The sequence below is a fragment of the Bradyrhizobium sp. CB82 genome (assembly GCF_029714405.1).
Classification (GTDB): domain Bacteria; phylum Pseudomonadota; class Alphaproteobacteria; order Rhizobiales; family Xanthobacteraceae; genus Bradyrhizobium.
In genome coordinates this window covers 4,787,829-4,899,309 of the sequence record NZ_CP121650.1, presented here as the reverse complement: position 1 = coordinate 4,899,309, position 111,481 = coordinate 4,787,829, and the positions used below count along the sequence as shown (strand labels likewise).

Annotated in this window: 112 protein-coding genes, 1 tRNA gene and 1 pseudogene (2 of these 114 only partly in view); 43 read left to right on the top strand and 71 right to left on the bottom strand. The window is 63.5% G+C overall.

Going from position 1 to position 111,481, the window contains the following annotated elements:
* On the bottom strand, positions 1–886 hold the 5' portion of the coding sequence (locus tag QA640_RS23815; RefSeq protein WP_283035385.1) for a biotin-dependent carboxyltransferase family protein. 152 nt of this gene lie to the left of the window's left edge; only the first 886 of its 1,038 coding nucleotides appear in the window; its start codon is at positions 884–886; its stop codon lies off the left edge, out of view.
* On the bottom strand, positions 883–1,614 hold the full coding sequence (gene pxpB / locus QA640_RS23810) for a 5-oxoprolinase subunit PxpB (RefSeq protein ID WP_283035384.1): 732 nt from the start codon (positions 1,612–1,614) through the stop codon (positions 883–885). Before pxpB ends, QA640_RS23815 begins: the two co-directional genes overlap by 4 nt.
* 238 nt (positions 1,615–1,852) lie before the next feature.
* Between pxpB and QA640_RS23805 the strand changes: the two genes are divergently transcribed.
* Together QA640_RS23805 and QA640_RS23800 are read left to right on the top strand one after the other, a co-directional pair.
* Complete coding sequence (locus QA640_RS23805; protein ID WP_036012452.1) at positions 1,853–2,551, top strand: ribonuclease activity regulator RraA; 699 nt, start codon at positions 1,853–1,855, stop codon at positions 2,549–2,551.
* A 23-nt stretch (positions 2,552–2,574) separates the two neighbouring features.
* On the top strand, positions 2,575–2,979 hold the full coding sequence (locus QA640_RS23800) for a cupin domain-containing protein (protein ID WP_283035383.1): 405 nt from the start codon (positions 2,575–2,577) through the stop codon (positions 2,977–2,979).
* A 133-nt stretch (positions 2,980–3,112) separates the two neighbouring features.
* Here QA640_RS23800 and QA640_RS23795 read toward each other — a convergent pair whose 3' ends face one another.
* From QA640_RS23795 to QA640_RS23770, 6 genes are all read right to left on the bottom strand, one after another.
* A complete protein-coding gene (locus tag QA640_RS23795; RefSeq protein ID WP_283035382.1) occupies positions 3,113–3,298 on the bottom strand; it encodes a hypothetical protein in 186 nt (61 codons plus the stop codon).
* Positions 3,299–3,448: 150 nt separating this feature from the next.
* Positions 3,449–3,622: a hypothetical protein gene (locus QA640_RS23790; RefSeq protein ID WP_283035381.1), complete on the bottom strand. Its 174-nt coding sequence runs from the start codon at positions 3,620–3,622 to the stop codon at positions 3,449–3,451.
* Positions 3,619–4,182 carry a hypothetical protein gene (locus tag QA640_RS23785; protein WP_283035380.1) on the bottom strand — a complete coding sequence of 188 codons (564 nt, stop codon included), beginning with the start codon at positions 4,180–4,182 and terminating at the stop codon, positions 3,619–3,621. The genes QA640_RS23790 and QA640_RS23785 overlap by 4 nt, the downstream gene beginning before the upstream one ends.
* A gap of 21 nt (positions 4,183–4,203) precedes the next feature.
* Positions 4,204–5,376 (bottom strand): TAXI family TRAP transporter solute-binding subunit, encoded by a 1,173-nt coding sequence (locus QA640_RS23780; RefSeq protein WP_283035379.1) that lies wholly within the window; start codon positions 5,374–5,376, stop codon positions 4,204–4,206.
* A 340-nt stretch (positions 5,377–5,716) separates the two neighbouring features.
* The gene (locus QA640_RS23775) at positions 5,717–6,619 is read right to left on the bottom strand and encodes a DUF2147 domain-containing protein (protein WP_283035378.1); all 903 of its coding nucleotides are present in this window, start codon (positions 6,617–6,619) and stop codon (positions 5,717–5,719) included.
* Between the two features lie 178 nt (positions 6,620–6,797).
* Positions 6,798–7,583: a transporter substrate-binding domain-containing protein gene (locus QA640_RS23770; RefSeq protein ID WP_283035377.1), complete on the bottom strand. Its 786-nt coding sequence runs from the start codon at positions 7,581–7,583 to the stop codon at positions 6,798–6,800.
* Positions 7,584–7,708: 125 nt separating this feature from the next.
* Here QA640_RS23770 and QA640_RS23765 point away from each other — a divergent pair, with 125 nt between their 5' ends.
* Positions 7,709–8,185 (top strand): DUF1993 domain-containing protein, encoded by a 477-nt coding sequence (locus tag QA640_RS23765; RefSeq protein ID WP_283042869.1) that lies wholly within the window; start codon positions 7,709–7,711, stop codon positions 8,183–8,185.
* A gap of 3 nt (positions 8,186–8,188) precedes the next feature.
* Here QA640_RS23765 and QA640_RS23760 read toward each other — a convergent pair whose 3' ends face one another.
* From QA640_RS23760 to QA640_RS23735, 6 genes are all read right to left on the bottom strand, one after another.
* Positions 8,189–8,620: a hypothetical protein gene (locus tag QA640_RS23760; RefSeq protein ID WP_283035376.1), complete on the bottom strand. Its 432-nt coding sequence runs from the start codon at positions 8,618–8,620 to the stop codon at positions 8,189–8,191.
* Positions 8,621–8,790: 170 nt separating this feature from the next.
* A complete protein-coding gene (locus QA640_RS23755; RefSeq protein ID WP_283035375.1) occupies positions 8,791–9,780 on the bottom strand; it encodes a hydroxyacid dehydrogenase in 990 nt (329 codons plus the stop codon).
* Between the two features lie 36 nt (positions 9,781–9,816).
* Positions 9,817–10,917, bottom strand: a complete 1,101-nt coding sequence (ugpC, locus tag QA640_RS23750; RefSeq protein WP_283035374.1) for a sn-glycerol-3-phosphate ABC transporter ATP-binding protein UgpC — start codon at positions 10,915–10,917, stop codon at positions 9,817–9,819.
* A gap of 20 nt (positions 10,918–10,937) precedes the next feature.
* Positions 10,938–11,849 (bottom strand): carbohydrate ABC transporter permease, encoded by a 912-nt coding sequence (locus QA640_RS23745; RefSeq protein ID WP_283035373.1) that lies wholly within the window; start codon positions 11,847–11,849, stop codon positions 10,938–10,940.
* Positions 11,849–12,787, bottom strand: coding sequence for a sugar ABC transporter permease (locus QA640_RS23740; RefSeq protein WP_283035372.1), 939 nt, complete (start codon positions 12,785–12,787; stop codon positions 11,849–11,851). Before QA640_RS23740 ends, QA640_RS23745 begins: the two co-directional genes overlap by 1 nt.
* A gap of 107 nt (positions 12,788–12,894) precedes the next feature.
* On the bottom strand, positions 12,895–14,238 hold the full coding sequence (locus QA640_RS23735) for an extracellular solute-binding protein (protein ID WP_283035371.1): 1,344 nt from the start codon (positions 14,236–14,238) through the stop codon (positions 12,895–12,897).
* A gap of 447 nt (positions 14,239–14,685) precedes the next feature.
* On the opposite strand from QA640_RS23735, the gene QA640_RS23730 reads away from it, so the two are divergent.
* The 4 genes from QA640_RS23730 to QA640_RS23715 all read left to right on the top strand — a co-directional run bounded on the left by QA640_RS23730 (position 14,686) and on the right by QA640_RS23715 (position 17,321).
* Positions 14,686–15,471, top strand: coding sequence for a Spy/CpxP family protein refolding chaperone (locus QA640_RS23730; RefSeq protein WP_283035370.1), 786 nt, complete (start codon positions 14,686–14,688; stop codon positions 15,469–15,471).
* A 101-nt stretch (positions 15,472–15,572) separates the two neighbouring features.
* On the top strand, positions 15,573–15,962 hold the full coding sequence (locus QA640_RS23725; RefSeq protein WP_283042868.1) for a response regulator: 390 nt from the start codon (positions 15,573–15,575) through the stop codon (positions 15,960–15,962).
* Between the two features lie 282 nt (positions 15,963–16,244).
* Complete coding sequence (locus QA640_RS23720; protein WP_283035369.1) at positions 16,245–16,505, top strand: PilZ domain-containing protein; 261 nt, start codon at positions 16,245–16,247, stop codon at positions 16,503–16,505.
* A gap of 84 nt (positions 16,506–16,589) precedes the next feature.
* The gene (locus QA640_RS23715) at positions 16,590–17,321 is read left to right on the top strand and encodes an adenylate/guanylate cyclase domain-containing protein (protein ID WP_283035368.1); all 732 of its coding nucleotides are present in this window, start codon (positions 16,590–16,592) and stop codon (positions 17,319–17,321) included.
* Positions 17,322–17,429: 108 nt separating this feature from the next.
* Here the strand turns inward: QA640_RS23715 and QA640_RS23710 are convergent, their stop codons facing one another.
* From QA640_RS23710 to glk, 4 genes are all read right to left on the bottom strand, one after another.
* On the bottom strand, positions 17,430–17,585 hold the full coding sequence (locus QA640_RS23710; RefSeq protein ID WP_283035367.1) for a hypothetical protein: 156 nt from the start codon (positions 17,583–17,585) through the stop codon (positions 17,430–17,432).
* Between the two features lie 150 nt (positions 17,586–17,735).
* The gene (locus tag QA640_RS23705; RefSeq protein WP_283042867.1) at positions 17,736–17,939 is read right to left on the bottom strand and encodes a hypothetical protein; all 204 of its coding nucleotides are present in this window, start codon (positions 17,937–17,939) and stop codon (positions 17,736–17,738) included.
* Between the two features lie 316 nt (positions 17,940–18,255).
* Positions 18,256–18,495, bottom strand: coding sequence for a hypothetical protein (locus QA640_RS23700; RefSeq protein WP_283035366.1), 240 nt, complete (start codon positions 18,493–18,495; stop codon positions 18,256–18,258).
* A 123-nt stretch (positions 18,496–18,618) separates the two neighbouring features.
* Positions 18,619–19,596: a glucokinase gene (glk, locus tag QA640_RS23695; RefSeq protein WP_283035365.1), complete on the bottom strand. Its 978-nt coding sequence runs from the start codon at positions 19,594–19,596 to the stop codon at positions 18,619–18,621.
* A gap of 6 nt (positions 19,597–19,602) precedes the next feature.
* On the opposite strand from glk, the gene QA640_RS23690 reads away from it, so the two are divergent.
* The 6 genes from QA640_RS23690 (at position 19,603) to QA640_RS23665 (ending at position 24,977) form a co-directional block, all read left to right on the top strand.
* Positions 19,603–19,788: a hypothetical protein gene (locus QA640_RS23690; RefSeq protein WP_283035364.1), complete on the top strand. Its 186-nt coding sequence runs from the start codon at positions 19,603–19,605 to the stop codon at positions 19,786–19,788.
* 24 nt (positions 19,789–19,812) lie between these two features.
* Complete coding sequence (pncA, locus tag QA640_RS23685) at positions 19,813–20,439, top strand: bifunctional nicotinamidase/pyrazinamidase (RefSeq protein WP_283035363.1); 627 nt, start codon at positions 19,813–19,815, stop codon at positions 20,437–20,439.
* Position 20,440: 1 nt separating this feature from the next.
* Complete coding sequence (locus QA640_RS23680; RefSeq protein WP_283035362.1) at positions 20,441–21,565, top strand: alpha/beta fold hydrolase; 1,125 nt, start codon at positions 20,441–20,443, stop codon at positions 21,563–21,565.
* Between the two features lie 84 nt (positions 21,566–21,649).
* Positions 21,650–22,357 (top strand): hypothetical protein, encoded by a 708-nt coding sequence (locus tag QA640_RS23675; RefSeq protein WP_283035361.1) that lies wholly within the window; start codon positions 21,650–21,652, stop codon positions 22,355–22,357.
* Positions 22,358–22,526: 169 nt separating this feature from the next.
* Complete coding sequence (locus QA640_RS23670; RefSeq protein ID WP_283035360.1) at positions 22,527–24,560, top strand: NAD(+) synthase; 2,034 nt, start codon at positions 22,527–22,529, stop codon at positions 24,558–24,560.
* A 30-nt stretch (positions 24,561–24,590) separates the two neighbouring features.
* Entirely contained in the window at positions 24,591–24,977 is a 387-nt protein-coding gene (locus QA640_RS23665; RefSeq protein ID WP_283035359.1) for a GrlR family regulatory protein, read from the top strand.
* 346 nt (positions 24,978–25,323) lie between these two features.
* Here QA640_RS23665 and QA640_RS23660 read toward each other — a convergent pair whose 3' ends face one another.
* Entirely contained in the window at positions 25,324–26,700 is a 1,377-nt protein-coding gene (locus QA640_RS23660) for a SagB family peptide dehydrogenase (protein ID WP_283042866.1), read from the bottom strand.
* Positions 26,701–26,795: 95 nt separating this feature from the next.
* A complete protein-coding gene (locus QA640_RS23655; RefSeq protein WP_283035358.1) occupies positions 26,796–29,033 on the bottom strand; it encodes a TOMM precursor leader peptide-binding protein in 2,238 nt (745 codons plus the stop codon).
* A gap of 852 nt (positions 29,034–29,885) precedes the next feature.
* On the opposite strand from QA640_RS23655, the gene QA640_RS23650 reads away from it, so the two are divergent.
* The 5 genes from QA640_RS23650 (at position 29,886) to QA640_RS23630 (ending at position 34,060) form a co-directional block, all read left to right on the top strand.
* A complete protein-coding gene (locus tag QA640_RS23650) occupies positions 29,886–30,791 on the top strand; it encodes a VOC family protein (protein ID WP_283035357.1) in 906 nt (301 codons plus the stop codon).
* Between the two features lie 190 nt (positions 30,792–30,981).
* Positions 30,982–32,832 (top strand): dihydroxy-acid dehydratase, encoded by a 1,851-nt coding sequence (gene ilvD / locus QA640_RS23645; RefSeq protein ID WP_283035356.1) that lies wholly within the window; start codon positions 30,982–30,984, stop codon positions 32,830–32,832.
* Between the two features lie 95 nt (positions 32,833–32,927).
* Positions 32,928–33,110, top strand: a complete 183-nt coding sequence (locus tag QA640_RS23640; protein ID WP_283035355.1) for a hypothetical protein — start codon at positions 32,928–32,930, stop codon at positions 33,108–33,110.
* Between the two features lie 316 nt (positions 33,111–33,426).
* Positions 33,427–33,516: transfer RNA gene (locus tag QA640_RS23635), tRNA-Ser, on the top strand.
* Between the two features lie 223 nt (positions 33,517–33,739).
* Positions 33,740–34,060, top strand: coding sequence for a hypothetical protein (locus QA640_RS23630; RefSeq protein ID WP_283035354.1), 321 nt, complete (start codon positions 33,740–33,742; stop codon positions 34,058–34,060).
* A gap of 37 nt (positions 34,061–34,097) precedes the next feature.
* Here QA640_RS23630 and QA640_RS23625 read toward each other — a convergent pair whose 3' ends face one another.
* From QA640_RS23625 to QA640_RS23615, 3 genes are all read right to left on the bottom strand, one after another.
* On the bottom strand, positions 34,098–34,271 hold the full coding sequence (locus tag QA640_RS23625) for a hypothetical protein (RefSeq protein ID WP_283035353.1): 174 nt from the start codon (positions 34,269–34,271) through the stop codon (positions 34,098–34,100).
* Positions 34,272–34,729: 458 nt separating this feature from the next.
* Positions 34,730–34,948 (bottom strand): PRC-barrel domain containing protein, encoded by a 219-nt coding sequence (locus QA640_RS23620; protein WP_283035352.1) that lies wholly within the window; start codon positions 34,946–34,948, stop codon positions 34,730–34,732.
* 34 nt (positions 34,949–34,982) lie between these two features.
* Entirely contained in the window at positions 34,983–35,225 is a 243-nt protein-coding gene (locus QA640_RS23615; RefSeq protein WP_283035351.1) for a hypothetical protein, read from the bottom strand.
* A 271-nt stretch (positions 35,226–35,496) separates the two neighbouring features.
* Here QA640_RS23615 and QA640_RS23610 point away from each other — a divergent pair, with 271 nt between their 5' ends.
* Positions 35,497–35,640, top strand: coding sequence for a hypothetical protein (locus QA640_RS23610; protein WP_283035350.1), 144 nt, complete (start codon positions 35,497–35,499; stop codon positions 35,638–35,640).
* A gap of 321 nt (positions 35,641–35,961) precedes the next feature.
* Here the strand turns inward: QA640_RS23610 and QA640_RS23605 are convergent, their stop codons facing one another.
* From QA640_RS23605 to QA640_RS23560, 10 genes are all read right to left on the bottom strand, one after another.
* Entirely contained in the window at positions 35,962–36,237 is a 276-nt protein-coding gene (locus QA640_RS23605) for a hypothetical protein (RefSeq protein ID WP_283035349.1), read from the bottom strand.
* Between the two features lie 429 nt (positions 36,238–36,666).
* Positions 36,667–37,641, bottom strand: a complete 975-nt coding sequence (locus QA640_RS23600) for an oligopeptide/dipeptide ABC transporter ATP-binding protein (protein ID WP_283035348.1) — start codon at positions 37,639–37,641, stop codon at positions 36,667–36,669.
* Positions 37,638–38,507 carry an ABC transporter permease gene (locus QA640_RS23595; protein ID WP_283035347.1) on the bottom strand — a complete coding sequence of 290 codons (870 nt, stop codon included), beginning with the start codon at positions 38,505–38,507 and terminating at the stop codon, positions 37,638–37,640. Before QA640_RS23595 ends, QA640_RS23600 begins: the two co-directional genes overlap by 4 nt.
* Complete coding sequence (locus tag QA640_RS23590) at positions 38,504–39,442, bottom strand: ABC transporter permease (RefSeq protein WP_283035346.1); 939 nt, start codon at positions 39,440–39,442, stop codon at positions 38,504–38,506. Before QA640_RS23590 ends, QA640_RS23595 begins: the two co-directional genes overlap by 4 nt.
* A 31-nt stretch (positions 39,443–39,473) precedes the next feature.
* On the bottom strand, positions 39,474–41,024 hold the full coding sequence (locus QA640_RS23585) for an ABC transporter substrate-binding protein (protein WP_283035345.1): 1,551 nt from the start codon (positions 41,022–41,024) through the stop codon (positions 39,474–39,476).
* Positions 41,002–42,162, bottom strand: a complete 1,161-nt coding sequence (locus tag QA640_RS23580; protein ID WP_283035344.1) for an FAD-dependent oxidoreductase — start codon at positions 42,160–42,162, stop codon at positions 41,002–41,004. The genes QA640_RS23585 and QA640_RS23580 overlap by 23 nt, the downstream gene beginning before the upstream one ends.
* A complete protein-coding gene (locus tag QA640_RS23575) occupies positions 42,159–43,529 on the bottom strand; it encodes an NAD(P)/FAD-dependent oxidoreductase (protein WP_283035343.1) in 1,371 nt (456 codons plus the stop codon). Before QA640_RS23575 ends, QA640_RS23580 begins: the two co-directional genes overlap by 4 nt.
* Positions 43,526–43,810 (bottom strand): (2Fe-2S)-binding protein, encoded by a 285-nt coding sequence (locus tag QA640_RS23570; RefSeq protein WP_283035342.1) that lies wholly within the window; start codon positions 43,808–43,810, stop codon positions 43,526–43,528. The genes QA640_RS23575 and QA640_RS23570 overlap by 4 nt, the downstream gene beginning before the upstream one ends.
* Positions 43,807–44,502: an SDR family NAD(P)-dependent oxidoreductase gene (locus QA640_RS23565; protein WP_283035341.1), complete on the bottom strand. Its 696-nt coding sequence runs from the start codon at positions 44,500–44,502 to the stop codon at positions 43,807–43,809. The genes QA640_RS23570 and QA640_RS23565 overlap by 4 nt, the downstream gene beginning before the upstream one ends.
* Positions 44,495–45,490 carry an ABC transporter ATP-binding protein gene (locus tag QA640_RS23560; protein ID WP_283035340.1) on the bottom strand — a complete coding sequence of 332 codons (996 nt, stop codon included), beginning with the start codon at positions 45,488–45,490 and terminating at the stop codon, positions 44,495–44,497. The genes QA640_RS23565 and QA640_RS23560 overlap by 8 nt, the downstream gene beginning before the upstream one ends.
* A gap of 152 nt (positions 45,491–45,642) precedes the next feature.
* On the opposite strand from QA640_RS23560, the gene QA640_RS23555 reads away from it, so the two are divergent.
* Complete coding sequence (locus QA640_RS23555; protein ID WP_283035339.1) at positions 45,643–46,461, top strand: IclR family transcriptional regulator; 819 nt, start codon at positions 45,643–45,645, stop codon at positions 46,459–46,461.
* A gap of 121 nt (positions 46,462–46,582) precedes the next feature.
* On the opposite strand, the gene QA640_RS23550 is transcribed toward QA640_RS23555, so the two are convergent.
* The 3 genes from QA640_RS23550 to QA640_RS23540 form a co-directional block, all read right to left on the bottom strand.
* Positions 46,583–47,050, bottom strand: a complete 468-nt coding sequence (locus tag QA640_RS23550) for a cupin domain-containing protein (protein ID WP_283035338.1) — start codon at positions 47,048–47,050, stop codon at positions 46,583–46,585.
* A gap of 285 nt (positions 47,051–47,335) precedes the next feature.
* The gene (locus QA640_RS23545; RefSeq protein ID WP_283035337.1) at positions 47,336–47,620 is read right to left on the bottom strand and encodes a hypothetical protein; all 285 of its coding nucleotides are present in this window, start codon (positions 47,618–47,620) and stop codon (positions 47,336–47,338) included.
* 144 nt (positions 47,621–47,764) lie between these two features.
* The gene (locus QA640_RS23540; protein ID WP_283035336.1) at positions 47,765–47,968 is read right to left on the bottom strand and encodes a hypothetical protein; all 204 of its coding nucleotides are present in this window, start codon (positions 47,966–47,968) and stop codon (positions 47,765–47,767) included.
* 482 nt (positions 47,969–48,450) lie between these two features.
* On the opposite strand from QA640_RS23540, the gene QA640_RS23535 reads away from it, so the two are divergent.
* Together QA640_RS23535 and QA640_RS23530 are read left to right on the top strand one after the other, a co-directional pair.
* Positions 48,451–48,666 (top strand): hypothetical protein, encoded by a 216-nt coding sequence (locus QA640_RS23535; protein ID WP_283035335.1) that lies wholly within the window; start codon positions 48,451–48,453, stop codon positions 48,664–48,666.
* Positions 48,667–48,941: 275 nt separating this feature from the next.
* Positions 48,942–49,115: a hypothetical protein gene (locus QA640_RS23530; protein WP_283035334.1), complete on the top strand. Its 174-nt coding sequence runs from the start codon at positions 48,942–48,944 to the stop codon at positions 49,113–49,115.
* Between the two features lie 152 nt (positions 49,116–49,267).
* Here the strand turns inward: QA640_RS23530 and QA640_RS23525 are convergent, their stop codons facing one another.
* From QA640_RS23525 to QA640_RS23515, 3 genes are all read right to left on the bottom strand, one after another.
* Positions 49,268–49,813: a hypothetical protein gene (locus tag QA640_RS23525; protein ID WP_283035333.1), complete on the bottom strand. Its 546-nt coding sequence runs from the start codon at positions 49,811–49,813 to the stop codon at positions 49,268–49,270.
* 150 nt (positions 49,814–49,963) lie between these two features.
* Positions 49,964–50,485 carry a lytic transglycosylase domain-containing protein gene (locus tag QA640_RS23520; protein ID WP_283035332.1) on the bottom strand — a complete coding sequence of 174 codons (522 nt, stop codon included), beginning with the start codon at positions 50,483–50,485 and terminating at the stop codon, positions 49,964–49,966.
* 239 nt (positions 50,486–50,724) lie between these two features.
* On the bottom strand, positions 50,725–51,174 hold the full coding sequence (locus QA640_RS23515) for a hypothetical protein (RefSeq protein WP_283035331.1): 450 nt from the start codon (positions 51,172–51,174) through the stop codon (positions 50,725–50,727).
* 1,450 nt (positions 51,175–52,624) lie between these two features.
* Between QA640_RS23515 and QA640_RS23505 the strand changes: the two genes are divergently transcribed.
* The gene (locus QA640_RS23505; RefSeq protein WP_283035330.1) at positions 52,625–52,867 is read left to right on the top strand and encodes a hypothetical protein; all 243 of its coding nucleotides are present in this window, start codon (positions 52,625–52,627) and stop codon (positions 52,865–52,867) included.
* 18 nt (positions 52,868–52,885) lie between these two features.
* Here QA640_RS23505 and QA640_RS23500 read toward each other — a convergent pair whose 3' ends face one another.
* Positions 52,886–53,083, bottom strand: a complete 198-nt coding sequence (locus QA640_RS23500; protein WP_283035329.1) for a hypothetical protein — start codon at positions 53,081–53,083, stop codon at positions 52,886–52,888.
* Between the two features lie 748 nt (positions 53,084–53,831).
* Between QA640_RS23500 and QA640_RS23495 the strand changes: the two genes are divergently transcribed.
* Positions 53,832–54,695 (top strand): hypothetical protein, encoded by an 864-nt coding sequence (locus QA640_RS23495; RefSeq protein ID WP_283035328.1) that lies wholly within the window; start codon positions 53,832–53,834, stop codon positions 54,693–54,695.
* Between the two features lie 317 nt (positions 54,696–55,012).
* Here the strand turns inward: QA640_RS23495 and QA640_RS23490 are convergent, their stop codons facing one another.
* Positions 55,013–55,210: a hypothetical protein gene (locus QA640_RS23490; RefSeq protein WP_283035327.1), complete on the bottom strand. Its 198-nt coding sequence runs from the start codon at positions 55,208–55,210 to the stop codon at positions 55,013–55,015.
* Between the two features lie 1,565 nt (positions 55,211–56,775).
* The gene (locus tag QA640_RS23485; protein ID WP_283035326.1) at positions 56,776–57,054 is read right to left on the bottom strand and encodes a DUF3551 domain-containing protein; all 279 of its coding nucleotides are present in this window, start codon (positions 57,052–57,054) and stop codon (positions 56,776–56,778) included.
* Between the two features lie 520 nt (positions 57,055–57,574).
* Here QA640_RS23485 and QA640_RS23480 point away from each other — a divergent pair.
* Positions 57,575–57,892: a DUF1476 domain-containing protein gene (locus tag QA640_RS23480; RefSeq protein ID WP_283035325.1), complete on the top strand. Its 318-nt coding sequence runs from the start codon at positions 57,575–57,577 to the stop codon at positions 57,890–57,892.
* A gap of 271 nt (positions 57,893–58,163) precedes the next feature.
* On the top strand, positions 58,164–58,430 hold the full coding sequence (locus tag QA640_RS23475; protein WP_283035324.1) for a hypothetical protein: 267 nt from the start codon (positions 58,164–58,166) through the stop codon (positions 58,428–58,430).
* A gap of 27 nt (positions 58,431–58,457) precedes the next feature.
* On the opposite strand, the gene QA640_RS23470 is transcribed toward QA640_RS23475, so the two are convergent.
* Positions 58,458–58,589 (bottom strand): hypothetical protein, encoded by a 132-nt coding sequence (locus tag QA640_RS23470; protein WP_283035323.1) that lies wholly within the window; start codon positions 58,587–58,589, stop codon positions 58,458–58,460.
* Positions 58,590–59,439: 850 nt separating this feature from the next.
* Here QA640_RS23470 and QA640_RS23465 point away from each other — a divergent pair.
* Positions 59,440–60,351 (top strand): septal ring lytic transglycosylase RlpA family protein, encoded by a 912-nt coding sequence (locus QA640_RS23465; RefSeq protein WP_283042865.1) that lies wholly within the window; start codon positions 59,440–59,442, stop codon positions 60,349–60,351.
* On the opposite strand, the gene QA640_RS23460 is transcribed toward QA640_RS23465, so the two are convergent.
* A complete protein-coding gene (locus QA640_RS23460) occupies positions 60,345–61,301 on the bottom strand; it encodes an alpha/beta hydrolase (protein ID WP_283035322.1) in 957 nt (318 codons plus the stop codon). The two genes, QA640_RS23465 and QA640_RS23460, sit on opposite strands and share 7 nt — an antisense overlap.
* Positions 61,302–61,455: 154 nt before the next feature.
* On the opposite strand from QA640_RS23460, the gene QA640_RS23455 reads away from it, so the two are divergent.
* The 7 genes and pseudogenes from QA640_RS23455 (at position 61,456) to QA640_RS23425 (ending at position 69,097) form a co-directional block, all read left to right on the top strand.
* Positions 61,456–62,715 (top strand): D-alanyl-D-alanine carboxypeptidase family protein, encoded by a 1,260-nt coding sequence (locus QA640_RS23455; protein WP_283035321.1) that lies wholly within the window; start codon positions 61,456–61,458, stop codon positions 62,713–62,715.
* A 2-nt stretch (positions 62,716–62,717) separates the two neighbouring features.
* The gene (gene tmk, locus QA640_RS23450) at positions 62,718–63,404 is read left to right on the top strand and encodes a dTMP kinase (protein ID WP_283035320.1); all 687 of its coding nucleotides are present in this window, start codon (positions 62,718–62,720) and stop codon (positions 63,402–63,404) included.
* Entirely contained in the window at positions 63,401–64,447 is a 1,047-nt protein-coding gene (locus QA640_RS23445; protein ID WP_283035319.1) for a DNA polymerase III subunit delta', read from the top strand. The genes tmk and QA640_RS23445 overlap by 4 nt, the downstream gene beginning before the upstream one ends.
* Positions 64,448–64,494: 47 nt before the next feature.
* Complete coding sequence (metG, locus tag QA640_RS23440) at positions 64,495–66,456, top strand: methionine--tRNA ligase (RefSeq protein ID WP_283035318.1); 1,962 nt, start codon at positions 64,495–64,497, stop codon at positions 66,454–66,456.
* Between the two features lie 10 nt (positions 66,457–66,466).
* Positions 66,467–67,243 carry a TatD family hydrolase gene (locus QA640_RS23435; protein ID WP_283035317.1) on the top strand — a complete coding sequence of 259 codons (777 nt, stop codon included), beginning with the start codon at positions 66,467–66,469 and terminating at the stop codon, positions 67,241–67,243.
* 15 nt (positions 67,244–67,258) lie between these two features.
* Positions 67,259–68,056 (top strand): MBL fold metallo-hydrolase, encoded by a 798-nt coding sequence (locus tag QA640_RS23430; protein ID WP_283035316.1) that lies wholly within the window; start codon positions 67,259–67,261, stop codon positions 68,054–68,056.
* A 90-nt stretch (positions 68,057–68,146) separates the two neighbouring features.
* Positions 68,147–69,097, top strand: a pseudogene (locus tag QA640_RS23425) (IS630 family transposase).
* A 178-nt stretch (positions 69,098–69,275) separates the two neighbouring features.
* Here QA640_RS23425 and QA640_RS23420 read toward each other — a convergent pair.
* From QA640_RS23420 to QA640_RS23395, 6 genes are all read right to left on the bottom strand, one after another.
* On the bottom strand, positions 69,276–69,647 hold the full coding sequence (locus QA640_RS23420) for a hypothetical protein (RefSeq protein ID WP_283035315.1): 372 nt from the start codon (positions 69,645–69,647) through the stop codon (positions 69,276–69,278).
* Positions 69,648–69,660: 13 nt separating this feature from the next.
* Entirely contained in the window at positions 69,661–71,238 is a 1,578-nt protein-coding gene (locus QA640_RS23415) for an IS66 family transposase (RefSeq protein ID WP_283042864.1), read from the bottom strand.
* 73 nt (positions 71,239–71,311) lie between these two features.
* A complete protein-coding gene (tnpB, locus tag QA640_RS23410) occupies positions 71,312–71,659 on the bottom strand; it encodes an IS66 family insertion sequence element accessory protein TnpB (protein WP_283035314.1) in 348 nt (115 codons plus the stop codon).
* Positions 71,656–72,066, bottom strand: coding sequence for a transposase (locus QA640_RS23405; RefSeq protein WP_349253752.1), 411 nt, complete (start codon positions 72,064–72,066; stop codon positions 71,656–71,658). The genes tnpB and QA640_RS23405 overlap by 4 nt, the downstream gene beginning before the upstream one ends.
* A 43-nt stretch (positions 72,067–72,109) precedes the next feature.
* Positions 72,110–72,283: a hypothetical protein gene (locus tag QA640_RS23400; RefSeq protein WP_283035312.1), complete on the bottom strand. Its 174-nt coding sequence runs from the start codon at positions 72,281–72,283 to the stop codon at positions 72,110–72,112.
* 119 nt (positions 72,284–72,402) lie between these two features.
* Positions 72,403–73,320: an AraC family transcriptional regulator gene (locus QA640_RS23395; RefSeq protein ID WP_283035311.1), complete on the bottom strand. Its 918-nt coding sequence runs from the start codon at positions 73,318–73,320 to the stop codon at positions 72,403–72,405.
* 514 nt (positions 73,321–73,834) lie between these two features.
* Between QA640_RS23395 and QA640_RS23390 the strand changes: the two genes are divergently transcribed.
* Entirely contained in the window at positions 73,835–74,128 is a 294-nt protein-coding gene (locus QA640_RS23390) for a hypothetical protein (RefSeq protein ID WP_283035310.1), read from the top strand.
* 68 nt (positions 74,129–74,196) lie between these two features.
* On the opposite strand, the gene QA640_RS23385 is transcribed toward QA640_RS23390, so the two are convergent.
* Genes QA640_RS23385 through QA640_RS23375 form a run of 3 tightly spaced genes read right to left on the bottom strand, consistent with a single transcriptional unit; the run spans position 74,197 to position 78,794 of the window.
* Entirely contained in the window at positions 74,197–75,846 is a 1,650-nt protein-coding gene (locus tag QA640_RS23385) for an acyl-CoA synthetase (RefSeq protein ID WP_283035309.1), read from the bottom strand.
* A gap of 20 nt (positions 75,847–75,866) precedes the next feature.
* Positions 75,867–77,759 (bottom strand): TRAP transporter large permease subunit, encoded by a 1,893-nt coding sequence (locus tag QA640_RS23380; RefSeq protein WP_283035308.1) that lies wholly within the window; start codon positions 77,757–77,759, stop codon positions 75,867–75,869.
* A 15-nt stretch (positions 77,760–77,774) separates the two neighbouring features.
* A complete protein-coding gene (locus QA640_RS23375; protein ID WP_283035307.1) occupies positions 77,775–78,794 on the bottom strand; it encodes a TRAP transporter substrate-binding protein in 1,020 nt (339 codons plus the stop codon).
* Between the two features lie 463 nt (positions 78,795–79,257).
* On the opposite strand from QA640_RS23375, the gene QA640_RS23370 reads away from it, so the two are divergent.
* Positions 79,258–80,454 carry a Xaa-Pro peptidase family protein gene (locus tag QA640_RS23370; protein ID WP_283035306.1) on the top strand — a complete coding sequence of 399 codons (1,197 nt, stop codon included), beginning with the start codon at positions 79,258–79,260 and terminating at the stop codon, positions 80,452–80,454.
* Between the two features lie 707 nt (positions 80,455–81,161).
* On the opposite strand, the gene QA640_RS23365 is transcribed toward QA640_RS23370, so the two are convergent.
* The 5 genes from QA640_RS23365 to QA640_RS23345 form a co-directional block, all read right to left on the bottom strand.
* Positions 81,162–82,958 carry an NAD(P)/FAD-dependent oxidoreductase gene (locus tag QA640_RS23365; protein WP_283035305.1) on the bottom strand — a complete coding sequence of 599 codons (1,797 nt, stop codon included), beginning with the start codon at positions 82,956–82,958 and terminating at the stop codon, positions 81,162–81,164.
* A 599-nt stretch (positions 82,959–83,557) separates the two neighbouring features.
* Positions 83,558–84,232, bottom strand: coding sequence for an HAD family hydrolase (locus QA640_RS23360; RefSeq protein WP_283035304.1), 675 nt, complete (start codon positions 84,230–84,232; stop codon positions 83,558–83,560).
* A gap of 95 nt (positions 84,233–84,327) precedes the next feature.
* Positions 84,328–84,993, bottom strand: a complete 666-nt coding sequence (locus tag QA640_RS23355) for a methionine ABC transporter permease (RefSeq protein WP_283035303.1) — start codon at positions 84,991–84,993, stop codon at positions 84,328–84,330.
* The gene (locus tag QA640_RS23350; RefSeq protein ID WP_283035302.1) at positions 84,983–86,104 is read right to left on the bottom strand and encodes a methionine ABC transporter ATP-binding protein; all 1,122 of its coding nucleotides are present in this window, start codon (positions 86,102–86,104) and stop codon (positions 84,983–84,985) included. The genes QA640_RS23355 and QA640_RS23350 overlap by 11 nt, the downstream gene beginning before the upstream one ends.
* 471 nt (positions 86,105–86,575) lie before the next feature.
* A complete protein-coding gene (locus QA640_RS23345) occupies positions 86,576–88,054 on the bottom strand; it encodes a DASS family sodium-coupled anion symporter (RefSeq protein ID WP_283035301.1) in 1,479 nt (492 codons plus the stop codon).
* Between the two features lie 178 nt (positions 88,055–88,232).
* On the opposite strand from QA640_RS23345, the gene nthA reads away from it, so the two are divergent.
* Genes nthA through QA640_RS23330 form a run of 3 tightly spaced genes read left to right on the top strand, consistent with a single transcriptional unit; the run spans position 88,233 to position 89,892 of the window.
* On the top strand, positions 88,233–88,856 hold the full coding sequence (gene nthA, locus QA640_RS23340; protein WP_283035300.1) for a nitrile hydratase subunit alpha: 624 nt from the start codon (positions 88,233–88,235) through the stop codon (positions 88,854–88,856).
* Positions 88,853–89,512 (top strand): nitrile hydratase subunit beta, encoded by a 660-nt coding sequence (nthB, locus tag QA640_RS23335; protein ID WP_283035299.1) that lies wholly within the window; start codon positions 88,853–88,855, stop codon positions 89,510–89,512. Before nthA ends, nthB begins: the two co-directional genes overlap by 4 nt.
* Positions 89,512–89,892, top strand: coding sequence for a nitrile hydratase accessory protein (locus QA640_RS23330; protein ID WP_283035298.1), 381 nt, complete (start codon positions 89,512–89,514; stop codon positions 89,890–89,892). The genes nthB and QA640_RS23330 overlap by 1 nt, the downstream gene beginning before the upstream one ends.
* Before the next feature lie 12 nt (positions 89,893–89,904).
* Here QA640_RS23330 and queC read toward each other — a convergent pair whose 3' ends face one another.
* Positions 89,905–90,618: a 7-cyano-7-deazaguanine synthase QueC gene (gene queC, locus QA640_RS23325; protein WP_283035297.1), complete on the bottom strand. Its 714-nt coding sequence runs from the start codon at positions 90,616–90,618 to the stop codon at positions 89,905–89,907.
* A gap of 125 nt (positions 90,619–90,743) precedes the next feature.
* Here queC and mazG point away from each other — a divergent pair, with 125 nt between their 5' ends.
* Positions 90,744–91,595 carry a nucleoside triphosphate pyrophosphohydrolase gene (mazG, locus tag QA640_RS23320; protein WP_283035296.1) on the top strand — a complete coding sequence of 284 codons (852 nt, stop codon included), beginning with the start codon at positions 90,744–90,746 and terminating at the stop codon, positions 91,593–91,595.
* A gap of 107 nt (positions 91,596–91,702) precedes the next feature.
* Here mazG and hflX read toward each other — a convergent pair whose 3' ends face one another.
* The 7 genes from hflX to dusB all read right to left on the bottom strand — a co-directional run bounded on the left by hflX (position 91,703) and on the right by dusB (position 101,850).
* Complete coding sequence (hflX, locus tag QA640_RS23315; RefSeq protein WP_283035295.1) at positions 91,703–93,085, bottom strand: GTPase HflX; 1,383 nt, start codon at positions 93,083–93,085, stop codon at positions 91,703–91,705.
* An 11-nt stretch (positions 93,086–93,096) separates the two neighbouring features.
* Complete coding sequence (gene hfq, locus QA640_RS23310; protein ID WP_007591126.1) at positions 93,097–93,345, bottom strand: RNA chaperone Hfq; 249 nt, start codon at positions 93,343–93,345, stop codon at positions 93,097–93,099.
* Between the two features lie 256 nt (positions 93,346–93,601).
* Positions 93,602–94,972, bottom strand: coding sequence for a sigma-54 dependent transcriptional regulator (locus tag QA640_RS23305; protein WP_283035294.1), 1,371 nt, complete (start codon positions 94,970–94,972; stop codon positions 93,602–93,604).
* A 17-nt stretch (positions 94,973–94,989) separates the two neighbouring features.
* Positions 94,990–97,362, bottom strand: coding sequence for a PAS domain-containing sensor histidine kinase (locus tag QA640_RS23300; RefSeq protein WP_283035293.1), 2,373 nt, complete (start codon positions 97,360–97,362; stop codon positions 94,990–94,992).
* An 862-nt stretch (positions 97,363–98,224) separates the two neighbouring features.
* The gene (gene ntrC, locus QA640_RS23295; RefSeq protein WP_283035292.1) at positions 98,225–99,667 is read right to left on the bottom strand and encodes a nitrogen regulation protein NR(I); all 1,443 of its coding nucleotides are present in this window, start codon (positions 99,665–99,667) and stop codon (positions 98,225–98,227) included.
* Positions 99,668–99,676: 9 nt separating this feature from the next.
* On the bottom strand, positions 99,677–100,852 hold the full coding sequence (locus tag QA640_RS23290) for a nitrogen regulation protein NR(II) (protein WP_283035291.1): 1,176 nt from the start codon (positions 100,850–100,852) through the stop codon (positions 99,677–99,679).
* Positions 100,849–101,850, bottom strand: a complete 1,002-nt coding sequence (gene dusB / locus QA640_RS23285) for a tRNA dihydrouridine synthase DusB (RefSeq protein WP_283035290.1) — start codon at positions 101,848–101,850, stop codon at positions 100,849–100,851. The genes QA640_RS23290 and dusB overlap by 4 nt, the downstream gene beginning before the upstream one ends.
* Before the next feature lie 279 nt (positions 101,851–102,129).
* On the opposite strand from dusB, the gene QA640_RS23280 reads away from it, so the two are divergent.
* Positions 102,130–103,311 carry a bifunctional 2-C-methyl-D-erythritol 4-phosphate cytidylyltransferase/2-C-methyl-D-erythritol 2,4-cyclodiphosphate synthase gene (locus QA640_RS23280; RefSeq protein ID WP_283035289.1) on the top strand — a complete coding sequence of 394 codons (1,182 nt, stop codon included), beginning with the start codon at positions 102,130–102,132 and terminating at the stop codon, positions 103,309–103,311.
* Between the two features lie 3 nt (positions 103,312–103,314).
* Entirely contained in the window at positions 103,315–103,917 is a 603-nt protein-coding gene (locus tag QA640_RS23275) for a CinA family protein (RefSeq protein ID WP_283035288.1), read from the top strand.
* A gap of 170 nt (positions 103,918–104,087) precedes the next feature.
* Here the strand turns inward: QA640_RS23275 and QA640_RS23270 are convergent, their stop codons facing one another.
* Both QA640_RS23270 and lipA read right to left on the bottom strand, forming a co-directional pair.
* A complete protein-coding gene (locus QA640_RS23270) occupies positions 104,088–104,558 on the bottom strand; it encodes an SRPBCC family protein (RefSeq protein WP_283035287.1) in 471 nt (156 codons plus the stop codon).
* 6 nt (positions 104,559–104,564) lie between these two features.
* A complete protein-coding gene (lipA, locus tag QA640_RS23265; protein ID WP_283035286.1) occupies positions 104,565–105,521 on the bottom strand; it encodes a lipoyl synthase in 957 nt (318 codons plus the stop codon).
* 130 nt (positions 105,522–105,651) lie between these two features.
* Here lipA and QA640_RS23260 point away from each other — a divergent pair, with 130 nt between their 5' ends.
* The gene (locus QA640_RS23260; protein WP_283035285.1) at positions 105,652–106,272 is read left to right on the top strand and encodes a DNA-3-methyladenine glycosylase; all 621 of its coding nucleotides are present in this window, start codon (positions 105,652–105,654) and stop codon (positions 106,270–106,272) included.
* 5 nt (positions 106,273–106,277) lie between these two features.
* Here QA640_RS23260 and QA640_RS23255 read toward each other — a convergent pair whose 3' ends face one another.
* The 3 genes from QA640_RS23255 to QA640_RS23245 form a co-directional block, all read right to left on the bottom strand.
* Positions 106,278–109,151 (bottom strand): valine--tRNA ligase, encoded by a 2,874-nt coding sequence (locus QA640_RS23255; RefSeq protein WP_283035284.1) that lies wholly within the window; start codon positions 109,149–109,151, stop codon positions 106,278–106,280.
* 137 nt (positions 109,152–109,288) lie between these two features.
* On the bottom strand, positions 109,289–110,050 hold the full coding sequence (locus tag QA640_RS23250; protein WP_283035283.1) for a DUF2497 domain-containing protein: 762 nt from the start codon (positions 110,048–110,050) through the stop codon (positions 109,289–109,291).
* 459 nt (positions 110,051–110,509) lie between these two features.
* On the bottom strand, positions 110,510–111,481 hold the 3' portion of the coding sequence (locus QA640_RS23245) for a TolC family outer membrane protein (RefSeq protein ID WP_283042863.1). The gene runs 435 nt beyond the window's last position; the window shows 972 of its 1,407 coding nt (coding positions 436–1,407); its start codon lies beyond the right edge, outside the window — the gene reads right to left on this strand; it ends in the stop codon at positions 110,510–110,512.

Sequence of the window (111,481 nt, the reverse complement as noted above, 5' to 3'; positions counted from 1 at the left end):
TTTTCGCCTCGTCCTGCGCCTCGGCCATGCTGACCGCCTTGAAGCGGAATGCCGTGCCGGCCGAGGTCTGGGCAAGGCGGCCGAGATCGGCGGAGATCACGGTCGCGATCTTCGGATAGCCGCCGCTGGTGCCACGATCCATCATCAGGACGATCGGCGCGCCATTGCCGGGCACCTGGATGCTGCCGTTGACCGTGCCGTCGGAGACGATGTTGTGGCCGTGCAGATGCTTGATCACTGGGCCTTCGAGCCGGTAGCCCATGCGATCCGAGGTCGCCGAGATCTTCCAGTCGCTACTCAGGAACAGCGCCTTGTTGGCGTCGTCGAACTCGTCGTCCTGCGGCCCCAGCACCACGCGGATCGGACCGTTCGGTGGCTTGGGCAATTCGATCCGTTGTTCGGCCTTGCCGCTTGCGGCCGCGACGCTGAATTCATCGCCGGCCTGAAGCGGACGGGGGTAGGGGCTGCCGAGCCCGGCGCGCGCGTTGACCGCGAGGCTGCCGAACACCGGCTCGCCCTGGATAGCCCCTTCGATCGCGAGATAGCTGAACGCGCCGCCGCGGGCGAAGCCGAGCGTCAGCGTCTCGCCGTCCTTCAGCGTCGCCGAGGTCTCGCTCGCCACCGGCTTGCCGGCGATATCGGCATTGCGCGGCGCGCCCGCGAGTGCAACGCGCACCGCACCGTCGCGCGCGGTGAAGGAGGCGCCGAACGGGCCGATCTCGACGACGGCCGCGAACAGATCGTTGCCGACGAGGCAATTGGCGGCTGCCAGCGCCAACCGGTCCATCGCGCCGCTCGGCGTGAGGCCATAGCGCTGCGAGCCCGGCCGCCCGCCGTCCTGGACGGAACTGGCCGGCCCGATGCTGGTGATGATGAGGCGGCTCATGACTCCGTCAGCTCCGCAATGATCTCGCCGGCTTCGGCGGCGCGGTCCTGCTCCGCAAAGGTCTTGTGGTCGACGGCAAAAAACGTCACGCGATCACCGGGTTCGGTGAGGAAGGTGGGATTCCGGTGGAGCTGATAGGTCCGCACGGGGGTGCGCCCCAACAGGTGCCAGCCGCTGGGACCGGCGAGGCATTGGACACCGGTCTGCACGCCGCCGATCGAGATCGTGCCGGCGGGCGTCAGCAGCCGCGGATTCTGCCGCCGCGACATGTGCAGGGATTTTTCGAGGCCGCTGAGATAGGACCAGCCCGGGGTGAAGCCGACCATCGCGACGCGGTAGTCGCCGGCCACATGCCGGGCGACGATGTCCTCGGGGGTGGTGCTCAGCGCCTTGGCAACGTCCTCGAGGTCGATGCCGTGCTCGCCGCCATAGGCCACGGGAATGCGCCAACGGCGCGTTTTGGTGGTGGACGGCTGTGGCTGGCTTGCAAGTGCGAGCAGCTTTTCGCCGAGCGCATCGTAGCCGATCCGGCCCGGATCGTAGTGCACCAGCAGCGAGCGATAGGTCGGCACCGCCTCGGTGACGCCCTCGATGCCGGCTTCGGTGAGCGCGCGATCGAGCGCCAACACGCGCTGGTTGGCGGCGTCGTCAATGGTGCGGCTGAACTCGACCGTGACGGCACTGTCGCCACTGGGCAGAAGGCGGGGCGGGGGAAGCGTCGCGGCCATGAGCTGTCGAAATCGGCCTTCTGGAAGATCGCGGGAGACTCCCTTGCTTCCCGCTGCCCCCTTTGCTTCGCGTAAATATGCCCGCAAGTCCAATAAATTAATGCAAGGGTGTCCGATAAAGCCTTGTTATCGCATCGCATAACAGCCCTGCGCCGCTTTGCCTTGGCCCTTGACGGCAGGCCCGCGCCTCGCAAGATGCGCGCGTCGTTTCCCGCCTATCCGGAGCTCGTTGTCGTCCATGTCGCTATCCCCCGAAGCCCGCAAGACCCTCGCCGGCATCACCACCGCCACCATCACCACGGTCCTCCTGAAGAAGGGTCTGCGCAATGTCTGGATGCGCGGCGCGCGTCCGCTGCGTCCGGGGTTGCCGCGGCTGGTCGGCCCGGCCTTCACGCTGCGCTTCGTGCCGGCGCGCGAGGATCTGGCGACGCCGGAATCCTGGTCCTCGCCGATCTCGACCCGCACCGCGATCGAGGCGATGCCCGAGGGCTGCATCGCCGTGGTCGATGCGATGGGCATCACCGATGCCGGCATCTTCGGCGACATCCTCTGCGCGCGCATGGTCAAGCGCGGCGTTACCGCGCTCGTCACCGACGGTGTCGTGCGAGACGTCGAGGGCGTGCTCGGTACCAACCTTCCGGTGTGGTGCGACGGCTATGCCGCGCCGCCGTCGGTCGCGGGCCTGACTTTCGTCGGCTGGGGCGAGCCGATCGGCTGCGGCGGCGTTGCGGTGTTTCCGAACGACATCGTCGTCGCCGACCAGGACGGCTGCGTGCTGATTCCGCAGGCGATGCTCGACCACGTGCTCAACGAAGGTGTCGAGCAGGAGCGGATGGAAGCCTGGATCGTGAACGAGGTGAACAACGGCGCCGTGCTGCCGGGCCTCTATCCGATGAACGCCGAGACCAAGGCGCGCTACGCCGCGAGCAAGAAGTAACGAAAAACCAAGCGAGGTACCCCATGGAGATCCACGTCGCAGGCACGCGGCCGACCCGCCGCGCGCCCAAGGAGAACTTCACCGGCACGGTGTTGCAGGACCCCGTCATCATGGCGCCCGCGCCGGCACGGCTGAACTGCTCGCGCGTCTCGTTCGAGCCGGGTGCGCGCACCAACTGGCACACCCATCCCCTCGGGCAGACGCTCTACGTCATCTCCGGCGTCGGCCGCGTCCAGGCCAAGGGCGGCCCGATCAGGGAAATCCGCCCCGGCGACACGGTCTGGATTCCACCAAACGAATTGCACTGGCATGGCGCTTCGCCAACCAACGGCATGACTCATATTGCCATGCAGGAGGCGCTCGACGGCGTCTACTCGACCTGGATGGATCCTGTTACCGACGCGGAATATTCGGCGCCGGTCGGTTAGCTACGGTCTCGCTCCCGGATGCAGCGCAGCGCGCCAGCGGTGCGTTGCTGATCCGTGGCCCAGGGCTACATCTTCTCCGCCGCCACGTTCGCGGCAATGGCGCCTCATGAAGTGCCGGCATCGGAGGTGCCGCTCACAAAGCGTCGCGGCCCGCGGCCGTAATCCGGTATTCGACCTCGCCTGAAACCAGTGGTTCGGTCTCAACGAGTCCGAGTTCGACAAGGCGCGCGATGATTTCGTGGTCGAACAGCGGTGGGCTGATCCAGGCTTCGCAAGCCAGCCGTCTCAGGAAATCGCGCTCGGTTGCGGTAAGGTCCATCGGACTAAATCTCGCCACCCGAGAACCAAGGCCGCAGGCGTGTCATGGTTCCGGCCGGACGCTTCAGGTTGTCGTCTGCGCATGATCTCCGCGCAAACGCTTCGCGTTTGTCGCGAGGAAAAACCGCTTCACGCTTTTCCTGATCATGCTTTAGATATTCCCGAAAGCGCTGCAAAGCCCGATTGCAATGGGCAACAGGGCTGCGCACGCCCATAGCGCGGGTACGCCGGAGCTCAGACCGGCAACAAGGATCCAGACGCCGAAGCCGGCGATGAAACCCGAAATCGCATAGCCGAGTACCTTGTCCATCGCGACGCGCGTCATTTGGCGACGCGCGCTTCCTCCTGCTTGCTCACATGCCAGATCACGAAATGGTAGTGTGGCACGTCCACCCCGGGGTGCCCCGGGTTGAAGTAGATGGTGACGTGGTCAAGCTTTCCAGCAAATCCTGGGGCCTCCATCGATTTGTGGTCGTCGATGTCTTTTGTCGGAACCATGTAGACGGTCGCTGCCAGGCGATCCTTGCGATCGAAGCAGAGGAACGGCCCAAGTGGCAGGGTTTCGGGTTTGACAAAGAGAATGCCCAGCCCAGGAAAGAACTTTGGGAAGTTCACGAGGTCGCTGACGCGCTTGAATCCGTTCTTCTCGGCAATCTTCCGCTGATTTGGCGGCGGGCGAACGATCTGGCGCTTCCTGTGCGCTTTCTCTTCTCGGCGCGTCACTGATCTGGCTTTTTCATCTTTGCCGGCCGGCTGCACTCTGGTCGGTGCAAGCGTCTCCGGCGCCAGCGGCTGGGTCTGAAAAAATTGGGCGGCAGGACGCCTCACGCCGGCAGTTAACACAATCAACGCGACCAGGGCTGCAATCGCCAGTGAATTGCGCATGGAGACCTCCCAATGGTTTGGTCACCGGCCCTGTCTTTGTTCTCGCCAGCGCATGAAGTCCTGAAACAGTTGCTCGCGGTCCGGCGGACCGTCCCGCGGATTGCTAGTTGGTTTCTGCTCGAGGAAACGACCAAATGCCTTGCGAAGCGCGGCTTCTCCGCCGGATTGCTGCTGGAGCCAGCGCTCAGCAGGTTGAAATCGCTGCCAACCAGGAAGCAGCGCGGCCAGGTTCACCTCTCGCCACTTGGGGTGATGACCGTCGCCCAGAAATTCAGGAAACCGCGAGAATAGAGTCTGCACGAACAGTTCCAGAAGCGGAAACCGCTCGCTGCGGATCGGCCAGTTGTAGGCGAAAAGCGCGCATTTGATCGCGATGGTGTCGACGCTGTCAGAGACGCCAATGATCTCTGGATAGTCTTCGTGGCGGAGAGTCGATGGCAGGTAATCGCGCTGCAGCATCGCCTTCGAATAGGGGATGGACAGAAGATGAAGGCCGTCGCCTTGCGCATAGCGGGCCAGGAAGCTGACCGGCTTGCCCGACACCAGCAAGGCGGCGGAGATTTGCCCCTTTCGCATTCCCTCCAGGGCTGCGTCCAGGGGCAGATTGGATTCGCTGACCTTCACCTCGAGATGATTGAGCACCTCGCGGCCGAGGACAGCGCCGGCACTGCCCACTTCGCCGAGATTGACCCGCTTTCCCGCAAGATCCGACAGGCTCCGGATCTCGGGCCGCGCGAGGAGGTGGAACTCTTCGACGAACAACGGTGTGATGTAGACAAGCTTGTTGCCGACAACTCCGAGGGTTCCTGACTCTCGGAGGCGATCAGCCAGTAGGACTGGAGCGATCGCCATGTCGGCACCCGCCAGGCTGAGTATGTCGATGATGTTGCGAATGCCACCATTTCCCACCATTGGCAGCACCCGCAATGCGACCTCCCCGTGAGGTCCGGTCTCCTGGCCACTGGCAAGTGTCGTCGCAATGTCCTGAGCTATGGCGAACTCGGTGCTCTGCGCCTCACCGGTTACAAATCCCGTCGTGCGCGGATCAGATCTTGCGGCTTCCTTCCTGGGGGCATTTTCCTTCCGCGGAGACGTCTTCGCCGCGTCGCTGGTGGAATCGGATGGCCGGGTTTGCGCGAGGGATGTCTGGACCTGTCCGCCGAGCCAGGTCGCTGCAATGAATGCGGTGAACAAACCGGCCCGCACAGCTCCGCAGACCCTCATTGTTCAAACCTGTTCGCGGCGTCAGCGCCCGCTTGGCGCGGTCTAATCTAGCCGGCAACTCTCACTCGGCCCATCCGTCGCGCGACAGGCTGGACTGGGTTTGCCTGCGCTTCCCAACGCACCGATCGGAGCGACGTTCCCTTGGGATGCCTGCCCTTGTGAGCCGCGACTCGATTGCGAGCCGTCGGGCAAGTCGCTGCCATTCCTAGAGTCTTTCCGCCGCCCACGTGCTCCAAACAATCACATTCCGCGTTTGTCGCAAGGGAAACCGCTTCGCACTTTTCCGGATCATGCTTCAGACGCGCCTGAACTAGTTCACGCGCGTCCAGGTCTGGCCGCCGCAGAACATGCCGCCGAAGGCGCAGCCCTGCACGCGCAGGCGGTCGGTGCCGCGCATCGCGATCGTTGAGTCGTAGGTCGAGCCGGTGTTGGGATCGACGATCCGGCCGGTCCATTTCTGGCCCTGGGCCGGCTTCATGTTGATCAGGATCTGCTCGCCGTTCTGGTCCGACTTGGCATCGACCGAGTAGCCGCAGAGATTGTTGCCGCACTGCTCGATGCGGACCTTGCCTTCCTTCTCCTCGGTCAGCCAGACGCCGAGCGGCGAATTGAGATCGCGTGTCGGCGCAGGCGCCGCTGCCGGAGCAGCCGCTGCCTGAACGGGAGGCTGAGCGGGTGCTGGAGGCGGAGCCGGGACCGCCGGCGGAGCAATCGCGACGGCGGCTGGCGGCGCCGGCGTAACCGCTGGAGCCGCGTCCTGCTGAACCGGGACGGGGGGTGGAGGTGGAGCCGGAGGAGGCGCGACGGCGGTTGACGCCGCTGCGTTGTTAGCGGTCGTGGTCGGCGGCGGAGCGGGCGGGGCAGGGAGTGCCGGAGACGGCGCGGCTGCCGCCGGAGCTGCTGTGGGCGTCTGTTCGGCCGCTGGAAGCGGTGGCACGGGAGCCGGCGCGGGCGCCGGATTGGCTGTCGGCTGCGGATCGACCTTGGCCTGTTGGGGCGGCTGCGTGTCCATCTTGGGCTTGACGTCGTTCTTGACGTCGTTCTTGGCCTTCTTCGCCTTGCCCTGGCCGGTGTTGTCGTAGACACCGGGGATCTGCACGGTGCCGCGGTCCGGGTCGATGCGGATGGTGCGGCCGCCATACTCGAAGGTGTATTGCGCTTGCGCGGTCGTGCTCGCCATAAGAAATGCGGCCAACGCCAACAGCTTCTTCATTGCAATCTCCTGAGCAGGTCGTTCCCGCATCGACGCTTACGCCCCGGCGCCGTCGCGGAACGTGATCCACATCACTTTCAAGCTATGAGTCGTGCTCCCTTCGATCTCGGTTCAATGCGCGCCAACTCGGTCCAAGGTTTGACCGGCGGACAGCTAAAATATGGACTATTGCGACGCTCTAATCGAACCAGGCGCCATAGATTTTCTGGTAGCTGCCGTCCTCCATGGAGACGTGCAGCCACTGGTCGACGAAGGCCTTCAGCGCGATGTCGCGCTGGAGCCAGTAGGCCTTCTCCGAGAAATCGAACGGCTTGTCCGGATGCACCGCGCAGAGCACGCCCTGATGCTGCTTCTGCTGGTAGCGCGTCTCGGAGGCGTCCGTCATCATCAGGTCGGCGTTGCCCTTGGCGATCTCGTCGAAGATCGCGGTGTTGTCCGGGAAGACGCTGATGTCTGCGTCCTTGATGTGCGCCCGCGCAAAGCGCTCGTTGGTGCCGCCGGGGTTGACGATGACCCGCGTGCCCTTCTTGTCGATATCGGCGAGCGTCTGGTATTTCGCGACGTCAGCGCATCGCGCGATCGGCGTCTTGCCCTCGCGCATGATCGGCGTGGAGAACAGACCTTTCTTCTGACGTTCGAAGGTGATGGAGACGCCGCCCATCGCGATGTCGAACTGGTCGGCCTCAAAGTCCTTCATCAGCTTGGGCCAGGCGGTCGGGACGATCTCGACCTTGACGCCGAGTGCCTTGCCCAGCGCCTCGGCCATGTCGACGTCGAAGCCGCTGAATTTCTGCGTCGCCTTGTCGAGAGAGGTGAAGGGCCGGTAGTCGCCGGTCATGCCGACGCGCAGCGTGCCGCGCTTGATGATCTCGTCGAGGCGGGAAGGGGACGTGGTTTCCTGCGCATGGGCCGCAAAGCTCACCACCATTGCCGCGGCCAGAACAGCCAGTCGACGCATGATCATCTCTTTCCCACCCTCGCATGAGCCGTCATGTTTGCTCCTTGGTGTGCGGATTTAGACCAGATGCCCGAGACTTGCGAGAAGGAAATTTTGAAGTGACGCTCTCCCTCCATGAAGTTTCCGTGGGCATGTTCGTGCCGTTCCTGCGCAACCTGTCCGGGCTGCTCGATAGGGCCGCCGCTCACGCCGAGGCGCGCAAGCTCGATCCAGCGATCCTGCTGGGCATGCGGCTCTATCCGAACATGTATGATCTGGCGCAGCAGGTGGGCGAGGCGGTCCGCCATGCCGCGGTCGGCTCGGCGCTCCTTGCCGGGCGCGAGCCGATCGCGTTTGCCGACACGAAACCTGATCTTGTGGAGCTACAGCGGCGTATCGCGGCCGCGATCGAGTTCGTCGAGAGCCTGCCGCGCACCGAGATCGATGCTGCCGGCGACAAGGACGTCGCCTTCCGCCTGAAAAGCGGCGCTGAACTGCCCTTTACCGGGCGCTCGCTGCTTCTGACCTTCACGGTCCCGCAATTCTTCTTCCACGTCACGACCGCCTACGACATCCTGCGGCACGCCGGCGTCGATCTCGTGAAGAAGGATTTTTTGGGCAGAAGGTGAGGCTTACGCCTCACCTTTCCGTACGATGTCGGCGACCGAGCTGCGATTGGCGATTTCGTCGCGCAGGATCTCGAAGCGCTGACGCGCTTCCCTCTCACGCTCGTCGACGAACTGCACCGCAGCTTCGCCCGACATCGGTCCGCTGACGACGGGCGTGGAATACTCGCCGATGGTCTCGTGGACGTAGTAGAGATCGTCGTCGCCGCGCTGCACGGTCCACTTGAACCGCAGGGCCTCCATCGGCCCGGGGCCGAGCTTGCTGTAGCCATCGGCGTCGACCGGGTGCTCCGGCACCAGCGACTGCTCATCGATCGCTTCGATTGCCTCGATCGCTTCGATGGCTGCGGGCTGCTCGGCCTCGCGCGGTGATTCCGGGTGCTCGAGAATGCTGGCGATCGTCGCCAGCGCGTGATCGGTCGGGTCGATGTCAGACAAGGGTCCATCCTCCAAGAGGACGCGCCGGCAATTCTGTCCCACGACCGGTCGCGACCTGTCACCTTAGGTTGCCTTTGATTAAGGCCAGGTTTGGGCCCGATTGTGCCGAAATGGGACGCCCGGTTGACCTTGGCGAGGCGGACCAATGTCCGCCCCTCCAACCGCGGCGGTCAGGCGAGGACATCCTGATTGATCACGTTCTGGCGGATCGGATCGCCGTCGAGCACGCTCAGGATATTGCGCGCGGTCTGCTCGCTCATGCGATCGACGGCCTCGACGGTGACACCGGCCACATGCGGCGCCATGATGACGTTCGCAAGCTCAAACAGCGAATGCCCCGAAGGCGGCGGCTCCTGCTCGAACACGTCGAGCCCGGCGCCGGCGAGCCCGCCCGATGTGAGCGCGTCGTAGAGTGCCTTCTCTTCGACGAGGCCGCCGCGCGCGGTGTTGATCAGATAGGCCGTCCGCTTCATCAGGCCGATCCGCGCAGCGTTGAACATGCCGACGGTCTCCGGCGTCTTCGGGCAGTGGATGCTGACGAAGTCGGCGCGGGGCAGGGCCGCATCGAGATCGGTGACCGGCTCGCAACCGGCAGCTTTGATCTCGGCCGCCGGCTTGTAGGGGTCGTAGACCTGCACGTTCATTTCCATGGCGAGACAGCGTTTGGCGGTGCGGCTGCCGATCCGGCCGAAGCCGACGATCAGCACGGTCTTGCCGTAGAGGTCGAAAGGCAGGATGCCGAGCCGGTCGGCCCACTTGTTGTCCCTGACGCAGGCATGCAGCTCCTGCGCGCGCTTGGCGAGCATCAGCATCATGAACAGCGCCGCTTCCGCGACAGAGGGTGAATTCGCGCTGCCTGCGACCATCAGCGGCACTTTGCGGCGCGAGAGCGCGGGCACGTCGACCGCGTCGTAGCCTACGCCGATACGCGTCACCACTTTCATGTCGCGCGATGCCTCGAGCTCAGGCTCGCCGAAACGGGTCGCGCCGAGCGCCACGCCATGAACCGGCGCATGCGCCGTCAGCATCGCCTGGAAATCCGAAGCCGAGATCAGGTTGGAAAATTCGACGAGCTCGATGTCGTCCCGCTGGGTGAGAAGAGCGCGCGCTCCTTTTGACAAAGTCTGCGTGACAAAAATCTTCTTCTTGTTGGTCGCCATCGTCTCCTGCCTGCTCGAGGTTTTCTTGACCGGCCGTCACAGCACGAGGCCGGTCGCCTCGTTTAGCAGGTGCATATTGTTGAGGTCCATCGCCAAACGCATGGGTGCCCCGTCCTTGGCGCCGGCATTGGGATTGACGCGGCCGCAGACCGGCGTGCCGTCGAGGGTGAAGTAGACCAGCGTCTCCATGCCCATGGGCTCGGTGACGTCGAGCACGGTATCGAACGTCTCCACCCCGGGCTCCAGATGCGCGTGCGACTCGGTGAGGTGTTCCGGGCGGATGCCGAGCTGCAGCTTGTCGGTGCGCGGCAGCGCGTTGTACCGCGAGGCGCGCGCCGGCGGCAGCGGGAAGGACACACGGTCGGTCAGGCGGATGTTGAGCTGGCCGCCGACGTCCTCGAGCCGGCACGGCACGAAGTTCATCGCGGGCGAGCCGATGAAGCCCGCGACGAAGCGCGTCGCCGGCTTGTGGTAGAGTTCGTTCGGGGTGCCGATCTGCTCGATGCGGCCCCTGTTCATGACTACGACGCGATCGGCCAGCGTCATCGCCTCGACCTGGTCGTGGGTAACGTAGACCGTGGTGGTGCGCACCTTCTGATGCACCTTCTTGATCTCGATGCGCATCTGCACGCGCAGCTTGGCATCGAGGTTGGACAGCGGTTCGTCGAACAGAAACACCTTCGGATTGCGCACGATGGCGCGGCCCATCGCCACGCGCTGGCGCTGTCCGCCGGAGAGCTGCTTCGGCTTGCGGTCGATCAGGTCGGTGATGTCGAGGAGGCGGGCGGCTTCCGTCACGCGCGCCTTGATCTCGGCCTTCGGATAGTGTTTCAGGCGCAGCCCGAACGACATGTTCTCCGCCACCGTCATGTGCGGATAGAGCGCGTAGTTCTGGAACACCATTGCGATGTCGCGGTCCTTCGGCGGCACGTCGTTGACGACGTCGCCGCCGATCGTGATGTCGCCGTCGCTGATATCCTCGAGCCCTGCGATCATGCGCAGCGTGGTCGACTTGCCGCAGCCCGACGGGCCCACCAGCACGATGAACTCGTGGTCGGCGATGTCGAGATCGATGCCGCGCACCGCCTCGACGTCGTCGTAACGCTTGACCACTTTGCGCAAGGAAACCTCAGCCATGAATCGTCAACCTCTCGATTTCAACCCTTTGTCGCACCGGCCGTCAGGCCGGTAATGTAGTAGTCCATCAGGAAGGCGTAGATGATCAGCGGCGGCGCCGCGCCGAGCAGCGCACCGGTCATGATCTGCCCCCAATTGAAGACGTCGCCCTTGATCAGCGTGGTGATGATGCCCACCGGCAGCACCAATTGGTCCGCCGACGTTGTAAACACCATCGGATAGAGGAACTGCGCCCAGGAAACCGTGAAGGCGAAGATGGTCGCGGCGATGAGGCCGGGCAATGCGACGGGGATGAAAATCCGCGTCAGCGTCTGAAACCAGTTCGCGCCGTCAATGATTGCGGCCTCGTCGAGCTCCTTCGGGATCGACGCAAAGTATCCGATCATGATCCAGGTACAGAACGGCACCGTGAGTGTCGGATAGATGAACAGCAACACATACCATCTGTTGAGCAAGGGGATGCCGGTCCAGTCCTGGATGATTGCGAACATCTTGAACAATGGAATGAACAGTAGGCTATCGGGGATCAGATACGTCAGGAACACGCCGGTGGCGAGCGTGGCCGAGCCCCAGAACTTCATCCGAGCTAATGCAAAAGCGGCGGGAACGCTGATCAGCATGGTGACGATCACCACCACGATCGAGATGATGGCGGAGTTCCAGAAGAATCGTAGAAACTGGTTCGAGGTTAGAAGCTCGACATAATTCGACAACGTCGGGTGAAACACCCACCAGGGATTGGTCGCGGCCGAGATCTCCGTGCTGGTCTTCAGCGACGTGATCAGCATGTAGAGCGGCGGAGTCAGCGAGAAGATCGCGAATACCACGAGGAAGAAATAGGACCAACGAAGTGCCCAGGCGCGGTCGCGTCTGATGCTGCCGTATTTGACCTTGCGTCGTGGGCCGCTCTTGTCGATTGCAAGCGTGCTCATCAGGCTTCGTTCCCACGTTTGCTGACGTCGCGCAGGATAAAGATCGCCGCGACGGCAAGGATCGGCACCATAAACAGCGAGACGCTGGCGCCGAGCGGGATATCGCTGCCCTCGATACCGACGCGGAACGCCCAGGTCGCGAAGATGTGGGTATGGTCGAGCGGGCCGCCCGCGGTCAGGATGCGCACGATATCGAAATTGGCAAAGGTCACGATGAGCGAAAACAGCGTGGTGATAGCTATGATGTTGCGCATCATCGGCAGCGTAACGTACCAGATCCGCTGCCACCAGTTCGCGCCGTCGATCGCCGCGGCCTCATAGAGCTGATCGGGAACCGATTTCAGCGCTGCCAGATACATGATCATGAAGAAAGGCGCGCCGTACCAGACGTTGACCAGAATTACCGAGAAGCGCGCCCACAGGGCGTCACCGGTCCAGGGGATCGGACCTATGCCGAGGAAGGACAGGGTGTAGTTGAAGGCGCTGTAGGAGGGATCGAACAGCCACAGCCAGGCGAGTGTGCTCATGGCGGGAGGTATCACCCAGGGCACCAGCAGCATCCCGCGCCATTTGCGCTGGCCCTTGGCTGGAAGGTTGTGGACGAAATGCGCGACGATGAAACCGATCAGCGCCTTGAATATTACGGCGGTGATCGCGAAAATGCAGGATTGCTTCACCACCATCCAGAACGTGTCACGCTTGAACAGGAAGGTAAAGTTGCCGAAACCGACGAACTTCTGCATCGACTTGTTCAGCGTCGCCAGATGAACCGAATAGATCGCAGGATAGAGCACCAGCAGCGCAATCAGGAGAATCAGCGGCAACGTCATGAGAAACGCCACAGTCGATTTGCGCTTCATCGCATTGCGCAGGCCCGCTCGCTTTCGCTTGCTTGACGGGCTGGCGATCCTAGCTTGCTGAACGGCGACTTCAGCCATGGCGCGGCTTCCTTGCGGGGTAGTGGACCGGCGAAGCCGGCACGCCGGCTCCGGATCTATGGGGCTAGGCTCATGCTTCGGCATGAGCCGCCGCAACGCTTCTGACCTCAGCTTCGCATGAAGCCTTCGCACTCGCTTTCCGCCCAGGCCAGTGTGTTCTCCAGCTTTTCGCCCTGTGCAAAGCGAAGCGCCATCTTGGTCAGCGTGGCCTGTGTGTAGATCTGTTGGGCAATCTTTGGCGGCGCCGGCGAAGCTGCGATCGAGAGCTTCTGATGGTTATATGGATTGGGGTAGTGATAGAGCGTGCCCTTCGGCGGTCCCTGTTCGGCCCACACCTCCAATGTCGTGAGCTTTTCAAACGCCGGCAGATCGTAGCCGCCGCTCGCGACGACGAACTTTTCGATCGACTGGGGCCGCGAGAGGTAAGTGAGCAAGCTCTTCGCGGCCTCCTTGTTCTTTGAGAAGCTCCAGATGCACCAGAAGAAGGGAAGATAGGGCGCAAAGCGGCCCTTCGGCCCGGCCGGGAAGCCGTGGGTCCAGCATTGCTCCGCCACCTGCGGTGCATCGCGCTTGGCGACCGCCCAGGCGCTTGGCGGATTCATGATCATCGCGCCCTTGCCGGAGATGAGCCATTTGTTGTTGGAGGCATCGTCCCACGCGGCCGCATCCGGCGGCAAGAAGGCGATCAGCTTCTTGTAGAATTCGAGCGCTTGCCGGACCTCGTCGGTCTTCACCGTGACGTCGCCTTTGGCATTGACGAGTTCCGCGCCGAAAGACTGGAAAATGGCGCCTGCGGTATCGACGCTGTCGGTGGTCTCGCCAAGGCCAATGCCGAAGGGGAAACCGCCCTTTTGGCAGGCTTCCGCAGCTTTCAGGAAGGTCTCCATCGTCCAGTTATCCGCCTTTGGCGGCGCGCCCGCCGGATACATCTCCTGCACATCGATATTGGCGAGTTTCTTCATCAGATCGATGCGCGAGCAGGGACCCTTGATCTGGCTTCCGATGCAGGTGGGAACGGCAAGCCACTTGCCGCCGGCCTGGCCGAGATAACTGACCGTACCGTTGACAGCGCCGTTCTGCTTGATGATCGGTTCCATGATGTCGGTCACAGGCTCGAGCAACTCCGCGAAAGCATGCGGTTGCCACCCAATCTGTGAGGCAAGAATGTCGTGGCCGGACTTGGCCTGTGCTTCAGCCGTCATGGTCAGAAGAAGCTTGTTGCCCTGACTTGTGATGTAATCGATTTGAACTTCGACCTTCTCCTTCGCAGCCCATTCATTGACGAGGGCGATGGACGCGTCGTTGGCGTTGGGCACCCAGTGGTCCCAGAAGCCGATCGAGAGCTTGCCGGCGGCGTAGGCGCCGCGCACATAGGGCGCGGTGATCAAGGCTGCGGAGGACATGGCGGTTGCGGCCACAAATTGTCGCCGCGTGAGCTTCTTGCGTGACATCTCGTTTCCTCGCTTTTGACTTTGTTGTTTTGCTTTTTGTTTTTCTTGCCGTCGCCTCGCGTGGCTAATCACGCGAGCCGCGGAGAATTGGTAGCGCGATCAGATCAGAATTGATTGCGTCTGTCGAGAAATCCCAAGCGCGCGCTTCTTGAACTAACGTTGAGTGCAAGAGAGCGGCAGCTCCGCGTCGCGCGCCTGTCGCGGTGTTGAACCTGGGCGGCTCCTTTCGCGACGCACACGTGGTCGGGACGGGCGAGGATCGCTCGAGCGCAATTACGCCGCAGTTCCGATTAAACCTGAACTAACCAGTTCGCAGGCCGGACTTTTCGGATGTGGAGGGTCGCTTCTCGATCTGGACCGGCGCGACGTGGAAACGCTAGAGTTCCGGACGGCAGACCTTTCCGTTCCATCCTCCGAGCAGCCAAATAGATCGACATGGAGACCAGAATGATCAACCCGACGCCGCCTGCGCGGCTTCGCCTGCGACGATGGTTCGCGCTCGGGTCAGTCGTGGCGTTGCTGTTGGGCGCCGCTTGCGTCGCCAATGCGCAGGGCCTGGTCAAAGGTGTTCAGGAGGGCGCGGCCGCCGGCAACAAGGCCGCAGGTCCGGTCGGTGGCGTGCTGGGCGGCGCGATTGGCGGCGTGGTCGGTGTCTTCACCGGCGTGCTCGGGGTCGGCAACAACAATCAGGCGCCGGCCAACAAGGATACGAGCAAGGACGCGAAGCAACAGGGGGCCGACAAAGGGGCTGACGCAAAGGGCGCCAAAGAGGCCAAGAGCGGTGGCAAGGGCAGCAAGACCACCAAGGCCGGCAAGGATGCACCGAAGGAGGCGACAAAGGACGTCAGCGTTCTCACCCAGGATGGCGCGCCGCAACTCACCGCCGAGCAGATCGTCGCCAACAGCGATTCCTATATCGAGCGCATCAAGACCGAGCTGAACCTCACGCCTGACCAGGAAAAGCACTGGTACGGTTTCTCCAGCGCCATGCACTACCTCGGGCATAATGGTGCGGAGCGGCTCAACCTGCGGATTGCCCGCGCCAAGCGCGATCCGCCGGACGACATCATCGAGCAGATGCGCAACGAGGCGCAATTCCTGATCGACCGCGCTGCCGACCAACGCAACGTTGCCGATGCCGCCGAGCCGCTGTACTCGAGCCTGGACGAAAAGCAGAAAGAAGTCTTCATCCAGGAGATGGTCCGCCTCAGCCACGAGCGCGGCCTGGATTGATCGGCGTTTGAATAAGATTGGCCGTGCTCGATTACCACGAATTCGTGAATCCCCGCGGCAATGTGGTTATGATAGCTGGAAATGATCGCTGCGGGGTTGACATGACGACGGGCGCACTCTCCGTTTTCCTGGTCGAAGACGAGGCGTTGATCCGGATGATGATTGCCGACATGGTGGAGGAGCTTGGCCACCATGTCGTCGCTGAGGCCGACAATGTTCAGGACGCGAGCGCCTTCGCGATGACGGCGCAATATGATCTGGCCATTCTCGACATCAATCTCATGGGGCTTTACGTCGATCCCGTCGCGGACCTGATCGAGCGCCGCGGCAAGCCGTTTCTTTTCGCCACGGGTTATGGACCGGAGTTGCTGCCGTCCTTGCTGCGGCGCAGGCCGATCCTGCGCAAGCCGATTTCGATCGACCAGCTGAAGGCGATGATCGACTCTCTTTTTTCCGGCTCGCAGGCCGCCTCGAAAAGCGGATCCGCCTGACGTCCGCTTGCGGCGAATAGCCGGGCAACCTTGCCCTGGGGTAGGTGGAAGGCACTGCGCCCGGCTATCCTGCCGCAGCGGCGCGGCCCGCTCAATTCGTCACGGGAACTTGAAGAAAAGCGGACCGATTCACGCCCGACCTGTGGCCGAGCTGCGGTCTTGTCGGGAACCCGCGATGAGGGCGCGTGATTGGGCTTTCAGGCGAGCGGGCCGGGGCGAAAGCCGAGGATCGTGCAATTTGTTTAGGCAGTCCGGCTAAGCTTGGATCAAGGTAGAAGGCGCATGGACGACAAACGAAAATATCCGCGTATCGACATCGAAGAGCTGGCCTATGTCTCGTCCGGCGGCTCCGTGATGAGCTGCGTCGTGCGCAACATCTCGCCTGCCGGCGCGGCGATCGACGTTGACAATCCCGCCTTCGTTCCCCACCGTTTTCGTCTCGTCATCGCCAAGGACTCCTCGGTCCGCGACTGCCGGGTGATCTGGATCCAGAAGAACCGGATCGGGCTCGCCTTCGTCGACGGCAAGGGTGACCAATCCTGAAGCCGCCGAGAATTTCACGCCGCGCGCGGGCAAAGGTGCTAGCTTCGGCCGGCGCAGAATGGACGAGATGGACCCGAACTCGCGATGACACCGCAGCCTGCGACGATCTGCCTGGGATGCTGGCAGAACCTGCATATGCCGATCCCGCTGCGCGGGCCGTTATCAGCGCCGTTTCGCCTGTTCGGCATCAGGCCCAGCCGGATGAACCCGAACACCTGCACCATCTGCGAGATGGCCTTCTCGCGGGTGATGAAGGCGCGTTCCGTCACCATCGATGCCACGGTGATGTTCGCGGATTTGCGCGGCTATACGGCGCTCACGCAGAATCTGGAGCCGGCCGCGCTGACCGCGCTCCTCGATGCTTTCTATGATGACTGCGCCGCAGCCATCTGGCACTACGACGGCCTCCTGAACAAGACGATCGGCGACGCAGTGTTCGCGATCTTCAATTTCCCGGTCCGGCAGGCGGATCATGCAGTGCAGGCCCTGCTTGCCGCGCGGGAGATCCAGGAGCGTTTCGGCCGCAGGCGCGACGAGTTGGTGCGCTCGATCGGAAGCAACGGCTTGGACGTCGGCATCGGGGTCGGCATCGATAGCGGGGAAACCAATTTCGGCGAATTCGGTCATGCCCATCGCGACCTGACTGCGGTCGGAACCGTGGTGAACCGCGCCGCAAGGGCGCAGGCCGCGGCACGCTCGGGTGAGATCCTGGTGACGTCGACGGTGCGGGACCGGGCCGGTCACCTTGTCGCGGGAGATGGCTCGGAGCACACCCTGAAAGGCTTTGAACAGCCGGTCATGTTGTTCACAGGCTGACGGCTCTCCCCGGGCACAACGGAAATGGCCGCCTGGAGGGGCGGCCGTTGCAAACGTGAATTGCGATGAAACCGATCTAAAGAACATCTCTCATCAGCGCGTCTCGTTTCACATCAAGCCGGCGCTGAGGTCGATGCCGCACGCCATCAGGCTGAACGAGGCAAGCAGGCCGGCGCAGCAGAACAGCAGGATGGTCTTGAACGAATTGTCGGTCGAACGGATTTGGATGCCGGCCGGAGCCGAGGCGAGTGACAGCATGCTCATGTCAATTCCCCCTGTGTTGGCCCTGAATTGCATCAGGTAGGGGAAATCCCTAGCGCAGAAAGTTTGATACAGGATTGCCAGGCATCCTTATTGCCAGGCATCCTTAACGGGATCGCAATCGATACCAGGCCGCGGCGCGGTCCCCGAGGATCAGTTGCGGGCCGTTCCCAGCACCTTGGCAATGGTCTGCGCCGTCATCGCGGCCCGGTCGGAGGCGCGCTGCGCGGCCAGCCGATCCCTGGCCTTTTCCTCGATCAGGAGTTCGATGAGCGCCATTCGCCTGTCCTCGTCCACCGCCTCGGTCAGCAACCGGTGATAGCGATGGTAGTCAAATCCTAGATCTTGCTTACCCAAGTCCTGCTTACGCATGTCACGCCCCGCGCCGCACCCACACGCACCACGGGTGAATTGTTTCTCAAGCGACGGCAGCGGGCAAGCAGGAACTTGGGTCCGGCGGCGTGATTCGATGCAATCACCTGTGGATTGTGCTGCGCGGGCCGAGGAGAGTTCAACGGCAAGCGCGGCGAACTTGGCAAGCGTCGCTAAAGCGCGACTCGATTGAGATCTGATCTCCGCGCAAACGCGTTCCGCGTTTGTCGCGAGAAAACCGCTTCACGCTTGCGCTAACGCGGCCCTCCGGGGCCGGAGCATACTCTTAGCGGACGGCGGACTATTTGCTCGCGTCCGCCGCATCCATGCATTTCAGCACGAAGGCGGCGCGGTCGCGCAGCAGGACCTTGGTCTGATCCGCCTTGAGGCCGCAGGCGCGCTGCTTCAACTGCTCGGCGCGGCGATGCTCGGCCGCGTCGCGGTATTCCGGCGCAACCGTGGCTGGATCGACCAGTTTTTGCGCAAAAACGGGCATCATCAGGACAAGCGAAATCGCAATGATCCGGATCAGGTGCTTCACACAGGTCCCCCCCAGCCCTCAAACCCCCTGATCGTAGCACGGGCGGGACGGCAAGCAGTGAGGCGTTTCACAATTCACGGCCGCCGCACCAGGTTGTCTTGGGCCGGCGAGCTTGGGTTGTGCTTACGCCGTGCTGTGGTCGCAAAAAGCCTTCAGGCCCGCAAAGCTCGCGTCGGGCTTGACGATGATGCTGGTCGGAATGGGATGCAGGTAATCCCGGAAGCGTCCCTTGGCCTCGAATCGCTCGCGGAACGCCGAGGCAGCGAGGAATTTCGGGAAGCGCGGGACGATGCCGCCAGCGATATAGACCCCGCCGCGGGCACCGAAGGTTACCGCCAGATTGCCGGCGACGGAGCCGAGGATGGCGCAAAACATCTCGAGCACGGTGCGGCTGAGATCGCAGCTGCCGTCGAGTGCCGCGGTGGTGATGGCAGCCGCGTCGCGTTGCGGGGCCTTCACGCCATCGACCTCGGCGACCGCCTCGTAGAGGTTCCGCAGCCCCGCCCCGGACAGCGCGCCCAGTTCGATCTCGACATGCCCCATGCGCCGTCGCATCGCGGCGATGACGTGCTCCTCGCGTTCCGTCTCCGCCGGCAGGGTCGCATGACCCGCCTCCGTGATCACGGCCACTCGGGCGCCGTGACGCTCGACGAGGCAGGAGACGCCAAAGCCCGTGCCGGGTCCGAGCACCAGCAGCGGCTCGCCGGCCGCGCCAGTCTGGTTATCGAGCGGGAACAGGTCGGCAGGCTGCAAGGCCGGCAGCGCCCAGGCCAGCACCTCGAAATCGTTGAGCACGTGAACGGCGTCGAGGCCAAACGCCCCCCGAAGCTCATTGCCATCGATAATCCAGGGGCTGTTGGTCATGACGCAGCGGTTGTTGACGACGGGTCCCGCCACGGCGAGCACCCCGGCGCCGACGCGCGCGCGACTGGCCTGCCGCGCCAGGAAGTCGGCCATGGCGTCCCGAACGGTGGGGAAGTCGGCGACCCGCGCATAGGTGACCGGCCCGATCTGGCCGTCCTCCTCCATCAGTGCGAACCGCGAATTGGTGCCGCCGATGTCGGCGAGCAATGCGCAACCTCTTGTTGTTCGACTGGTCATGTCCTCATGGCCGCCGCGTCCACCGCCATGGTGATCGCGGGAACCTTTGTCTCCATTTTTCGCGGTCAGATTCGCATACCACCGCGGCTTGATGATGTCGTCAACGTCGATGCGCGTGAACCGTTGCGCCGGCAGCAATCCGCCCGCGACCACAGAGGCGGTTGCGAAGCGGCGCCGGAAGATCGACATTGAGGACAGACCGGGTGGAGACCAGCGATGAAGATATCCGACCGGGACGTCCTGCTCGTGATTGACGTCCAGAACGACTTTTGCACCGGCGGGGCCCTGGCCGTCCCGGCCGGGGAAAGGGTCGTGCCCGCCATCAATCGTATCGCCCAAAAATTCGCCAATGTGGTGCTGACGCAGGACTGGCATCCTGCCGATCACGTCTCGTTTGCCTCCAATCACCCCAACAAGCGTCCGTTCGAGGCGATCGATCTCGACTACGGGGTGCAGGTGCTATGGCCGACCCATTGCGTGCAGGGCACCGCCGGCGCCGAATTCCATCGGGATCTCGACGTCCGCCGGCCGAGCCTCGTGGTGCGCAAGGGATTTCGCCGCGGCATCGATTCCTATTCGGCGCTGTTCGAGAACGACCACAAGACGCCGACCGGGCTGCTCGGCTATTTGCGCGAGCGCGAGCTGAAGACGGTGTTCGTGGCGGGTCTGGCGCTGGATTTTTGCGTCCGCTTTTCGGCGGAGGATGCCCGCAAGGCGGGGCTCGAGGTCGCCGTGATCGAGGATGCCTGCCGCGGCATCGATCTCGACGGCTCGGTCGCCGCCACCCACCACAGCTTCAAGGGGCTCGGCATCCCCGTGGTCAGCATCGAGGCGTTCTTCTGAGATGGCGCAAGGAACCAATAAACCGCCGACGCCGACAGGATCCGGGCCGGGCCCGGATGATCCGCTGTTGTGGCCGTTTGCAGCGGCCAAGCTCGCCATGGATGCCGCGTTCTGGTGGTTGGAGCGCAGCTCCCCCGAGCCGCGTGAGACGGAACTTCCCTGGACCACGACCAACAAGGTTGCGCTGGAGCTCGCGACCATGCGCCTGCGCGACTGTACGAAGAAGCGCACCGGCCCGCCGGTATTGATCTGCGCACCCTACGCCTTGCACCGTGCGCTGATCGCCGATTTTGCGCCGGGGCACAGCGTCGTGGAATCGCTGCATAAGGGCGGGGTTGATCGGGTCTATCTCACGGATTGGCGCTCGGCATCGCCCGAGATGCGCTATCTGTCGATCGACAGCTATCTCGGCGACCTCAACGTTGCGATCGATGAGATCGGCACGCCGGTCGACCTCATCGGCCTCTGTCAGGGCGGCTGGCTGTCGCTGCTCTACGCCGCGCGTTTCCCGGACAAGGTGCGCCGCCTGGTGCTGGTCGGTGCCCCCGTCGACCTCGCGATCGAGTCTGCATTGTCCCGGCTCGCGCGCAATGCGCCTGAGCTGGTCTACGACCAGCTCGTGGCGCGGGGCGGCGGCAATGTCAGCGGCGAGGAGATGCTGCGCTTCTGGTCGAGGTCACCGAGTGTGGACGATATCGCGGTGGCGTTGCAAAGGAGCGTGGCCGAGGAGGGCGGTGCTGAGCTCTTGGAACGCTTCAACCGCTGGAACGAGGAGACGCTCAACCTGCCGGGCAGCTATTATCTCCAGATCGTCAACTGGATCTTCCGCGAGAACCGGATCGCGGCGGGAGACTTCGTGGCGCTCGGCAGACAAATCGATTTGAAGGATGTGAGAGCGCCCATCTTCCTGCTCGCCGGGCTCGACGACGAGGTCGTGCCGGCGACGCAGGCGCTGGCGACGGCTGATCTCGTGGGGACGTCCCCGGTGTTCATCGCGGCGGCATCCGAGCCGTCGGATCATCTCGGGCTGTTCATGGGAGCGCGGACCCATGTACATGCCTGGCCCCGCATCACCGAATGGCTGCGTTCCGATCTCGGTGGCGGCGTTCTCGCGCGCAGGGCGTGAGCGATATCGCCGGGCGGTGCCGCTCTTGATCCCGGTCAAAGCCGTTGGACTGATTCGGAATCTAGAGTGTGACCTGGAGGCTCCATGAGGTTCAGAACACTCCTGGCGGCGGTTGCGATGGCGACTGCCTCGCTCTCGCAGGCGGTCGCGCAGGTCGACAGTGCGCGCGGCGACAAGGTGGCGTCGGAGTTGATGGCCGCTCTTCAGCGCCAGCACATCAAATTGTGGTCCGCCGGCCGCATCAGTAACTGGCCGCTTGCGACCTACGAGCTCAACCAGATCGAAGCCGGCCTCAGGCGCGTCGCGCAGCCGACGGGCCGCGCCGATCAGGCCGCCGCGGCGGTACAGGCCTTGCGCCGTGCCGTCGACGCCAAGGACGCCGCGGCCTTCACCAAGGCCTATGGCGATCTGACCAACGGTTGCAACGCCTGCCACCGCGCTGAAGGATATGGCTTCATCACGCTTCAGGTGCCGGCGAACTCGCCTTTCACGGATCAGCTCTTTGTCGACCAGCTCGCCGAGGCGCGCGGGTTGGCGCGCTCGATCTGCGGCAATTGCCACGTGGTTTCCGACAGGCCGAACGAACAGCCGGAGTCGCGCATTCCGGCGCCGAGCTTCCCCGACCTCGCAAGCCGGACGTCATTCTCCAGCGACGATCTCCGGCAGCTTCTCACCTCCGGTCATCGTTACCTCGGACCGAACCAGTCCATGCCGAACCCGCGGCTTGCCAGCCACCAGGTCGAGGCCATCGTCGCGCTGTTCGAGACGCTGCGGGCCGAACGCTCCCGGTAGGACGCCATCTCGCCAAACGATCGGCCGCCGCATCCATAGGTTGCGGCGGCCGGAAGTGAAGTAGGGAGGATGTTTAGCAGAACTATTGTGCATGATTGGGAATTACGTGCATTGATCCACGTCAATCGGCTAAGAATGGTTCGCAACTGAACAGAAGGGCCCGCGCGCTATGAGCTTTCACTCGATCTACGCCCACGGATTTGCGCGCGTGGCAGCCTGCGTCACCGCCTCGCATGTGGCCGATCCCACCGCCAATGCGAAGGCGATCGTCGCGGCGGCGGGCGCCTGTCACGGGCAGTCGGTGGCGGTCGCCGTGTTCCCTGAACTGTGCCTGTCCGGCTATGCGATCGAAGACCTCGTGATGCAGGACCCGTTGCTCGATGCGGTCGAGCGCGGCCTTGAAGCGATCGTCGAGGCGTCGTCGGCCCTGATGACCGTGCTGATCGTCGGTGCGCCGCTGCGCCATTGCGCGCGCATCTACAATTGCGCGGCCGTCATCCATCGCGGCAGGATTTTGGGCGTCGTCCCCAAGACTTATCTTCCAACCTATCGTGAGTTCTACGAAGGCCGCCACTTTGCCTCCGGCGCCGAAATCGTCGGCGTGGAGATCGCGGTCGGCGACCTGCGTGCGCCGTTCGGTGTCGACCTTCTGTTCGCGGCCGAGGACGTCATGGGCCTGACCATCGGCGTCGAGATCTGCGAGGACATGTGGATTCCGGTCACGCCGGCCTCCGAACTGGCGCTGGCGGGAGCGAGCGTGCTGATCAACCTCTCCGGCAGCCCAATCACGATCGGCCGCGCACGCTCGCGCGCGCTATTGTGCCAATCGACCTCCGCGCGCTGCCTTGCCGCCTATGTCTATGCTGCCGCGGGTGCCGGCGAGTCGACGACCGATCTGGCCTGGGACGGCCAGACCTCGATCTACGAGAGCGGCGTGCTGCTGGCCGAGGGCGAGCGGTTTCGGCAGGGCGGGCAGATCACGACCGCGGACATCGATCTCGACCTGCTGCGGCAGGAGCGTTCACTGATGGGAACGTTCGACGACAACCGTCGTCAGCGCGAGGCAAGCGTCCGCAAAGTCACCTTTGCCTTGAAGCCGCCGGCGGCCGATATCGGTTTCCTGCGCAAGGTCGAGCGCTTTCCCTTCGTGCCGAGTGACGAGCATCTGCTCGAGCAGGACTGCTATGAGGCCTACAACATCCAGGTCGCCGGCCTCGTGCAGCGGATGCGTGCGACGGGCACAAAACGCGTCGTGATCGGCGTATCCGGTGGTCTCGATTCCACCCACGCCTTGATCGTCGCCGCCAAGGCCATCGACCTGCTCGGACTGCCGCGCGAAAACATCCTCGCCTACACCATGCCGGGCTTTGCCACCGGCAGCGAGAGCAAGACCAACGCGCTCGCGCTGATGAAAGCGTTGCGGACGAGCTGGCAGGAGCTCGACATCCGCACCACGGCGACGCAGATGCTGAGGGATATCGGCCATCCCTTCGGTATGGGCGAGAAGGTCTACGACATCACCTTCGAGAACGTGCAGGCGGGCTTGCGCACCGATTACCTGTTCCGCCTCGCCAATCACCATGGCGGCATCGTCATCGGCACGGGCGATCTGTCGGAACTCGCGCTCGGCTGGTGCACCTATGGCGTCGGCGACCAGATAGCGCATTACAACGTCAATGCCGGCGTGCCAAAAACGCTGATCCAGCATCTGATCCGCTGGGTGATCACGTCGAAGCAATTCACCGATGACGTCAACCGCACGCTTGCCTCGATCCTCGCCGCCGAAATCTCGCCGGAGCTGGTGCCGGTCAAGGCCGGCGAGAAGCCGCAGAGCACGGAGGCTGCCATCGGGCCGTACGAACTGCAGGATTTCAACCTGTTCTATACGCTGCGCTATGGGTTCCGTCCGTCCAAGATCGCCTTCATGTCGCTGCATGCGTGGAAGGATGTTGCCGGGGGCGAGTGGCCGCCTGCATTTCCGAATGACCGGCGCAAGGCTTATGCGCTCGCCGACATCCGCCACTGGCTCGAAGTGTTCCTGCGGCGGTTCTTCGCCTTCAGCCAGTTCAAGCGCTCGGCGATGCCCAACGGTCCAAAAGTCTCGGCCGGCGGCTCGCTCTCGCCGCGCGGCGACTGGCGCGCGCCGTCCGATTCCAGCGCCGCCGCCTGGCTCGACGACCTCGAGCGCAACGTGCCGAAATGATGATGAGGGACGAAAGAAGGGGATAGGCTGATGGCGGCCGAGCCTGGGCCGGAAACGGCCGATGATCACACCGGGGTCGTCAACGGCCTCTATATATTCGAGATCGAGATGCGCGACGGCAAGCGCGGCCAGGCCAAGGGCGTCGCCGTGCTTTGCGACGGCCGCATCATGGGTGGCGACAGCTATTTCTACTACACCGGCCACTACACCTTCAGAGGCGGTAAGTGGCGTGGCGAGATGACGGTCAATCAGCACACCGAGGCGGTCGGCAAGCCGCTGGCGTTCGCGGGCAGGGAGGTCACCTGCGGTTTCTCCGGTGGCTATTCCGCCGGCGGCGCCGAGGTCGAAGGCATGGCGCTGGTCGGCAAGACCAGCGTGACCTTCACGGCGCGGTTGACGCTGAAAGAGGCGATGTAGGCGCAGCGGCGTCTCGCCGCATGGGATCTCTGCCGCATGTAAACTGAAGAGAGCACGAGGTCCGGAGTGCCCGGACCTCGTGACTTCATCCCCTGCCCCATGGCGCCCCCGCCCATGTGACGCGGCTAGGAAAGTGTGATGCGCGTTGGCCGTCGGTCGCGCGGAGATACGCGAGATTCGCGAGCTTCGCTATCCGCGTCATTACGGGCGGGAACTGCTGCCTCAGTGCGAGCGTGTGCTCAAGGTGTCGCATGTAGCGTCGATCCGGTCCCCAGCGGGCTGCAGTGGCGCGACTGCCTGGATGTGTACGCCTGATTTGCGCGCCGGCCCCCGGTTGGGCGAGCTGCTAGCTTGGGACACCCGGCTTCTTGCCGCGCCCGAGCGCGAATTGACCGACCGGGCCCTCTATATGGAATTCCAGCTCCGTCATTTTCGCAAACAGATCGATGTTGATGCTACCGATGGCGCAGCCGCCGAGGCCCATATCGGTCGCCGCCAGGTAGAACGTCTGGATCATGCTGCCGACATCCTTCAGGATCAACGAATAGGCGATTGAGCTGTATTTCCAGGAGATCCGCCCAAAGCGCGCCGCGATGGTGATCAGGATTTGCGGCTGACCGGGCGCGTCCATGGCGAACTGGGCGGCCACCGACAGCGCCTGGAGTTGTTGGACGGAGGTGCTGATCGCCACCAGCGCGTGGCTCCCTGCGTCGTAGTGGTAGAGTCCGCGCGCAAGGCCTTCGCAGTTCGAGACCGTTAGGTACAATTCCAGCTCGTACGCGCTGCCCGCCGACGGATACGGCCTTGTGCTGTAGGTGACCTCAGGACCGCCATCAAAATACGGGCCGCCCTTCCATTCGGACACGACGCGTGCCGTGGTGTCGAGAAATTGCGCGAGTTCGCTGAGCGTGACGGGATGCTTGTCGTCGAAATCCCGTGTTGAATGGCGTTCGCGCAACAGCTTCGCGAAGAAGGTGCTTGGCTCCGAGGCCGAGAATTTGCACAGCTCGATCCTGCTGCCGGGCCAGGGCGGACGCACCGCGGGCGGCGGCGGAATTGCACCCGCATAGGTGAAGGTGGCGCCGACCGGATTGGCCTGCCGGCCCTCCGTACTCCGCGTGTGAAAAACCAGATCATGGAAATCCCAGAGAACGAGATTGCCGTCGCCTTCATTCATCCGCAAGCCGTGGCCGCCTTTCGCATCGAGCTTGAGCAGGATCTGGCTTTCCAGCAATAGTTCGAGCAGATAGAGGTTGAAGGGGGCTGCCTGCCGGTTGAGCTTGCTGATCTTCTGAGGCCGCGACAGCGCGGCGAGGGTGGCGGCGATGGCGGGATCGCCAATCCGGAACAGCGCGCCGGCGCGTGGCGATTCCAGCACCATCTCATTGCCGCGCCGGCGCAGATAGGCAAAACGCGACAACACAACGGTATCACGAGTGCTCAGCTTTGCGCGTCGCGGCCAGTATTCGGGGACCTGGGGCTCGATGACCACGAGGTCCTGCTCGTCACGCGGGGAGGAGACGAGGTATTCGAGAAGCCCCTGCCGGGCCAACCGATGCACCAGGGTGTCGACTTCCCTGGCGAGGAGGCTCTTACCCGTAAAGGAAGCGAGCGGAAGGCCAGTACTCAGATCTCGCGCGCGGTCCATCGCGGCCTCGCTGAATTGTCCGAGGCTGACGGAATAGTCGCCCAGCGAGGCGGTGATGTTGCCGTCCGCCTGCATCTGAAGGGAGAAACGATGACTCAATCGGGCAGCAATGCCTGGCGCGATCTTCCTGGTCGGCTTTTTCCGGGGAGCGCGCACGAAAGAGCCGCCCTTCAGGTGTGTGGAAGGAATGAAGTCAGTTCGCTTTCCAGTCGCGGCCGCTCCAACAATCCAAGCTTCACCGGCACGTCGTAAAGGCGGCCCGGCGCGAAGCGGCGATAGAAATGACGCAAGCCCGGAACGAGCACTCTAACGACGGGAACGTCAACGTCGGGCCGTGTCTGGTCAAGCACGAGGAAATCGTAACCGGCACGGGTGGCGATCTCGACGCAGGCATTGACCTGGTCACGCGTATTGTTCTGAACCTTGAAGCTCGGCGCTGGGGGGATGATCGGGCTCTCGCCCGGTATCAGGAACGGGTAATCTTCCAGGCGCAGCGGTGTGACACCATCAAGTGTCGGCTTCTCGCCGCTTCCGCCGCCCATCATGCCGACGGACATGAACTGGGTCAGTTCGGTGAGGGAACGCAGCAGGGCTATACGACGGTCGAAATGCGCGCCGGAACCGAACTCGATATTCTCGTGTCCATTCTGCATCCAGTGCATGATCGCCACGTAAGTCGGAATGCCGAGATCACTGGTGACGTCGAGCACCCATAGCTTGCGTCCGACTTCCGCAAATTGGGCTTGGAGGTCCCGGACATAGAAATCGTCGAATTGCTTGAGGTCGACCTCGGCGCGCTGCACCCGGTTGTACCACCAGATCGCGTAGGCATCACGCTCGATCAGTTCGAGGAAGCCCTGAACGATGGCTTCGTCCCGGGTGTTGCCGGCCGCGCAGCCGTTGGAATCCGTGTGAAAGCCGCCATAGAAGAAGTACAAGAGGCCGGTGGGAAGATATTTGAAGCGCTTGTCGCGCAACGATGAGACCGGCGACCACTCGGTCCTCATCGAGGGCTCGAACGGCTCGGGGACCGGATGGGGATCGTCCGGCTGCTGAAGGATCCTATTCTTGAACTGCGTTTCGCTGAAGAGCTGGATATCGTTGGGGAGAAGGGCATCACCAGGCGCGAAATCGACGAAGCGGCGCGTCGTCCTGATCTCGTCACCCTGGAAAATACCCGAATAGCGCTCGATCGACTCCATCAGCGCGCTGGCCTCGCCCTGTTCAGCTGTCGAGCCCTTGCCAAAACTGCCGCCGCTCAATCCGGACCTGAGCTGGTCGATGCTTCGGGCCGGCGCTGAGAAATTGTGCTGGGCGAAGTAATTGGTATTCATCGGTAGATCGGCATCGATCCGCTCAAGCCTGGACACCACGCCGGTCAGCGGGCTCACATGCTTGCGGAAGCGCGCGACCGTCGCCCGAGACGTCACGGTGCGATATCCACCGCTGGTCATGACGAGCTTCTTGCCTTCGGCGATCTCAACCGGCGTCGGAGATCGGCGCGGGTTGTGCAGCTTCTTATTGCCGCAGGTCGGACATTGCGGGCGTCGCGCGACGTAGTGCTTGGCGATGACGGCGCCGGGCAGGTCGAAGCTTGCGATGTGATCGCTGAGGTCGGTGCGAAAGCCCGAGGCGATTGCCTTGGCGATCTCGACGGCTGCGAAATGGATTGGGGTCTGTCCGACGGTATCGTTGACGAGCGGCGATACGGCGACCACACGCGCCGGTGCCCGGTCAAGAAACCCCTTGATCTCCCGGTTGCGGATCATGCGATCGAACAGGCAGGTCCAGCACGAGCTCTCACCGGGATTGAACATGGGCCCGACCAGCGGAAACGCGCCGGACGGCTGTACCAGCAGCCAGGGCGTCTTGCCGGCCACACGCTCCTGGTTCAGTTGAGCGAGTCGGCGGTCAAGATAATCGTTCACCAGCGTGATCTTGAGCTTCGGCGAGCGCTTGGCGATTTGAACGCCGAGCTTACCCAAGGCCGCCGTTAGCTCCTTGGCGCCTTTGACGTCAATCGCCTCGACCTGAACGGAGCAATTGCGGAGATTCTGTTCCGCGACCTCCAAAGACAAGCCAAGGCTTGCCCAAAAACCACCGATGGAGTCGTCGAATGCCTGCACGGTCCGCGCAACGACATATCGTCGATCGAGGAGCCTCTGGATCGCTTCTTCGATCTTGTCCGCCGGGAAGCGCCTTGAAAGCTGGCGAATGATCTCCGGGCTCGCCTTGCCGTGTTTTCCGATCGCGGTGGCCAAGGCGCAGTAGAGTTCGCCATGCAGGAAGAACTTGCGATCCTCGGAATAGAGGCAAACCGCGTCGGGAGGCAGGACATAGGCGGTGAAGTTCGGTGCAAATCGCAGAAGTTGTTTGCCCGCAACACGGGTCTTGCGATTGGCAGTCATTGAGTCAGCACGCTGATCCTGTTGCCGTTACGTTCGATGGCCGGCGCAAGACGGATGGTCGCGCCCGCGCGCTGGTGTTTTCGCGAGAGAGTGGAGCAAATTCGCCAGTCACCGGCAAGCCGCCGATGTGAGCGCTGTCGCGAAACCAAGCAATGGGCCGGCCCCTTCTCGAGGCCGGCCAACGATATATCGGCTTGTGGACACGCCATCGGAACGCGCCGTGGCCTAGCACCAGCGGCAGCGGCCCCACGATGCGCAGCAACCTGTGCAAGCCACGCCGCATCCCACCACGGCACATCCGGCACATCGGCAACCGACGCCACAGCGACAGCCTCGGCATGCTCGACAGCCTCTGCAGCCGCGGCAACCGCCGCATCCGCGGTAGGCCACCTGCACGCCGCCAGCCACGTCTTCCTTGTCGAAGAGATGGAAGGTTGCGAGGCTGACGTCGGCCATTTCCTCTTCACCGAGCGTAATTGCCTGACCGGGTACAAGGTTGGGCAAATGTTGTACGTCGGCTGTCGGCACAGCCGCTGCTGATGCGCCTCCCGCTAGCGAAAACGTCAACCCTGCGGCTCCGAACGCCGGTACGGCGACTTTGGTGACTCGCTTCTTCCGTTTAGAAGATTGCTTCGCCTGCCGCATGGTCGAACCTCCGCGCGTTGCAAGAAGCATCCCAGCCGCGGTAACTCTACGCCCAGGAAACAGGGCAAGCAAGAATCACGCGTACCAGACGTGGCGACGCACGTTCCGGATGTATTCATCTTCATGAACAGAATCCGCACTTCCCGTTGACAGGGCATCGACCATCCACGCAACGTCGCGCACGTGCTCCGAGTGCAGCCTGGTGCAGTGCCGCAATTGCTTCCAAGCCTGAATGGAGAGATCGGCGTGGCGGATCAATTCGGACGTTTCGCTTGGTACGAACTTCTGACCACGGATGTCGCGGCGGCAGGCGCTTTCTATCGCAGGGCCGTCGGCTGGAGTGTGAAGGATGAATCGACTCCGGAGCTGCATTACACGGTGCTCAGGAGCGGCGGCGCCCCGGTAGCCGGAATCATGGATCTTCCGGAAGAGGGGCGGAGATTGGGGGCAACGCCGAGATGGATCGGTTACGTCGCCGTCGATGACCTGGATGGGGCCGCCGCGCAGGTCAGGCGCCTCGGAGGCAGCATCCTTGTGCCGCCGACCGACGCCAATATTGGCCGAATTGCAGTCGTTGCAGATCCGCAAAAGGCGACGTTTGGGCTGATCGAGGAACCGACACGCGGCCGGAAACCGGACAGGCTTGACGAGCCGGCGCGCGTTGGCTGGCATGAGCTGTTGGCCGACGACCGGAACGTGGTCTTCGATTTCTACAGGGCGCTATTTGGTTGGCAGAAGGCCGACGCTCAAACCGAACCGGCGGACTTGTATCAATTGTTTTCGGCAGGTGGGCAGACGGTCGGCGGCATACTCACAAAACTTCCGAGCGTAGCGCAGCCGTGCTGGCTGCATTACGTCAATGTCGACGACATCGGCGCTGCCACAAGGCATGTGAATGCTGGCGGAGGCCGGATCCTCCAGGGGCCGATCGAATTGCCTGATGGCTGCTGGATCGCGCGATGCGTCGATCCTCAAGGCGCCTTGTTTGCATTGCAGGGGGCGCGAGATCAGACAGGCATCGAGCGATCCGCTGCTTCGGAAGTCGGGTGGTCCGCCAAGTGGGGTGGCATTGCTTCTCAGGGCAGAATGGTGTTGCCCAAGCCAAAGCGCTAGCGTGTGCCTCGCGCCGGTGCGGCCCTAGACCGCGCCGGGAGCAGGGGAGGCCTGCGATCGCGCCTTTGGGCCCGGTTCGGGCCAAGTTCTCGTTGCGCGGGGCCACCCCGTGCGCTATCCGGCCGGAAAGGCCTGAGGCGGCTTCCAAATTTCCCCGCCCGGCCGACTCCAACCAGGACGGAAAACCGCCATGCCAGCCTATCGCTCCCGCACCACCACCCACGGCCGCAACATGGCGGGCGCGCGCGGCCTCTGGCGCGCGACGGGCATGAAGGATGCGGACTTCGGCAAGCCGATCATCGCCGTCGTCAACTCCTTCACGCAATTCGTGCCGGGCCACGTCCACCTGAAGGATCTCGGCCAGCTCGTGGCGCGCGAGATCGAGCAGGCCGGCGGCGTCGCCAAGGAGTTCAACACCATCGCGGTCGACGACGGCATCGCCATGGGCCATGACGGCATGCTCTACAGCCTGCCGTCGCGCGAACTGATCGCCGACAGCGTCGAGTACATGGCCAACGCTCATTGCGCCGACGGCCTCGTCTGTATCTCCAATTGCGACAAGATCACGCCCGGCATGCTGATGGCGGCGCTGCGGCTCAACATCCCCGCGGTGTTCGTTTCGGGCGGGCCGATGGAGGCCGGCAAGGTCAAGCTGCACGGCAAGACGCATGCTGTCGACCTGATCGACGCGATGGTCGCGGCCGCCGATTCCAAGGTCAGCGACGACGACGTCAAGGTGATCGAGCGCTCGGCGTGCCCCACCTGCGGCTCCTGCTCGGGCATGTTCACGGCCAATTCGATGAACTGCCTCACCGAGGCGCTGGGTCTCGCGCTGCCCGGCAACGGCTCGGTGGTGGCGACCCATGCCGACCGCAAGCGCCTGTTCGTTGAGGCCGGCCACACCATCGTCGATCTCGTGCGCCGCTACTACGAGCAGGACGACACTTCCGTGCTGCCGCGCAACGTCGCCAACTTCAAGGCGTTCGAGAACGCGATGACGCTGGATATCGCGATGGGCGGCTCGACCAACACCGTGCTGCATCTGCTTGCGGCTGCCCATGAAGGGCAGGTCGAGTTCACCATGCGCGACATCGACCGCCTGTCACGCCGCGTCCCCGTGCTGTGCAAGGTCGCGCCTTCCGTCGCCGACGTCCATGTCGAGGACGTGCACCGCGCGGGCGGCATCATGGGCATCTTGGGTGAGCTCGATCGCGCCGGCCTGATCGATACGAAGGTTGCGACCGTGCACGCACCGACGATGGCGGATGCGCTGGAGCGCTGGGACGTCAAGCGCTCGAAGAGCGAGACGGTCCGCACCTTCTATCGCGCCTCGCCCGGCGGCATCCCCACGCAAGTCGCCTTCAGCCAGGAGCGCCGCTATGACGAGCTCGATCTCGATCGCGAGAAGGGCGTCGTCCGCAACCTCGAACACGCCTTCAGCAAGGACGGCGGCCTTGCCGTGCTCTACGGCAACCTCGCGCAGGACGGCTGCATCGTGAAGACCGCCGGCGTTGACGCCTCGATCCTGAAATTCTCCGGCCCCGCGCGCGTGTTCGAGAGCCAGGACGCAGCGGTCGAAGGCATTCTGGGCGGCAAGGTCGTCGCCGGCGAAGTCGTGGTCGTGCGCTACGAAGGTCCGCGCGGCGGCCCCGGCATGCAGGAGATGCTCTATCCGACCAGCTATCTGAAGTCGGTCGGCCTCGGCAAAGCCTGCGCGCTCGTCACCGATGGCCGTTTCTCCGGCGGCTCCTCGGGCCTGTCGATCGGCCATCTGTCGCCCGAAGCCGCCGAAGGCGGCAACATCGGCCTCGTGCGCGACGGCGACCGCATCGCGATCGATATCCCGAATCGCAGCATCCAGCTCGATGTCTCCGACGAGGAGCTGGCCGAGCGCCGCGCTGCGGAGGAGGCGAAGGGTGCGAGCGCGTGGCAGCCGCAGAACCGCAAGCGCAACGTCTCGACTGCGCTGCAAGCCTATGCCGCACTGACCACCAGCGCCGCGCGCGGCGCCGTGCGCGAGGTAAAGCGGCGCTCGAACTGAGTGGCGCTATCGCGCGCCGCGACGGCGATCGCGGCGTGCATGGTCAATGACGCGTTAGCGGCCGGCCAAAATTGCCCGGTCGCACGGCCATTGCCATGACGGGCGCAGCGTCCGCCGGCTGCTACAATTGCTACACCTCGCCGCCGTGCACGACCTGCTACCAGCAGCAATACGTGGCCCCGCAATATCGCACCGTCGATGAGACCGTGATGGTCTCGCCCGGCTACTCCTACTGCGCCCCGGTCGTCTCGCCCTGCGCGTCCTGCGGCGGCTACTGAAGCGAATCAGCTGCCGACAAAAAAGCGCGGCGCCCTGCCGGTGCCGCGCTTTCGTTTGAAGCGAACGAGGCCCGGAGTTGGAGACCAGTCCAACCGGGCCTCGTAACCGGCGACGCCCTGGGCGGCGGCGCCGATGTCGGGAATTGAGTGTGCGTCCGCCCCGCGTGGCGACGGCGGCTCGCGAGCTTTGCAGCCTAAGGGTCCAAGCTGACGGCGACCTTACAGGCGGTTCCGGCGGGCGCTTGCCAGCTGCCCCGGTCCAACTTCGCGTTGCCTTTGCGAACCGCCTGCGTTAAGCGACTGAAATTCCTGCTTCGGAAGGGTGGCCGAGTGGTTTAAGGCACCGGTCTTGAAAACCGGCGTGCCCGCAAGGGTACCGTGGGTTCGAATCCCACCCCTTCCGCCAATATCGTTCTCACCGTTCTTCCGAACCAGTCACGGTATGGCATTGAAAATTCAATAACTATCTGAGCTTGGGGAGCGACCATTTCTAGCAATTGCGGTGACAAGCTACGGAGCTGTGAGGTTTCAAGGCCTTGCGACTCCCTTGATCAGGGCACTAGCCGTCGTCAACTTAAACGTGTATGCTGGCTCTGTTTCATCCACAACCCTAAGCCGATGAGGCTCAAATGTTAAAACCTATTGTCGTTTCACTTTCTCTCGGAATGATTGCTATCGCGGGCGTGAATCTTCGTGCCTCGCCAGCCGCTGCTGCGTGCAACTACAGCAGTGACTATGCAAGGAACTGCGCGGATGCAGTTAGCGATGCGGCCGGAAAGGCCGTTCAGTACAATTCCAATAGTTATCGCGACATCGAAAAGCGCGTCGACAGCCTGCGGGGCGCCGTGAAGGAATGTTACGACTGCGCGATGGAGCACGTTGAAAGGGGAACAAACAGCGCCTTCAGCACATCGACATCGACGTCGACATCAACCGACGACGGCAACTAGTCGTCGCAGCGCGGGGCTTCGGTCCCGCGTTTTGCTTTCAACCCTCCGGCGCTGCGTCGTCGCGCGGGTTCGATTGGCGCAGATTTTCGATATCAATGTAGCGAACCAACTGCCGCGCCTCGTCGCCCGAGTTGGGCAAATGCCACAAGGCACGCCGCGCGATCTCACGCAGGAGCGCGACTTGGTCTGGTGCCGGATGCGGTCCGGGCATTCGCTCGCTCGCGGCTAAGGCGCCGTCAACGATATGGTGTGCGGCCATGCGAGCCCATGCTTCGCGGTCGCTTTCCTCAAGATCACGCATATCTACGAGCCTTCCGGACAGCGAACTCGACTCACGACCGCGGATTTCACGGCTATTCCTTGCCCTCGATGGGGCTCCTGCAGAGAACGGCCCCAGCGCACGAGGCTGGCCGACACGCCGGAGCTGTCCCCCTGTGCGCACCGCCGCGCGCAAAGCCACTGTACCGGGAAGAAGCGGTAAAGCGAGACGTGCTCTCGGAGTAGCCCAGAAGCGCCGTTGACTCGGGAGATCATCAGGATGATCCGGCCATGCCAGTGTGTGTGGCAGCGGTCCGGTGGGCCGATTGAATTGATAACGGGGCCCGCTCAGCACCGCGCCTCATTCAGCCCGACGACCCCCCGTCATCGATAGAGGAAGGCCGTGGGCGATCAGCTCTCGATTTGCCTCACCGTCGAGATCGGCCATCGACCCTCATGCCCCGCGATCGAGATGCGGAGTCCATGCTCATCATCGAGGAAGACGCCATCGATTGTGCCAGCCTTGCCGTCAGTCAAGACGACGGCCTTGCCGACTAGCTCTTTCTCGGCCTCGTGCAATTCGCGCAAGATGTTCATGGCTCGTTGGTCGCCTGTGCTCGAGGCGCTCATGGTGCCAACTCCAAACGGGCCGCCGGTCGGCGCGTCAAGCGAGGGCGATCTCAACAACCTCGCTGAGCTTGTTTTCGGCGTCGTAGATCTTGACCTGAAGCCGAGGGTGTCGGTGCTTCAGCTGTGTGCCAGCTTCCAGGGCGCTCGCTTTCGCCGCGAAGGTCGCCTTGACATGACCGTCGACGATTAAGGCATAACCGGTCCTTAGGGGTTCAATCGACGCCTTGGTGGTGCGGGCGGATGCCGCTGGCGCTACCAGCCTGCGCTTCTCGCGCATGGGAAAAACTCCGCTTGTCGGGGACTGCTGATCAACTGCCCGGGCTCCCGAAGGTTCCTGCCATTAGATTCGCGCCAACGCCACAGACGGCCCGCACGCGCGGTTTTGGAAATGCAACCCGTCCGCGCGAAAGCGAACCGAGGCATACAGCCATGAAAGCGGTCTGCGAAGCGCCTCGCAAGTGATCGATTCCTAGGGGCGTGGATCGGCGGTGAGCTACTGCTGATCGTGGGTGTGCCAGGCTCTAGATTGAAGGGCTGGGACCTCCGCAGTGCTCAAGGGTTCTGAGCAGGCGCCCGTGCTGGCAGTCATGCTGCTTGTGGGCGAAGGCAAGCAAGCCCAGGATAATCAAAGCCGCGACGACACACGCGGCTACGAGGTTCTGCGTCATGGTGCCACTCCAGGTAAACTGTGACTGGCTACTCGGCATCATAACGCGCGGCTCAGAAACACAAAATCCACCGCGTGAAGGCCTCACGGGTGGTGGATCAGATCGGGCCGTGTCCTGCGGAGCAGGGGGCATCTATCGGCCGTATCCCTTGCGGGGAGCCTCGCATTCCAGCCTGGAGAGCGTGTCCTTGCGGGGCCCCTTGGTCCAAGCAGGCAGACACTGACATCGCGGCCGTCCGCCAACGGTGCACCTGCGGACTCTTGACGGCCGACTCTGGCCGGAGTCTGCTCAGCGGGATGGGGCGGGATCAACACATGGACCTTGCGGCTAGCATTGAGCCGAGGTCTATTGCCGTTCCTCGTATTTATTGCAGCGAGGATCTCCCCGTTTCACCCGAGTAAGCTCCTGAAACGGCGGGTCACAGTGCAGCAGCGTGTACTCGGTGTCAGAAGGCGCCGGCAGGCGCCAGCAAAGCGCTTCACCAACGGGCACGACGTACGAATCCCCGCTGCTTATCGTATAGCTGCACGACGGCTCAGGCTTTTTGGTCTTCTCTTGGTCTTGTGCATGAGCCTGGGCCAGCGATGCCATTGTGAAGAACGCCACGGACAAGACACGCATTGCTCTCTCCTCTCGCGATGGCGCGCACACTCTTCTCACTCGGGATAACGGTTTCGTTCCGGTAGTTGCGCTATGGACATTCTCAGGGACGGGGCGCCGGGCTCCTTCCCCCGGCGCCCCGGTTGCTCAAAGCCAACCCCACGAGGCAGCGATTGGCTTGGCGCAAGGAAGAGATCAGTCGGGGAGGCAAGAAATTCCCGGATCCGGGCCGCGTTTTCATTTGACGACCCGATAAGCCTTCGCTCGCTTGCGCCGTATACCGGCGTCTGGGCCTTGCTGTCCGCGGCTCATGATGCCGATCCGCGAACATCGTCGGGCCGCCTCGCTCGACCACCAACGACGATTTTGCGTCGCCGCAGACCACGGCGCGAGCCCATGCTATGTCTCGGTGTCGGAGGATGAACGTGCGTCAGCGGTGACCGCGACCAATCAGTTCTCTGGGTGATGACAGGCGACACCCTGATCACCATCAGCCCGCCATTCCGGATACACCGTGCGGCACACATCGGATGCGCGCGGGCAACGGGGGTGAAAGTGGCATCCTGCGGGCGGATTGGCGGCGGAAGGGATTTCACCGAGAATGCGCGGCATTTGGCCTCGTATCCCCGGGTCGGGGATGGGCGAAGCATCGCGCAGCATGCGCGTATAGGGATGGCGCGGTGCGCCGAACACGCGCGCGACCGGGCCGCTCTCCACGATGCGTCCAAGATACATCACCGCGACGCGTGAGCAGAACCACCTGATGACACCGAGATCGTGACTGACGAACACGAAAGTCAGGCCGCGTCGCGCCTGCAGTTCTTTCAGCAGCAGCAGCACCTGGGCCTGAACGGAGACATCGAGTGCGGAAACCGGTTCGTCGGCGACGATCAGCTCGGGCTCGACAGACAGGGCGCGCGCGATCCCGACACGCTGACGCTGGCCACCGGAAAACTCGTGCGGGTGGCGGTCGTAGGCGGACGGCGGCAGACCGACTTCGTCCAGCAATGCGATTGCGCGTTCGCGTGCGGCACGACCGCTGGCAAGACCGTGCACGGCAAGCGGCTCCGTCAGGGCCTGGCCGATCGTGCGTCGCGGATTGAGTGACGAATAGGGGTCCTGGAAGACGATCTGCATACGGCGGCGCAGCCGTTGCAGCACGGATCCATGGGCGCCGGTCACGTCGATGTCGGCGAAGCGGACGCGGCCGGCATCCGGCGGAATCAGGCGCAGCACGGCGCGCGCTGCGGTCGATTTGCCGCAGCCGGACTCGCCGACGAGGCCGAACGCCTCCCCGCGCGTCACCGCGAAGCTGACGCCGTCGACGGCGCGGACGATCGTTGTGACCGGGCGCGGGAAGCCCTTGGTGACCGTAAAATGCTTGGCGAGGTCGCTGACCTCAAGCAGAACTTGGGAGGCCGTCATTGGGCATTCGCCTTCGGATCGGTCACGTCGTAAAGACCGTCACCGACGAGGTTCAATCCCAAGACCAATGCAAGAATGGCCAGGCCCGGCCATATGCACAGCCATGCTGAATCGAGAATATTCTCGAATCCGTCCCGCATCATGCCGCCCCAGGTCGGCGTCGGCGGTTTGACGCCGAGCCCGATGAAGGAGAGCGAGGCTTCGGTGCGGACTGCGGTCGCCATCCAGAGCGTGCCCATGACCAGGAGATCATTGACGATGTTGGGCAGCACATGCACGAGCAGAATGCGCAAATGCGAAAAGCCGAGCGCGCGGCCGGCCTCGATGAAGGCGCGTTCCCTAAGCACCAGAACGGGTGCTCGCGCAATGCGCGCGAAGGGGGCTATTGCGGTGAGCGCAATCGCAATGACGAGATTGGTGACACTCGACCCGAGCAACGCCACCATGATCATGCCGAGGATCAGGCTCGGGAACGACAGGAGGACGTCCATCAACTGCATTGTGACAAGATCGAAGCGGCCGCCGACATAGCCGCTGATCATGCCGATCGCCCCGCCGACGATGACGGCGCCGGCGATGGAAAGGAAGGACACGAGCAGGGACACCCGCGCGCCCCAAAGCAGCCGTGACAGCACGTCGCGGCCGAATTGGTCGGTGCCGAGCAGATACTCGGAACCGGGTCCCGCCAGGCGATCGAGGATGTTCTGTTCGAGCGGATCGCGAGGGGCGAGCCATGGTGCGAGCAGCGCCCCTAGCACGACGATCGTGCAGAGGATAACACCGGCGAGTGTCGTGGGATCGGTCAACAGCCGGCCGGCCATCGCACGCCATGGCGAACGTGGTGCGGAAAGGGCCACATCGGTCATTGCTTAACCCTTGGATCGATGAGGCCATAGCTGATGTCGGTAATCAGGTTCACGACGACGATCAGGAAACAATAGATCACCATCATGCCCTGCAACATGGTGTAGTCGCGCTGCGTCAGCGCGCTGACGATCACCTTGCCGAGGCCGGGCCGGTTGAAGACGATTTCGGTCAGGACCGAATTGCCGATCAGGATGCCGACATAGAGGCCGACCACCGTGACCACCGGAATCAAGGCATTGGAGAAACCGTGGCGCCAGATGATGGCGCGCCGCGGCACGCCCTTGGCGCGCGCAGTGCGGATGTAGTCCTCCCCGAGAACCTGCAGCATCGAACTGCGCGTCACGCGCACGACGTAGGCTGCCATCACGATGCCGAGAGTGATCGCGGGCAGGACGAGTTTGTGCAGGCCATCGACCCAGTCGCCCGGGCGCGGATTGCCGATCACCGGAAAGAGGTGCAGTTGCAGCGCGAAGACGATCAGGAGGAAAATACCCGAAACGAAGACGGGGAACGACAGCCCGAGCAATGAAAGCAGGCGTGTCAGCACGTCGATCGTGCCATTGCGATGTAGCGCAGCGAAGATGCCGGAGGGGATGCCGATCAGGCAGCCGATCGCCATGGCCGCCAGCGTCAACACGATGGTGTGGGGCAATGCTTCTGCAATCTCGCTCCAGACCGGGCGGTGCGTGACCATGCTGATGCCGAGATCGCCGCGCAAAGCATGGCCGAGGAAGTCGACATATTGCGCGCCGATCCAGCGATCGAGGCCGAGTTCTGCGCGCAAAGCGGCGAGGGCGTCCGGGGTCGCCCGATCGCCCAGGATGGCAATGGCCGGATCGCCCGGGACCACACGCACCAGCAGAAAGACGAGCGTCAACACCGCGAACAGCGTTGGTATCGAGGCGAGCAGTCGACGGATGATGAAGCCAATCACGAAGCGATCCTGTGGCTCTGTCCCGCTTAGCTCACTTGAAGTGCGTGGCTTCGGTCAAGACCGGACCGAGTGACAGCGACGCCTTCAACTCATAGCCGAAGTCGAGGTCGGCGCGATGCGCCCAGATTTGCAAGGCCTCGGCCAGCGGAACCGCGCAGACGGCCGCGACGATCTTTTTCTGCGCCTCGACCCAGAGTGCAACCTGCTTTTCGGTGTCGGGCTCGGTCTTGGCAGCGTCGATTTCCTTGTCCGCCACGTCGCAGTGGCTGAAATTGGTGACTGCCGTCGGCTTTCCGACGATGCTCGCGGAGTGAAAGAACTGGGTGAGGTAGATGTCCGCCACCGGAAATCGTGCCGCCGCGTAATAGACGATCGGGCTCAAATCCTTGCGGATCTGCTGGTGGAATGTGGCATGATCGACGACCTCGATGTCGAGATTGATGCCTGCCTTCTTTAGCTGCGCCTGCACGACCTGCATGCTGCCAAGCATCTGCGGCAACTGCGTGTGGATCACCTTGATCGTCACGCCGTCGGGATAACCCGCCTCCTTGAGCAGCGCCTTGGCTTTGGCGATGTCGGTATTCACGAGACCGACATCCTTCGAAAATCCGAGATAGCCGGCCGGAATGACGCTCTGGCCCGGCCGTGCCGTGTCGGCACCCTGCCACTTGACCAATTCCGGCCGGTTGACCGCATAGGCGATTGCCTGCCGCACGCGAATGTCGTCGAGCGGCTTCGCTGTGACGTTGAGATTGAGATTGGCGAGTTCGCCGGGCTCGAACACGTCGACGATCGAATTCGGCAACGCGCGGATGCGGTTGATCCAGGCCTGATCCTGCTTGCCGTAGATGAGGTCGATTTCGCCATTCTGGAAGGCGAGGTCACGCGAGGAGTCGGAGGGAATGTAGCGATAGCTCACGTGCTGCAGCTTCGGCTTGCCGCGGAAATAGCCGTCGAAGGCTGCGAGCTCGAGCGACTGGTTCGGCGTATCGGAAACGAAGGCGAAGGGGCCGGTGCCGACCGGATTGCGGGTGAAGTCCGCGCCATATTTCTCGACCGCCTTGCGGCTGACGATGTAGCCGCCGGAATAATTGGTGAGCAACCCGAGCAGACTCGGCACCCGCCGCGCCAACACGATGTGCACGGTGTAGGGATCCGCAGCCTCGATGGTCTTGAAAGCGGCGAAGTCGGCGGAGAAGGCCGACGTCTTGGCATCGCCCGCTCGCTTCAGGCTGAAGACGACGTCATCGGCGGTCAGTTCGCCGAAGTCGCCGTGAAACTTGACGCCGCGGCGCAGATGAAAGGTCCAGTCGAGCTTGTCGGCGCTTGCTTCCCATTTCTCCGCAAGATCCGGCTCGATCTGCGTAGGGTCCATCGTCCCCGGCTTGAAGCGCACGAGGCCATTATAGATCCAGGCAACCACGGTGCGGTCGATCGTGCTGACCGCGCGATGCGGATCGAGCTGGCCGACATCCTGGGCGGCCATGCCGATTTTCAGATCGGTCTTTGGCGCCGCCGAAGCAGGCACCGCAACGAGGGTGGCGGCCGCGAGGGCCGCACTAAGCGCGATTCGAAGCCTCATGTTTCTGTTCCTGCTGGTTGAATGATACGTCCTGTGCGAAACGATCGATACGGAACGGCTCGAGCGGGACATCCGTGCGTCCGTCGACGATGAGCTCGCTCATGATGGCCCCGATGACAGGGCCGAGCTGGAAGCCGTGACCTGAAAAGCCGAATGCATGAAACAGGCCGGGCGTCGTGCGGCTCGGCCCGATGACCGGAATATCGTCCGGTGTTTCGCCGTCGATGCCGGTCCAGCTGCGGATCACCTGCACGCCCGCAAGCCGCGGCACGAGCTGCAGCGCCTTCGCCATGACCGCATAGCTTGGTTCGGGCAATGGCCGTGAACGCGGAACATCCGGATCGGATTCCCCGCGGCCGCCGCCGAAAATCACGTTGCCACGGCGAATCTGACGCAGGTAGACGTCTCCGCCGACGACGCCCAGATTGGGCGTGATGAAGTAGGGCAGGGGCTCGGTCACCAGCATGTTCGGGCTGAGCGGCGAGACCGGAACCGCTTCGTCGAATGTCCTGGCGATCGCGCCGCCCCAATAGCCGGCTGTGTTCACGAGATACCTGGCGCAAAATTCATGCTCGCCCGACCTCACGATGAACTGAGAACTGTCATGGGCCACGGTACTGACTGGCGAGAATTCACGGATGTCAGCGCCCTTATCGCGTGCGGCTCGCGCGAGCGCGGGACTCAACAGTCGCGGATTGGCGGCGCCGTCGTCGGGAGCGAGCGAGCCGGCCACGACATCGGGGCCGAGCCACGGATATTGCTGATGGATGGCGTTGCCACCGATCATGATCAACGGAAGTCCGTTGCCTTTGGCGATATCGAGATAGGCGACGAGGTCGGCCTCCTCGGCTTGGTTGCGCGCGAGCTTCAGGTGGCCAGTCACCTCGAATTCGCAATCGGTGCCGACGAGCTCGGGCAGCTTCGCCCAGATTTCGCGGGAGCGGCGCGCGAGCGGCAATTCTGCCGGGTGGCGTCCCTGCTGGCGCACGCCGCCATAATTGACGCCGCTGGCCTGCCCGCCGATCTGGCCGCGTTCGAGCAGAATGCATCGCACGCCGCGGCTTGCGAGATGCAGGGCCGTGGAGCAGCCTGCGCCGCCACCGCCCACGATCAAGACATCGGTCGGCGTGGCGCTCATGCGGCCTCCGCGGGAAGGATGGGAATCGGCTTGACCGGTGGCTGTCCGCGCAGGCGGCCGACTTGCTCCACCGGGCAGGAAAGCGTGGCTGCCAGCACCTCGGCCGCTGCTGCGCCGCAGACGCGCCCCTGGCAGCGCCCCATGCCGACACGGGTGAGGGCCTTGGCCCGGTTGACCTCCGACGGCGCAAGCGTCGCCGATGCCTCGTTCGCAGCCGCGCGCAGATCGCCCACAGTGATCGCCTCGCAACGGCAAAGGATCGTATCGTCGGTCATGTCCGCCGCGAGTTTTGCCGGAAATGGAAATGCCCGCTCCAGTGCGGCGCGGAAGCTGGCGCCAGCCGTCAGCGTCGCATCGAGGCGTGCCACTGCAGACGCATCGACGGGCAAGCCGCGGGCCGCCACTACGGCCCAGGCGGCGCGTGCGCCGGCCGCCTCGGCGAGATCCGCACCGCGAATCCCGCTGCCATCGCCGGCGAGGAACACGCCTTCGACGGATGTTCGGCCGGTGGGTTCTTGGCGCGGCACCCAATTGTGCTGCACTGGATCAAAGTCGAACGGCACGCCAGCAAGATCGGCGAGCTGCGCCTCCGGCTTCAGCCCCCAGCCGACTGCGACGGCATCGACTGCCGCTTCGCGCCGGGTGCCCCGCGCGTCCCGCCAGCTCACCGATTCAACCTGGCGGTTACCCTCGATCGCGAGCGGGGTCACGCCCTCGGCGAGGGGGATGCCGTGCGCACGCAGCCACGCGATGTAGTAGAGGCCTTTGGCGAAGGTTGCACCGCCATGCATCAGCCCGAACGCCTGGCGCGCCTTGGTGGTGAATGGTGTCGTGTCGAGCACGGCCGCAACCTGCGCGCCGGCGCGGGCATATTGATAGGCGACGAGATAGAGCAGGGGGCCCGTCCCGACAAAGGCGACCTGCGCGCCAATGGCGCAGCCCTGCGCCTTCAAGGAAATCTGCGACCCACCCAGAGTGAAGACGCCCGGCAGCGTCCAGCCCGGCAGTGGGATCACCCGGTCCATCGCGCCGGTGCAAAGAATTGTCTGCTCGAAAGGCACTGCGCTGGCCTTTCCATCGCAGATGGTGTCGACCACGCCGGACCGCAGGTTCCATGCAAGCGACCGAGGTCGGAAGTCGATCGCAGGGCGCAGCCTGTCGAAGCTGTCGTGAATGGCCTGGGCCTTTGGGGCCTCGAAGCCGTATAGGGCGCGCGCCGTACGATGGAATCCGGCGGGCTGGCGTTGATAGATGCGTCCGCCGCTGTCCGGGGCTTCGTCGATCACGATCGGGCGCAGGCCTGCGCCGACAAGAACCTCGGCCGCGCGCGTGCCAGCCGGACCAGCGCCGACGATAACGACGCTCATGGCTGCACCATGCTGCGCGACACGCGCAGGCCGTCGGTTATCGGGGTCGTGCAGGCGCGCACGCGGCCGAGACCCTCGACGTTCACCCAGCAATCCTCGCATGCCCCCATCAGGCAGAAGCCCGCACGAAGGCCATCGCCGAATTCACTCGCGCGCAGGTGGCCGTCGTGCGCGAGAATGGCCGTGAGCAGGGTGTCGCCCTCGAGTGCGGCCGCGGGAGCGCCGTCGAGCATGAATGACAGGGCCGGCCGGTCCGTTTCCGCCAGGCGTCGCAGTCTCATAGCATGTCCTCCAGCCGGCAATTGACCAGCAGCTCCGCGATGGTCGCCGTGTTGGGTAGGCGCAGGACCGTCGCGATCAGTTCGGCGATGTCGCTTGGATCGCTCATTTTATCACGCGGCCATTTGGTGACATGCGCAGTCATGTCGGTCGCAACAAAGCTCGGGCAGATCGCGGTCGCACGAATGCCGTGGTCCCAGCCGTATTGCCGCACGGCATGGGTGAGTGCGAGCAGCGCGAACTTGCTCATCGCATAGCCGACGTTGGGATTGCGGACACGCTTGCCTGACATCGAAGCAATGTTGATCACCCGTCCTTCGCCGCTCTTCGCCAGATGCGGGAGCGCGAGGCGAATGAGTCGCATGGGCGCCTTGACGTTGATCAGCATCATGGCGTCGAGCGCCGACTCGTCGGGGTCGGTGAGATCAGCTTCCGGATTGATTCCTGCCGCGTTGATCAGGCCGTCGAGCCGACCGAAATGCTCGATCGTTGCCTCAATCCAGGCTTCCGCCGAGGGCAGTGATTCCGCGTCGTAATGATGCAGCTTCAGTCGGTCGGATCCGACCAGTCCGCGCGGATCGCGCACGGCTGCCGAGACGCGATAGCCGCCAGCGACCAGGCGCTCCACCACGGCGCGGCCGATCCCGCGGGAGGCACCGGAGACCATCACGACCCGACCAGTCGCCTCAAGCACGAGCAAGCTCCTTGGCGAGAGTGCTGGTTGCAACGTGACAGCGCGCGAGATGCAGCGGGGCGGCGGCGGCCAGAACTTGCGGCGCCTCGCATCCGGCGCGGCGCAATGGGCATCGCGGCGCGAAGCGGCACCCCTTCGGCATGTCGTTCAAGGGTGGCACACGACCCGGAATCGCGGCGAGCGTCTGCTCGTCACGATCCATACGCGGGATCGCCGAAAACAGCGCGCGCGTATACGGGTGGGCCGGCTTTGTGAAGATCTCGTGCACGGGCGCTTCCTCGACGATCTGGCCCGCATACATGACGGCAACGCGATCGGCGATCTGGGCAACGACGCCGAGATTATGCGTGATGAACAGCATGGTCATGCCGTGCCGTGCCTTCAAGTCGGCGAGCAGCCCGAGCACCTGGGCCTGGATCGTCACGTCGAGGGCGGTCGTTGGCTCGTCGGCAAGCAACAGCATCGGCTCGCAAGCGAGCGCCATCGCGATCATCACGCGCTGGCGCATGCCGCCTGAGAATTGATGCGGATAATCGTGGAAGCGCTGCTTTGCGGACGGAATTTTCACTTCCTCGAGTACGGCGAGCGCCTTCGCCTCCGCGTCCGCGCGCGACAGGCCGCGATGGATGCGCAGCGCCTCGGCGACCTGCGTCCCGATGCTCATCACCGGATTCAGGCTCGTCATCGGCTCCTGGAAGATCATCGTCATGCGGTCGCCGCGCAGAGCTTCGAACCCTGTCTCATCGAGCGATCGTAGATCCGTTCCGTCGAGCAAGATGCGGCCCGCCGACACGCGGCCCTGCGGCTGCGGCACAAGACCCATGATGGAGAGGGCCGTCACCGACTTGCCACACCCGGACTCGCCGACCAGGGCCAGCGTCTCATTGCGGTCGAGCGCGAAGGAGACGTCGTCGACGGCCGGATACCATTCCGCGCCAATGCGAAATTCGGCTCGAAGATCTTCGACACGCAAGACCGGTTCGCGCATGGGACGGGACTGCCAGAGCGAGGACGTCACCCTCTATTCAGGTCGTTGATTTCAGTCGTGTCAATGCCGTATTCCGATATGTGCAAAGAGCTGGCCCTATTTTTCCATTATGTGTAATATCCCCGTTCCCTATGCACGGAATATTTTCACTGATGGACGACGCCTTCGGGAACGGACCTTCCGGTAGTCTACCGCGCGCCGTTGCATTGCTGCGTGCGTTGGCTGCGAGTGGCGGCGAGGGGGCGCGGCTGACGCATGCGGCCCAAACGGCCGGACTGACCCCGGCCTCGGCGCATCGGCTGCTGCGCATGCTGATCGATGAAGGCATGGTCGAGCAGGATGCGCGCAGCAAGTACTACCGGCTGAGTATCGAATTCTTTTCGCTTGCGGCCCGAGCGGGGAATCCGAGCAATCTGCGCGACATTTGCCGACCTGTGCTGTTGCGGCTGTCCGCGGCGTTAGGCGACACCGTGTTCCTGCTGGTACGCAGCGGATACGATGCGGTCTGTCTCGACCGCTGCGAGGGGCCGGTACCGATCCGCTCCTTCACCAACGACGTCGGCGGCAAGGTGATCCTTGGCGTCGGCCAAGGCAGCATGGCAATCCTCGCCCACTTGCCGGAAGCGGAACGTGAAGAGGTGATCCGCTTCAACCTGCCGCGCCTCCTGCATTTCGGCCTGTTCGACGAAGTGTTCTTCCGCAATGAAATCGAGCGGGTGCGGAAAAGCGGCTTTGCTGCGCGCGGCTCGGGGCTTCTGCCGGACATGGCTGGGGTTGCCGTACCGATTCTCGATCGCGAGCGGCGACCGCTCGCCGCAATCAGCATCGGTACCACGCTCGAGCGGCTCAACGCCGAGCGCTTGCCGACTGTGGTCCAGGTGCTCCGGCGCGAGGCAGAGGCGCTTGCGCCGAAGATTAACCCGTTCGACGCAGCCTTGCGCAGGCCGGGGCTACAGGCCGGCTCGTATTGAGATCGCCCGCAAAAGCGGCGGTCGAGGCACGCCCGGTGAAGAACTGCCTTTGACGACAAGATGGCGATTGGCGCCGCGAGCCGATGAACACGAGGCCCGCGGGTTTGCGTTGGCGGGCCAACTACCTCGCACTCGAAAGCGACGCCTCGGTGGTTCGACGGACCGGGCTATTTCGCTTGATGAGGGACTTGAGCCTGTTGACCGCGCGGATGGCAAAACCGAGCGGGAACGGATTGTGCAGCCGGCAGAAGGCAACCTTCTTCACGTAGCCCTCGACATGCCATTTGGCGTGCGCACCTTTGCGGAAGAAGATGACGTCACCAACGCCATAGCGCTTCGGCGGCATGCCCGCGCTCTCAAGCACGATCGATCCTTCGAGGATCACCACCGTCTCGTCCAAATCATAGTACCAGTTGAACCGACCTCCGGTACAGGACCAGATCAGGGTCTTGGCGGTGTTGCATGCGCTCGTCGACAAAAGGCGCGAGTGTGCTTCCGGATTGCCTTCGATGACCCAGGATGGCTCGATGGGCGACGGCTTGAGATCATCTACATTGCAATGATCGGTTTCGATAAGCGCGAGCGGCATTGGTTTCCCCACTGCAATTTGCACGGTCGTTCGAAGCCATCCTCCGAATCTTCCCCCGCGTGTGAAGAGACCACTTTGCCGCGCCCTCAACGGAGGTACTCCTTGCTTGTTCACGGCGACCGGGAACAAGTGGCAATGGGCCGCGTTCGTCTGCTGCTTCGGTCCAGCCTGGTACCATGACAGAAGGCGGTGCGAACTCCTGCGGCCTCAGCTCGCCTTCCGGCTCGGGCCGTTCATTCGAGCGCTGCCGCGACCTCGTATTCAAAGGCGAATGGGCGCGGTTCTTCACCTTGATCGCAAACTTCTGCCTGCCGCCGCGGTAGGGTTGGTCGCTGGGCGCGTGATTGAAAACTGAACGACGAGGAAAGTCTGGCCGAGGATCCCGGGGCCATCGGTAACCTCGACGCGCCATTTGTTGTTCTGCCACAACGGACCGTCTGGCCCATCGTTGAGAATTTGGCCGCTCAATTCGATCGCCGCTGCTTCCGCAGCTTCGATATCGGGAAGCTCCAGCCCGACGTCGTCGAACACGGAAATGCCGTTGTGAACGTGAAAGAAGTAGCGGGTCATCCGCACGACTCCCCTCCAAGGGACGGCAGCGAGAGCGCCCGATCTCACCCCGCCAATGTGGGTGACAAGATAAATAGACCGGCGTGGAACCCGGAAGGCGGCTCTTTTGAGGGAGATGAATGCCCTTAGTGGGTAGGTTTCTGGTTAGAGCCCGAGCCGGCGGACTTCGCCTGGTCGAAGCGCATCTGATTTCACGCGCAGGCGGTGCTGCAAGAGCCTAGTATTGTGCCCGTCGCCGACGACCAGCGCGACTGCTTCGGTCGCCTTCTCAGGTTCGACCGCCGCAACCCAGTATGACCTTCCCCCGTCGGGCGAGATGACCGCGACTATGGGTAAGCGGACCATCATCAAAATATTCCATACTGAAAGGCGCAACTGTAAGTTTTAGGATATGTCTAATCAAGCCTCGGTCGCAGTTATGGTTAGCGTTGGCAGCCGCCTAAGGTCGTTTCTGTTCAGAAGTGAACGTTGAAGCCCGTGAAGTCCCAAGTTCAGGCCGAAGGTCCACGGCTCGCGCAAAGCCTGCCCCAGTGGCGGCCCTCAGTATCGAAAGCTCGCCGACCTAACGCCGTGCTGAAATGACTCCGCAGCCAACTCTCAAGCTGCGACCACCGTCTGTCCGGCGAGAAGCGAATCCAGTCAGGAAAAGTCGGCAAATTTGAACCAGTTCCTCGGTGCAAAATTGGACATAACAAAATTTCCGACCAGGCTAGGCTCGCTCGGCTTGGTCCACCCAAATACGCCAAGCAACCTCCAACGGCCCCGGCATTTAGGGTTGTGCTGGGGCCGTTTCTACTTCTGCTTTCGTGCGGGGTGATGGTGCTTGGTCCATGTTTAACGAAGCACTCTTGGATGAGCTGAGGCAGCTGGAGCGCAATGTCGTCGAAGCAGAGCTGCGGCTCGCCGAGCAGGAGGCGCTGATCGTTGACCTGAAACGGCAACATCAAGATGCCAGCAGCGCCCAGGCCGAACTGGAGATAATGCGCGAGAGCCAGCAGCAGCGCCAGCAAGACCGACAACGGCTGCTCTCGCTGCTGCAGCGGTAGGAACGGATCTGCACTCGTCGCTTTCGATGCTGGCAACCATCGGCTTGGGGCAATTGGCGCCAGGCACAGACAGGGCTCGTCATTGGACGAAAGGCGAGCATTCCAAGACACCGAAGGCAACGCGAAGCGCTCGGGCGTCGCCCCCGGCCGCGGACGGCTTCAATTCTCTGACGACAATGTGAGGACCCGTGCTGTGAAGCACTTCACAGCGGTCTTACAGACCAATCCTAAGATCATGCCGCGCAATGAAGCGCTTTTCGAATAGGAAATTGCTCATGGACATTGCACATCGTTCAGCGCCCATGCCGTCCCTGGTTCGTAGCTACGACGGTTCGATTATTCTTGGTTATGCGGCATTTGCCGTGATCGCACTCGTCGCCATCTATTTCGCGTCGGGCGGCCCAAGCTTCTCGGCAAGCGACCTCTCGGCAATGGCGATGATGCCATAATGCGATTGACGCCGTGGACCCCCTTGGCAGTTCGCTTCTGGCCGCCGGCCCTCGCCTGTCGATAACGCGTTGGTCCGGTCGCTACCATTGCGCGCAATGAAGCCGCTGCCGGATGGATGTTGTCCGTCCTCGCCGCGGGCGAGGCGCGGCTCTCAGACCGCGCTCGCGACGTCCTGCTTTTCTTCTCCGCGCGCGACGATATTGATTGCCTGACTGGGCAACGACCAACTCCGCCGAACGGCGCCCAGCGGGATATGCGTTAAAGTCTCCGTCAGTCGCCGCCACCAAGGCGGCCCTACAGTCGACAGTCTCCCCTCCAGGTGGGCGGCTTTCTCTCGAGCTGCCGTGGTTTCAATATTCGCTTTCAGCAGTTCCGCCAGGAGCTTGCTGGTGCGATCACACTCTCTCTCGAAGTCCGCCCGATGACCGCCGGCGATTGCCTTCATCTCCAAGAGATCGCTCTGCAGCGTTGCAATGTGCTCCTTCAGGGCGGTGACCACCTGGTGACCGGCGGGGGCCTGGGATGCGCGCGCGATGGGAGAATGGCTGATCTCGCTGAGGTCGACATGTACCAGCGTCTTGCCATCGTTCGAACGCGAGCGCGGCAGTCGATGTCGCTTGGCGAGCGCTCTTGCAGCTTCCGGGGAGATTTTTAGCCTTTCGCCAAGATCGGCGTAAGTAAGCATCTCGACGGGCATGTGTGTTTGCTCCCGTTTTGATCGGACGGTCACCGGCGAATATACCGACGGCAGGTTAAGGATCGGTTTACTATGATTGGGGCTCGGTACGCCCTCAAGCCGCGGTGGAGGAGGCCTTCCTTTTCGCCGTCGGACGGATCCCCAAGGCTCTCACAAGCGCCCTGACGAATTGCCCGCCGCCATCTTGCGATCTGCCCACGCCTTGATGTCGGCAACCGTCAGTGCCTTGAGGAACGGATTGGCGTTGATCAGCTTATCGCGTGTGGTCCGTCCCGTCGCGTCAGCGGCGGCCATCAGGGAAGCCGCATCGGCATTTTCCGCGGCGGATAATAGCGCCACGGCGCCCGCCGGTCCCGCGAAATGGGCAAGGTAGAGAGAACCGGGCGTGATCGGCAGACCGCGATTGTTGAGGATCGCGGCATATTCCTCGACCAGCCGCGTGGTGATCTCTCGCGCAAGCTCGGGATTTCGCCGCAGGTCCAACACCTCCTTGTCGCTGCGCCCTTGGATCAGATCGCGTCGGTGCCTTCGGACGGCTTCGAGCCACGTGTCATCGAGGAACTGGGCGGCACCGGTCGCGCTCGACCGCCGGTTCTTAATATTCGGGTCACCATTGGACTCGGCGACGATGATGCGCTCGACCAATGCCTTGGCGGCCGTCTTGTCGATCAATTTCCCGCTCAAATGCGCGTCGCGAGCTAAGATGAAGCTTGCGATGAAAGCCAGGCCGATCGCCACTCCAAGAGCAGCGGTGATGGTTTCCGCTGACAGCCAGTTCCGCGACGCGACAACGTAAGCACGCTCGTCTGGGCGAGGGGGGCGGATTTCGTCGCGAAGGCGTGTCTGCTCCGTCGCATGTCCGAGGCGCCGCGCGCAGCCATCGGCCATGTCGATGCGGAGAAACTGTTGCGCTAGGTCTGGCATCGCGTTGACAGGTTCAATGCTCGGAGGAGGCCATCGAAGGCACCCGACGGGCACGGTTTGACCTCCGCGACCGGTTTGGAGCGATTGAGTTTCGCAGCTACCTTGGAAATTCCCCGCTCGGGCCGAACTCTGGGCAGCACGACCGCGGATTTTCCTCCGCGTGCGCTGCGCTTGTGCTGCTCGATGATCTTCGAAGGCTGCTCCGTAATCATTGAGGGGTGATCCGGCGGGGACATCGCTTCGCTCGAGGAGATCGGCTGCGGTGGCGCTTCAAGCATGTGCGGGATTTCGAGGCGGTCTGCCGTCGTCAGCGTGTCGAATGAGCCAACGGCCGCCAGAGCGGTCGGCTCGTTCACAGGCTTTGTCGCGCGCGGCGGGGTCTCGAACTCCATCACCGCGACTGTACTGAGGCCGACAAGGATGAGAGCCACTCTCATCTGATTTCACGCTGTTCCGAGGAAGAAGCCTCGCTCAAAGTCCGCCGGAAATGAGCGCCCGAAAATCGGAGACGATTGCAGAGGTCCAATGAGGCGGCTTGGCGGCAGAATTAGACTAGCCGGCGCGGATACAGGATGAGATCCGAGATAGGGTTAACGCGGGGGCAGGGAAAGAAGCATGGGAGTGGTTTCGCGATCCGGAGATCTGCCTTCGCGGTTGCGTCAGAATGAGCGAGAGGCCGCGAAACTGAGGCGCCCTTGACTACAGGGCCGACTGGCCTGCGCTGATGACTTTGGCATCGGTCACCGGGTGGTCACCAGGGCGGTGACCGTGCGATCAGGCAGGGTAACTTGGAACTGCTATCCCTCAAGGTCGACGTATTGACGGAGCTTGAGCACGATGTCCGGCAAAGTGTGTCGCAGGCGGGCAGCGTTCTGGGAGGTGGTCGAGAACGGTGCGAACCTGATCATCGCGTTCCAGGGCCGATATCCGTAGACGGCGCTTCGTGGAAAGCCGTCCATTTTCCGAAGCTCGCTGAGGACGAGGTCAGCTATGACTACAGCAGGGAGCCGCGGTCGCTTTTCATCAGTGCCGGGGGCGGACGCGATCGGTTTTTGACGGCGGCGCTTCCGCAATAGAAGCCACTTCCTCGAGCTTTCTCGGCGCCTCTGCGAAAGGTGCGGTTTCGGTCGTGCCGGTGGGACTCATCCTCTTAAGCATCGCTGCACGAAACAGCGAAGTTTTCGCAGATTGAGGCAAAGGCCCGTTTTGCTTCAGCGTCCTCGAAGCAAAAGCGCGTTCCGATATCGGCTCGCTCGATCCACCAATCAAGCTTGCTTCCCCTTGCAATACGGGATGCTTCTGCGCGCAGTTGATCCAGCTGCCTGCCATAGGCTCGTACGATCAAGCAATTTGATTTGACCATGGAAAAATGCCCCAGAATTAAGATCCAAACATCAATGAAGTGCCGTTGCTTTCCCAGCTACGGAGCGTGAGCTGCGACGCGCGCAGTCAGTGGCTCCGCCGCACACGCGCGCTGAGCTATCCCTTCGAACCGCCAGAAAGTAACCGAGTCGGTCGCTCCGCAACGATCGCACGTCAAGCGCTCTTCGCCGAGCATGTAGCGTGCGCGAATCGCGGATGTGGCGTTTTTGCAGGACGGGCAAACCAATAAAAAATTGCGCATGCGCCAGCGTATCACCAGATCACCCAACACCCTCATAGGCCCCCTCGCGATTCAGGTATCTCATGACGGGAGCTTAGCCGAGCCAGAGGCGCCTGAATGTTCGATTTCGCACAAAGGAACCGGATACCTACCCAAATGATGTGGTCTGGCACAAACTGCATAGTGAGCATCGCGGCGACAAGACGTCCAAAAAAGAAGCAACGGACGAATGGGCGCGTCGAAATCAGCTCCTGGCCTGGCCTTCAATCCTATGAGCCCGGCGGATGGCTTTCCAGAACGAGGCGGAGATCGAGGGCATCGTTGCGGGCACCGAATTGCTGATCTTCGTGCTGGCGCAACCTGATGCAGAGCCAGCGCGAGACGGAGTGCACTGCCTGATAGGATCGTCGAAGACGAGGCCGGTGATCTCCGAGGCCGTCTCCTGGAGGGTGGACGATGAAGCGCCGGCGCCGATCCCACGGGAAGGCGCAACCGGCAGCGGCTGGCGACGCATGCCCGCCGGCTGACGTTAAGAGAAAACTGCGCTACACCTCGCCGGCTCGAACCGGCGGACTTTGCCCTGGCTCAACATACATTGAGTTCGGTGGTCGACGGCTGCGCGCGCTGTGTTCGTTCATTGCCTTCACCGCCTCATTTTCAGCGGCGCAGAAAGCAATGCATTTCCGATCGGCGAACACGAGCCACTGATGAAGGCCAACTTCCCTGATGACGTACTCGGCCATTTCGAGCGTCCTGGTAGTGAGCAGACTTGCATCTTACGCCCGTAGCCTTGCAGTTCTATTAACTGCGATCCAGCGACGCTTAGCGCGCTAAGGACAGTGGCTAGTCGCGCCCAGACACGAGGCCCGCGGGATCACGCTGGCGCGCCTACGCTTCGACAACACGCTGAGTGGGGATTCCTTTTTCAAGTCCTGCGTGGCGCCGAGATTGTTGCACACTCTCCTGCAGTACGGCCGGCTGCTTTTACGGATCACGTTCGACCGGTTGGACGCGGGGCGCCAGATAGCGGTTCGTCCAGTCGCTGCCATTGCACGAGAGCGGGCGCACGCATTGTCCTTCCGCGATGACCAGCCTCCGTGGCCGTCGTGATTCACTTCATCAATCCGAAATTCATCGGCTGCGCTCGGCCAGTCACCGCGCGCCTGCATCCCTGTCCGGAGCAAGTCGATCGGCTGCGGTGCGGCCTACGGCCTGAACAGCGCTGGCATTCCAACGTCGCGCGGGCAGGGCGTCTTATCCAAGTAAATGCGCACCCTTGCCGCCCGCAGTGCGGAGACGACCTACCTAGGTTAGCTTCTCAAGAGGGCGCGCCAAACGTGCTACGGTGCCAATGCTCGCGCTTGACTTGCGTCGTTTCCGAACGTCGCGCTGTGCATCGGTGCGCTGGCCATTATTGCCGCGCCCGGCCTGCTCACAAGCTTCACCATCCGGCACAAGATCGTCTACCGGTTCTTCACTCTCGCCAATCTGATGGCGCTCGGCTTCGTCGGAGCATTTCTGCTCCTCGGCTTCGTGGCCTCGAACGGAGGACACACGGTCAGGTTCGTGGCGGCCATCGCCAAGGTGTCGTTTTTGGGCACGATCGATCCGGGGCTGGCGCCGGTCCGGCCCGGGATCTGGCAGCAGATGTCGAACGCGCCGTTGCTGTTTCTGGTGCCGCTCCTGCTGTGTGCTGCGTTGGCATTTTGCCCGAGGAAGCCGGCGAGCCGTTTCGACCTTCTCGTCCTTGCAGCCATCGGCGGGCTGGCCGGCAGGGTTCAGCCGAGGCGTCATCGCAGCGGACGTCATCTTCACCGAGCCGCTCGGACTTGTGCTGTGCTGTGTGGCAGCAGGTCTTGCGTGGCGCCGTGGTTCGAACTGGATCCGGAGCGCTCTGCTGTGCTGCCTCGCGGCACTGGCCCTTCGTGGCGCAGCACAGGCCGAAATGACGGCGCTAACGGATGCCGCAGGGCCGAGATACTTAAGCGGCTGTTCGTCGAAGATGAGGCGCAAGTGGTGCCGCGAGCCTCGCGAGAAGCCGCGCTGAGGCAGGCTGAGGACTATCGCTTTGCCGTTCTGCAGATAGCAACCATCCTGCCGAACCGCGGAGCGATCGACTGGGGGCGGATCGGCGTAGTTGGCGAAGGCTTGAAGCCGTTTGGCGAGCGGCGCGGCGACATCTGGTTCACAGCGGTTCCTCCAGAACTGAAAGGGGCCACATTTTATGCGCCTCGGGACGCCCGTGCGGGCAGACTCTCCTGGTTGCTTGCCGTGGCCGATGGAAGCGACATTCCGCTGGTGCAACTCGAGGCCGTGCCGGACCGGTTCATGGTCATTCGGCGTCGGCAGGCATGAGGGCTGGCTCACAATTTAAACGGCCCCAACTGGGGGCCGCCAACCCGAGCGATACGGGTTTTCTTCCAGCAGTTGGGGGGGCATATCCTTTACGGCTGGAAGCTTCCAATTGACGCTCCGCCAACTCGTTGGTTCCAAAAATCTAAGGAGGTACCTCTTGCTCGTCAGGGGGGACCGGGAACGAGTAGTAATGGGCCGCGTTCGCGCTGAAGGCTTCGGTCCTGCCTGACACCATGACCGAAGGCGGTCGAACTCTTAACGGCCCCGGCCCGCCTTCTGGCTGGGGCCGATTTTTGGGTTGGCCAAGGGCGCGATTTCTATTGTGGTGGGCGAAGTCCCGGCGATGTGAGCCACTCGTTCATATGAGAGGCTGTTTCGGCCTGCCGCGCTTTGCGGATCATTTCGTCCCGCGCGGCGCCTGGTGGAAGCAATTTGGCTTCAGATCTTAGGCGTTTTGCCTGTTCGGAAAGTCGTTCTTCAAGTGATTGGGTTTGTTTGAAACGACGACGCTGCATGACGTCACCTCGTGCTTACGGGTCCTACCCGTAGGGTTCGCACTAATGACCTAATATGCCGGTGCGGACCATTCGGTTCCAATCACGGGGGCGAGATCGGCGGTCATCGACGACCTCGAACGATACGAACGGCTTTGCCTGAAGTCGGCGGAGCAGAGCACGACGCCAGAACGATTGGCGCCGCAAACGGCGCAGCACCGCTGCAATCAAAAGATCCGGCTTTTCGGCTGCGCTGCTTGGGAGGGCGCGGGACGCTGCTTGATCGGTGTCAGCTCGCCGGATGCGGAGATGATCGCGGCCTCCTGACGGCGGCACCTCGGGCAGACGAACTTCACCTCATGCGGTCGGCTCGACCAGCTTGCGTGTTTTGGGTTGACCGACATCGGCCAAGCCTCGCATTGCGGACACGGGATCAGAAAGCGACCAGGGTCGAGCATACCCATTCCAAAGCTCCAAGAGCCTGCCCGTAAGCTCAAATGTTCAACGTACGTAAATAGTTCCGGGGTCGGGCAGGGCGCGATGCAGACCTGCCACGTTCTTGATGCGCGCCACATCTTGAATGCGACCCGCGGCGAACCGACGACAACGAGTTTGGCCGAAGCGTCGCTGCTCAGCTTCGCTTCTCTTTCGATTTCAGCCTCATCTCGACTTGCTGGCGAATGGTCTTTGCAAGAGGCCGCCACGCCGCGACGATGAAGCCGCAGAGAAGCATGAGCCATGTCGCCAGGGCCGCGCACCACAATAGGTCTTCCAGAATCTTGGGCATGACTCGCCCCCAAATGACTGTCTGAAATGAGAACAGTGTCCTCCAACCTCGGCGCGGCCACAAGGCGTCCTAAAAGTAGTAACGGAGCGACGTGCCGAACGCCGAATGGGGCTCGACAGAATCACGACTACAGTCGCGGAGCCGGAGAAGTCCCTAAGCGTTGCCTTGCTGGGGGGTCGGGCCGTTCACCAGAATTCCTCGATCCATGATTGCGAAGCTGAGGATCGATTCTCGGGGCAACCGGTTGGATGCGCATGCGCATTCGGATGATGAGATGGGCAGGTTCGCTGACCCTTGTTGGTGTTCTTGTCTCTGCTTGCGTGAATTCCGACCGTGCGACGCCGACAGTTCGATCGGGCGCGTCTCGACAGGGCGCGTCTTGGGCCCGCGACCTCAACGAGCCGCCCCCAAATCGAGAGCCCGCCAACGCCGCGGCGGTCCCAGGAATCAAAGCGGATCTGAATGCTGTGCGAGAGAGAGCATCCCACTAGATCAGGGCATCGATCGCTGCAGGATCCTGCCGTGCCACACACCGGGTCTTGCGGATAGCCGCACCGGCCGTCCTGTCGGTTCCAACTTGATGTTTGGGCTGCAACGACAGACGGCGATGATGACATTGTGCCGGTGATTTGCCCGACGTGACAAACGATTTCGTAAAATCCGTAAGGCGTCGCACAGATGGGGCACCGGCTCCTTTGCATGGGGTTGTTTTCGATATTTTCGTTTGGGCGTGACCTGTGTCGGTTACACGGCGGTTTCTGACGCAGATGACCTGGTCCACATGCGCCGGGCGGAAGCTTCATTGCCTGCGGTAAACCCTGGGCTGCGGTACGCCCGGCTGCTGTCCGGACTGCTGCTGCCTGAACAGGACGCGCGGGTTCAGATCGCAATAGGTGTTCCAGCGGCCGGAAGCGGACGCCAGGCACTGCGCCTTCGTCTCATATGAGCAGTCGCCGGACCAGCCGAGCTGCCCGCCAAAGACGCACCAGGGGTAATCTTGAGAGACGGGAGAGGCGGGGCCCGCGAGGGCGGCTGTTGCCGCGGCGAGCAGGGCCAAGATGGCTAGCGTCGTGCGCATGATCATATCTCCTGTCGTAAGATCCTTAGCGGCCGGCAAGACCTCGAAAACATTGCACATGCCGCTTCAACGCGATCAAGCACGTTGCAGATCAGGCCAGGAGGCCCGCCGGTCCACCCAGGGCCTTTTTTCTCTCCATTTGTGAACCGCGTCACATCCGGAAATGCCGACCGCCTGCTACAGATGACGCATTGCTTTACCTGTCCATTTTTTAGAACACACCCCCGGCAGTCGCATGCCGGGGGTGTTTTTGCGTGGACTCGATCTGAGGCAGCTCTCGGTTCATGCGCTGTCTCCCGGTGGTTGGGGACGAGCCAATCGCGATTCTTCCTGATGAGTAGTAAATCAGGCAGGCTGGCCTCAGGCTGGTCACCGCGCCTGTGCTATAGTCCGATGCGTGATCTGATCCCCAACGGTCGACAACCGGCGGTTCCGCCGCTCGGTCGGCTATTCGACCAGGCAGTTCGTCGCAGATGGCAAAGCGACAGCGGAGACGATCGTAACGGGAGGGAGCCTGACCATGACCACGTTCGACAAGCGCGAGCAGGGCTTTGAGGCCAAATTCGTTCACGACGAGGAGCTCATGTTCAAAGCCACGGCCCGGTCCAACAAGATGCTCGGCATATGGGCCGCGGGGCAGCTCGGGCTGAGCGGCGATGCTGCCACCCGCTACTCGACGGAGCTCGTGACCGCCAATCTCGAAAACAAGACGGTCGATCACGTCCTGGGAAAAGTCTCGACTGACCTCTCTGGCAAGGGGATCTCACCCGAGCAGGTCGCGCAGAAGCTTCAGGAATTCCTGCACCAGGCCGTGCAGCAGCTGAAGGGGCCCGAATAGAGTTATTCGTGGCTGCGAGGCCGCGTCGCTCTGGCGATCGACGAAGGCAATCCCGATCGCCGATGCCACGAAGGTGACGTGGATCAGGACCTGCCACATCACGCCCTGCTCGGTATAGCCGGCGCGACCCGAGCCGAGACACAGTGATCAGATGTAGCCCGACGCGATGGCTTGCGGAAGACGCGACGTCAGGATCGTGCGCCGCCTGCGGCATGATGCTATCCTGACCTCCGGGCGGCGCTGATTTTCGGCTGACATCATTGGAGACATCGTGCGGACGATTGCGGTTGTTGCAACCATCGTGCTCTGCGGAGCCGTGATCAGCGAAGCAGCCGCGCTGCCGCTGACGCCATTTCGCTACGCGGACCAGGCGCAACGCTATTGTCCGACCGACAAGGTGGTATGGCTGGATTTCAAGAAGGGCCGCTACTACGGCAAGGGGCAGAAACTCTACGGGCAGGGCTTCGATGGCAGCTTCGTCTGCCTGAACGAAGCCAAGAGCAGCGGCTATCGCCGTGCGGTGCTTGGCCTGCGCTAAGTTCGCACAGTCTGGGTGGTGCGCGGGCTATTTGCTCTGGCTCGGGAGCTTGACCGGCACGTGCGGGGACGTGCTGACGACGCGGGGACTTCCGTCCGGATGGGTGCGGTCCGTGCGGATCAGGGATTCCAGGACCAGGAAGAATTTCTCGGCAAGCATGTCTCCCTCATCGGTGATGGCCTCTTCAAATTTGAGTCGAGGCATGAGGGAGGGAAATTCAATCAACTAAAACGGAGGCAGGCGGGCCGAAAAAACTGGACGCACGACCGGCAGGCTTTTGCGCCGCAACATTGCAAGCGTTGGAATAAGGGAAAAGTTGGCGCGCCTCAGGCGAACGCCAGGGCCATCAGACTCGAGCAGAGCAGAACCAAGCCGCCTGCGGTCAACGCCAGAAAACCGTCCGACACCAGATCATGGTTGCGCATAGGCCACCTGCCACTCTCGTACTCGATGCTCGACCGGATTGATTAAAACTTTCCGAACGCGCTCAATTGAAAGAGGTGATGCTTCCGCGCGAGGCATTATGCCCTCGTGCGGTATCCTTCGAATGCATGGGCCAGGAAAATTCCCGCGCTTACCAGACCCATCAATGCTGAAACCGTCTCAATCATCGCAAACTTCCGTTGCGCCCCTCGCACACGCGACAAAACGCGTACCGCCCTGCACAGTCAAAAGGATTCCAATGTGCGCACTTGCAATCGGGAAGCAGTGAGGATTCGCCGCAACAGTTTGTCCAGGACCGGGACGGGATTAGGATGCTTCGCGCGCCGGCGCTCCGTAGATCAACGGAGGAAATGCCAACCTCTGGTTTACCATCTCGGTGCGAGAGCCGCGCGCTCCCCATTTCCGCCGTGATCGCGTTGCGATATCGTCACTACTTCCGAGCCGGTGGTGGGCCGTTTCGGGCAAAGTCCGGCAGAAGGCCTTGCTTGCACGCAGTCGTGGGCTTGGGCACACATCCGGCGAGATGGTATTGGGGCGAATGGGGATCCGACGGTCAGATTCGATGATGCGGGCCGCACGTGGTGTTGCGGCTGCCGCGACCTGCCTCGCGCTCGCCAATTGCGCCTCATCTGGCAAATTCGCCAGCCGCGTCGATCCGAAATACGGCGTATCCTCCAGCCCGCGCGTCGTGGCCTGGGGCGATCCGGTGCCCAAGGGCGGCGGCACCTACCGCGTCGGCAAGCCCTATGTCGTGGCCGGCAGGACATACGTCCCGGAGGAGGATGCCCACTACCGCGCCGAGGGACTGGCTTCCTGGTACGGCGACGACTTCCACGGCCGCCTGACTGCCAATGGCGAAATCTTCGACATGGGCTCGCTGACCGCGGCGCACCCGACCTTGCCGATGCCGTGCTACGCGCGGGTGACCAATCTTTTCAACGGCAAATCGCTGATCGTCAGGGTCAATGACCGTGGGCCCTATCACGGTAACCGCCTCATCGACGTCTCGAACAAGGCCGCTGAACTGCTTGAATTCAAAGGCAATGGCGTCGCCAGGGTCCGCGTCGAATATGTCGGCCGGGCGCCCCTTGAGGGCTCCGACGACCGCCAGCTGATGGCCACCTTGCGCACCGGCATTCCGGCGCCGACCCCCTCGATGGTCCGCGTCGCATCGGCCAGGCCGTTCGTCCCGGAACTGTCGGCCTCCAGCCATGGCGCGATCCGTGGCGAGGTTCCGGTGCCAGAGGGGCGGCCCTACAGCCTCGGCAATACTTCGGCCGATGTGACCTCGATCAACGCGACCTCGGAATTGTCGGCTTCGAGCCGCAGCCGCGGCCGGGGGCTCCAGAACGCGCGCGCTGTGTCCTATGACCAGGACGGCCGCTATGTGTCGGATACGGCGCCATCGGCGGCCTATGCCTCCGACGACGGCGCGGCAGAGGCGCGCAACATCCTGAGCGGCCGCGGGCTCTACTGAGCCGCACTCTCCTTCAGGAACTCCACCAGCGCTGTGTTGACCTCGTCGGGTCGCTCCTGCTGCACCCAGTGACCGGCGCCCTCGATGATCAGCTTGCGCTTCAGGTTGGGCAGCACGTGCTCGAGCTCGTTGACGCGCTTGGCGCCGATCAGGCCTGTGATGACGGCATCCTTGGAGCCGGCGATGAACAGCGAGGGCTGATGGATCTGCGCATCCTGCCAGGGCGCGGTCAGCTCCCAATTGCGGTCCAGGTTGCGGTACCAGTTGAGGCCGCCGCGGAAGCCGGACTTGCGATAGGTCTCCGTGAAATAGGCGAGGTCTGCCTCCGTCAGCCAGCCCGGCAGCGGCTCCGAGCCGCTGGCGTGGCCGAGAAAGCCCTTGTCGTCCTGAACGAACATCGCCGCCGTCGGGTCGGACAGCCCGCGCCCACCCAGCACGATGCGCATGGTGTGGGCAACATCGCGCTCAAGCTCCGCCTCGGCAACGCCGGGCGTCTGAAAGTACTGCCAGTAGAAATTGGTGATGCCGTTCTCACGCAATAGGTCGAGCGGCTTGCCGCGGCCGCGGAACGGCGGAGGAACGCTTAAGCCCGCCACTGCCGTGAACATGTCCGGCCGGAACAGGGCCGCATGCCAGGCCACTGGTGCGCCCCAATCGTGACCGATGACCATGGCCTTGGTCTCGCCAAGCGCCTGCACCAGAGCAACGACGTCACCGACAGTGTCGAAGATGGAGTAGGCGGTAACGTCCGACGGCGCTGTGGTCCGGCCGTAGCCCCGCATATCCGGAGCGACGACACGGAAACCGGCCGCCGCCAGCGCCGGGATCTGGTGACGCCAGGAGTAGGACAGTTCCGGCCAGCCGTGGCACAGCACCACCAGCGGCCCCTGACCCTGCTCCCGGACGAAAAGGTCGATCCCATTGGCCGGGATCACGCGGGAGGACGACATCGCTTTTCCGCCTTCTTTCAGAGGTTTGGTCGGAAATCGTGAGGCGCCACGATAAGGACGCCAGCCCACCTGTGCAATCTTCGGGTGATGATCCGGTTCCTCGTGTTGTTTGCGCAGGGCCCAACTGTTAGAACGCCGCTCTCAGGGCTTCGCCATGGCATTTCGCTTTCCTTCGACCCGCCCATCCCGGTTCACTGCCGGGTGGCTCGCGCGCGGGCTCCTCGCGGCGGGCGTGGCGCTGAGCCTCGCTTGGGGCGGCGTGCTCTACGCCGCCAATCAGAGCGTGCAGGGCGCCAAGAAGGAAGAGGCCGGCTTTGACGGCGACGCGCCCACCGCGATCCTGATCGAGGCGTCCAGCGGCAGCGTCCTGTTCGAGAAGAACGCCGACGAGCTGCGCGCGCCCTCCAGCATGATGAAGCTGATGACTGCGGAGGTCGTCTTCAACGCGGTCAAGAAGGGCGACATCAAGCTGACCGACGAGTACCGGATCAGCGAGAATGCCTGGAGAAAGGGCGGTGCGCCCTCCGGCAGTTCGACCATGTTCGCCGCAATCAACAGCAAGGTGTCGGTCGATGATCTCCTGCATGGCGCGATTATCCAGAGCGGCAACGACGCCTGCATTGCGCTTGCCGAAGGGATGGCGGGCAACGAGCGCCTCTTCGCCTCCGATTTCATGACCAAACGCGCCCGCGAACTCGGCCTTACCAAATCGACCTTCGCCAATTCGAACGGGCTGCCAGACCCTGGCAACAAGATGACCGTGCGCGAGCTCGGCATCCTCGCGCGCCACGTCATCCTGGACTATCCGGAATTCTACAAACTGTTCGGTGAAAAGGAATTCACCTGGAACAAGATCCGCCAGCCCAACCGCAACCCGCTGCTCAACACCATGCCCGGCGCTGACGGCCTGAAGACCGGCTTCACCAAGGAGGGCGGTTACGGCATGGTAGGCTCGGCCGTGCAGGACGGCACGCGGCTGATCGTCGTCGTCAACGGCCTTGAAGACTCCGAGGATCGCGCCACCGAAGCCAAGAAAATGCTGGAATGGGGGTTTCGCAACTTCGAGACCCGGATCCTGATCGCGGCCGATCAGCCGGTGGGTTACGCAAAGGTGTTCGGCGGCGAAAGCCGCTCGGTCAAGCTCGTCGCCAAAACCCCCGTGAAGGTGATGGTGCACAAGAACGGCGGCGACAAGCTGATCGCGCGCATCGTCTATAGCGGCCCGGTGCGCGCGCCGGTCCAGGAAGGGCAGCCGGTCGGCGTGGTGCGGGTCTGGCGCAGTGGGCAAATCGCGGTGGAGACACCGGTCTATGCGGCCGAGGCCATCGGCACCGGCTCAACCATGCGGCGCGCGATCGACGGCGCGAGCGAGCTCGTGATCGGCATGTTCCGCGCGGGCGCCGAGAAGCTCTGACTATGACCGAGATCGCAGTGAAGCCGCCGTCCGGGCGCGGGCGATTCATCACCTTTGAAGGCGGCGAGGGCTCCGGCAAGTCGACCCAGATCAAGCGGCTCGCCGACCGGCTCAACGCCACGAAGCTGAAGACCATCGTTACCCGCGAGCCCGGCGGCTCGCCGGGTGCGGAGATCATGCGCCACCTCGTGCTGTCGGGGATGGGCAAGCTGCTCGGGCCGGATGCCGAGACGCTGCTGTTTGCGGCTGCCCGCGACGATCATGTCCGCACCGTGATCGAGCCGGCACTCAATCAAGGCATCTGGGTCCTGTGCGACCGCTTCGCCGATTCGACCCGGGCCTATCAGGGAAGCCTCGGCAGCGTGCCTGAAGGCGTCATCAACGCGATGCAGCGGGTCACGATCGGTGATCTCAAGCCGGACGCCACCATCATCCTCGATCTTCCGGTCGAGATTGGTCTGCAGCGCGCGGCCGCGCGGCGAGGCAGCGGCACACCGGATCGCTTCGAGGGCGAAAACCTCAAATTCCACCAGGATCTGCGCGAGGCCTATCGCAAGATCGCAGCCGGCGATCCCGGGCGCTGCGTGCTGATCGACGCCAGCGGCGATCCCGATACTGTCGCCGCGCGAATCTGGGCTGCGTTGCGCGATCGCGTGTTCAGCACACCGACGAGGGCGGCGTCCGCATGAGTCCTCGCCAGACCGAGCGGGAGACCGCGATTCCGCATCCGCGCGAGACCAGTCGCTTTTTCGGCCATCGTGAGGCCGAAGCGGCGCTGCTTACCGCCTATCGCAGCGGGCGCATACCGCATGCCTGGCTGATCGGCGGACCGCAAGGCGTCGGCAAGGCGACGCTGGCGTACCGGATGGCACGCTTCGTGCTCGCGCACAGCCATCCGCTCGCGCCTGCCGTGCAGCGGGCCGAGGATTTGTCGATTGATCCGAACGACCCTGTGGCGCGTCAGGTCGCCGCCGGCTCGCATGGCGGGCTGTTGACGCTGGAGCGCACGGCAAACGACCGCGGCGTGATGCGCACGGTCATCACCGTCGACGAGACGCGCGAGACGATCGCGTTCTTTGGCTCGACGGCGGCCGCCGAAGGCTGGCGCGTCTGCATCGTCGACACCGTCGACGAGCTCAACCCGAACGCGGCGAACGCATTGTTGAAGATCCTCGAGGAGCCGCCACAGCAATCGCTGTTCCTGCTGGTCAGCCACGCGCCGGCGCGGGTGCTGGCGACGATCCAGTCGCGCTGCCGCAAGCTGCGGCTGCGATCGCTTGCGACCGACGAGGTGATCGGCGCTGCTGCGATCGCCGCCGATGTCGAGGAGGCCGATCCGGCGCTGCGTGAGGCCGCAGACGCCGCCGAGGGCAGCGTCGCACGGGCGCTGACGCTGCTCGGCGGCGACGCGCTGAAGCTCCAGCAACGCACTGCGGCGCTGCTCGCACGCCTGCCGCAAGTCGATCCAAGGGAATTACACACGCTTGGCGATTCGCTCGGCACCAGCGACCGGGTGGCGCTCGCCGCCTTCATCGACGGCATTGACCGCTGGATCGCCGAGCGGCTGCATGCCGACGAGGCGAGCGCCAACCAGAACCTGCCGCGCCTTGCGCGCCTTGCGGAGGTATGGGAAAAGATCGTCCGCGCCGCGCGCGACACCGAAATTTACAATCTGGAGCGAAAGCCCTTGGTTTTCTCGGTGTTCGGCTGGCTGGCGGACGCAACGCGCTAGGCGCAGGTTCGATTCCAAATTTCGAGAAGCCGGTAAAGGAATTCGTGGTGGCAACGCGAGCTAAGAAAACCGTCAAGCGCAAGAGCGGCAAGAAGGCTGCGAAGAAGGTCGCGAAGCAAGCTGCCAAGAAGGCCGCGAAGCGGTCCGCCAAGTCGCGCGCTCGCAACGCTGCCAAGAAGCCCAAGAGGGGCGTGGCCAGGAAAGCGACGAAATCCAGGAGTCGCGTGACCAAGAAGGCGAAGAAGGCCGGCAAGACGAGCGCTAATAAGCAGGTCGTTGCCAAGAAGACGGCCGCCGGCAAGTCGGCGAAGGCTCCCGCAACGAAAACTCGCAAGACTGTGGTGGCTGCGCCTCCGGCAGCGCTGGCTCCCGTTGCAGTGCCTCCGAAAGTCGCGAAGCCGAAGGCGCGTGCGCCCGTGAAGCGAGTGGTTGCTCCGCAAGCCCAAGCTCCCGTCACGGTGCCTGCGCGCGGCAACGCCTTCTACATCACGACCGCGATCGCCTATCCGAATGGCCAGCCCCATATCGGCCACGCCTACGAGGCGATCTCGGCTGATGTCCTCGCGCGCTTTGCGCGGCTCGACGGCAAGGACGTGTTCTTCCTGACCGGTACTGACGAGCACGGGCTGAAGATGATCCAGACCGCGCAGAACGAGGGGCTGACGCCGTCGGCGCTGGCGACGCGCAACGCCAACCGCTTCAGGGAGATGGATCAGCGGCTCGACGTGTCGTTCGATCGGTTCATCCGCACCACGGAGGAGCAGCACCATCGCTCCAGCAAGGAGATCTGGCGGCGGATGGCCGAGAGCGGCGACATCTATGTCGACACCTATGCCGGCTGGTACTCCGTCCGCGACGAAGCCTACTACGCCGAGGACGAGACGCGCCTGAACGATGACGGCGTGCGGCTCGGCCCGCAGGGCACCCCCGTCGAGTGGGTGGAGGAGAAGAGTTATTTCTTCCGCCTGTCAGCCTATCAGGACAGGCTCCTGAGGCTCTATGAAGGCAATCCCGAGTTCATCGGCCCGGATGCGCGCAAGAACGAGGTGGTGAGCTTCGTCAGGAGCGGCCTGCGCGATCTCTCGATTTCGCGCACCACGTTCGATTGGGGCGTGAAGGTGCCCGGCGACGAAGAACACGTGATGTATGTCTGGGTCGACGCGCTGACCAACTACATCACCGGCGTTGGATTCCCCGACGAGAGCGATGGCAATTGGCGCTATTGGCCGGCCGACGTGCACATCATAGGCAAGGACATCATCCGCTTCCATGCCGTCTACTGGCCTGCGTTCCTGATGTCGGCCGGCATTCCCGTGCCGAAGCGGGTCTATGCCCACGGCTTCCTGTTCAACAGGGGCGAGAAGATGTCGAAGTCGGTCGGCAATGTCGTCGATCCCTTCAATCTCGCGGACCAGTATGGCGTCGATCAGATGCGCTATTTCTTCCTGCGCGAGGTGCCGTATGGCCAGGACGGCAACTACAACCATGAGGCCATCGTCGCGCGCATCAACGCGGACCTTGCCAACGACCTCGGCAATCTCGCGCAGCGCTCGCTGTCGATGATTGCAAAGCAGCTCGGCGGCGTGTTGCCGGAGCCGGGCGAGTTCAGCGACAACGACAAGGCGATCCTGGTGCAGGCTGACGGCATGATCGCGGCTGCCCGTGAAGCGATGGCGACGCAGCAGATCCATCAATGGCTCAATACGGTGTGGGCCGTGGTCGCCGAAGCCAACCGGTATTTTGCGGGCGAGGCGCCTTGGGCGCTGGCGAAGACCGATCCGGCGCGGCAGAAAACGGTCCTGTACGTGACCGCAGAAGTCGTGCGCCAGATCGCGGTCCTAACCCAGCCTGCGATGCCCCGTGCCTCGGCGAAGCTGCTCGACAGCCTTGGCGTCCCCGAAGGCGAACGCACCTTCGCGATGCTCGGCGGCAAGAAGCGGATCGCGCCCGGCTCGACGCTGCCTGCGCCGACGCCGGCGTTCCCGCGCTACGTCGAGCCGGCGGCCTAGGGGCCGGACAATGCTCGTCGACAGCCACTGCCATCTGGATTTTCCGGATTTCTCGGACGATCTCGACGGGATCGTGTCGCGTGCGGCTGCCGCAGGCGTTGGCCGCATGGTCACGATCTCGACGCGGGTGCGCAAGCTCGACCGGCTCATCGCCATCGCGGAGCGCTACGACAACGTCTATTGCTCGGTCGGTACCCATCCGCATCATGCGGATGAGGAGGACGGCATCTCGCCGGACGAATTGATCGCGCTGACGAAGCATCCCAAAGTGGTTGCGCTCGGGGAGGCGGGGCTCGACTACTTCTACGACAACGGTTCGCCTGAGGCGCAGGCGAGGGGCTTTCGCGCCCATATCGCGGCGGCACGTGCGACAGGCCTGCCGCTCGTGATCCACACCCGCGCGGCGGACGAGGATTGTGGGCGCATCCTGGAGGAGGAAGTCGCGAAAGGACCATTTGCCGCCGTGCTGCATTGTTACACGGGCGGACGCGAGCTTGCGGTGAAGGCCATCTCGCTCGGGCTGTACATCGGCTTCACCGGCATCCTGACCTTCAAGAAGTCGGAGGCCTTGCGCGCACTCGCTGCCGAGCTGCCGGCCGACCGCATCCTCGTGGAAACGGATTCGCCCTATCTCGCGCCGGGCAAATTCCGAGGCAAGCGCAACGAGCCGGCCTACGTAGTGGAAGTGGCAAAGGTGCTCGCCGAGACGCGCGGCGTATCGCTTCCGGAGATCTCGCGCCAGACCACCGAAAACTTCTTCCGCCTGTTCTCCAGGGCGAAAGCCTGAAACCAGGGACGCCGCATGACACTGACGCTGACGATTCTGGGCTGCGGCTCTTCCGCCGGCGTGCCGCGCCCGGCACTCGGCTGGGGCGCCTGCGACCCCAACAATCCAAAGAACCGCCGTCGTCGCTGCTCGCTGCTGGTCGAGCAGACCGGCGAGCACGGCACCACGCGGATCGTCATCGACACCTCGCCCGACCTGCGCGAGCAGCTCATCGATGCCAATGTCGACCACATCGATGCGGTGTTCCTGACTCACGAGCATGCCGATCAGACTCACGGCATGGACGATCTGCGTTCGGTCGTTCTGCATATGCGCAAGCGCATTCCGACCTATTTCAATCAGTCGACCGCCAAGGACATCATGGCGCGATTCTCCTATTGCTTCATCTCACCGGAGGGCAGCGACTATCCGCCGATCCTGACGCGGCATTCCATCGAGGCGGGCGAGACTCAGACCATCTTGGGGAAGGGCGGTGCGGTCAAGATGGCGGCCTTCCTGGTGCAGCACGGCCAGATTCCCGCACTCGGCTATCGGATTGGCGATGTTGCCTACACGCCCGACCTCAACGACATTCCGCGCGAGAGCTGGGGCGCACTGGAAAATCTCGATCTCTGGATCGTCGACGGCCTGCGTTACACCAGCCACGTCAGCCATTTCAGCATCAACGATGCGCTGTCCTGGATCGAGCGCTTCAAGCCGAAGCGCGCCGTCATCACCAACATGACCGCTGACGTCGATTACGAGGTGGTCAGGCAGTCGCTGCCGGCGGGCGTGGTGCCGGCCTATGACGGCCTGCGATTGGAAACGCGCTAGAGCGGTAGCCCATCTTACTGAATCGTTGGGGATTCCCAAATCAGCGGTTTCCTGATTCAAGCTGTTGGCCGGGACCGGAGGCCGGCGAGCATGGCGAAACCGTTGTCGATGGATCTTCGCGAACGTGTTCTTAGCTGTATTGAGAGCGGCGTTTCAGGCCGGCAGGCTGCTGAGCGATTTGGAGTGAGCCCGGCCAGCGTAAGCCGTTGGCGAACGCGCGAGCGGGAGCAAGGCGATGCTCTGCCAAAGGCTCAAGGCGGTGATCGCAAATCGCACCGGATCGATGCTCACCAGGCGGCGATCATAGCTTTGCTCGAGGCGTCGCCCGATATCACCATTGAGGAATTGCGGCACAGCTTGAGCAAACAAGGCCTATCCTTTGGCTATGGCACGATCCGCCGCTTCTTCGAACGTCACAAGATCACGCGCAAAAAAAGACTGCCCATGCCGCAGAGCAGAACCGTCCGGACGTTTTGAAGGACCGCGAGGCTTGGCGCGAGAGCCAGGACAAGCTCGACCGGGATCGCCTCGTCTTCATTGATGAGACTTGGGCATCGACCAACATGGCGCGAACACACGGCCGCTGCCGGCGCGGTGGCCAGCATTCCTCACGGTCACTGGAAAACGACAACCTGCGTAGCCGCCCTCACCACGAACGGCATCATCGCTCCATGGGTGCTCGATGGCCCCATCAACCGCGACGCCTTTGAGACCTATGTCGAAAAAGTGCTCGTCCCCGAGCTGCCGGAACACGCCATCGTCATCATGGACAACCTGTCCAGCCACAAAGGACCACGCATACGCAAGATGATCGAGGCGGCCGGCGCCACGCTCCTCTATCTCCCGCCCTACAGCCCCGACCTCAATCCGATTGAGAACGCCTTCGCCAAGCTCAAAGCACACTTGCGAAAGGCCGCCGAACGGACCATCGGCGGCCTTTGGGATGCGATCGGGCGCATCGTCGACACCTACACGCCCGCAGAGTCTAGGAACTACTCCGCCGCCGCCGGCTATTTGCAATCTGATCGGCTAACGCTCTAAAGCGCGCGTCCTACCAAGCACAGCGCATGACAGCCTTGCCGGTATAGAACCGCACCTGGCTGGAGAATTCGCCGTCGAAGCTTGCGGCCGCCGCCCAGCTGTTAAGCCGCGTTGAGCTGATCGATGCGTATCCGTCCGGTGAGGACCCGGGGGACCTGACCTTGCGGAGTTCCAGTGTTTAAGGTGGATGGAGCAATCCGTCGGATTTTAGCGTGTCAATCGCTTCGGCGAGGGTCAGGCCGCGATGCCGGCAGAACCATTCTCCGGTGTGACGATGCCACTGGATGTCGAAGCGATTGCGGCTAATCCAGTCGAGACGGGCGAACGGGGCGTCGAACTCTTCGCCGAGATTCTCCGGGAAGCCGGAGCGGTAGCGTTGAATGAAGCGATATTTGGTGCCGTGCCACTTTCCCAGGATATCGACGGGGTAGTTGAACTGCGTTGGCCGGATCGTGGGCAGGAAGCGGGGCTTCAGGAAGTCGTCGATCAGTTGCTGGCAGGCGGCCGCCACCGCCGATTTATCTGCCGCGGACAGACCGCTCGCTCTCATGTGTCCTCTTGGCTCACGCCGCTTCGACATGGCTCGGCACGGGCTTTTGCCAGTTCCAGGGCAGAAGCTCAGCCAGCCTCTGGATAGCATGATCGTTGATGCGCGCCAGCACGTCGGCGAGCCAAGCCTGTGGATCGATGTCGTTGAGCTTGGCGGTGGCGATGAGGGTGTAGATCGCAGCCGCACGCCGGCCGCCCTCATCGGAGCCGGCGAAGGTCCAATTTCTTCTGCCCACGGCGACAGCCCGAAGCTCGCGCTCGGCGGCATTGTTCGACATGCAAAGCCGTCCGTCATCAAGGAAGCGGGTAAATGCGTCCCAGCGGCTGAGGCAGTAATTGATCGCCTTGGTCGTGTCGTTGTTCCTGGAGAGCTTGGCGCGCTGCTCGCGCAACCACGCCTCCAGCTCGACGATTAAGGGACGGCTACGTTCCTGGCGCACACGCAGGCGTTCCTGCGGAGCAAGGCCGTTGATCTCGCGCTCGATGGCGAACAGAACGTCGATGCGCTTGACCGCCTCGGCCGCGATCGGCGCCTTGGTGAGCCGTGCCAGATCAAAGAACTTGCGCCTGCCGTGCGCCCAGCACGCGGCCTCGATGATCGGGCCGCCCTTGCGATTGGCCTCGTAGAGCCTGCCAAAGCCGGCGTAGGCGTCGGCCTGCATCAGTCCGGCATAGCCCGCCAGATGCTGCTCCGGATGCGCACCGCCACGATCCGGCGAGTAGAAGAACACGGCCGCCGGCGGATCTGGGCCGGCAAACGGACGGTCGTCGCGCACGTAGGTCCAGAGCCGGCCGGTGCGGGTCTTGCCCTTGGCCAGGACCGGCACCGTGGTGTCGTCCGCGTGGATGCGTTCGGCCGCAAAGACATGGCTCCGGATCGCATCGACCAGCGGCATCAGGGTTGCAGCGGAGGCGCCCACCCAGTCCGCGAGCGTCGACACGTCGAGGTCGATGCCTTCACGCTGGTAGACGTCGCTCTGACGATGGAGCGGCAGGTGCAGGCCGTACTTGGCGAACAGGACATGGGCCAGCAGCTTGGGCCCTGCACGCCCGCGCGCGATTGCGTGCGAGGGAGCTGGCGGCTGGGTGATCGCTTCGCAGGCCCGGCAGACGAGCTTCTCGCGCACGTGCTGGATCACTTTCCACTGGCGCGGAACGAGCTCCAGCGTCTCGGTCACGTCCTCGCCGATCTTGCGCAACCGGCTGTCGCCGCAGCATGGGCAGGTCGCCGGCACCGGATAGACAATGCGCTCCCGCGGCAGATGCTCCGGCAGCGGCCGGCGGGCTGGCTTGCGGCGCTCGAACGATGGCACCGCAATCTTCTCGGATGCCATTTGCGCCGCGGTCTCAGCTTGCGCCGCGTTCTCCTCGAGGTCGGCGAGCTGTAGCTCGAGCTGGTCCAGCAATGCGCCGCGCTCGGAGGACTGTCCGAACTGCTCGTGCCGGAGCTTCTTGATCGTGAGTTTGAGCTTCTCGATCAGCAAGCTCCCCGCCTGGGCCTCGGCTTCCGCGGCCAACCGGGCCGCTCGTTCGGCGCGCAGCATCGCCTGCAGCGTGGTCACATCGTCGGGAAGAGAATCATCAGCGCCCATCGCCGACCAGAGAATCACAAGACGCGGTCTCTGTCCGAACCGCTGATCGTGCCACCGATTCAAATCCCAGCGATCAGCCCGCCGCCCGCGGTCGCCAGGTCTGTTGCGGCATCCGCCAGTCGATGCCCTCCAGCAGGTAGCCAAGCTGGGCTGGGGTGATTGTCACCACGCCATCAGCCGACGACGGCCACAAGAAGCGACCGCGCTCCAGCCGCTTGGCGTAGAGCGACATCCCAAGCCCATCGTGCCAGAGGATCTTGATCAGCTTGCCGCTCCTGCCACGGAACACATAGAGATCGCCGCCGTGCGGGTCTCGCTTGAAGGCTTCCTGCACCAGCAAGGCCAGCGAGTTCATGCCGCGGCGCATGTCTGTATGGCCGGTCGCAATCCACACCCGGACGCCCGACGGAATGGGGATCACTGCGGCCGTCCATCTGCCAGTGCCGCGACCGCAGCCTTCAGCGTCGCCGCGTCGACCGTGCCCGTGATCCGCATCCGAGCCCCGGCAACAAACTCGATCTCGATCGACCCGCCGCTGTTGGCCGGCGCGACTGGACAAGGCGCCGGCCCTGCTTCCGCGACCACCATCGCCGGTACGAAGCCAGGTCGATGGACCGCATCCTTCGGCTCAGGCCGAAACGACCGTCGCCATCGCAGCAGCAATGAGCGCGAAACACCATACCGCCGCGCTGTTGCCGCGACCTGGCGCGGCGCCTGTAAGCTCTCCAGGACGATCCTGAGCTTCTCATCCTCGGACCAGCGTCGCCGCCGGCCTGTGTCCACTACTTCGAGCCGTTCGACTTGGGCACTGCGCCTATCACTGTCCATAAGGACAGTACTCAACAACACGCCTCATTCGGCAAGGCGGCCTTCACCGGACGGATACATCGATGCCGGGATGATCGCTGGTGATCGCCTGCCGGCCAGAGGCGAGCGCGGTGGCGACATGGGCCTGCCCGACCGTATGCCTGACGAAGGCGCCGGCCTGAAACAGATCGGAGCGGCTGCTGCCGACGCTACCGGCGAAATTGGTGCCGTCGGCCATCGCGACGCCAGGCCGCGTTTGCGGCGATAGCGAATAATCAGCGCCGACCAGGGTTGCAAAAATCCGGCTCGATGAGCCCGGGCCCAGCTCGGCCGGCCGACATCTCCGGATTGTCGCTGCTAGAATTGGGGCTGGCCCTTCCGACTCAGCCGCCAGCGGCCAGGAGTAGCGCCCACCGCAGACGAGAAGGCCCTGGTGAAGTGACTTTGGTCGGAGAAACCGCATTTGATCGCAATTTCAGTGAGCGACAATGTGGAGTCCACGAGCAGGCATTTGCTTTGCTCGATACGTTGATCCATCAGCCAACGGTGCGGTGGCGTTCCCGTACTTACCCTGAACGCGCGGGCAAAGTGGGCGGCCGATAAGCCGCATTCGCTCGCGATGCGTGCCAGCGGGAGTGCTCCGTCGAGATTCGCACGCATCAGCTCTTTCGCAGTCCGAAGTTGCCATGGGGCCAATCCGCTGCGTTGAGCGCGTGTTTCTGGTCGGCTGCTTGAGTACTCTCTGAGAAAATGTGCATTGAGCGCCATCGCGACATGGCCCACGAACAGTTCGTTGGCTTCATGAGGTTTCTCGAGAGCCGGCAGCAGGCAGGCCCCCAAGTGAGCTACGACGGGGTCGAAGATGTTTGTACCACTTGCAATATCGTACTGAATGTGACCAACGCCCAGCTCCGCCGCCAACTCGCTCAACGCATTGTGCGGCAGATAAAGATAGAGAAAGTCGAACGGATCCTGGAAGCGAACGACGGTTTCGCATCGAAGATCATAGACGCTTGTCTCATCCTTCTGGGCGCCCTTACGCGCATGACGGCCATCTATCCATGACTCTGCTCTTTGATGTCGCAGGCGAAGACAGAGTGCAAATGCCTCATCCGGAGGTGACGGCAGTGTCGGGTCGTGGACAGGTCCGGAATAGGCCATCCGAACCGCGGCGAATTTGCCTCTTTGGAGCGATTTAACTATTCCCGAGTTTGGGCTTTGGATCATTGGAAACAATTTTGCAAGCCGATCGCCGTAGAGGCCATCATCGGTCATTATCTATTCTCCAATCCGCCGTGGGAAACGATCGGCGGACGCAGCATTCAAAATGAATATTCCCATCCTCCCGCTCGCTGGCTGGCGGGAACCCTGGGTTGTCGGGCACTTCACCTACACCCATGCACGAAGCTTTTTTGATCACATTCGAGCGAGCGCGTTCTATTGCCGCTGCCCGGATTTCTTTGCGGGCTTGTTTTGATCAATCGTGGCTTGAGACGTTCAAGCCTTTGCGATTGCGCGCCTCTAGGGTTCTGCAATGCGGCAGCCTTCGCTTGGGTTGCCCTTGGAGTATTTGATGCATTTTACATTGATCAAACCGCACGCCACGTCGGCGTCCATGAGGACCAATCTATCTTTACTTGAGGATCTCGTTCGCGCAGCACATTCCCGCTTCGCAGCGCTGCTGTGCAAACTCGCCGAATTGCAGGACAAGCCATCGGCCAGCGCCAGGCGTGCCGGTGATTGCAACCCGGATCGCAGCGGGCACGGGCTTGCGGGCGCCACGCGGGATATGATCGCGATCGTCAAGGTGATGGACAAGATGGCCGACGAGCTCTTGCTGGAGTCGAGGCAATCGTGGGCGTCGGTCGGATACGTCTCCGGCAATGTCCACAAGATCACCTTCGGGCGATGGCGATTGCTCGGCGGCCGGACGCGAAACGATGTTTCGGCTGTCGCCGTCGATGAAAGGCTGAGGCGGATGCCGCGCTTGGTTATTTCACTATTGGAAGTGGCCACAATTCTGGAGGAGGCGGTCGCGGACTTGGTGTCGCCGACCGCGGGGGAAGCGCTCGGTAAGCAGTAACGCTCGTAAGCAGTACCAACGTCTTGAAGATGCCCGAGGCGCTCTCAGGAATTCGGTCTCGGTAAGCGCTACGCCGAGATCGCCTTCGCCGAGTCGACCTGATTGCGCAGCAGGAATTTCTGAATCTTTCCAGTCGAGGTCTTCGGGATCGGTCCGAATACCACGGCCTTTGGCGTCTTGAAGCCGGACATGTGGGAGCGGCAGAAGGCGATGATGTCGGCTTCGCTCGCGCTCGCGCCATCCTTCAGCTCGATGAATGCGCAGGGCACCTCGCCCCATTTCGGATCGGGCTTTGCGACCACGGCCGCGAACAGAACGGCGGGGTGCTTGTAGAGGATGTCCTCGACCTCGACGGAGGAGATGTTCTCGCCGCCGGAGATGATGATGTCTTTCGAGCGGTCCTTGATGATGACATAGCCGTGCTCGTCAAGCACGCCGAGATCGCCGGTGTGAAACCAACCGCCTTCGAAAGCTTCTCTGGTCGCCTTCTCGTTCTTCAGGTAGCCCTTCATCACGATGTTGCCGCGGAACATGACCTCGCCGATGGTTTCGCCGTCACGCGGCACCTCCTGCATGGTCTGCGGATCGATGACCGTGACGTCCTCCTCCAGCGGGTAGGGTACGCCCTGCCGCCGCTTCATCCGCGCGCGCTCGGGCGCGGACAGTTCGTCCCAGCCCGGCTGCTCGGCGCAGACGGAGGCGGGGCCGTAGACTTCGGTGAGTCCATAGACGTGGGTGAGCTTGATACCGATGCTCTCGGCGCCTTCGAGCACCGCGACCGGCGGCGCCGCGCCCGCGATCAGGCCAACGACGCGGCGCACAGCCGTGCCCTTGGGCGCATCGGGAGCGTTGATCAGCGTGTTGTAGACGATCGGCGCGCCGCACATGTGGGTGACGCCATGCGCCTTGATCAATTCGAAGATCTTTGTCGGCTCGACCTTGCGCAGGCAGACGTTGATGCCGGCGGACGCGGCAATGGTCCAGGGGAAGCACCAGCCGTTGCAATGGAACATCGGCAGCGTCCAGAGATAGACCGGATGCTGGCCGAGATTGCCGGCGAGGATGTTGCTGACGGCGTTCAGATACGCGCCGCGATGATGGGTGACGACGCCCTTGGGATTGCCCGTGGTGCCCGAGGTGTAGCTCAGTGCGATGGCATCCCATTCGTCCTGCGGCAGAACGGCAGCAAAACCGGGATCACCCTGGGCGACCGCCGCCTCATATTCGATCTCGCCGATACGCTTTCCGCCTGTGAACGCAGCGTCGTCGACGTCGATCACGAACGGTTTTGGACCCTTCATCTGCGCCAGTGCATCGATGATCACACCTGAGAATTCGGGATCGACCAGGATGATCTTGGCACCGCCATGATCGAGCTGGAACGCGATGGAGGGCGCGTCGAGGCGGATGTTCAAAGCATTGAGCACCGCGCCGGTCATGGGGACCGCGAAGTGCACCTCGTTCATCGCCGGCACGTTCGGCAGCATGGCCGCCACGGTGTCACCGATACCGATCCCCTTTCCCGCCAGATACGCTGCAAAGCGCCGGCACCGCTCATAGGTCTGCGCCCAAGTGAAGCTGCGACCCTCATAGACGGTGCTGACATGATCGGGGTAGACACCGGCGCTGCGCGCGAGGAAGCTCAGCGGTGTCAACGGCACGTAGTTGGCGGGCGTCTTGTCCAGGCCGATATTGTAGTGGTTCTGCCTCTCACTCATCGCCACCCTCCCTCAACGCTTCAAAGGAATCCGATCGAAATCCACGGGAATATCGCCACGATAATCAATCCTACGAGCAACGCCAGCAGATAGCCCCAGATTGGCCTGATGCCCTCGGCGGGGTCAACGCGGCCGATCGCGCAGGCGGCATAATAGCCGACGCCGAAAGGCGGGGCGAACAGGCCGATGCCCATGGCAAGGATGATGACCACGGCATAGTGCACCTCGTGGACGCCGACGGCCCGCGCGATCGGAAACAAAAGAGGCCCGAACAGCACGATCGCCGGAATACCCTCCAGTACGCTGCCAAGGATGGTGAAGGCCAGGATCGAGACCGCGATGAAGGAGGCCGAGCCGCCGGGCAGCCCGGTCATGGCTGATGCAAGCGAGCGCGAGAAGCCGGACTGTGTCAGGCCCCAGGCCATGCCCGTGGCGGTGCCGATGATCAGGAGGATCGCCCCCGACAGCGCCGCGGTCTCGACCAGCATCGGCAACAGCCGTCGCCAGTTGAAGCGGCGGTAGATCAAGAGTCCGACCAGGACGCTATAGACAATGCCGATGGTCGAGACCTCGGTCGCGGTGGCGATGCCCTCGACCACCGAGTAGCGGATCACGAAGGGAAGGGCGAGCGCGGGCAGGGCGATGACGAAGGTCTTGCCGATCTGGCCGGCCGTGGCGCGGCTAACATGGCTCATGTCCTCGTGTCGGTAGCGCCACCAGACCAGCATGCAGAGCGTCAGCGCCAGCACCACGCCGGGCAACAGGCCGCCGGTGAACAGTGCTGCGATCGAGACGCCCGTGACCGAGCCGATGGTGATGAGCACGAGGCTCGGCGGAATGGTTTCGGTCTGCGCGCCGGTGGCCGCGAGCAGGGCGACCAGATCGCCGGGTTTGGCGCCGCGCTGCTTCATCTCGGGGAACAAGACCGGCGCGACCGCGGCCATGTCGGCCGCCTTGGCGCCGGAGATGCCGGAGACCAGGTACATGGCGCCGACCAGCACGTAGTGCAGCCCGCCGCGGACATGCCCGAGCAGGCTCGCCAGGAACGCCACCATGGCCCGCGCCATGCCGGTCATTTCTATCAAAAGCCCCAGGAACACGAACAGCGGCACCGAGAGCAGGATCAGATGGCTCATGCCCTCGTCCATTCGGCCGACCAGCACCATCACTGGCGTGCGTGTGGTCAGCGCGAGATAGCCGAAGATGGCAAGGCCGAAGCCGAACGCAATGGGAACGCCGGCAAAGACGCAGAAGCCGGCGACGCCGACGAAGAAGATCACCAGGTTGAGATTGCCGAGCGGCCGCAGATGGGGCTCGGCGAGCCAGAACAAGCCGACGACGACGGCGACGGTCACGGCGGCCGTCAGCACGGTCCGATAGTCGGCCGCGCGCAGCAGGCGCAGCACCGCAAACGCCGCCATCAGGCAGATGCCGACCGGCAGCGCAGCGGCGCGCCACATGTTCGAGATCTGGAGCGCCGGCGTGGTGATGAAGCTTTCCTCATAGGCGTAGTCGTAGGACGGCCATACGATCATCACGAGGAACGCCAGCGCGGCGCAGACCGCCACGAGATCGAGATAGACCCGCATCGCTGGGCTCGCCCTCGCGACGAACGCCGTCATGCGCATGTGCTCGGAACGGCGGAAGGCCACCGCCGCGCCGAGCATCGCGAGCCACAGGAACAGAATGGATGCGAGTTCGTCCGACCAGACCAGCGGCCGGTGAAAGCCGTAGCGTGCGACCACGCCGGCGAACAGGATGACGATCTCGGCGACGACCAGGATCGCCGCCGGGATCTCGACGATGAAGCCGAGCACGCGCTCCAGCGAAGCCAGAAACGAAGGTCGCCGGCGAGGGGACTGCCCGGTCACCTCGCCCACCACCTCGGTCACCTGAACCTCGATATGAGCCATGACGGCCTTGACGCGTTACGAGAGTTTGCCGACGGCCTTTTCCAGGAGGTCCCAGGCCTGGTCGCCATACTTGCCCTTCCACTCGGCATAGAAGCCGGCGCTGCGCAGCTTGTCGCGGAACGGCGCGGTTGCCGGCTGGTTGAAGGTCAGGCCCTTGCCGGCCAGCTCCTGCTGGAGGTTGGCGTTGAGCTTGGCCGTATCCTCGCGTTCCTTCACAGCGGCCGCGTTGATGTTCTTGGCAACGATCGCGCGGACATCCGCCGGCAATTTCTCCCAGGCGCGGCGGTTGGCCAGGAACCAGAAGCCATCCCACATGTGGTTGGTCAGTGAGCAGTACTTCTGCACCTCATAGAGCTTGGCGGTCGAGATGATCGCCAGCGGGTTCTCCTGGCCTTCGACGACCTTGGTCTGGAGCGCGGAATAGACCTCGCTGAAGTTGATCGAGGCGGGCGCCGCATCGAACGCCTTGAACATCGAGGTCCACAGCGGCGACACCGGCACGCGGATCTTGAAACCCTTCAGGTCGTCCGGGCCGTTGACCGGCCTGGTCGAGGACGTGGTCTGGCGGAAGCCATTGTCCCAGATCTTGTCCATGACCTCGAGGCCGGCCTTCTTGATCTCGCCGCGCACGTGAGCGCCGAGGTCGCCGTCCATGGCCTTCCAGACCGTGTCGTAGTCCGGAAACGCGAAGCCGATGCCATTGATCGAAGCCGCCGGCACCAGCGTTGCCAGGATCAGGCCCGACAGCGTGAAGAACTCGACTCCACCAGAGCGGATCTGGCTCAGCATGTCGGTGTCGGAGCCGAGCTGGTTGTTCGGGAAGATCTGGAGGTCGAACTTGCCGTTGGTCTCGCTCTTGATCGCCGCGGCCATCTCCTTGGCGCGGATGTTCAGCGGATGGCTGTCCGGCAGGTTGTTGGCGTACTTGTACGAAAACTCGGCCGTCTGGGCGCGCGCCACATGGGGGGCACTGAGGCCGCCGAGGACCGCGGTCGCGGCGGAGGCCTTGAGAAGCGTGCGTCGGGAAAAGCTCATCGGGGTTTGCTCCCAAAAAGGTTTGTTGTTGTTCTGAGATGCAAACCTATACGGACGGAACGCCATGAGGTCATCTGCGATCTCGCGAGGTGTTGCTTATTGCAGCGGAGCCGAGCCGCGGCAATATCGGCTTTCGCAAGGCACCGGCTCGCCACCAAAATCCGCAAAACAACCCCATGCAAAGGAGCGCCTGGCAGATCATGCCAAGCTCAATGGCTGTGACGATTGGTGGGCTCGACCGAATCCGCGTTGTCAGGAATTTCGTCTAAATATTTGATCTAATTGGATATAAAAATATTCCATAATATACCTTATGCGAATTGCGGATATGGCCTTGCAGATCAGGCCGGACAATTCCGCAGCTACCCAGAACCCTGTTCCCGGCTCAGAATTGATCTCGAAACGAAGTCCAAAGCCGATCTCTGCACAGGCAGCAAAGACCGCCGTTCATGGGAGGTCCATCATGCAGGACCACGTCGCCCGCGGGCCTCAGTCCCCTGCGACTCCATTCGATGCCGCCAAGCTCGACAGGCTGATGGAGGCTGCCGGCCTCGACGTTCTGATCGCGACCTCCAAGCACAATGTGCAGTACCTGCTGGGCGCGGAGCGCGCGATCTTCTTCGATTACATGGATGCGATGGGTGTCAGCCGGTACCTGCCGGTCCTGGTCTATCCCATGGGTGCGCCCGGCAAGGCCATCTATATCGGGCATCGCCTGGAGACCCATCAGCGCGCCGTGGCGCCGCCCTGGGTGCCGCAGGTCCGGACCGAATCCAACGGCTCGGTCGACGCCGTCACACGGGCGGTTGAGCTCCTGAAGCACGCGGCCGTGCCGATGAAGCGGGTCGGGGTCGAGATGGCGTTTCTGCCGATGGATGCAGGCAGGGCGCTGGCCGACGCCCTGCCCGGCGCCGAGCTGAAGGATGCGCTGCTGACGTTGGAGCGTCTGCGCGCGGTGAAGTCGGCGGCCGAGCTCGCCAAGCTCAAGGCGGCCTCGGAGCGCGTGGTCGCGTCCATGCTGGAGGTGATTGCGAAGCATGGTCCGGGCACGACCAAGCAGGAGCTGTCGGACGCCCTGCGCATCGCCGAGGCGCAGCGTGGGCTGACCTTTGAATATTGCCTGCTTGCTTGCGGCAACAGCCACAACCGGGCGCCGTCGCCGCAGCGCTGGGAGCAAGGCGACGTGCTGTCGCTCGATTCCGGCGGCAACTATCACGGCTATATCGGCGATCTCGCCCGCATGGCCGTGCTGGGCGAGCCGGACGGCGAACTGAAGGACCTGCTCGCCGCGATCGAGGCCGTCCAGCGCGCCGCCTTTGCGGCCGTGCGGCCGGGGGCGCTGGGCGGTGCGATCTATGCCGCTGCCGAGAAAGAACTCGCCGGTATCGGCCAGCGCGACTGCACGGACTTCCTGGCCCATGGCATGGGCCTCGTCAGCCACGAGGCCCCTCGCCTGACCGCCAATGGTCCGGTTCCCTATGACGATCCGGACGCGCGGCTGCCGCTGGAGCCCGGCATGGTGGTGTCGATCGAGACCACGATGAAGCATCCCAAGCGCGGCTTCATCAAGCTCGAGGATACGGTTGCGGTGACGCCGACGGGGTATGAGATTTTCGGCGGGGGCGGCCGCGACTGGAATATTGGCGGGCGTGCGCTCTAATTTGGTCCTGCTCCGCGCGCGCCATAGGACCCTCATGGTGAGGAGCGCGGAATCCGCGTTTCCGGCATTGCAGACCCGCTGCTGACCTCGGTGAGGCGCGCGTTTGCACCTTGGCGATCGCCCTCGTCCGATATGTTTGGGCGGTCTAACCGCCTCGTCTCACACTGTCGAGAAATCGCTCGCGTTCGCCAGGCGCGTAGCCCTGCGAAGCTCCCGGATACGGCGCATCGTAATCATCGTACGGTGCCTGCCGGTAGCGGATTGACGGCCCAGGCGGCACGTAGGCAAAACCCGAAGCGGGGTCTGAGGCGATCATGCCCTGGTTGGGACGAACGATAGCGTGCCGCTGATGTGCGTGATGCACTGTAGCCGCGTTCGCAGAGCCATAGAGGGCGATCAAAAGGCTCAAGGCAAAAATAGAACGCATCGCTTTTTCTCCAATCGACCAGCCGCCTGCTTAGGTAAGGCTCAGGCCGCGCCGTCCCAACAAATCGCGGCTTCACGATTGGTCACATTGGTGGCATTGCGGGCGCCGGGTGGTGCAGTCCGGCATTTTCAGGGGCGAATTGACCCTTTTCCCGCGTGTCGGATCTGGTCAGCGATGTCATCTCAGCGAGATTAAAGTGGACATTGTGCTGGCGAGTGCGGGGATCCGGCAAATCGCATGGAGCTCGCAATCGGCGAGCTCTGCTGCGCACTCGGTAACTTCAGGCCTTGTGATGAACAGTCTGCAGGCCATACACCGGCGTCGGGATGCTCTCGTAGCGAGCTTTCAGCTGCAGGGAAAGGAATTGCGAGTAGTGTCGCGACTGATGCAGATTGCCGCCGTGGAACCATAGGCCCTCCTGCTGCGTCGGCTTCCACATGTTGCGCTGCTCACCTTCCCAAGGCCCAGGGTCTTTTGTCGTATTCGAGCCAAGGCCCCAGACCTTGCCGACTTTGTCGGCCATTTCTCGACTGACGAGATCGGCGACAAAGCCATTCATCGAGCTGTAGCCGGTGGCATAGACGATCACGTCCGCTGGCAATTCCTTGCCGTTGTCAAGCCTGACGCCGTTGGGGGTGATCTCCTCGACCTGACCCGTGAACAGTTTGATTTTGCCGTCAATGATAAGCTGTGAGGCGCCGACGTCGATGTAATAGCCCGAGCCGCGGCGAAGATATTTCATGAATAGCCCGGAATCGTCGTCACCGAAGTCGAGCATGAAGCCGGCCTTCTCCAGCCCGGCGTAGAAAGCGGCGTCGTCCTGGCGGATCTTGTCGTAGACCGGCTTTTGAAACTGATTCAATATCCGGTAGGGCAGTGAGGCGAAGATCAGGTCGGCCTTTGCCGTCGTCATTCCGCTGCGGACGGCACGTTCGGAATAAAGATCGCCGAGGGTCTCCATCAGCGAATCCGAGCGCACGATGTGCGTCGTCGAGCGTTGCACCATCGTTACGTCGATGCCGGTCTCGTACAGTGCAGCGCAGATGTCATGGGCCGAATTGTTCGAGCCGATCACCACCACCTTCTTGCCCTTGTAGGCGTCGGAGCCGGGATGGCGTGAGGAATGGTGCTGCTCGCCCTTGAAGGTTTCCATGCCCTTGATTTTCGGCATGTTCGGCTTGGCCGACATGCCGGTCGCGAACACAAGCTGCTTGGGCCGTAGCGTCATCTCCTTGCCATCACGTTCAACGACGACGGCCCATTCCTTCTTGGTGTCGTCCCAGCTGGCGTGTTTGGCCGCGCTGTTCGTCCAGTAGTTCAACTCCATGACCTTGACGTACATCTCCAGCCAATCGCCGATCTTGTCCTTGGGCGAGAACACTGGCCAGTTCTTGGGGAAATCGATGTAGGGCAAGTGATCGTACCAGACGGGGTCGTGCAGACAGAGCGACTTGTAGCGGTTGCGCCAGGAATCGCCGGCGCGTGCGTTCTTTTCGACGATGATCGTCGGAACACCGAGCTGTCGCAGCCGCGCCCCGAGCGCAATGCCGCCCTGCCCGCCGCCGATGATCAGTACGTAGGGCTGGGTCTTGAAGCCGAGGTGCTCGGCTTCCTCGTCACGCAGTTCCTTCCAGGTCTTGGCGCCTGGATTGACGCCGTGCCTGGCTCCGAGCGGCCGGCTGAAGCCAGCCTTTTCCTCATGGCCCTTGAGTTCGGCCGTCGTCGTCAGGAGCGTCCAGATCTGGCCGTTCTGCAGGCGGATGAGTCCATATCCGCGCGCGACCTCGGTCTCGAACGTGATCCAGGCCTCGGTCACGCCGCCAGCCTCGGTTGGCGCTTCACCTTCGGCGATTTTCCAGTTGCGCGGCTTCACATGCGCTAGGCAATGCGCGAGCATGTCGCGGATCTGATCGCGGCCTTCCATTGTCTTGATGTTCCAGGTGAACGCAACGAGGTCGCGCCAGTAGCATTCCGGAGCAAACATTCCGGCGGCGGCGTCGAGTTCGCCCGCCGCAAGCGCGGCTTCAAACTTGTCGAGGATAACTTGGACGCGCGCGCTAAGCGTGGTGTCGAGCATCGCTTCCTCCCGGATGTCGTCTGCAATTTTTTTCTGCGCAGGTAGTGTAACCTTATCCCAACCATCGCGGGAATCCAGACTCACGCGGCAGGGTTCCGGCAGGCTCCAGCATCTCGCAGGGCTCATTAACGTTGCAGGATCGCAACGCACACCACGCGCCTCACGTCATCGTTCCCGGCATGAAGCAGCGAACACCCACACCCATCGGGCCATACAGCGGCCAGACCAGCGAGACGTTAGACTAGCCCTGTTCGACTCGTCGATGACGGGCTCGTCGGGCACGTAAACCCACTCGGTTTCCACGTTGAAGGCGCCGGCCATCGCGCGCTCGAAGTCCACAGGCGTTGTCGGCACTCGGACGCGGTGTGCAGGCATCGGCGTGATTGGTCGCCACGAGGCAAGCAACGGCGGCCACAATCAAGAACCGGGTTTTCATGGGGGCACCCTCTTCGATTAGAGATATTTCCGCCACGAATTCCGTGCGCACAGCGGCCCTCGTCACGGACCGTGTGTGAACCTCTTCACTATGAGTCCCGGAAACCCCACATGGAGGTCAAACGATCACGTGCTGACTTTCGCCGCTTGAGCTGACTTCCGCGTCATCGCCGGCCGCCGACCTCGTCGATCCGGCGCAGCATGTCGGCCGGATCGTCGTAGACGCGGAAGGCGCCGGATTGGCGCAGTTCGTCCGGCCCGTAGCCGCCGCTCAGGAGGCCGACGCCAAACGCGCGGCAGCGGACGGCGGCCATCATGTCCCAGACGCTGTCGCCGACCACGACGGCCGTCTCGATCGGCGCGTTCAGCCGCGCGGCTGCGGCGAGAAACAGGTCGGGGTCGGGCTTTGCATATTTGACCTGGTCGCGCGTCACCACGGGCGTGCGTGCGGGATCGACGCCGAGCGAGGCGAGGTTCACGGCCGCGGTCTCCATCCGGCCGCTGGTGGCGATTGCCCACGGGATTTTCGCCTCCGACAGCCATTGCAGCAGTTCGCGCGCACCGGGAAGCGGGCGGATCTGGCCCGCCTGCTGCTGGTAGGACGCCGCGTGCGCGCGGCGCAGCCGGTCGATGCGCTCCTCGCTGATCTCGACGCCGATCTCGCGCAGGAGCTGATTGGTGAAGAGACCGCCGCTCATGCCGATCTTGCGATGGATGCGCCAGACCGAGAGCTCGAAGCCCTCGGCGTCGAGCGCGTGCTTCCAGGCGAGCACATGCTGATAGACGCTGTCGACCAGCGTACCGTCGAGGTCAAACAGGAAGACCGGTTCGATGCGCATGCAAGCTCTCCGTTACATTGCTGTGGCCCGAGGCGCCCTCGCCTTGCTGGGGCATGGAAGCATACGATCAAGTCAACAGCTTGTTCCTTTCGGCGTCAGCGATGCCGCAGCCGGCGGTTGACCCGGCGCGCCAGATAGTCGCCCGCGGACTGGACCGCCTGCACCAGTGCGATCAGGACGACTACGACGGCGAGCATCATCTCCGGCATGAAGCGCTGGTAGCCGTAGCGGATGCCGAGGTCGCCCAGCCCGCCGCCACCGACCGCGCCGACCATCGCGGAATAGCCGAGCAGGCTGACGACCGCGAGCGTGAGCGCGAGGACAAGGCCGGGCAGCGCCTCGGGGATCAGCACTTTGAGCACGATCTGGAGCGGCGAGGCGCCGAACGAGGATGCCGTCTCGATCAGGCCGGCATCGACCTCGCGGATCGCGGCTTCGACGAGCCGCGCAATGAAGGGCGTGGAGGCGATCGTCAGCGGCACGATCGCCGCCGTCGATCCGATCGACGTGCCCGCGATCATCCGCGTGAACGGGATGATCGCGACCACCAGGATGATGAACGGCGTCGAGCGCGTTGCGTTGACGACCATGCCGAGCACGGCGTTGACCGCGGGCGCGGCGAACAGCTCGCCTTTGCGGCTGGTTGCCAGGAACACCCCGATCGGCAGGCCGAAGATGGTGCCGAGCAGAGCGGCGACTGAAACCATGAACAGGCTTTCGCCGGTTGCCTGGACGATGAGATTGATCATTTCAGGCGACATGGCCGAGACGCTCCGAAGCGAATTGGTGTTGCAGGAGCCAGGCCAGCACCTGCTGTGCGGCCCCCTCCCCGCCGGGAATCCCGATCGTCAGCGAGCCGACGTGCTGGCCGCCGATCTCGTCGATGCGCGCGGCGAGCAGCGCCACGTCGATTCCGACCTCGCGCGCGAGCCGCGCCACGAGCGTGTCACCCGCACCCGTGCCGCGCACCTGAACGCGGATCACGGCCTGGCCGCCCGCAACCGGCTGCGCCGTGAGGCGGGAGGCCAGCGACACCGGCAGACTGTCGCCGACGACCTCCGCGATGAAGGATTGCGTGATGGGATGCCTCGGATTGGTGAAGATGTCAGCGACGTGGCCGCGCTCGACGATGTGACCGGCATCGATCACGACGACCTCCTTTGCGAGCTGCCGCACCACGGACATCTCATGCGTGATCAGTACGATGGTCACGCCGAGCTCGCGATTGATGCTCGCAAGCAGATCGAGGATCGCGCGCGTGGTCTGCGGATCGAGCGCCGAGGTCGCCTCGTCCGACAGCAACACGTTGGGACGCGTCGCCAGCGCCCGCGCAATGCCGACGCGCTGCTTCTGGCCGCCGGAAAGTTCTGAGGGATAACGATCGGCCTTGTCGGAAATTCCGACGAGTGCGAGCAGCTCGGCGACGCGCGTCCTGATCTCGGCTTTCGGCCAACCGGCGATTTCCAGCGGCAGCGCGACGTTGTCGGCTGCAGTGCGCGACGACAGCAGGTTGAAGTGCTGGAAGATCATTCCGATCGAGCGCTGCGCGAGCCGTAAGTTGCGGCCGGACAGCGCCGAGATGTCGCGGCCATCGACCACGACGCGGCCGGTGGTCGGCTTCTCCAACCCGTTGATCAGGCGCACCAGGCTCGACTTGCCCGCGCCCGAGCGGCCGATCACGCCGGTGATCGATCCGCGCGCAATCGCAAAGTCGATGTCCTGCAAGGCATGGACTCCGGACTTGTCGCGATAGGCCGGATAGATCTTCGAGATGGTTTCGAACCGGACCATGGCGTCGGGCGCATCGCCCTGCGAAATTGCGGCCTGTGCCCCGATCGGCTCCCCGACCACGAGCGCTTGATGTGCATTCATTCGATAAACTCTCATTCGCAAGACATCGCCGGCTCAAGCGGCCAAGCGAGGTGGCAGCGATGGAAAGGCATCAGGCGCACGGGACGCCGGACAGCGCGCTGCATTGCAGCATGCACAATCGCCCGATCCGGTCGGTCTTGCAATCGCGGATATTCAGGCCGGGCTAGACAAAGCTTTCCCGATTCGGTGCCTCAAGAGAAAATTCGCCCCGTGGCCTAACCTTACTGCGTCATAAACGCTCTAACTCCTCATCCTGAGGAGCTTGCGAAGCAAGCGTCTCGAAGGATGTGGGCCACAGGCGGGGCCTCATGGTTCGAGACGCGCTTCGCGCTCCTCACCATGAGGGTTAGTGACACAGTAAGGCTAAAATCGTCATCGCGCTTTAGGTTATTGTTTGAGCATGATCTCCGCGCAAACGCGTTCCGCGTTTGTCGCGAGGGAAAACCGCTGCACACTTTTCCGGATCATGCTCTAGCCTCCGCGGAGCTGCAACCACGGCAGCACGATCACGAGCAATCCGGCGAAATAGATCAGGCCGAAGATCAGGCCAAAGCTCCAGAACTGGCCTTTGCCGATATAGCCGCTGCCGAAATACATCGGCGCCGGCCCCGTCGCGTAAGGCGAGATCACGCCCATCAGGCCCAGCGAATACATGCAGAGCATCGCGAGCGTCGTGACCGGAAGGCCGGCGATGCCGGAGCCGACCGCGAGCACCACGGGCAGCATGGCTGCGGCATGCGAGGTGATGCTCGAGAAGAAATAGTGGATCCAGAAGAACAGCGCGACCAGCATGATCATCGCCGTCGACGGCGACAGCCCGGCGAGCGGCTTGGCGTATTCGTTCGCGAACCATTTGATGAAGCCGATTTCGTTGAGGCCCGAGGCCAACGTCAAGAGCGAGGTGAAATAGAAAAATACCTCCCAGGCGCTCTTTTCGCTGACGATATCGTTGAATTCGACGATGCCGGTGACCAGCATCAAGGAGATCACGATGAACACGACGGTGGTGGCGTTGATGAAGTTCGAGCCGAGGACGGGCAGGCTGATGTCTGGGGTCGAGCCTGTGATCCACAGGAACATCGCGAGCACGATCAGGCTCAGCATGATCCATTCGTGGCGCGACATTGGCCCCATCGTCGCCAGTTCCCTGCTCGCCCATTCGGAAATCTCGGGGCTCCGCTTCACCTCGGGACGGCAGATTGCATAGCTCAGGAGCGGCACCAGCAGCATCAGGAGGATGCCGAGCGGCGCAAAGCCGATGAACCACTGCGCCCAGCTTATGTCGATGTTTGCGGTCTTCTTGGCAATGGCGAGGGCCGCCGCATTGGGCGCAAGCGCGGTGAAGAACAGCGAGCTCGTGACTGCGGTGGCCGCGAACGCCGTCCACATCACATAGGTGCCGATCTTGCCGGCGGTCGGCCCGGGCTCGGAGCCGTAGATGCGCGGGATGTTGCTGATGATGGGATAGACGATGCCGCCGCTGCGCGCCGTGTTCGAGGGCGTCGCCGGCGCCAGCAGGAAGTCCGAAATCGCGACCGCATAGCCAAGGCCAAGCGTGTTGCGCCCGAGGCTGCGTACCAGTACGAGCGCGATCCGCCGGCCAAGCTGGCTCTTGCGATAGCCGATCGAGAACACGAAGGCGCCGACGATCAGCCACACCGTGCTCTCGGCAAAGCCCGCCAGCATCCAGCGCAGCGATTTGGTCGGATCGGGGTCGATATAGCCGCTGATACCGGCGACCGTCAGCCCGATCAGGCCGACGGCGCCGACCGGCATCGATTCCAGGATGAGACCGGTGATGACGGCGGCGAACACCGCGAAATAGTGCCACTGATTGACGTTGAGGCCCGCAGGCACTGGCCACAAATAGATCGCAAGCCACACCGCGAGCGGGGCGAACAGCTTCCAGCGAAATCCCTTCGCCTCCGGCGCCTGCGAGCTAGCAGTCATTGGCCCTCCCCTCAATTCCTCTTGCCGGCTCGTTGACCAAGTCTCGGCCGTCCCCGCGGGCCGTATACGGACAGTCCGCGCCGTGATCAATGGCTGCTGCAAGGCTGGCGCAGGGACGTCACTCGCGCACGTTGCGGGGCCTCGACAGGCAGGACCGATGTGCCTATCTTGCCCCCGCATGAGCAGCGATCACGACCACGATCACGACCATTCGGAACTCTCCGAAACCGAGCTGCGCGTGCGCGCGCTCGAGAGCATCTTGACCGAGAAGGGCTATGTCGATCCGGCGGCGCTGGATGCGATCATTCAGGCCTTCGAGACCCGGATCGGGCCGCATCATGGCGCGCGCGTCGTCGCCAAGGCCTGGACCGATCCCACCTTCAAAGACGCCTTGCTGGAGGACGGCAGCAGGGCGATCAGTACGCTCGGCCATGTCAGCCGCGTCGGCGATCATCTGGTCGTCGTCGAGAACACGCCCGCCCGCCACAATATGGTCGTGTGCACGCTGTGCTCCTGCTACCCCTGGGAAATGCTAGGGCTGCCGCCGGTCTGGTACAAGGCCGCGCCCTATCGTTCGCGTGCGGTGAAGGATCCGCGCGGCGTGCTTGCCGATTTCGGCGTGACGGTGCCGAAGGACACGGAAATCAGGGTGTGGGACTCGACCGCCGAGACGCGCTTCCTGGTACTGCCGATGCGGCCCGAGGGCACCGAAGGGTGGAGCGAGGCGCAGCTCGCAGAGCTCGTGACGCGCGATTCCATGATCGGCACCGGCTTTCCGAAGGCGCCGGGAGCGCTGTCATGAACGGCGTGCATGACATGGGCGGCATGGACGGGTTCGGCAAGGTCGAGCCCGAGCCGAACGAGCCGACGTTCCACGCGGACTGGGAAGCCCGCGTCCTGGCGATGGTGCGCGCGATGGGCGGCGCCGGCGCCTTCAACATCGACACTTCGCGCTTCTATCGCGAGACGCTGCCGCCGGACGTCTATCTATCGAGCTCCTATTACCAAATATGGTTTCTTGGGCTCGAGGAGATGCTGCTCGACAAGGGCTACATTGCGAAGGAGGACGTCGTGGCCGGCCATGCGGTGACGCCGGCAAAGCCGCTCAGGCACGGCAAGTTTGGAGTCGACGACATCGAGCGGATCATGGTGCGCGGCAAGTTCGCCCGTCCTGCTCCGGCGCCGGCCCGTTTTGACATCGGCGATCGCGTGCGCGCGAAGAACATCCATCCGACGACGCATACGCGGCTGCCGCGCTATGTGCGCGGCCATGTCGGTGTCGTCGAGCGCAACCATGGCTGCCAGGTTTTTCCGGATTCAGCCGCGATGGAATTGGGTGAGAATCCGCAGTGGCTCTACACGGTGGTGTTCGAAGGGCGGGATCTCTGGGGCGCGGATGGTGATCCGACGTCGAAGATCTCCATCGATGCCTTCGAGCCCTATCTGGACCCGGCGTGATGAGCACCGCTGCTGCAGCGAAGGCGACCGCGGCCGTCCCGAGCATTCCCCGCGATGACGACGGCCCGGTGTTCCGCGCGCCCTGGGAGGCGCAGGCCTTTGCCATGGTGCTGACGCTGCACGAGCGCGGCGTCTTCACCTGGACGGAATGGGCCGCCGCGCTCGCCGAGGAGATCAAGCGCGCGCAAGGAGCGGGCGATCCCGACACCGGCGAGACCTACTATCTGCACTGGCTCGCCGCTCTGGAAACACTGGTCGCCACCAAGGGCGTCACCTCCACAGAGACGCTGCACCGCTACCGCGACGCCTGGGACCATGCCGCCGATCGCACCCCGCACGGCCAGCCGATCGTGCTGCGGGCTGAGGATTTTGCGCGATAGCCGTGGGGGGCGCTATTTGCGCGCCACGTACTCCGCCCATCCCTTCGCGCGCAGACTGCACGCCGGGCATTCGCCGCAGCCGTAACCCCAGTCATGCGGCGCGCCGCGCTCGCCGAGATAGCAGGTGTGCGATTGGGCGCGGATGAGGTCGACGAGACCATCGCCGCCAAGTTCATGCGCGAGCTGCCAGGTCGCGGCCTTGTCGATCCACATCAGCGGCGTATGCAGCTCGAATGTCCGCGCCATGCCGAGCGAGAGCGCGGATTGCATCGCGCGGATGGTCTCGTCACGGCAGTCCGGATAGCCGGAGTAATCCGTCTCGCACATGCCGCCGACGATATGCGTGATGCCGCGCCGGTAGGCGAGCGCGGCGGCAAAGGTCAGGAACACCAGGTTGCGGCCGGGCACGAAGGTGTTGGGCAGGCCGTCGGCGCCCATCGCGATCGCGACGTCGCGCGTCAGCGCCGTCTCGGACACCGCAGCCAGCGTCGGGATCGAGAGCGTGTGGCTCTCCCCTAATCTTGCCGCCCAATCGGGACGCAAGCGCTTCAGGCCACCGACGAGCCGCTCGCGGCAGGTGAGTTCGATGGCATGGCGCTGGCCGTAGTCGAAGCCCAGCGTCTCCACGTGCGCAAAGCGGCTCAGCGCCCAGGCCAGGCAGGTGGTGGAATCCTGGCCGCCGGAGAACAGCACCAGGGCGGTTTCGGACGAAAATTGTTCGCTCATGGCCGCGATTTAGCATCGTGTGGCGGCGCCGCCAATCGGTGGAAATCGGTCTGTTTCACGGCGTTGTGCTGGGAACGCCGGGCCGCTTGCGGCATAAAGCGATCCTAGAGGAGAATTGGCCCGCAATGACCCCTTCCCGCGACATTTCACGCCTGATCGAGATCATGGCGACGCTGCGCACGCCGGTCACCGGCTGTCCCTGGGACCTCGAGCAGAATTTTGCGACGATTGCGCCCTACACGATCGAGGAGGCCTATGAGGTCGCCGACGCGATCGCGCGTGGCGATTTCGACGACCTTCGCGAGGAACTCGGCGATCTCCTGCTCCAGGTCGTCTATCACGCGCGCATGGCGGAGGAGGAGAACGCGTTTGCGTTCGGCGATGTGGTCGAGGCGATCACGCGGAAGATGATCCGTCGCCACCCGCACGTCTTTGCCGACAAGGACGGCAACATCCAGCCCGCCGGCGTCAAGAGCGCGTGGGAGCGCATCAAGGCCGAGGAGAAGGCCGAGCGCGCCGCGGGCAGGCCGCCGGAGGAGACGTCGCACAAGTCACTGCTGGCAAGCGTCAAGGCCGGCCTGCCCGCGCTCACGCGCGCGATGGCGTTGCAGCGCAAGGCCTCCACCGTCGGCTTCGACTGGAACGATCCGCGCGCAGTGCTGAAGAAGATCCGCGAGGAAGCCGACGAGATCGAGGCCGCGCTCGACCGCAACGACAAAGAGGAGCTGGCCGAGGAAACCGGCGATCTGCTGTTCGCCCTCGTCAACCTCGCCCGCCATGTCGACGCCGATCCGGAGACTGCGCTGCGCGCGACCAACGCAAAATTCGAGCGCCGCTTCGCTTACATCGAGCGCGCGCTGGAGGCGCAGGGACGCACGCTGGAGCAGGCCTCGCTGGAAGAGATGGACGCGCTGTGGAACGCGGCGAAGGCGGAGGAAAAACCGGCGTCAGAGAGACGCAAGAAAGCCCAGCGCTAACTCAAGCGTCGTCCCCGCGAAGTCGGAGACCCATACCAGTCTTCGCCAAACCACTCCCTGTGGTTATGGGTCCCGGCTCGCGCTTCGCTTGCCCGGGACGACAGCTCTCATGCGGCGTGATGCGGCACGGCGTCGAAGCGGTTCACCACGATATCCCGCTTGGTTTCGTCCACCCGCACAGTCATGTCGAAACGGCCGTCGTGCAGCTCTTTCGCCAGCACCTCGGAATTGCGATGCAGCCACGAGATTCCGGCGCCGTCTGCTGCGTCGATGGAGAGATCGAGCGTGGTCCGTTTTGCCGCAAGGCGCTGCTCGATCGCGGCAAGCAGTGCGTCAATCCCCTCACCTGACACGGCCGAGACCAGCATCGCGGGATGATCCGATGGCCTGCGCGCAGTGATGTTCAGCAGCTCTTCGCGCTTTTCAGGCTCGAACCGGTCGACCTTGTTCCAGACTTCGATGATGCGCCCGGAGTCGTCGGGGTTGATGCCGAGCTGGCGCAGCACGGCGTCGACGTCGCTCTGCTGCGCCTCGGCGTCCTCATGCGAGATGTCGCGAACGTGCAGGATCACGTCGGCCTCCAGCACCTCCTCCAGCGTGGCGCGGAAGGCGGCGACGAGCTGGGTCGGCAGATTGGAAATGAACCCGACGGTGTCCGACAGCATGGCTTTGCCGCCATGCGGCAGGTTGAGCGCACGCAAGGTCGGATCGAGCGTCGCGAATAGCATGTCGGCGGCCTGCACGTCGGCGCGGGTCAGGCGGTTGAACAGCGTCGACTTGCCGGCATTGGTGTAGCCGACCAGCGCCACGACGCGGTAGGGCACGCGCTGGCGGCCGGCGCGGTGCAAGCGCCGCGTCGCCTGCACCTTCTTCAATTCATTCTCGAGCCGCGAGATGCGCTCGGAGATCAGCCGACGGTCGGCCTCGATCTGCGTCTCGCCCGGACCGCCCATGAAGCCGAAGCCGCCGCGCTGGCGCTCGAGGTGGGTCCAGGAGCGCACCAGGCGCGAGCGCTGATAGTTGAGATGTGCGAGCTCGACCTGAAGCGAACCCTCCTTGGTCTTGGCGCGACGGCCGAAGATCTCCAGGATCAGGCCGGTGCGGTCGAGCACCTTGGCGTTCCATGCCTTCTCGAGATTGCGCTGCTGGATCGGCGACAGCGCACAGTCCATCACCACGAGCTCGACCTCGTGGCTCTTGATCAGCCCGCTGACCTCCTCGACCTTGCCCTTGCCGAGATAGGTCGCGGGACGGATCTGGCTGATCGGCGCGACCAGCGCGTCCGCAACCACGAGGTCGATGGCGCGCGCTAGGCCTGCGGCCTCTTCGAGCCGTGCCTCGACATCGCGCAGGACATAACTCTCCGCTTGCGCGTCGGCTCCGCCACCGCGCATACGCATATAGGGGCCGATGACGATCACCCGCCCCGTCTGTGCAGCCCCTGCCGACCGCGGACGGTCAGCACCCCCGTCGAAATTCCGGGGTTCCAATCAGGTCACTCTCAAGCCGGCTGATCCTCGCCGCCTTCGAACAGCTGGATCGGAGCGCCGGGCATGATGGTCGAGATCGCATGCTTGTAGACGAGCTGCGAGTGACCGTCGCGCCGAAGCAGCAGACAGAAATTGTCGAACCAGGTCACGATGCCCTGGAGCTTCACTCCGTTGACCAGAAAGATCGTCAGTGGCGTCTTGGTTTTGCGAACGTGGTTGAGGAAGGTGTCTTGTAGATTTTGTGCGCGGTCTGCCGCCATTGTTGTTATCTCGCTTTGAGTTTCTTGTTCTTTGGATCGTCCGACCGGTTGCTGCCCTCTTTTGCAGTTCGGAGCCTCTCCCGGTTGCCGTCCCCCATGAGATCCCCCTCCGGAGGGTCGGCGGTACGATTAGAGGACAGGTACGCTTATTAGGCAAGCTGCTTCACGCGGGAGACCGCATCCCAATCCTCCGAAAAACTACGGAAATCGATGATTTTCCTCTGATATTGTGGACGTGTGGCCGGTCCGACCAGGCTCAACCGACACCCAAGGCCTTCAACTTCCGGTGTAGTGCCGATCGCTCCATGCCGACGAATTCGGCAGTGCGCGAGATATTGCCGGAAAAGCGGCTGATCTGGGCGATCAGATAGTCGCGTTCGAACACCTCGCGTGCTTCGCGCAGCGGCAAGCCCATGATGTGCTCGCCATTGTTGCTGGTCGGCATTGCCGGGACCATCGAGCCGACGTCCTGCGGCAGCATATCGGCGGTGATGATCACCTCCGGTCCGCCGGCGGCGAGAATCATCACTCTCTCAACGTTGTTGCGGAGCTGACGGACGTTACCGGGCCAGACATGGGACTGGAGCACCGCCATCGCGTCCTGACCGATCTGGCGCTTGGGCAGCCCCGTGGCCGCCGAGATCTGGTCCATGAAATAGTCGATCAGCTCCGGAATGTCCTCGCGCCGTTCGGAGAGCGCGGGCACGCGGATCGGCACCACCGAGAGGCGGTGATAGAGATCTTCGCGGAAAGTGCCGGCGGCAATCTCTTCCTCGAGGTTGCGGGCAGTCGAGGAGATGATGCGGACGTCGACCTGCACCTTGCCGGTGCCGCCGACGCGCTGGAACGACTGTTCGACCAGCACGCGCAAGATCTTGTTCTGGGTCTCGCGCGGCATGTCCGCGATCTCGTCGATGAACAGCGTGCCGCCATGGGCTTCTTCGAGCGCGCCGGGCTTGCGCGGCTGCTCGCCATTGGACTGCTCGACGCCGAACAGCTCGTGCTCCATGCGCTCCGGCGTGATCGCCGCCGCGTTGATTACGACGAAAGGCCCGTCGGCGCGGCCCGAGGCCGCATGCAGCGTACGTGCGGTCAATTCCTTGCCGGCGCCTGCGGGACCGACGATCAGGATGCGGCTGTTGGCCTTGGCGGCGCGCTCGATGGTCTGGCGGAGCTGGTTCATGCTGGGCGAACGGCCGACCAGCTGGCTCGCGGTCGGGGCGAGCTGCTTGAGCTCCCTCACCTCGCGTTTGAGCCGCGAGTTTTCCAGCGCGCGCGTCGCCACCAGGATCAGGCGGTCCGCCTTGAACGGCTTCTCGATGAAATCATAGGCACCGCGCTTGATCGCGGCGACCGCGGTCTCGATATTGCCGTGGCCGGAGATCATGACGACCGGCAGGTCGGCATTGTCCTTCTTGACCTGCTCGAGCAGCTGCAGGCCGTCGAGCTTGGAGCCTTGCAGCCAGATGTCGAGGAACACCAGGTGCGGCCTGCGATTGGCAATCTCCGCGAGCGCAGAGTCGCTGTCCCGCGCGGTTCTGGTGACGAAGCCCTCGTCTTCGAGAATGCCCGCAACGAGATCCCGAATATCGGCCTCATCATCGACAATCAGAATTTCATTTGCCATGGATCGCGCCCGCTCTGTCAGTTGCCTGTTGAGGCTTCGATTCTTGTTGCATCATTAGTCTTTTCTGCCGGCTCTTTGGTTTCGGCGGCCGGCACCTTTGTGTCCGGTTCTTTGGTTGTTTCCTGGTTATTTTGGGCCGCGGCTTTCACCTCGATGGTGTTGGCATGGCCCGAGATGGCAAAACGCATCCGCATCCAGGCGCCGCGCTGGCCTTCCCGGAAGTCGGAGGCATCCTTCAATTCGATGCGCCCGCCATGGTCCTCCAGGACGCGGCCGACGATCGCAAGCCCGAGGCCGGTGCCCTTGGCCCGCGTCGTGACGTAGGGCTCGAGCAGCCGCGAGCGCGCGACCTTGGGCAGGCCGATACCGTTGTCGACGACGTCGATCAGCACGTCCTGGTCTTCACGCGAGACCACGACGTCGATGCGGCCCTTGCCGAGCTCTTCCGGTGGCACCTGCTCGATTGCTTCCGTCGCGTTCTTGACGATGTTGGTGACGGCCTGCGAGATCAGCCGGCGGTCGAACTGCGCGCGCAGCGGGTCTTCCTTGAATGTCGTCTCGATGTCGAACTCGGGATGCGCGACCTTCATCAGGAACACAGCCTGCCGCACGGTATCGACGACGTCCTCGCCTTCCATCACGGGTTTTGGCATGCGTGCAAAGCGCGAGAACTCGTCGACCATGCGGCGGATGTCGTCGACCTGGCGCACGATGGTGTCGGTGCACTGGTCGAACACCGACTTGTCCTTTTCTTCCGTGATGGTCTTGCCGAATTTGCGGCGGATGCGCTCGGCGGAGAGCTGGATCGGCGTCAGCGGGTTCTTGATCTCGTGGGCAATACGGCGCGCCACGTCGCCCCAGGCCGAGGTGCGCTGCGCCGAGACGAGCTCGGTGATGTCGTCGAGCGTGATGATATAGCTGTCGCGCGGCTGGCTGGTCTTCTCCGCGCTGACGCGGACCGACAGGTTGCGCTCCTGAGCGTCGCGCATGATGGTGATCTGGCCCTGCACGAGCCGCTGGGTGCCTTCCCGCGCGGTCTTCATCATGTCGTCGAGCTCGGGCAGCACTTCCGACAAGGGATGGCCGAGCGTCTCGGACTCGGCGTGCCCGATCAGCTTCTCCGCAGACCGGTTCAGGATGCCGACGCTGCCGGAGGCATCGACGCCGATGATGCCGGCGGAGGCCGAGGACAGCACGGCCTCGATAAAGCGGCGGCGGCTGTCGATCAGGTCGCTGGCGCTGACCAGCTCGTCGCGCTGGCTGCGCAGCTCCTGGGTCATCTTGTTGAAGGTCTCGCCGAGCTGGGCAAGATCGCCTTCGGATTTGTGCACGGGGACCTGGACATGGAGGTCGCCGGTCGAAACGGTATGGGCTGCGTTCATCAGCCGCCTGATCGGCGCCACCAGCCAATTGGCGAAGTTCAGCCCGATCAGCACCGAGGCCATCAGGATGGTCAGCGCGATGACCGCGAACATCAGCGCGAACGCGACCTGGATGCCCAGCCTGCGCGATTCGATCTGCGCATATTCGGCGACGCCCAGCTGGGTCTGCTTGACCTGCGCCACGACGCGAGGGTCGAGCTGACGGGCGACATAGAGGAAGGTGTCGTTGAAGGCGCGGAGCCGGATCACGGCCGCCACGTAGTTGTTTTCGGGCAGGACGGCGATCTCCGGCTCGCTCTCACCGACATTGCTGAGGAAGTCCGGCGCCGGAGGCGAATAGGCGAGCCGGATGCCGGTATCGGCCGATTCCAGGATGTTGGTATCCTTGTCGATGATCATCGCCCCCGGCAGGTTCCGGGAGCTTGCGCTCGCCGTCAGCAGCTCGCGAAACGACCGCCGGTCCTGGTCGTAGAGAGGTCGGGCGTGCGCGATGTCGTTCGCCATTCCCAGAATGTCGCCGCGAATGAGCTGCGCGTGGTCCTGCATATAGGCGAGCGCAATCGTCAGCGAGTTCTGGATCACCTCCTTGGTCGGCCCGGAGAACAGCCGGTCGAGGCCGCGTTCGATGGTGACGTTGGCGACGATCGCGACCAGCACCGCCGGCAGTACCGCGATCACCGAAAACAGCCCCACGATCTGGAAGTGCAGCCGCGCCGCCGCCCGCCCGCGCCGGCGCGCCTGGATCATCTGCCAGATCTCGTGGACGATGATGCCGACGAGGAGCAGGATGGTGCCGGCGTTGATCATCAGGAACGACCTGACGACATCCTGCGTCGGCTCGATCCGTGTCAGGCCGGTGAGGATCACGAAGGTCAGGAAGGCCGACAGCAGCGCCAGGCCGACCGCAAACGGCGCCAGCCAGCGCCGCAAGAAGCCGCGCTTGGGCTCATCTGCTGGCGACGTCTCAAAGGCTGCGGCCGAGGTAGCCGAAGTGTCTGCGCTGGTCATTCCGGCAATGGTGATGCTGAAAACGGGATCCGTGGATCACGGATACTGATGCATTCATATCACATTGTTGCCGAATTGCGACAATTCCGCGGCATCCCAACCGCGTCGGAGCCGCGCATCCACAACAGTCGCCACCCGCGGCCAAGCGCCGCCCCAGCAGGTTCCATGGCGATGATGTACTCGTGACACTTGCCGCGGCCGCAGCCGTCCTGTTGAGCCTTGAAGCCCTCAAGCCAATCTGGCGTACGCAGCTGCGACTTTGATCAGCCTCCGCTCCGATCGACCAGGATACCCAGATCCCGGATCTTCTTGCGCAGCGTATTGCGGTTGAGACCGAGCAGGTCCGCGGCGGCTTATCTTGCCGTGTCCCTCTCGGGTGACCTAGCTTCGTCTCTCACGAGTGCGGCAAGCCTGTCCAATTGAGTAGCCAAGCCGGAAAAGCTCCTCGCGATATTTTGCATTAGGAAAGCGCGGTCCTTGGAAATATCGGTGGCCCGCGACAGGCTTTTATAGTGGCTTGCGAGTTCCTGGCATTCCTCTGCGGTCATGATGCTAGCTCCGACGAGAACGCGGCTGGGACTAACGAGATTCTGCTTGCGCACGAGAAATTCGGGCGCCTAGCGAGAGCGCCCCCCGCCCGAAAAAATGCGGGGAGCCACTGCTCCATCCCCGGTAGGGAAACAACAAAATCCCGGGCTAGCATTGTTTTGCACGAACTGTGCCAAATTCTTGTGACACGCCGACGGAACCGCATGCGGATGGGCCTGCCCAAACAACGCTGGGGCGGCCTTTCGACGAGTGGAATTTCGAGATTCCGCGGGCGCCGCTTCACGAGACGCCCCCGGAGTGACATCCGAGGACCCTATCCCCCGCTCCGATAGACCTGGATGTCCAGATCCCGGATCTTCTTGCGCAGCGTATTGCGGTTGAGACCGAGCAGATCCGCAGCGCGGATCTGGTTGCCGCGGGTGGCGGCGAGGGCTGCAGTGAGCAGCGGGACCTCGATCTCCTTGAGGATGCGGTGATAGAGGCCAGGCGGCGGCATGCCGTTGGGGAAGCCCTGGAAGTGCGTGGACAGATACGCCTCCACAGCTCCGCCGAGATTGTCGACGCCTTGCTGGACGGCGGCTCCCGGGCTAACCGAGGGCGGCGCGAGCTCGCCGTCGATGACGGACGCGGTGATCACGTCCTGTGGATAGAGCGCGGCGAGACGTCGTGCGAGGTTTTCCAGCTCGCGGACGTTGCCGGGCCAGCGATGCTGCTTCAGCCGTTCGAGGGCCAGTGCATCGAGCTTCTTTGGCGGCAGGCCATCCTTCTCGGCGAGCGCAAAGAAGTGACGCACCAGATCGGGCAGATCCTCGATGCGTTCGCGCAGCGGCGGTAGCCGCAGCGGCACGACATTGAGACGGAAGAACAGGTCCTCGCGGAACAGCCCCTGCTGGATCAGGACACGCAGGTCCTTGTTGGAGGCGGCGACGATCCGCACATCGGTCTTGATCGGAGTGCGGCCGCCGACGGTGGTGTATTCGCCCTGTTGGAGCACGCGCAACAGGCGCGTCTGTGCTTCCATCGGCATGTCACCGATCTCGTCGAGGAACAGCGTACCGCCCTCGGCCTGCTCGAAACGGCCGGAGGCACGGGTGTTGGCGCCGGTGAACGCACCGCGCTCATGGCCGAACAGTTCGGATTCAATGAGGTCGCGCGGGATCGCCGCCATGTTGACGGCGACGAACGGACCGTTGCGGCGCTTGCCGTAGTCGTGCAGCGCGCGCGCCACCAGTTCCTTGCCGGTGCCGGATTCGCCCGTGATCATCACGGTCAGATCAGTCTGCATCAGCCGCGCCAGCACGCGGTAGATCTCCTGCATCGCCGGCGAGCGGCCGACGAGCGGGATCGCTTCCATCTCGGCGTCTTCGTCCGGGCTTGACGTCCGCTCCTTCGGCTCGGCCAGCGCCCGCCCGACGATCGCGATCAGCTCCTTCAGGTCGAAGGGCTTCGGCAGATATTCGTAGGCCCCCCGCTCGGAGGCCCGGATCGCCGTCATGAACGTGTTCTGCGCGCTCATCACGATGACCGGCAGATTCGGCCGCATCTTCTTGATCCGCGGCAAAAGGTCGAAGGCGTTTTCATCCGGCATCACCACGTCGGTGATGACGAGATCGCCCTCGCCCTGGCTGACCCAGCGCCATAGCGTCGCGGCGTTGCCGGTCAGCCTGACTTCATAGCCAGCCCGGGAAAGTGCCTGATTGAGAACCGTGCGGATGGCGGTGTCGTCATCGGCAACGAGAATGCTACCTACGGGCATATTTAATCCTCATTTTGCCCCCTGTGACGCAGGCGACGGCTTCCCGGCTGAGTCGGCGCGACTGCTTTGATCGGTGTGTTTGATGGAGGTCGAGTACATCGGCATCAGTACGCGGAAAGTGGTCTTGCGCGGCTGAGACTCGCATTCGATGATGCCACCGTGATCCCCGATGATTTTGGCGACCAGCGCAAGACCAAGACCGCTGCCGGTCTGCTTGGTGGTCACGAAGGGATCGAACAGGTTGGGCAGAAGATCGTCCGGCACGCCCGGTCCGTTGTCCTTGACGCAGAATTCAAGCGGTAGTGATACCCGGGATTTTTGACCGGGCACCGACAGGCGCACGCCGGGACGGAAGGCGGTGGTGAGCTGGATCTCGGCGTCGGGCACGTCGATCAGGGCTTCCGCGGCGTTCTTCACCAGATTGAGGAATACCTGTATGAGCTGATCCTGGTTGGCGAGCACCGGCGGCAGCGAGGGATCGTAGTCTTCGATGAAGCGGATGTTGCGGGCAAAGCCGGATTGCGCGAGCCGCTTCACGTGGTCGAGCACGGAATGGATGTTGACCGGACCGCGCACGACGGGCCGTTCGTCGCCAAACACTTCCATGCGGTCGACCAGCGTGACGATGCGGTCAGCCTCGTCGCAGATCAGCCGCGTCAGCATGCGGTCTTCCGAGGAGGCCTGCTGCTCGAGGAGCTGGGCGGCGCCGCGGATGCCGGAGAGCGGGTTCTTGATCTCATGCGCGAGCATCGCAGCGAGTGCGATCACCGAGCGTGCGGCGCTGCGATGGGTGAGCTGCCGATCCATCTTGTCGGCGATGGTGCGCTCCTGGAGCATCACCACGATGTGGCCGGGCCGCTCGGTGAGCGGGGCCACATGCAGATCGACCTGGCGGTCGCCGCCCATGCGCGGCGTGCCGAGATCGACCTTGTATTCGTTGACCGGCGAATTCAACGAGCGCACCTGGTCGATCAGCGCCAGTAGCGGGCTGCCGAACGGTACCAGCTCCCGCAGGAATTGGCGCTTGAGGAACTGCGTCGAGATCTCGAAGAACGCCTCGGTCGCAATATTGGCGTCGATGATCTTGCCGTCGGGGCCGATCAGCAGCACGGGGTTCGGCAGCGCGTTCAGGATCGCATCGCTGTCGGAGGAAAGCGGTCGACGATGTTCAGCGGCTGAGCTCATGCAGCAGCGCTCCATGCGAAGTCGTCGAAGGCATCTTGCAGTGAACGATGAACCGCGTGCGGATCCTCAGATGTGAGGATCTTCTGGCGCCAGGCCTTCAGCTTTTCGGTCGGCGCGCGGCTGAGACTGGCTGCGGCGTCGAGCGCCCAGCCGAGATGTTTGCGCGCATGCCTGAGGCCGATGCGCAAGCCATAGAGATCGCAGACGCCCTCATAGAGCGTGCGGACATAATGGAGTTGCTCGCTGAGCGAGGGCGCGGCCTCCTCGGCTCCACCCTGGAGGCGCCGGCCGATCTGACCAGGCAGCCAGGGCCGGCCCTGTGCGCCGCGCCCGATCATGACGGCATCGGCGCCGGAGGCCTCGAGCGCCGCGATGGCCCTGTCGTAGGAGGTGATGTCGCCGTTGACGACCAGCGGAACCGAAATAGCCGCGCGAACGTCGCGCACGGCATCCCAATCGGCCTCGCCCTTGTAGAACTGGCAGCGCGTGCGACCATGCACAGTGACAAGCTTGACGCCGGCGGCCTCGGCCCGCTGCGCCAGCTCCGGCGCGTTGCGGCTACGATCGTCCCAGCCGAGCCGCATCTTCAGCGTGACCGGAACCTTCACGGCCGCGATCGTCGCCTCGATCAGGCGCAAGGCATGGTCGAGGTCGCGCATCAGCGCCGAGCCGGACTGGCCGCCGGTGACGTGGCGAGCCGGGCAGCCCATGTTGATGTCGATGATGTCGGCGCCTTCCGCTTCCGCGATCCGCGCGCCCTCCGCCATCCAGTGCGCCTCGCAACCGGCAAGCTGGACCACATGCGGCCCCAGGCCTGCCGCTTCGCAGCGCAGTCGCGACATCCTGTGGCCATTGGCGAGTTCGTCGCTGGCGGTCATTTCGGACACGACGAGACCCGCCCCAAGTTCCGCGGCCAGCCGCCGGAAGGGGGAATCGGTCACCCCCGACATGGGCGCCAGGAAGACCGGGGTGGCGACATCAATATCGCCTATTCTCAAGGGCTTAGCGCCTAATCCTACCGAGCCGGTCACGGACGTCTCGTCTCAAAGGCGGCGCCTCATCGCGCCTGCCAAGACCTATCTTGCGCACAATTCTTGTGCAGTCAAGCGTCATGCCTACAGTTTAGACAGTTCTCGCAATCTTTCAAGTGCAGTGCAGCAAAAAGCTGTTGCTGACAATCCGGCAAACACCGCTGTTCTTCCGCGGTGACCGTGCTAGAGGCATGCCAAGATCACCCCTCGCCCCTATCATCACTATCAATTGTGTATTTCAGCGCTATGGCGAAATCAGAGCGGACGGCAGTTGTTCTCGTGGCGGCCGGGCGCGGGCTTCGCGCAGGTGCGGGTGGGCCGAAGCAATACCGCGCGGTCGGCGGCGTGCCAGTGATCTTTCGCGCCATGGAATCCTTCAGCAACCACCCTGACGTCGCGCTTGTACAGCCGGTCGTGAACCCCGACGACGGCGCGATGTTCACTGCGGCGGTCAAAGGCCTGCGGCATGAGGCACCGACCAGCGGCGGCGCGACGCGCCAGGCTTCCGTGCTCGCCGGCCTCGAAGCGCTGGCTCCGCACAAGCCGGACCTCGTGCTGATTCACGACGCGGCGCGGCCGTTCGTCTCGCTGGCCCTGATTTCCCGCGCGATCCAAGCCGCGAGCCTCCATGGTGCCGCGATCCCCGCGATATCAGTCAACGACACCGTCAAGTTGATCGGTGCGGCCGGGCAGATCGAGGCGACGCCGGACCGCGCGCGCCTCAGAATCGCGCAGACGCCGCAATCCTTTCGTTTCGACGTCATCCTCGACGCGCATCGTCGCGCAGCGAAGGAGGGACGCTCCGATTTCACAGATGATGCGGCGATCGCCGAATGGGCGGGATTGACGGTCGCAACCTTTGAAGGCGATGTTGCAAACATGAAGCTCACCACCCCCGAAGACTTCGTCCGCGAGGAAGCGCGCCTCGCCAGCCAGCTCGGCGACATCAGGACCGGGACCGGCTACGATGTGCACGCCTTCGGCGAAGGCGACCACGTCATGATCTGCGGCGTGCGCGTGCCGCACAGCAAGGGTTTCCTGGCCCATTCCGACGGCGATGTCGGTCTGCACGCGCTGGTCGATGCCATCCTCGGCGCGCTCGCCGACGGCGACATCGGCTCGCACTTTCCGCCGAGCGATCCCAAGTGGAAGGGCGCCTCCTCCGATCAATTCCTGAAATACGCGATCGAGCGCGTCGCGGCGCGCGGCGGCCGCGTCGCCAATCTCGAGGTGACGATGATCTGCGAGCGGCCGAAGATCGGCCCCTTGCGCGACACCATGCGCGCGCGGATCGCTGAAATTTCCGGTGTCGACATCTCGCGTGTGGCGGTGAAGGCAACGACCAGCGAGCGGCTCGGCTTCACCGGCCGCGAGGAAGGCATCGCGGCGACCGCGAGCGCCACCATCCGTCTACCCTGGAGCGTCTAGGCCATGGGCGGCAGCGACGCACGCGCCCTCTCCCGCTCGCTGCTCGATTTGTGCCGGATGCGCAAGCTGACGATCGCGACCGCCGAGTCCTGCACCGGCGGCCTTGTGGCTGGCGCGCTGACGGACATCCCCGGCTCCTCCGACGTGATCGATCGCGGCTTCGTCACCTATTCCAATGACGCCAAGCGCACAATGCTCGGCGTCGAGGCGAGCACGCTGCTGAACTTCGGCGCTGTCAGCAAGGAGACCGCGACCGCGATGGCGGTCGGTGCGCTCGAGCGCGCCGGCGTCGATCTCGCGGTCTCCATCACCGGCATCGCCGGCCCCGGCGGCGCCACGCCCGGCAAGCCGGTGGGGCTCGTCCACTTCGCTGCAGCCGCACGCGACGGCCGCATCATCCACCGCGAGCACCGTTTTGGCGCGATCGGCCGGAGCGCCGTGCGGCAGCGCTCGGTGGTCGAGGCGCTGCGCATGCTGATGGACCTCGCCCGCGGCCCGCAAGCTACCGCAAAGCCGCGCCGCGAGGCGGCGAGCCGCCTGCGTTCCCGCGTCGCCCGCTCGCCGCGCCGGAGGGCAGTGAAGCGGCGCAGGCCGCCGCGGGGATGACGGCGGCTGTCCGATCGAACATCGTTCAAATCTCGAACTTTTGTCCAAATCGCCCGCGTTTTGTACGCAAGAAGCGCGGCGCAACCGCCTCCGCGGATCCAGTCTGGATTGCTTCGTCGCAAGCGCTCCTCGCAATGACGGTGCGGCACGCGCGCACCTGGCCGTAACGGCTATGACGACGCGAGCTTCGGCCGACCGTAGACCGCGTCCGCCCGCTTCTCGAACGCGGCGGAAAAGCGCGCAAACGCGGCGTCGAACATCGAGCCCATCAGCATCGCGAGCATGCGGCTCTTGAATTCGTAGGCGAGGAAGAAACCGACATCGCAGTTGGCCTCGCCCTTCGGCTCGAAGGTCCAGCGGTTTTCCAGGTTCCTGAACGGCCCTTGAAGATATTCGACGAGGATTTTCAGATTGGCCCGGTCGAGCGTCACCCGGCTCGTGAAGGATTCCTTGACCAGCTTGAACGACACCGTCATGTCGGCGACCAGCACCTCGGTGCCGTCGGGTTTTGCAATCCGTTGCCGCACCTTCAAGGCGCTGCACAACGGCACGAATTCGGGATAGCGCTCGACGTCGGCCACCAGATCAAACATCTCTGGCGCGCTGTGGTTGACCCGGTGCTTGCTCGAAACTCGATGCATAGGACTTCAGCGGGCGGTCGCTGCCCGCGCGGCCTTCAGTCTCGCGAAATCATCGCCGGCGTGATGCGACGAGCGGGTCAGCGGGCTCGCCGACACCATCAAAAAGCCCTTGGTGTAAGCGACCTTTTCATACGAGGAGAACTCAGCCGGCGGCACATAGCGCATCACGGCGTGGTGCTTGCGGGTCGGCTGGAGGTACTGGCCGACGGTCAGGAAGTCGACCTCGGCCGAGCGCAGATCGTCCATCACCTGGAGCACCTCGTGGCGCTCCTCGCCGAGGCCGACCATGATGCCGGACTTGGTGAAGATGGCGGGATCGATCTCCTTGACCCGCTGCAACAGCCTGATCGAATGGAAATAGCGCGCGCCGGGCCGCACCGTCAGGTAACGCGACGGCACGGTTTCGAGGTTGTGGTTGAAGACGTCGGGCTTGGCCGCTGCCACCACCTCGAGCGCCCCCTCTTTGCGCAGGAAATCGGGCGTCAGGATCTCGATCGTGGTCGAGGGACAGGCGGCGCGGATCGCGCGGATCGTCCTGGCGAAATGCTCGGCGCCGCCATCGGCGAGATCGTCGCGATCGACCGAGGTGATCACGACATGGGCGAGCCCCAGCTTGGCCGTGGCCTCGGCCACATGTTCCGGCTCGGCCGCATCGAGCGCATTGGGCAGGCCGGTCTTGACGTTGCAGAAGGCGCACGCGCGGGTGCAGGTGTCGCCCATGATCATGAAAGTGGCGTGCTTCTTGTCCCAGCACTCGCCGATGTTCGGGCAGCCCGCCTCCTCGCACACCGTGTGCAGGCCGTTCGCCCGCACGATGTTGCGGGTGTCGGCATAGCTGCGGGTGCTGGGCGCGCGCACGCGGATCCAGTCCGGTTTCGGCGGCGAGGCGGCATCCGGCCGGTTCACTTTCTCCGGGTGACGCGGGCGCAGCGGGTTCGTGATGGTATCGACAATAACGACCATGGGGTGTCCGGTCTGTTCTGGTCCTACCTAATCGGTATCGCTGTTAGCTGCAACCCGGCTCGCGCCGCTTCAGGGAACATGGCAGATATGGGCAATATCCTGCTCTGTCATCTAGCGATTCTCACCTCGAATGGCTCCAAAATCGAAGCCCTCCAGGCCCGGCCTGAGCCCCCCTTTGGGCAAGACGCTGAAGCGTGGCTTCTTCGCGCGCAGCGTCCACGAGGTCGCCCCCGACCTGATCGGCGCGACGCTGCTGGTTGACGGCGTCGGCGGGATCATCGTCGAGGTCGAGGCCTATCATCATACCGATCCGGCTGCGCATTCCTACCGCGGACCGACGCCACGGAACCAGGTGATGTTCGGCCCGCCCGGCTTTGCCTATGTCTACCGCTCCTACGGCATCCATTGGTGCGTGAATTTCGTCTGCGAGGAGAAAGGCTCGGCCAGCGCCGTCCTGATCCGTGCGCTCGAGCCGACGCATGGGCTTGCCTCGATGCGCCGACGCCGGCATCTCATCGACGTGCATACACTGTGCTCCGGCCCGGGCAAGCTGACGGAGGCGCTCGGCATCACGATTGCGCACAACGCCCTGCCCGTCGATCGCCCGCCGATCGCATTGCATGCGCGCACCGGCGACATGGAGGTCACGACCGGCATCCGGATCGGCCTCACCAAGGCGGTCGAGCTGCCCTGGCGCTACGGCGTCAAGGGCTCGAAATTCCTAAGCAAGCCGTTTCCGCGTAGCGACTGAGCGGCCTACGAGACCTGCTTCAACCGCTCCACCGCTTCGAGCAGCTTGGCTTTTCGCGCCAGCGCGGCCTCGCGCTTTTCGCGCTCCTCCTCGACGACCTCTTCGGCCGCATTGGCGACGAATTTCTCGTTCGCCAGCTTGGCCTCGGCGCGCTTGACGTCGGCATCGGCCTTGGCGATCTCCTTGTCGAGACGTACGCGCTCGGCTGCGAGATCGACCACGCCCTTCAGCGGCAGCGCTGCGACCTCGCCGCGCACCAGGATCTGGACGGCGCCGTCGGGCGGGCGATCGGCGAAGGAGATGTCCGAGAGCCGTGCCATGCGCTTGATGACATCGGCCCAGCGCGACGCGCGCTCCCTGGTCTCCGCGGAGGCGCCGGCCAGCACCAGCGCGGTCAGCGTTGCCGGCGGAATGTTCATCTCGGCACGTACCGAACGGATCTGCGTCACCAGATCGATCACCCAGCCAATCTCGGCTTCCGCCGCAGGATCGGTGAAGTCGGCATGGTCGAAGATCGGCAGCACCATCGGGGAGATGAAGGCCCCGTCATTCGGCATCGATGCCGCAACCATCGCGAGTTCTTCCGCCGTCGGCTCGGCGGGCTTCAGCGGCCAGGGCGCCAGCGTGAGCAGTCCCTCGCGCTTGGCCGTCACCTCCCACAGCTCCTCGGTGATGAAGGGCATGAAGGGATGCAGCAGCTTGAGGATCTCGTCCCGCGCCCAGGCGACCATGGCGCGGGTCTCGGCCTTGGCCGGACCGTCCGGACCAAGCAGCACGGGCTTTGCGAGCTCGACATACCAGTCGCAATAGACGTTCCAAACGAAGCGGTAGATCGCGCCCGCTGCATCGTTGAACCGGTAGGCTTCGATCGCTTCCGTCACCTCGCGGGTGGTGTGCGCGGTCTCGTGTGCAATCCAGCGGTTCAGCGTCTGCGTCGCTTTCGCAGGCTCAAAACCTTCCGGCACGAGGCAATGGTTCATTTCCGCGAAACGGCAGGCATTCCAGAGCTTTGTTGCGAAATTGCGATAGCCCTCGACGCGGCTGGTGGCGAGCTTGATGTCGCGCCCTTGTGCCGCCATCGCGGCCAGCGTGAAGCGCAGCGCGTCGGCGCCGTATTCGTCGATCAGGTGCAGGGGATCGATGACGTTGCCCTTCGACTTCGACATCTTGGCGCCCCTCTCGTCACGGACGAGGGCGTGGATGTAGACGGTCGAGAACGGCACCTCCTTCATGAAGTGCAGCCCCATCATCATCATCCGGGCGACCCAGAAGAAGATAATGTCGAAGCCGGTGACCAGCACGTCGGTCGGGTAGTAGCGCTTCACCTCCGGCGTATCGTCGGGCCAGCCGAGGGTGGAGAACGGCCAGAGCGCGGAGGAGAACCAGGTGTCGAGCACGTCCTCGTCGCGGGAGATGAAGCCCTCGCGCTTGTTGCGGTCGAGCGCCATCTCATGTCCCTGCTCCGGCGTGATGACCTCCTGCTCGACGTAGTAGCCGAGCGCGTGGCTGACGGCCTCCTCCTCGGTCTCGGCGACGAACACCTTGCCGTCCGGCCCGTACCAGGCCGGGATCTGATGGCCCCACCAGAGCTGACGCGAGATGCACCAGGGCTGGATGTTCTCCATCCACTCGAAATAGGTCTTTTCCCAGTTCTTCGGCACGAACGCGGTCTCGCCGCTCCGCACCGCCGCAATGGCGGGCTTGGCCAGCGTCTTGGCGTCGACGTACCACTGGTCGGTGAGGAAGGGCTCGATCACGACGCCGGAGCGGTCGCCATGCGGCACCATATGGGTGTGCGGCTCGATGCGCTCGATGAAGCCGAATGCCTCCAGCCGCTCGACGATGCGCTTGCGCGCCGCGAAGCGCTCGACGTTGTGGAATTCCTCGGCGAATTGCGAGGCACCCTCCGGCAGGTCGCGCAGGTAATCCTCATTGTCGACGAGGTCGAGGCAGCCCTCCTTGTCGAGCACGCTGATCTGGCGCAGGCCATGGCGCTTGCCGACCTCGAAGTCGTTGAAGTCGTGCGCCGGCGTCACCTTCACCGCGCCCGAGCCCTTTTCGGGGTCGGAGTAGTCGTCGGCGACGATCTTCACCTTGCGGCCGACGAGCGGCAGGATCACGTGCTTGCCGACGAGCTTCTGGTAGCGCTCGTCCTCTGGATGCACGGCAACACCGGTGTCGCCCAACATGGTCTCGGGCCGCGTCGTCGCGACGACGATGAAGCTCGCGGGATCGTCCGGGCTGAAGCTCTTGCCCTCGATCGGATAGCGCAGATACCAGAGGCTGCCCTTGACCTCGACCTGCTGCACCTCGAGATCGGATATCGCGGTGAGCAGTTTCGGGTCCCAATTGACCAGCCGCTTGTCCTTGTAGATCAGGCCATCGCGGTGCAACTCGACGAACACCTTGATGACGGCCTTCGACAGGCCCTCGTCCATGGTGAAGCGCTCGCGCGACCAGTCGCAGGAGGCGCCGAGGCGCTTGAGCTGGTTGATGATGGTGTCGCCGCTCTCGGCCTTCCACTCCCAGACCCGCTCCAGGAATTTCTCGCGGCCCATCTCGCGGCGGCTGGGCTGCTGACGCTCCATCAGCTGCCGCTCGACCACCATCTGGGTTGCGATACCGGCGTGGTCGGTACCAGGCTGCCACAGCACGTCGCGGCCGCGCATGCGTTCGAAGCGGCACAGCACGTCCTGAAGCGTGTTGTTGAGCGCGTGGCCCATGTGCAGCGAGCCCGTCACGTTCGGCGGCGGGATCACGATGGTGAAGGGGGTGGCGTCGCGCCGGTCGGGTCGGCCTGCCTTGAAGGCAAGACTGTCCTCCCAGACGACGGACATGCGGGTTTCGATATCGGCGGGCTGGTAGTTTTTCTCGATCATGGGGCTGCTAAAAAGCCGTGCGCGGGGGTCAAGTCAACGGAAAGGTCTATGTCAAGGGAAAGCCCGACGGCAACGCGGCCTTCCGGCCCGGTCCGCAGGCCGAAAGCAGGGCGTTATCAGGACTGCACGGCCCGGACTTACCGGCCGCCGCGCGAGACCCGCTCGATTTCCGCCTTCACGATGCGTTCAACGAGGCCCGGAAGGTTGTCGTCGAGCCAGGATTTCAGCATCGGCCGCAGCATCTCCCTGACCAGATCCTCCAGCGTCCGCGCATTCGAGCTCAGAACGGTATGGGCCAGGGAATTGAAGGCGGATTCGACGGCCGAGACCGTTGTCTGCGCCAAGATCGGCTGCTGCGGCGGCAGCGGTGGCGCGTCGAAATCGACCGGTTGGTAGGATGGTGGTGGAGGAGCCGGGCGGGACGGCGGCGCCGCGGCTTCGGCGAATTCGACATCGTCGCCCGGGTCGACCTTGCGAAAGCTGGGTGGTGGCGGCGCAGGCGTTTCCACCGCCATCTCGTCGGTCAGTTCGAGCACGTCGGGCTCGGGTTCCGGTGCCCGCATCTCGGGCGCGGGGGTCGCCTCGTCCAGCCCCGCCAGCAGCGCGTCGATATCGTCCTGGTTGTTGCTCGCGGCCGGCGCTGGCGGCGGCGGAGCCGCAGGCTTTGCGGGCGGTGGCGGCACAGCAGGTTTTTCGGCGGCAGGCTTGGCCGGCGCGATCTTGGACGGCGGAATGTCATTCATCGCGGCCGGCTTGGGCGCCGGGGCGGCTGTGGGCTTGGCAGGTTCGGCGGCCTTCTCGGCCGGCGGCGGCTTGGCCTCATCGTCGGCAATGATGCGCCGGATCGAGGCCAGAATCTCCTCCATCGAGGGTTCTTGGACCTTTGCAGGCTGCGTCATCTCCGACTCCACATCATCAACGCCCTCGCATGCGTTGTTTTACACCAAGCACGACAGGATTGGCCGGTTCCGAACGGGTGGTTCGACAATTTCGCCGCGACAGCCTGACTTGTCCCCAGGTCAAGGCGATTGCGACTCATCGCGCGGCGGTGCGCCCCTGCCCACGTCGCCGAAGCCGTACGCAAAACAAAACCGTACGCAAACAATATGAGGGGAACGCGAATCGCGTCCTCACCTCAGTGAAAGGCTATGTCAGGGCATTTGATGATTGCAAGCAAACCGCAGGTCGACATCGCCATGAGGCGACGCCGACCTAAAGCGCGATGAGATTGGAATGAATCGTCATCGCGCTTTAGGTTGTTGTTTGAGCATGATCTCCGCGCAAACGCGTTCCGCGTTTGTCGCGAGGGAAAACCGCTTCACACTTTTCCGGATCATGCTCTAGCCTAGTCGGTGAGATCAGCGTCCGTCGGGCGTGCGCACGCCAACCCAGCTGTCGCGCACCTGCTGGTAGTGCACGCTAGGATCGTAGACGTTGGTCTTCAGGCTGAGCACGGTTGGCGACAGGCGGCCGACCGAGCTGAGAACGCGATAGGAGTTCACGACGCGATCGTGCTGCGCGTTGACAAGGTTGATGCGGGCGTTGACCAGCGCCTGCTGAGCGTTGAGGACGTCGAGCGTGGTGCGCTGGCCGGCCTTTGCCTCCTCGCGCACACCGTTCAGCGCGATCTCGGATGCCGTCACCTGGGCCTGCGCCGATTGCACCTGCGCCTTGGACGCTTCGAGCTGGCCCCAGGCGGATACGGTGTCGGAGCGAGCCTGGTCGCGCGTTTGATCGAGCGTGAGGCGCTGCTGCGCCAACGTCTCCTTGGACTGCCGGATCAACGAATATTCGGCGCCGCCTTGATACAGCGGCATCGAGGCCTGCGCGATGGCGGCAGCGCTGAACTGGCTTGGAGTGATCAGAGTTTGCTCATAGGCTTGATTGACCGAGGCTTGGAGCGAGAGCGTCGGCAGCAGCGCGCCTTCATTCACCTTCAGGTTCATGAAAGCGACATCGATCCCGTACATCGCCGCCGTCACCGTCGGGTTTTCGATGAGCGTGAGCTCAACCGCTTTTGGCAGCGATCGCGGCAGCAGGCGGTCCACCGGCGAGCCGGGCGCGAGATTGACGGGATCGTTGCCGATCACGCGCCGATAGGTCGCGCGCGTCGCCGTCAGCGTGGCTTCGGACTGCTGTTCGAGGGTTCGCCCCGCAGCCAGTTGGGCTTCCGACTGCGCCACGTCGGTGCGGGTGACTTCGCCGACGTTGAAGCGATCCTGGGTTTGCTTCAGCGTTTGTTCGAGCACGCGCACGTTGCTCTTGTTGACCTCGACCGTCGCCGAATCGCGCAGATAGTCCATGTAGGTCTGCGCCGCCAAGAACAGCAC

What these genes read in the sequence shown, in the direction of transcription:
- QA640_RS23370 (WP_283035306.1), top strand. Translation starts at nt 79,258, where the DNA reads ATGCAGGACCACGTCGCCCGCGGGCCTCAGTCCCCTGCGACTCCATTC.
- nthB (WP_283035299.1), top strand. Translation starts at nt 88,853, where the DNA reads ATGAACGGCGTGCATGACATGGGCGGCATGGACGGGTTCGGCAAGGTC.
- QA640_RS23595 (WP_283035347.1), bottom strand. Translation starts at nt 38,507, where the DNA reads ATGACCGATGTGGCCCTTTCCGCACCACGTTCGCCATGGCGTGCGATG.
- QA640_RS23745 (WP_283035373.1), bottom strand. Translation starts at nt 11,849, where the DNA reads ATGAGCACGCTTGCAATCGACAAGAGCGGCCCACGACGCAAGGTCAAA.
- QA640_RS23405 (WP_349253752.1), bottom strand. Translation starts at nt 72,066, where the DNA reads ATGGACAGTGATAGGCGCAGTGCCCAAGTCGAACGGCTCGAAGTAGTG.
- lipA (WP_283035286.1), bottom strand. Translation starts at nt 105,521, where the DNA reads ATGGTCGTTATTGTCGATACCATCACGAACCCGCTGCGCCCGCGTCAC.
- QA640_RS23350 (WP_283035302.1), bottom strand. Translation starts at nt 86,104, where the DNA reads ATGAATGCACATCAAGCGCTCGTGGTCGGGGAGCCGATCGGGGCACAG.
- QA640_RS23385 (WP_283035309.1), bottom strand. Translation starts at nt 75,846, where the DNA reads ATGAGTGAGAGGCAGAACCACTACAATATCGGCCTGGACAAGACGCCC.
- QA640_RS23575 (WP_283035343.1), bottom strand. Translation starts at nt 43,529, where the DNA reads ATGAGCGTCGTTATCGTCGGCGCTGGTCCGGCTGGCACGCGCGCGGCC.
- QA640_RS23660 (WP_283042866.1), bottom strand. Translation starts at nt 26,700, where the DNA reads ATGCAGGCGGACGGCAACATCACCGCCTCGCTGGGCGACTATTCCGTC.
- QA640_RS23270 (WP_283035287.1), bottom strand. Translation starts at nt 104,558, where the DNA reads ATGCATCGAGTTTCGAGCAAGCACCGGGTCAACCACAGCGCGCCAGAG.
- QA640_RS23805 (WP_036012452.1), top strand. Translation starts at nt 1,853, where the DNA reads ATGTCGCTATCCCCCGAAGCCCGCAAGACCCTCGCCGGCATCACCACC.
- tmk (WP_283035320.1), top strand. Translation starts at nt 62,718, where the DNA reads ATGACCGAGATCGCAGTGAAGCCGCCGTCCGGGCGCGGGCGATTCATC.
- QA640_RS23455 (WP_283035321.1), top strand. Translation starts at nt 61,456, where the DNA reads ATGGCATTTCGCTTTCCTTCGACCCGCCCATCCCGGTTCACTGCCGGG.
- QA640_RS23795 (WP_283035382.1), bottom strand. Translation starts at nt 3,298, where the DNA reads ATGGACCTTACCGCAACCGAGCGCGATTTCCTGAGACGGCTGGCTTGC.
- QA640_RS23775 (WP_283035378.1), bottom strand. Translation starts at nt 6,619, where the DNA reads ATGAAGAAGCTGTTGGCGTTGGCCGCATTTCTTATGGCGAGCACGACC.
- QA640_RS23710 (WP_283035367.1), bottom strand. Translation starts at nt 17,585, where the DNA reads ATGAGCATGCTGTCACTCGCCTCGGCTCCGGCCGGCATCCAAATCCGT.
- QA640_RS23540 (WP_283035336.1), bottom strand. Translation starts at nt 47,968, where the DNA reads ATGATGGTCCGCTTACCCATAGTCGCGGTCATCTCGCCCGACGGGGGA.
- pxpB (WP_283035384.1), bottom strand. Translation starts at nt 1,614, where the DNA reads ATGGCCGCGACGCTTCCCCCGCCCCGCCTTCTGCCCAGTGGCGACAGT.
- QA640_RS23530 (WP_283035334.1), top strand. Translation starts at nt 48,942, where the DNA reads ATGGACATTGCACATCGTTCAGCGCCCATGCCGTCCCTGGTTCGTAGC.
- queC (WP_283035297.1), bottom strand. Translation starts at nt 90,618, where the DNA reads ATGAGCGAACAATTTTCGTCCGAAACCGCCCTGGTGCTGTTCTCCGGC.
- QA640_RS23570 (WP_283035342.1), bottom strand. Translation starts at nt 43,810, where the DNA reads ATGAGACTGCGACGCCTGGCGGAAACGGACCGGCCGGCCCTGTCATTC.
- QA640_RS23355 (WP_283035303.1), bottom strand. Translation starts at nt 84,993, where the DNA reads ATGTCGCCTGAAATGATCAATCTCATCGTCCAGGCAACCGGCGAAAGC.
- QA640_RS23600 (WP_283035348.1), bottom strand. Translation starts at nt 37,641, where the DNA reads ATGACGGCCTCCCAAGTTCTGCTTGAGGTCAGCGACCTCGCCAAGCAT.
- QA640_RS23435 (WP_283035317.1), top strand. Translation starts at nt 66,467, where the DNA reads ATGCTCGTCGACAGCCACTGCCATCTGGATTTTCCGGATTTCTCGGAC.
- QA640_RS23255 (WP_283035284.1), bottom strand. Translation starts at nt 109,151, where the DNA reads ATGATCGAGAAAAACTACCAGCCCGCCGATATCGAAACCCGCATGTCC.
- QA640_RS23395 (WP_283035311.1), bottom strand. Translation starts at nt 73,320, where the DNA reads ATGACCGATGATGGCCTCTACGGCGATCGGCTTGCAAAATTGTTTCCA.
- QA640_RS23290 (WP_283035291.1), bottom strand. Translation starts at nt 100,852, where the DNA reads ATGAGCTCAGCCGCTGAACATCGTCGACCGCTTTCCTCCGACAGCGAT.
- QA640_RS23560 (WP_283035340.1), bottom strand. Translation starts at nt 45,490, where the DNA reads ATGCGCGAACCGGTCTTGCGTGTCGAAGATCTTCGAGCCGAATTTCGC.
- QA640_RS23525 (WP_283035333.1), bottom strand. Translation starts at nt 49,813, where the DNA reads ATGCCCGTCGAGATGCTTACTTACGCCGATCTTGGCGAAAGGCTAAAA.
- QA640_RS23330 (WP_283035298.1), top strand. Translation starts at nt 89,512, where the DNA reads ATGAGCACCGCTGCTGCAGCGAAGGCGACCGCGGCCGTCCCGAGCATT.
- QA640_RS23670 (WP_283035360.1), top strand. Translation starts at nt 22,527, where the DNA reads ATGAGCTTTCACTCGATCTACGCCCACGGATTTGCGCGCGTGGCAGCC.
- QA640_RS23770 (WP_283035377.1), bottom strand. Translation starts at nt 7,583, where the DNA reads ATGATCATGCGTCGACTGGCTGTTCTGGCCGCGGCAATGGTGGTGAGC.
- QA640_RS23725 (WP_283042868.1), top strand. Translation starts at nt 15,573, where the DNA reads ATGACGACGGGCGCACTCTCCGTTTTCCTGGTCGAAGACGAGGCGTTG.
- ilvD (WP_283035356.1), top strand. Translation starts at nt 30,982, where the DNA reads ATGCCAGCCTATCGCTCCCGCACCACCACCCACGGCCGCAACATGGCG.
- QA640_RS23305 (WP_283035294.1), bottom strand. Translation starts at nt 94,972, where the DNA reads ATGGCAAATGAAATTCTGATTGTCGATGATGAGGCCGATATTCGGGAT.
- QA640_RS23790 (WP_283035381.1), bottom strand. Translation starts at nt 3,622, where the DNA reads ATGACGCGCGTCGCGATGGACAAGGTACTCGGCTATGCGATTTCGGGT.
- QA640_RS23690 (WP_283035364.1), top strand. Translation starts at nt 19,603, where the DNA reads ATGGCCGCCGCGTCCACCGCCATGGTGATCGCGGGAACCTTTGTCTCC.
- QA640_RS23580 (WP_283035344.1), bottom strand. Translation starts at nt 42,162, where the DNA reads ATGAGCGCCACGCCGACCGATGTCTTGATCGTGGGCGGTGGCGGCGCA.
- ntrC (WP_283035292.1), bottom strand. Translation starts at nt 99,667, where the DNA reads ATGCCCGTAGGTAGCATTCTCGTTGCCGATGACGACACCGCCATCCGC.
- QA640_RS23630 (WP_283035354.1), top strand. Translation starts at nt 33,740, where the DNA reads ATGTTAAAACCTATTGTCGTTTCACTTTCTCTCGGAATGATTGCTATC.
- QA640_RS23545 (WP_283035337.1), bottom strand. Translation starts at nt 47,620, where the DNA reads ATGACCCGCTACTTCTTTCACGTTCACAACGGCATTTCCGTGTTCGAC.
- QA640_RS23515 (WP_283035331.1), bottom strand. Translation starts at nt 51,174, where the DNA reads ATGAGAGTGGCTCTCATCCTTGTCGGCCTCAGTACAGTCGCGGTGATG.
- QA640_RS23380 (WP_283035308.1), bottom strand. Translation starts at nt 77,759, where the DNA reads ATGGCTCATATCGAGGTTCAGGTGACCGAGGTGGTGGGCGAGGTGACC.
- QA640_RS23300 (WP_283035293.1), bottom strand. Translation starts at nt 97,362, where the DNA reads ATGACCAGCGCAGACACTTCGGCTACCTCGGCCGCAGCCTTTGAGACG.
- QA640_RS23260 (WP_283035285.1), top strand. Translation starts at nt 105,652, where the DNA reads ATGGCTCCAAAATCGAAGCCCTCCAGGCCCGGCCTGAGCCCCCCTTTG.
- QA640_RS23605 (WP_283035349.1), bottom strand. Translation starts at nt 36,237, where the DNA reads ATGCGTGTCTTGTCCGTGGCGTTCTTCACAATGGCATCGCTGGCCCAG.
- QA640_RS23500 (WP_283035329.1), bottom strand. Translation starts at nt 53,083, where the DNA reads ATGGCCGAGTACGTCATCAGGGAAGTTGGCCTTCATCAGTGGCTCGTG.
- QA640_RS23415 (WP_283042864.1), bottom strand. Translation starts at nt 71,238, where the DNA reads ATGGGCGCTGATGATTCTCTTCCCGACGATGTGACCACGCTGCAGGCG.
- QA640_RS23785 (WP_283035380.1), bottom strand. Translation starts at nt 4,182, where the DNA reads ATGCGCAATTCACTGGCGATTGCAGCCCTGGTCGCGTTGATTGTGTTA.
- QA640_RS23655 (WP_283035358.1), bottom strand. Translation starts at nt 29,033, where the DNA reads ATGACTGCCAATCGCAAGACCCGTGTTGCGGGCAAACAACTTCTGCGA.
- QA640_RS23400 (WP_283035312.1), bottom strand. Translation starts at nt 72,283, where the DNA reads ATGGCCGACGGCACCAATTTCGCCGGTAGCGTCGGCAGCAGCCGCTCC.
- QA640_RS23615 (WP_283035351.1), bottom strand. Translation starts at nt 35,225, where the DNA reads ATGCGCGAGAAGCGCAGGCTGGTAGCGCCAGCGGCATCCGCCCGCACC.
- QA640_RS23490 (WP_283035327.1), bottom strand. Translation starts at nt 55,210, where the DNA reads ATGCAGCGTCGTCGTTTCAAACAAACCCAATCACTTGAAGAACGACTT.
- QA640_RS23640 (WP_283035355.1), top strand. Translation starts at nt 32,928, where the DNA reads ATGACGGGCGCAGCGTCCGCCGGCTGCTACAATTGCTACACCTCGCCG.
- QA640_RS23470 (WP_283035323.1), bottom strand. Translation starts at nt 58,589, where the DNA reads ATGCTTGCCGAGAAATTCTTCCTGGTCCTGGAATCCCTGATCCGCACG.
- QA640_RS23390 (WP_283035310.1), top strand. Translation starts at nt 73,835, where the DNA reads ATGATCGCGATCGTCAAGGTGATGGACAAGATGGCCGACGAGCTCTTG.
- QA640_RS23550 (WP_283035338.1), bottom strand. Translation starts at nt 47,050, where the DNA reads ATGCCGCTCGCGCTTATCGAAACCGATCATTGCAATGTAGATGATCTC.
- pncA (WP_283035363.1), top strand. Translation starts at nt 19,813, where the DNA reads ATGAAGATATCCGACCGGGACGTCCTGCTCGTGATTGACGTCCAGAAC.
- QA640_RS23275 (WP_283035288.1), top strand. Translation starts at nt 103,315, where the DNA reads ATGGGCGGCAGCGACGCACGCGCCCTCTCCCGCTCGCTGCTCGATTTG.
- QA640_RS23715 (WP_283035368.1), top strand. Translation starts at nt 16,590, where the DNA reads ATGACACCGCAGCCTGCGACGATCTGCCTGGGATGCTGGCAGAACCTG.
- QA640_RS23250 (WP_283035283.1), bottom strand. Translation starts at nt 110,050, where the DNA reads ATGACGCAGCCTGCAAAGGTCCAAGAACCCTCGATGGAGGAGATTCTG.
- QA640_RS23730 (WP_283035370.1), top strand. Translation starts at nt 14,686, where the DNA reads ATGATCAACCCGACGCCGCCTGCGCGGCTTCGCCTGCGACGATGGTTC.
- QA640_RS23495 (WP_283035328.1), top strand. Translation starts at nt 53,832, where the DNA reads ATGGCGCTCGGCTTCGTCGGAGCATTTCTGCTCCTCGGCTTCGTGGCC.
- QA640_RS23555 (WP_283035339.1), top strand. Translation starts at nt 45,643, where the DNA reads ATGGACGACGCCTTCGGGAACGGACCTTCCGGTAGTCTACCGCGCGCC.
- QA640_RS23625 (WP_283035353.1), bottom strand. Translation starts at nt 34,271, where the DNA reads ATGCCCGGACCGCATCCGGCACCAGACCAAGTCGCGCTCCTGCGTGAG.
- QA640_RS23465 (WP_283042865.1), top strand. Translation starts at nt 59,440, where the DNA reads ATGCGGGCCGCACGTGGTGTTGCGGCTGCCGCGACCTGCCTCGCGCTC.
- QA640_RS23680 (WP_283035362.1), top strand. Translation starts at nt 20,441, where the DNA reads ATGGCGCAAGGAACCAATAAACCGCCGACGCCGACAGGATCCGGGCCG.
- QA640_RS23430 (WP_283035316.1), top strand. Translation starts at nt 67,259, where the DNA reads ATGACACTGACGCTGACGATTCTGGGCTGCGGCTCTTCCGCCGGCGTG.
- QA640_RS23445 (WP_283035319.1), top strand. Translation starts at nt 63,401, where the DNA reads ATGAGTCCTCGCCAGACCGAGCGGGAGACCGCGATTCCGCATCCGCGC.
- QA640_RS23535 (WP_283035335.1), top strand. Translation starts at nt 48,451, where the DNA reads ATGTTTAACGAAGCACTCTTGGATGAGCTGAGGCAGCTGGAGCGCAAT.
- hfq (WP_007591126.1), bottom strand. Translation starts at nt 93,345, where the DNA reads ATGGCGGCAGACCGCGCACAAAATCTACAAGACACCTTCCTCAACCAC.
- QA640_RS23665 (WP_283035359.1), top strand. Translation starts at nt 24,591, where the DNA reads ATGGCGGCCGAGCCTGGGCCGGAAACGGCCGATGATCACACCGGGGTC.
- QA640_RS23505 (WP_283035330.1), top strand. Translation starts at nt 52,625, where the DNA reads ATGGCTTTCCAGAACGAGGCGGAGATCGAGGGCATCGTTGCGGGCACC.
- nthA (WP_283035300.1), top strand. Translation starts at nt 88,233, where the DNA reads ATGAGCAGCGATCACGACCACGATCACGACCATTCGGAACTCTCCGAA.
- QA640_RS23420 (WP_283035315.1), bottom strand. Translation starts at nt 69,647, where the DNA reads ATGAGAGCGAGCGGTCTGTCCGCGGCAGATAAATCGGCGGTGGCGGCC.
- QA640_RS23360 (WP_283035304.1), bottom strand. Translation starts at nt 84,232, where the DNA reads ATGCGCATCGAACCGGTCTTCCTGTTTGACCTCGACGGTACGCTGGTC.
- glk (WP_283035365.1), bottom strand. Translation starts at nt 19,596, where the DNA reads ATGACCAGTCGAACAACAAGAGGTTGCGCATTGCTCGCCGACATCGGC.
- QA640_RS23375 (WP_283035307.1), bottom strand. Translation starts at nt 78,794, where the DNA reads ATGAGCTTTTCCCGACGCACGCTTCTCAAGGCCTCCGCCGCGACCGCG.
- ugpC (WP_283035374.1), bottom strand. Translation starts at nt 10,917, where the DNA reads ATGGCTGAGGTTTCCTTGCGCAAAGTGGTCAAGCGTTACGACGACGTC.
- QA640_RS23675 (WP_283035361.1), top strand. Translation starts at nt 21,650, where the DNA reads ATGAGGTTCAGAACACTCCTGGCGGCGGTTGCGATGGCGACTGCCTCG.
- QA640_RS23480 (WP_283035325.1), top strand. Translation starts at nt 57,575, where the DNA reads ATGACCACGTTCGACAAGCGCGAGCAGGGCTTTGAGGCCAAATTCGTT.
- QA640_RS23740 (WP_283035372.1), bottom strand. Translation starts at nt 12,787, where the DNA reads ATGGCTGAAGTCGCCGTTCAGCAAGCTAGGATCGCCAGCCCGTCAAGC.
- QA640_RS23365 (WP_283035305.1), bottom strand. Translation starts at nt 82,958, where the DNA reads ATGCTCGACACCACGCTTAGCGCGCGCGTCCAAGTTATCCTCGACAAG.
- QA640_RS23585 (WP_283035345.1), bottom strand. Translation starts at nt 41,024, where the DNA reads ATGAGGCTTCGAATCGCGCTTAGTGCGGCCCTCGCGGCCGCCACCCTC.
- QA640_RS23720 (WP_283035369.1), top strand. Translation starts at nt 16,245, where the DNA reads ATGGACGACAAACGAAAATATCCGCGTATCGACATCGAAGAGCTGGCC.
- QA640_RS23800 (WP_283035383.1), top strand. Translation starts at nt 2,575, where the DNA reads ATGGAGATCCACGTCGCAGGCACGCGGCCGACCCGCCGCGCGCCCAAG.
- QA640_RS23280 (WP_283035289.1), top strand. Translation starts at nt 102,130, where the DNA reads ATGGCGAAATCAGAGCGGACGGCAGTTGTTCTCGTGGCGGCCGGGCGC.
- QA640_RS23620 (WP_283035352.1), bottom strand. Translation starts at nt 34,948, where the DNA reads ATGAGCGCCTCGAGCACAGGCGACCAACGAGCCATGAACATCTTGCGC.
- QA640_RS23765 (WP_283042869.1), top strand. Translation starts at nt 7,709, where the DNA reads ATGTTCGTGCCGTTCCTGCGCAACCTGTCCGGGCTGCTCGATAGGGCC.
- QA640_RS23460 (WP_283035322.1), bottom strand. Translation starts at nt 61,301, where the DNA reads ATGTCGTCCTCCCGCGTGATCCCGGCCAATGGGATCGACCTTTTCGTC.
- QA640_RS23735 (WP_283035371.1), bottom strand. Translation starts at nt 14,238, where the DNA reads ATGTCACGCAAGAAGCTCACGCGGCGACAATTTGTGGCCGCAACCGCC.
- QA640_RS23485 (WP_283035326.1), bottom strand. Translation starts at nt 57,054, where the DNA reads ATGCGCACGACGCTAGCCATCTTGGCCCTGCTCGCCGCGGCAACAGCC.
- mazG (WP_283035296.1), top strand. Translation starts at nt 90,744, where the DNA reads ATGACCCCTTCCCGCGACATTTCACGCCTGATCGAGATCATGGCGACG.
- QA640_RS23345 (WP_283035301.1), bottom strand. Translation starts at nt 88,054, where the DNA reads ATGACTGCTAGCTCGCAGGCGCCGGAGGCGAAGGGATTTCGCTGGAAG.
- QA640_RS23755 (WP_283035375.1), bottom strand. Translation starts at nt 9,780, where the DNA reads ATGGCGACCAACAAGAAGAAGATTTTTGTCACGCAGACTTTGTCAAAA.